We start from the raw sequence: 109,863 nt of genomic DNA, 5'->3' as shown, positions 1-109,863 counted from the left end.
CTCGACGTGACGCCCGACAAGGCTGCCGAAACCGCGAAGAAGGCCCCGCCGGTCCAATGACGAGCCGTCCCAATTCCGCGGGAACGCGCTGCGACAGGCGGGTGTTCTTGGGTGGCCTCGCAGCGGGCTTCACGGGCGCGTGGCCGGTCCGCCGCGCCTCGGCGAACCAGACATCGGCGCTCAGGGTCGGCGCCGCCTCCGTGGAGACGGCAAGCGACGGCACCCTGTCCTCCTCCCTCGCCTTCATGCTGCCCGACACGCCGCGCGCGGAAGTCGAGGCCGTCTTCAAGGCCGAAGGTCAGCCCGCGGAGGCCACCCCGATCCCGACGAACCCGAGCCTCGTCCGGATCGGCTCGGAGGTCATCCTGATCGATGCCGGCTCGGGCAACTCGTTCCAGCCCACGGCCGGCAAGCTCGGCGAGACGCTGGAGAGCCGGAATATCCCACGTGAGGCGATCACCCAGGTCGTGTTCACGCACGCCCATCCCGATCATCTGTGGGGCGCGGTCGACGATTTCGACGACAGCGAACGGTTCCCGAATGCCCGCTACGTGGTGCCGGCGGAGGAATGGGATTTCTGGACCCGCGAGGATGTGGAGACCCTGGTGCCGGACTGGCTCAAGGGCCTCTCGGCAGGCTCCCGGCGGATCCTGCGACGCCTAGAGGCGAAGGTGGAGCGCCGCAAACCCGGCGAGAGCATCGCCCCCGGCCTTTCGTACGTTGCGTCGCCGGGCCACACGCCCGGCCACGCCTCCGTCCTCGTCGAAGCCGGAGGGGAGCAGGTGCTGATCGGCGGCGATGCCTTAAGCCATGCGATCCTGTCGTTCCGTCGGCCCGCCTGGGCCTTCGGAAGCGATCTCGACCGTGACCTCGCGGCAAGTACCCGCCTCGCCCTCCTGGACCGCTTGGCGACCGAGCGGATGATGCTCGTCGGCTTTCATCTCCCGGGCTCGGGCGTCGGACGTGTCGAGCGCGCGGGTCATGGCTACCGCTTCATACAAACCTGACGATACGGTTCCGCAGGACCCCTCCTGTCGGGATAGGACCGTTCGAGACCGGAGTGGACAGGATGATGCTGTCGCGTAGGCGCGTGTCCGGACTGGCCGCGCTGGTGGCTGGGCTCGTGGCGAGCAGGGCCTCGGCGGACCCGGCGGCCGGCCCCAAGACCCATCGGGTCGCGATGCAGGTCAGTTCCAACGAGGGTGGCGTGTTCGACCTCGCCCTCAACAACGCCGTGAACCTCGCTCGCGAGTACAGCGATCAGGCCGAAGAGCTTGAGGTCGAGATCGTTGCCTATGGCCCGGGTCTGCATATGCTGCGGGCCGACACATCACCAGTGACGTCGAGGATCCACTCTATCACCGCGAGCGTGCCTGGAATCGTGCTCTCGGCCTGCGGCAACACCATCAAAGCCATGGAGAAGGCCGAGGGGCATACGCTGGAGCTATTGCCGCATGTCGGCGTGGTGACGGCTGGAGCTGTTCGTCTCGTGACGTTGCAGGAGGCGGGATGGAGTTATCTCCGGGTTTGATTGCGCGGGGCATGAATTTGCTCTGCAAAAGTACGGAGTTCTTTTCCCGGATGAGGGTTCCGATGGCAGGGCGAAGGCAGACGATACCCTTGAGTTTCCTGCCGATGCGGTGGGCCTGACGCGAACGAGCGGATGGTACAGCGGAGAGATTGCCGCCGATACCGGCCGCGGGTTCTCGACGCGGTCGTATGGATGGATCCATGTCGGCCTCCGTGCAGCTGCCGACACGGGGCAGGTCACCGCCTAGACGCGGCCTCCAAGTTGGCGCGGTCGACGATCTCGACCGCGCCGCGCCGGACCTCGATTAGGCCCGCCTCGGCCCATTGCCCCAGGATGCGGCTCACCACCTCGCGCACGCTGCCAATGTCGTCTGCGAGCTTCTGGTGGGTCACCGAGGCCACCCCACGCGGGTCAGCCTCGGCCAGAAGCCGTTGCGCGAGGCGCTGCTTGAGCGGGGCAAACGCAACCTCGTCGATGAGCGTGAACAGGCCGGACATCAGCCGTGTGTAGTCATCCATGACGAAGCTGCGGAAGGCGGCGCTCTCGCCCATCAGGTGTTGGAACGTGCTCACCGGCAGAGCCGCGAGTTCGGTCCGCTCCTCGGCGATGCTCTGCGCCGGGAACGTGCCACCGGACAGGAGGCACTGCGTGGTCAGGGCACAGGTGCCGCCGGGGCCGACCTTGTAGATCAGCACCTCGCGCCCGCCCTCCGACATGCGGAAGATGCGCGTGCGCCCCTCCAGGCACATCAGGTAGTTAGCGCACTCGCCATCGAGTTCGTAGGCGATGGCCCCCGCGTCCAGCACCGGGAAGTGCACCGTCCCCCGGGCGAGCTGAAGGTGCGCCGGGCTGAGGGCTTGCAGCAGCGGAAACCGGTCGATCCAACGTTCGACCTTCTGGGCATCCATCATGGCGGCGTAGTCCCCCCCGGCCATGACGACGGGTCGATCGTCCGGCTCGCGTTGCGTTTTTCTCCCGCCGCTCTGGACTTGTGTGACCTGGGTCACCGACCGGGTGCAGCGGCTCGGCATAGCATCGCGACACAACGAACACGATAAGGGCACCCGCCAAGCGTGGTGCCCACCGGGAGTGAACCGATGCGCCGCCTCGCCCTGAGCTTCATGCTCTCCGCCCTCGCCACCGGCCCCGCCGCGGCCGAACAGGACCTGCTGCTCGGGGCCGACATGTCGTCGCCCGCGATGACCAAGGCAGAGATGAGCCGTGCCGACGTCGAGGCGCTGGTCAAGGCCGCGGACGGCAAGCCGGTCGACCTGCATGACAAGTCCCTGTCCGGCCTCGACCTCTCTAGGCTGAACCTCCGGGGCGCAAACCTACGGACGGCACGCCTCAACAAGACCAACCTGCGCGGCGCCGACCTCAGCGGTGCGAACCTCGAACAGGCGTGGATCCTGAAGGCCGACCTGTCCGGCGCCAAGCTGGCGGACGCGAAGATGTTCGGCATCACGGCACGAGACGCCAACCTCAGCGGCGCTGACTTCAGCCGGTCCATGCCCATCGGCGACTTCAAGGGCGCCAACATGAGCGGCGCCACTCTGGTCGACCTCAGGGGCGGCGCCGACATCAAGAACCAGTCCATGGGCCTGATGCGCGCCGTGTTCGTGTCGGTGAACCTCTCCGGCGCGAATCTGAAGGGCGCCGACCTCGGCCGGTCGCGGCTCGAATACGCCAACCTCAAGGATGCCGACCTCACCGACGTGGTGCTGATGGGTTCGGATCTATCGGGCGCCAACCTGACCGGCGCCACGGTCACGGGCGCGGACTTCAAGAACGTCGACGTCAGCGGTGCCCGGCTCATCGACCTCAAGGGTCAGGCCGAGGCCAAGGACTGGGCCGAGCGCGTGAACGTGGACCGCGCCGTCACCCAGGCATCCAATTGAGCCGACCGTCCGCCTAGACCCCTCACAAGGTGTACAGACAGCTCCCTGGCCCCTGCGATGACGTCCCATAGGGCCGGGGGGCGCCGTTCGCCGGATACATAGGGCTCCCCGGGCGCCGGGGTGATGCCGTCAGCCGACCTTGGGGTCCCGGGCGTGCACGGCGTCAGCGCTTCGCGAACCCGATGTCGGCGGCGACGTCCTTGAGGCGTTCCGGCTCGCGCTCCTTGCGTTCGCTGTAGCGGTCGACAAGGTAGTCCGCCGGCCCGCGGGTGAGCAGGGTGAACTTCATCAGTTCCTCGCAGACGTCGACCACGCGGTCGTAGAGCGGTCCCGGCTTCATGCGGCCGGCGTCGTCGAACTCCTTGTAGGCCATCGGCACCGACGACTGGTTCGGGATGGTGATCATCCGCATCCAGCGGCCCAGCACCCGCAGGCTGTTCACGGTGTTGAAGCTCTGCGAGCCCCCCGAGACCTGCATCACCGCCAGCGTGCGCCCCTGCGTCGGGCGGACCGAGCCCTCGCTGAGGGGCAGCCAGTCGACCTGGCTCTTCATCACGCCGGTCATGTTGCCGTGCCGCTCGGGGCTGACCCAGACCTGGCCTTCGGACCAGATCGAGAGGTTGCGGAGTTCTTGGACCTTCGGGTGGTCGGCGGTGGTGTCGTCGGGCAGCGGCAGCCCGTCCGCGTGGAAGATGCGGACCTCGCCGCCCATCGCCTCAAGCAGGCGCGCCGCCTCGTAGGCAAGGAAACGGCTGAACGAGCGCTCCCGGAGCGAGCCGTAGAGGATCAGGAAGCGCGGCGCGTGGGCGAGCGGCGCCGTCGCCGAGACCCGATCGGCGGTCGGCGCCTCGAAATGCGCCTCGCTCAGATTCGGCAAGCCGTCGGTGAAGGGTTGGGCAGGCTTGTCCAAGAATCTGTATTCCTATACGTTCAAACGGTAATTTGATAATTGTATCGACGATGGACGAGACGCAAGCCCTCTCTGCCTTCCTGGCCCTCGGGCAGGAACACCGCCTCCGCCTGGTGCGGGCGCTCGTGACCGCTGGGCCGGGCGGCATGGCCTCGGGCGTGCTGGCCGAGGCGGTCGGCGTGTCGGCGGCCACCGTGTCCCACCACCTGAAGGAACTGAGCCACGCCGGGCTGGTCACGTCCCGGCGCGAGGGCCGCTCGATCATCTACAGCGCCGCCTACCCGGTGCTGTCGGGGCTGGTCCAGTTCCTCATGCGCGACTGCTGCCAAGGCCATCCGGAGGTCTGCGCCCCGGCGGTCGCCGCGCTCGCCGTTTGCGACTGTACCACCGGAGGGACCGCCCATGCCTGAGCCGTTCGACGTCGTGATCTACCACAACCCGGATTGCGGCACGTCCCGCAACACCCTGGCGATGATCCGCAACGCCGGCATCGAGCCGCACGTGGTCGAGTACCTGAAGACCCCGCCGAGCCGGGCGTTGCTGGTGCAGCTCCTCGCCCGCGCCGACCTGGGCGCCCGTGACGTGCTGCGCGAGAAGGGAACGCCGTTTGCCGAGCTAGGTTTGGGCGATCCGGCGCTGACCGATGCTCAGCTCCTGGACGCCATCGAGGCGCACCCGATCCTCCTCAACCGCCCGCTGGTCGTCACGCCCAAGGGCGTGCGCCTGTGCCGGCCGTCCGAGGCCGTGCTGGACCTTTTGCCGGTGCAGCAGGGCGAGTTCGTGAAGGAGGACGGTGAGCGGGTCGTGGACAAGCACGGCCGCCGCGTCGCCACCGCCTGAGCCTCGCGCCTGCCAACAAGAAGAAACCGCCCGGATGCTCGCGCTCGCCATCTTCCTCGTCACCCTCGTGTTCGTCATCTGGCAGCCCAAGGGCCTCGGAATCGGGTGGAGCGCCCTCGCCGGCGCCGGCGTCGCCCTTGCCACAGGGGTGATCCATCCGGGCGACATCCCGGTCGTCTGGCACATCGTCTGGGACGCCACCTTCACGTTCGTGGCGCTTATCATCATCTCCCTGCTTCTTGACGAGGCCGGGTTCTTTCATTGGGCCGCCCTGCACATCGCCCGGTGGGGCGGCGGCCGGGGCCGGCGGCTGTTTCCCCTGGTGATCCTTCTCGGCGCGGCCATCGCCGCCGTGTTCGCCAACGACGGCGCCGCGCTGCTGCTCACCCCCATCGTGCTGGCGATCCTGATGCGGCTCGACTTCAAGCCGGCGGCGGCGCTCGCGTTCATCGTCGCCTGCGGGTTCGTGGCGGACTCGACCTCCCTGCCGCTGGTGATCTCCAACCTCGTCAACATCGTCTCCGCCAACTTCTTCGACGTGACCTTCGGCCGTTACGCCGCCGTGATGGTCCCAGTGGACCTCGTCTCCCTGGCGGCGACGCTCGTGGTGCTCTGGGCCTACTTCCGGCACGACGTGCCGGCGACATATCCCGTAGACGCGCTCGAACGCCCGGCCGAGGCGATCCGCGACACGATGGTGTTCCGGGCGGCGTTCCCGCTGCTCGGCGTGCTCCTGCTGGCCTACTTCGTCACCGCGCCGTTCGGCGTGCCGGTGTCGGCCGTTACCTGTGCCGGCGCGGCGGTGCTGCTGCTGCTCGCCAACCGGGGCGGGATCATCCCGATCCGCAAAGTGCTGACCGGTGCCCCCTGGCAGATCGTGCTGTTCAGCCTCGGCATGTACTTGGTGGTCTACGGCCTCCGGAACGCGGGCCTGACAGACGAGCTGGCGAAGGGCCTGACCTGGCTCGCCGGGCACGGCCCGTGGGTCGCCACCGTCGGCACCGGCTTCGCCGCCGCGATCCTCTCGTCCGTCATGAACAACATGCCGAGCGTCCTGATCGGGGCGCTCTCGATCCAGCAGGCGCCGAACCTGTCGCCGCTGACCCGCGAACTGATGGTCTATGCCAACGTGATCGGCTGCGACCTCGGGCCGAAGTTCACGCCCATCGGAAGCCTGGCCACCCTGCTCTGGCTCCACGTCCTAGACAGCAAGGGCCAGAGGATCACCTGGGGCCAGTACATGAAGGTCGGCTTGGTCATCACCCCGCCCGTGCTGCTAGTCACGCTGCTGGCGCTGGCGGCCTGGCTGCCGATGCTCGGCACCCGGTAAACGGCCAGTGTCCGAAACCCGCCGCTGGCCGGTGATCTCCGCCCTTGGCGTGGTGCAGATCCTCACCTGGGGATCCTCGTTCTACCTGCCGGCGGTGCTCGCCGGCCCGGTCGCCGAGGGCACCGGCTGGCCGCTTGCCGGGGTGGTAGGCGGCCTGTCCCTGGGCCTGCTCGTCGCCGCGTTCGCCTCGCCGCATGTAGGCGCCGCGATCCACCGTCACGGCGGCCGCCCGGTGCTGGCGCTGGCCGCGCTCCTGCTCGCGGCCGGGCTGACCACGCTGGCCCTCGCCCCGATCCTGCCGGTCTACCTCGCCGGCTGGCTGCTGCTCGGCCTCGGCATGGGCTGCGGGCTGTACGATCCCGCGTTCGCCACCCTCGGCCGGCTCTACGGCACGGAGGCGCGGCCGGCGATCACGACGCTGACCCTGTGGGGCGGGTTCGCGAGCACCGTGTGCTGGCCGCTCTCGGCGTTCCTGGTCGCCCATGTCGGCTGGCGGGGGGCGTGCCTGGCCTACGCCGGCCTGCACCTCATGATCACCCTCCCGCTGGCGCTCCAGTTGATCCCGAAGGCCCCGGCGCTCCCGGCGGCGACGGGGCACCACCAGGCCATCACCGCCCCACTTTCCAAGCGGGAGCGGCGGGCGTTCCTCCTGTTCGCCGGGGTGCTGATCCTCGGCGGCGCGATCATGTCGCTGGTGTCGGTGCACCTGCTGACGCTCCTGCAGGCGCGAGGCGTGGCGCTGGCATCGGCGGTCTCCTACGGGGCGCTAATCGGTCCGGCGCAGGTTGGCGCCCGCGTCGTGGAAATGTCGTTCAAGGGCCGGCACCATCCGCTATGGACCCTCACGGCAGCCTTGGGGCTAGTCGCCCTCGGCCTGGTGCTGCTCGCCTTTGGCCTGCCCGGTGTTGGGGTCTGGCTGGTGCTCTACGGCGGCGGCAACGGGATCTATTCGATTGCGAGGGGGACGGTACCCTTGGCCCTGTTCGGTCCGATCCGTTACCCACTGGTGGTCGGCCGACTGGCCCGGCCGGGTCTGGTCGCGCAGGCTCTGGCACCGCCGGCGGGCGCGTTCGTGCTGACCCACGCCAGCCCCGATGCCCTTTGGTGGCTGCTGCTCTTTCTGAGCCTAGCTAACCTCGGCCTCGTCGGGGCGCTATGGCGGGCGCGATAGCTCGATCTGACCGCGTCATCCGGCTGTCGGGCCATAACCGCTAGCAGCTCATGGTTCGTGCAGCGGTCGCTCGCTCCGCAGTCCTGACGGCGCCCGGTCATCGGGATGCTGGGCCGCATCCCCTCGGCACCTACGAGCGTTTCCTGCCCCGGAACCCCATGGCGGCAGGCCTCGACTTCGCCGCCACAATCCGGAGATGGACCATGAGTGACGGCTACCCCTCCATGACAGCGCTGCTCGGCCTCCTCGCCCTGGCCGACTACCAGAACCGCGACAAGCTGGCGGAGATGTTAGGTGGCGCTGGCCAGGCCGCTCCAACCCCCGGAGGCCAGAGCGCACCGCAAACCGGTTCCGGGAGTGGCCTGGGCGGAATCCTTGGCGGCCTGCTGGGCAACCAGCAGAACCAAGCCCCAGGCGGCTTCCTGCACAGCGGCCTCGGAGAGATGCTAGAGCGCTTCCAGCAAGCCGGCCACGGGGCGGCCGCGCAGTCCTGGGTTGCCCAAGGGCCGAACCAGGAGCTTCCGCCGCAGCATCTTGAGCAGGCCATCGGGCCGGACGTCCTCGCCACGCTGACGCAGCGCACTGGCCTGTCCCGCGAGGAGCTGCTGTCCCGGTTGTCCCGCGAGCTTCCCCAGGCCGTCGACCGCTACACGCCGGATGGCCGGGTGCCGGCCTAGCCGACGTTCCCGGACCTCGACGACCTTGGCGGGCGCCGTTTCGGGGATCTTGAACCTGGTGACGGCGCTTGCCTGGCCACTGTGTATCGCGACCGTCGAGCGCCGGGTGGCCTTCCGACGGTCGGTCAGAGCCACCCGCTCTTCCGGAAGCGCCAATACAAGATCGTGCAGGCGGAGAAGATGACGCCCAGGACCATGAAGTAGCCATAGCGCCATTTCAGCTCCGGCATATTCTCGAAGTTCATGCCGTAGATGCCGGCAATCGCCGTCGGCACCGCGAGGATGGCCGCCCAGGCGGCAAGCCGACGCGTGATGACGGTCTGCTGCGCCTGCCCCAGCTGCAGGCTCGCCTCGAAGGCGAAGGCCAGCACCTCGCGCATCGCGTCGATCTCGTCCTGCACCCCCCGCAGGTGATCGGACACGTCCCGGAACAGGGGCTGCATCTCCTCGTCGATGGCCACGAGGTCGCCGTGCTCCAGCTTGCGGCAGACCTCGACCAGCGGCACCACGGCGGAGCGCAGCCGCAGGAGATCGCGACGCAGTTGGTACAGCCGCTCGACCTCGGCGGTCATCAACTCGCGCCGGAGAATGCGGTCCTCGATGGCCTCCACCTCGGCCATCACCGATTCCATCACCGGCGCGTAGTTGTCGACGATGAAGTCGAGCACCGTATGCAGGATGTAGTCCTCTCCGTGTGCCAGGAGCTTGGGGCAGGCCTCGGCCTTCTCGCGGGCCGAGGCGTAGGAAACGGAGGCGCCGTGGCGCACCGTGACCACGAACCCGCGCCCGACGAACAGTTGGGTCTCGCCGAGCGCGATCCGCCCCTCGACGATCTGGGCGGTGCGGGCAACCACGAAAAGGCAATCGCCGTAGCGTTCGAGCTTGGGCCGCTGGTGCGCGTTCTGCGCGTCCTCGATGGCGAGCGGGTGAAGGCCGAACTGGGCCTGGATCTCCGCCAACAGCTCCGCCGAGGGCTCGTAGAGACCGATCCAGACGAGATGTCCGTCCTTGTGAGCCCAGTCGCCAGCCTGCCCGATCTCCACGTCCGCCACGCGCTTACCGTCTGCGTAGGCGGCAGCCATCACGACCCCCGGTGTCTTCGGTGGGGCATGGGCACTGGTTCTCGCGAGCATCGTCCGCCCCCTCGGGTCGCCGACCTTGGCGCCTGGCGACTGCAACGGTCGAGATGCGCCGAGGGTCGCATGCACGAAAGCCCCATCAGGGGCGGGACATGACGGACGTCGAAGGTGTTGCCCCGGCTCAACAGACGCCTCTCGTTTGCGTGACCTCCCTTCTGTCGAAGCCGGCCGGCTTTGACTTCGCCGGTTCACCGTGACTGTTCGCTGGGAACGGGCACCTTGGAACATTGGGCGAATGAGGGACCGGGCGCTTCCCCCGTGCATCGACTGGCTCGCGGGCGTCTGCGGGCTCGCCATCCTCCTATCGCCCGCTCTCTCCCAGGCGGCCGATTTCCCGAGAAGGGAGGGGGCGACGCTCCCAACCTTTGTGGATTGGTCGGGCGGATACCTTGGCATGCAGGCGAGCGCGGGGGCCTCCTACGGTTCCTTCAACTTCGACCGCACGACCGTCGGGGGGCGGCCGGTTGAGGCGTTCCGGACCGGCGACGCCACGGGCAGTCGCGACCGGGGACAGAACGCTACCACCGCCCTCGGCGGCCTGTTCGGCGGCTGGACGTGGCAGACCGGACCCTGGGCCTACGGCATCGAGGCCGACCTCTCTGCGGCCAACCTGAAGCGCCCGCTAGCTCTGGCCACGCCAGGCTTCGGCTACGAGGAGCTCGACGTCGACGGCAGCCTGCTGCGTGCGAAGACCGACCTCTACGGTTCCCTGCGCGCTCGCCTCGGCTACAGCTTCGAGCGCTACCTGGTCTACGCCAGCTTCGGCCTGGCCAGCGCGAACTCGCGCTTCCTCGCCACCTATCCGGACCTGGCCAACGGCGGCGCTGTCACGGCGCGCGCCGAGCAGGGCTATCTCGGCTTCACCCTCGGCGCCGGCGTACAGTTCGCCTTCCACCCGAACTTCGCGCTCGGCATCGACTACCGCTACGTCGACCTCGGCGAGAGCCGCAGGTTCACCCTCGGCGCAGTGCCAGGCCCGGTCGGTGGGCCTGTGTCGACCAGAGCATATGCCACCGGCAACCAGATGTTCGCCCGCCTGATCTGGTTTCCGGATAGTTTGCGCCTGCCACCGGAGGAGGACGAGGCCGCTCCTCACGATCCGGGCGGCGGCGGGGGCGACCGCTTCTCGCTGCATGGGCAGACGACTTTGATCGCACAGGGCGTGCCGAGCTTCCGCTCGCCCTATCTCGGCCCGCAAAGCCTCGTGCCGGACCAGACGCAACAGACGACGACGGCGACGATCTTCCTCGGCCTCAAGCTGTGGGAAGGCACGGAACTCTACTACAACCCTGAGTTCAGCCAGGGCTTCGGCCTCTCAGGCACGACGGGCGTGGCCGGCTTCGTCAACGGCGAGGCCCAGAAGGCCGGAGCCGCCTTCCCACGCCTGCGCTCAAACCGCTACTTCCTGCGCCAGACGTTCGGCCTTGGAGGGGAGACCGAGGACGTGCCGGACGGCCCGAATCAGGTGGCGACCCGACGCGACATCGAGCGGTTCACCGTGGTCGCCGGCAAGTTCGCCCTGGGCGACTTCTTCGACGGCAACCGTTACGCCCACGACCCTCGCGTGGACTTCTTCAACTGGTCGCTCTGGGCCTCATCGGCCTGGGACTTTCCGGCGAACCTACCCGGGTTCACGCAGGGCGTGATGGCCGAGTACAACCGCAAGGAGTTCGCGATCCGGGCCGCCTACACGCAGGTGCCGAAGCAGCCCTCCAGCGACGTGCTCGACCCGCGGGTGTTCGAGCGAGCGGGGTTGAACATCGAGTTCGAGGGCCGCTACCGGATGCCGGCGCTCGACCGGCCGGGCGTGCTGCGGCTCGGTTTCTTTTCGAACGTCGGCAACGTGGCCGACTTCCGCCAAGTCGCGGCACTAACCCAGGCGGGCGTGTTCGACGACGCGGTCGCCGCCACCGCCCTGACGCGCCGCCCGCGCCGCAAGACCGGCTTCTACGCCAACCTGGAGCAGGAGCTGACGGACGACCTCGGCATGTTCGCGCGGGCGAGCTTCAACGACGGGCGCAACGAGAGCCTGTCCTTCACCGACATCGACCGCTCGTTCTCGGGCGGTTTCTCGCTGAAGGGCGCGGCCTGGGGGCGGCCAAGCGACACCGTGGGGATCGGCGCCGCGGTCAACGGCATCACCCCGGCTCACCGGGCGTTCTTCGCGGTCGGCGGCCTGGGTCTGCTGATCGGAGACGGGCGGCTGACCCGCTACTCGCCCGAGAGTGCGTTCGAGGCGTTCTACGCTGTGAGCCTGACGAAGGCGATGACGGTGACGTTCGACTACCAGCACGTCGAGAACCCAGCCTACAATGGCGACCGGGGTCCGGCCGACTTCCTGGCCGCCCGCCTGCACGTAGATTTTTGAAAGCAGCAGCCGGGGTCGCAGCCGACAGCTCCTCGGATCTCTGAGGCAGCCGTGGTGGTGGCCGAAGGAAGTGGGAGGCTTGCCCGACCGAGATATCGTGCGCCGAACGAACTGGGCCGCCTGGCCGTTGAAGGCCGATCCTGGCGGGAACCACCCGCGTTCGGAGGACGCGCTGGATGTCGGGTCACACAACGGATCTCTCGGCCTCGCAGACGCTGCCGTCGGCCAATGCAGGCCATGGCCCCAAGACGAGCTTCTGGGCGCTCACCCTCGGCTCCGTCGGCGTGGTCTACGGCGACATCGGCACGAGCCCGCTCTACGCCCTGAAGGAGTCCCTGCACGCCGCCGCGGGCGGGGGGCACGCCCCGACGCGCGAGATGGTCTTCGGCGTCGTGTCGCTGATCCTCTGGGCGCTGATCCTCATCGTGACGCTGAAGTACGTGCTCCTGGTCATGCGCGCGGACAATGACGGCGAGGGCGGGACCCCGTCGCTCGTCGCGCTGGCCCAGCGCGTGCTCGGCCATTCCGGCAGCTTCGTCATCATCCTCGGCATGGTGGGCGTCGCCCTGTTCTACGGCGATGCCATCATCACGCCTGCCATCTCGGTCCTGTCCGCCGTCGAGGGTCTCAAGCTCGTCACCCCGGCCTTCGAGCCGTACGTGCTGCCGCTCAGCCTCGCCATCCTGATCGGTCTGTTCGCGGTCCAGAGCCACGGCACGGCGCAGGTGGCGACGTTCTTCGGGCCAATCACGGCGTTCTGGTTCGTCGTCATGGCGCTCGGCGGCCTCGGTCACCTCGCCGACGACCTGAGCATCCTGGCGGCCTTCAACCCGGCCTACGGCGTCAGCTTCCTGCTCAATAATGGCACGGCCGGCCTGCTGGCGCTCGGCGCCGTCTTCCTCGCCGTGACCGGTGCCGAGGCGCTCTACGCCGACATGGGCCATTTCGGTCGCTCGCCGATCCGGGCGGCCTGGTTCGGTCTCATCCTGCCGGCGCTCGCCCTGAACTATCTCGGCCAGGGCGCCATGCTGCTCGCCCACCCCGAGCGCATCGAGAACCCCTTCTTCCTGCTTTATCCGTCCTGGGCCCTGCTTCCGATGGTGCTGCTGGCCACCGTGGCGACGGTCATCGCGAGCCAAGCCGTCATCACCGGCACCTTCTCGATCACCCAGCAGGCCATGCAACTCGGCCTGCTGCCGCGCATGCGCGTGTTGCGCACGTCCGAAACGGAGAAGGGCCAGATCTACATCCCGAGGGTGAACTGGTGGCTGCTCGTCGCCGTCGTGTTCCTGGTGGTGCTGTTCAAGTCGTCGAGCGCGCTGGCGGCGGCCTACGGCATCGCGGTGACCGGCGACATGGTCATTACGGCGACCCTGCTCTTCATCGTGGCCTGGAAGGCATGGCGTTGGTCGCCCGTGCTGGCGGCCGCTGTCATCGCTCCGTTCCTGCTCATCGAGTTGGTGTTCCTATCCGCCAACGCGCTCAAGCTACTCCACGGCGGCTGGGTGCCCCTGACAATCGGGGCAGCCCTCGTCACGGCGATGTGGACCTGGCGGCGCGGCTCCGCCCTGGTCGCGGAAGAGATCCGCCGACGGCGCGTACCGTTGTCAAACTTCACGCGCATGGCCGAAACCGGCTCGGTCCTGCGGGCGCCGGGCACGGCGATGTTCCTGACCGGATCGCCGGGGGACACGCCCGGGGCCCTGATGCACAACGTGAAGCACAACCACGTGCTGCATGCCCGCAACGTGATCCTGCACGTGGTCACGGACGACCTGCCACGGGTGCCGGAGGCGGAGCGCGTAACGGTCAAGCCTCTGTCGGACGCGTTCACCTGCGTGACGGTGCGCTTCGGGTTTATGGAGCTGCCCGACCTGCCACGGGCCCTGGCCGCAGCCGGGTTCGACGCGGGCAGCTTGTCCTACTTCCTTACGCGTCGGGTCCTGGTGCCCTCGCCCGAGACGGGCATGCCTGTCTGGCAGGACCGCCTCTACATCGCCATGGCGCGCGCGGCGACCGATGCGTCACGCTACTTCCGGATCCCGGTCGACAGGGCCGTCGAGATGGTGCCCGGATCGACATCTGAGGCCACGCTTACCGCGCGAGCCTCTACCTGCGATGTCGGCTTATCCGTAGGAACGACAACCAAGTCGCGCACGAACCCGGTGTCCTCATCGGCATGTCCTCGCGGATTGCAGACCACCCTCGTTCGCCCGACCCAATAGTCGGCTGCCTTGTGCACATGACCGTGGACCCACACGTCCGGGCCACGATCCAGGATCAGGTCCGTCAAGTCCGACGCGTAGCACCACGATAGGTCGGTATGTGGGTTTGACAGGCTGGCCGGATGGGGGGCGTGATGGGTCACGACCACGGTCGGCCCATCGTGAGGCCTAGCAAGCTCCGCCTCGATGAACGCTCGCGTGGCACGGTGCATCGCCAGCATCTCGCCCGGATGGATCCGGTTCCGCGACCTCGGGCCGGTCCTGATCCTGCGATAGTCCATCATGCCGAAGCGCCCCTCGGCGGTCCGGAAGGCGTGCGTGAGACCGTACGAGCCCAGCCTGTAGTCGGTCCAGGCGGTACCACCGGCGTAACGGGTGCCCCCGATCACCACGGCTTCGTCGAGCAGCAGGTGCATGCCGTGCCGGGCCGCCCGGTCGCGGCCGCGCTCGATCTGGTCGTAGATCGTGTAGCGGTCCTCACCCCGGTCCCACCAGAAATCATGGTTCCCCGGCACGTAGACGACCGGGACGCCGGGCAGGCGCTCGCCCAACCAGGCCAGGGCACGGGTCAGGGGCATGTGGACATCACCGGCGACGACGGCCACGTCGAAGCCGTTGGCAGGGGCGTGGGCTGCCGGGTCCCAGGCGTTCTCTTCCCATTCCTGATGGAGGTCCGAAAAAATCCAGGGGCGCTGACCGGCGGTCACGGCGCGCCTCCCTCGGCCAAGGCGTTCTCGGCCAGGCGTACGCGGATCTCGTCGAGGGTGACCGGCCGGAAATCGAAGCAGTCCACCCCGACGTCCGTGCTTGCGGCCGTACCTGGTAGCCGAGCTCGGCCGTCGTCTCGAAACTCGACCACGCCCGCAGGTCGACTCCGGCCAGGGCGGGTCTGAGCAGGACGGCGGCGCGGGTGACGGCCGCCATGGTCTGGGCGCCGCTCGACACCATGGCGGAGCGCAGGAGCAGGTGGGCGATGCCGGGAAGCTGGTCCGATATGCCCAGGAAGCGCCGGAACGCCTGCGCGCCCCGACCCTGCCGCGCCATGACTTGGAAGGCGGCGTCGCTGCCGACATCCACCGCGAGGACCGGCCCGCGGTCGAGGTCAGCCATCACGTCGGCGGGCAGATTGTTCATCATGCCGCCATCCACGAGGATGCCGTCCGCGCTCGCCACCGGAGGCAGCAACCCGGGAATGGCGATGCTGGCCCGAACCGCCCGGTCGAGGGGGCCCGCCCAGTGGACCATGGCGGTGCCGGTGGTGAGATTCGAGGACACGCAGAAGAACGGGCGCCAGAGATCCTCGATGCGGGCATCCCCGAAGCGCGCAGCCAATCCCGCATCCACCTTGGCTCCGCGCGTCAGGGCGTGGAACGGCAGGGTGTAGTCGTCGAGAGGATTGCGTCCGACGAAGGACGCGACCGTGTCGGCCTCGATCGCGTCGAGGCTCCAGTCCAGGGCGACGCTGGCGGCCAGGATCGAGCCCATGCTGGTGCCGCCGACGAGATCGATGTCGAGCCCGGCCTCAGCGAGCGCCCGCAGGACGCCGAGATGGGCGAGGCCGCGGGCCCCGCCTCCGCCGAGGACGAGAGCGCGGGCATGGCCGGACGCGATCCGGGCGAGCCGGGCGAAGTCGCCGGCGTGGTTCTCGCGGACCTGGAGCCGCAGGGAGAAGGGGAGCGCGGCGACGTCCGGATGCAGGGGGCGCGGCAGGCGCGCCTCGGCGGGCTGTGCCACCGCGAGGTCCATGCGGATCCAGGGAGAGCGGATCGCGGCCAGGTAGGCCGCCGCGCCCGACCGCGGTGGCGCGCCAGGCTCGGCCAGCAGCAGGACGTGGTCGGCGTGACGCAGGCAGAGCTGACACCAGGGGCAGTCGATCTGGTGGGCGACGAAGACTGTGCGGTCGTGCGCCTGCTCGTAGCGGTGGAACCAGGCCTCGTCGGCCTCGGGCGGCCACTCGGACAGGCAGCCGGTCCGCCCCGGCAGCGCGGCGTCGAGGGCCCGCGCCAGCCGCTCGCCGAAGGCCGTCGCCGTGCGGCCCTCGGTCACCGCCAGGACGGCGAAGCTCCGCGGCGCGTGGCGCAGGGTCACGCCCGTATGGGCGATGCGCAGCCGCGCGGCCAGGATCCGAGCGAAGTAAAGCAGCGTCCCGGGATGGGCGGCGATCAGATCGGCGAACGCGTCTCGGGAGAGCCGCAGGAGGTGCGTGTCGCGCAGGGCCGTCGCGGTGACCGAGCGCGGCTCGCCGGTGAGCAGGGCGAGCTCGCCCACGGTGTCCGGTGGGGACAGGCGGATGAGGCGGCGCACGCTGCCGTCGCGCGGGTCGCGGGTCGAGAGGCCGACCGCGCCGCTGACCAGCGTGTAGAGCGCGTCGGCCTCGTCCCCCTCCTCGAACAATGGCCGTCCCCCGGCGACCGCGACCGAGGTCATCCGCGCCCGGACCGCGTCGGCGGCCTCTCCGCCGAGGTCGGCCAGGAACGGGATCTCCGCGCGCCCCGACGCGATGGCGGCGGGGCCAGGCACGAGGTCGCAGATGTCGAGGCGTTCGGTGCTCATCGGCCGGCGCGCCGCAGCAGGTGATCCGCGAGGATCCCGAGCGCCGCACCGCTGCCGACGCGGCCGAGGCCGAGGCGCAGGCGGTCCGCGGGGATCGACGCCAGCGCAGAGTGCCACAGGGCGGAGGGCAACATGAGGACGCCGTCCTCCGCCGCAAGAATCCGCGCGAAGGTGGTCGCCCCCTCCCGCCCGCGGAAGCGGGGACAGGCGAAGGCGAGGTTCCTCGGCTCGTCCGGATCGAACAGGTCCGGATGGCGGTCGAGGAGCGCCCGCAGGCGGTGAAGGTTGCGTTGCCCGATCCCGCGGGCGCGGCCGGTCAGGTGCGGCTCGGCCTGCAGCGCGACCTGCGCCAGGATCTCGCTCGGCCGGGCGAGGCAGCTCGACAGCAGATTCTTGGCCGCGAGGATGCGGTCGAGCAGCGCGCGGTCGCGACAGGCGGCCCAGCCGACGCGCAGCCCCGGGAGCCCGAACCCCTTCGACAGCCCGTTGATGGAGATTCCGCGCTCGTACAGGTCGACGACGGGCGGAACGGCGCGCTCCGGGTCGCGGTCCGTCTGGCGGTAGACCTCGTCGTTGACGAGCCACAACCCGTGTCGGCGGCAGAGGTCGATCAGGCCGTCCAGGGTCGCTCGATCCAGCACCGCACCGGTCGGGCTGTTGGGGAAGTTCGTCAGCACGAGCCGCGTGTTCGGCCGGATGGCCGCCGCGAGGCGGTCGAGATCGAGGGGCCAGTTTCGGTCCGGGCGGAGAGCGACGCCGTCGGCCGCGCACAGGCGGGTCACGACGAGTTCCGAGGGCTGGTAGATCGGCACCACCACCACCGCGTGGTCGGCCGGACCGAGCAGCGCGCTCAGCACGCAGGTCACCGCTTCCTGCGCGCCCGCGCTGATCAGCACATCGTCCGCCTCGAGCCGGTGGTAGCGGGCGGAGACGGTGGCGCGCAGCCGGGGGGCGCCGCGCGGGTCGGCGTAGCCGAGATCCGCCGCCCGCCAGCGCCGACGATCCTCCGGGCCGGCGAGATGCAGCAACGCGGCGAGCGTCAGCGGTTCCGAATCCGAGGCCGCGAGGGCGTGGTGCGCGCAGCCCGACCAGCGGTCGAGATACGCCGCCAACGCGAACGCGCGCGATGGCACGATCCCGTGATCCTGCCGCGTGTCGGGGACGGCCTCCTCCGTCCGGGGGGCGGCCCACAGGCCCGGTCCAGCGTCGTCCTCGAGCGCCATCGTCGACCTCACGCGCCCCGCGCCGGCCCTGCGGCGACGCGCAGGTAGGTCGCGCCGATCCGCGTGGCGGCTCGCAGCGTCCCACCGAGCGAACCGGCCACCTTCGAGGATCCGCCGAGACGGCGGCGGTAGGGCATCGGCACCTCGCGGATGCGCAGGCCTGCGCGGGCGGCCTGCATCTGCATCTCGATGTTCCAGCCGTAGGTCAGCTCGCGCAGGTCGAGGGCCCGCAGCGCGGCGCGGTCGATGGCGCGGAAGGCGCACATGTCGGTGTAGCGGACGCCGTAGCGCAGGCCGATGCCGAGGCCGGCGAGGCGGCCGGCGAGCACTTGGTGCCAGAGCATCGACCCGGGCTCGCGGCGCCCCAGGGTGCGCGAGGCGAGGACCATGTCGTGGTGGCCGGCGAGCACCGGCCCGGCGATCCGGTCGATCAGGTCGCCGCGGTCCGCGCCGTCGCCGTCGAGGTAGACGATCACGCGCGAGGCCGGGGCGGCCGCGGCCGCCCCGAGCGCGCAGGCCCGGCCGTAGCCGCGCCCGGCCTCGATCACCCGGGCGCCCGCGGCCCGGGCGATGGCCTGCGTCCCGTCGGTCGAGCCGCTGTCGGCGACGATGACGTCGGCCGCGTAGGCCGGTGGGATCTCGCGGATCACCGCGCCGATCGCCTCGACCTCGTTCAGGGTCGGGATGACGATGCTGACCGGATGCATCGCTCAGAGACTCCAGCGTAGGCCGCAGTTCCGGCACGGGGCGGGCGGCACGTCGGAGAGGAGCGACGTCCGGAAGTCGCGATAGGCCGCGCCGTTCCAGATCTCCCGGAGCGTGGCCTGCGTGGCGTCGCCCAGCGTGTAGTTGGAATAGCCGCGCACCGAGAATGGCGCGATGCAGCAGGGCAGCGCCCGTCCGTGGGCGGTGAAGTACATCAGGGACCAGGGTCGCCGACAGGTGGCCCAGGCGCGGTCCTCCTGCTGCTTCAGGCTAATCCCGGGCTCTGTCGCGCCCGAGGCGTCGAGCGTCACCCCCAGCGAGCGGCCCAGAGCCTCGGCCTCGGCGATCGCCGCGGCCTCCTCGGCCCGCGCGCTCTCGAACAGCGACAGGTCGGCGCGGGCCATGCCGTACCCGTCCTCGTCGAAGACGAGGCGCTGCAGGTGAACCTCGGTCACGCCCATCTCGGCGGCGAGCCGCACGAAGGTCGGTAGCTGGTCGACGGTCTCCTTGAGGCCCGTCAGCCAGAGCGAGACCCGGGGCGTCGTGGCGCCACTCGCCTTCTGGAACGCGACGAACTTGCCGACGTCGCGCACGATGCGGTCGAAGAAATCCTTGCCGCGCACCTTGCGGTACGTGGCCCGGTCGGCAGCGTCGAGGGACACGCGCAGCTCGTCGAGACCGGTCTCGATCAGCTCCCGGAAGCGCTTCGGCTGCATCAGGGTGCCGTTGGTGTTGAACAGGACGTAGGTGCCGCGATCCTTGAGGTAGCGGACCATCCGCGGCAGGTCCTTGACCAGCATCGGCTCGCCGACCCCGTGGAGCACGACCCGGGCGACATTCGGCACCTGGTCGACGATCCGCGTGAACAGATCCCAGCTCATGTCTGCCGGGGGCTCCAGGGTCTCGAAGGTGCGCGGGCAGGTCTCGCACAGCAGGTTGCAGCGGTTCGTGACCTCCAGATAGAGGCAGACCGGCGGCGCCAAGGCCTCGGAGGCGCGGTCGGCACCGATCGCCTCGAAGTAGCGGCGCGGATCCTTCAGGGCGGCTGAGGCCGTCATCGGGCGGTTCCTTCCGGAAGGGCGGCGAGGGGCGCAGTGCGGGCCTGCCACAGCGCGCGGGCGGCCAGGACCAGGGCCGGGACGAAGACCAGCGACGGCCAGAGGAAGCGGTCGTTAAACGGATCGATCAGGAACAGGATCGGCGCCGCGCCGAGCCAGATCAGGGCTGGGGCCGGCGCGGCCACCGCGGGCAGCGCCAGCCAGGGGTAGTACCAGGCGTAGTGCGGACTCGCCGCGCAGGTGGTGAGGGCTGCGAGGAGCCCGGCATCGCGGCACAGCGCGACCGCGTCGGGCGCGGGTGCCCGGTCCCGGCCGAAGGCAATCCGGAGCGCGAGTGCGGCGAGCGTCAGGCCGGCGCAGACCAGATAGGTCCGCAGCAGGCCCTGAGTGCTGAGGCCCAGGTGGCCGAGCCCGGCGAGCAGCCAGTACCCTGCGCCGGTCTCGTACCCCTCCTCGGCCCCGTACCCCCCGGCGAAGCCGAGTACGTTCGCGCCGGCGCCGAGATAGGGCAGGTAGAGGACCGCGATCAAGGCCGCCCCGACGAGCATCGGCCGCCACAGCCGGCCACCGCGCACGAAGGCGGGCGCCACCGCGACGGGTAGAACCTTCACCAGCGTTGCCGCGCCGAGGAGCGCGCCCGCGAGCCCGTACCGACGGCGGGTGCGGGCTAGCAGCGCGAGGCCGAGGAGGCCGATCGCCACGGCATCGACGTGCCCGTCGCGGGCGAAGGACCACAGGGCGAGCGGGTTCCAGGCGTAGATCAGGATCCGGGCCGACGGCAGGCCGGCGCCGCGCAGGATCGCGAGCATCGCCAGCACGCCCAGGGCCTCGAAACCCAGCATCGCCAGCTTCATCCCGGTGACGCCGTGCGAGACTTGGCCTACGGCGGCGAACACCATCTGCGCCGCGGGCGGGTAGATCGTGCGGGCGTAATCCTTCCGGTTGATCAGCGGGTAGACCGCCGGATCGCGCAACTGTTCGAGGACCGGATCGGCCGGGATGTAGCGGTAGGGGTTGATTCCCGCGGCCTGGACCTGCCCGTCCCAGACGTAGCGGTAGATGTCGGTCGACAGGAACGGCGGTGCCAGCAGCAGCGCGGCCCGCATCAGCACGGCGACGCCGAGGATCGTCCACAGGGCGGTCCGCGGCAGCCGCTCCCGCAGCACGAGGCGCACGGCGAGGAGGTAGGCTATGAGGTCGAGGAGTACGACGCATACGATTGCGCCGGAGTCGGCCGCCGAGCCGAGGTCTTCGGCGCCCGGCACGTGGATCGCGAGCGCGCCGACATTCACGGCCAGCAGCACGAGGCCGACGGCCGCGAGCCGGCGCGCGGGGCTGGCGAAGAGCCGAGTCATGCCGATACGGCCTCCGATGTCTCCAGAAGCCGCGTCAGGATTGCACGCGTCGCCGGGGCGGCGTAGCCGGTCCTGTCGGCCGAGAGCCGGGCGAGCGAGGCCGCGTCGTCGACGTCGTACCAGGGCTCGAGCTCGACTAGGGCGAGGCCGATCTCGCGCGCCCGGGCGCGGGTGGCGGCCGCGACGGTGTCGGTGCTCCAGGCGATGTCGGCGAACAGGCGGGCGTGGGCCTGCTTGAGGCCGAGGATGTAGTAGCCGCCGTCGTCGCAGGCGCCGAGCACGGCCCGATCCCCGGGCGCGAGCAGAAGCCGGGCCGCCAGGACGAGGAGGCGCGTCGGAAGGGTCGGGATGTCGGAGCTCAGCACGCAGGCTGCCGCATGTCCGTGCGAGAGCATGCCCTCAATGGCCTGCAGCAGGCAGCGGCCGAAGCCTTCGACCGCCGCCGGTGCTGGTGTGCTTCCATCCGCGAGTACGAGGTCCGTTCCGACGGCCAGATGGGGGACGACCAAGGTCTTCGCGTGCCGTGGTGCGTAGGCCGCGTAGGCGGCGATCGGTGCGGCGCGCGCCGCCTCCTGGATGTTGGCGGTCGTGTCGCGCAGGAAGGCGGCGCTCAGGTGCGCGGCCTGGTCGGGACTCAGCGGCGGGCACAGCCGCGTCTTGGAGCGGCCGCTGCGCGGCGCCTTGGCCATCACGCCGATCGCACAGGTGGCGGACGATCCGGACGTCGATCTCGGTGCCATCTCCCAGAGTCCTCCGTGATCAGTGGAAGGGCCGGACGATGCCGACGCGGAGCGTCTCATCCGGCGGGATCGTGGTGGCCGAGCCGGTCGCGAAGGTCGGCAGCGCGTGCAGGCGCTCCGGCGTCAGGCCCATGAGGGCGACGTACTCGCCGAGCAGCGCGACCGCCTCGACCGGTACGGCCACGAGCCGGGGGCCGAACCCGGTCCAGGCGACGGAGCGGAGGCCGAGCCAGGTCAGGCCGAGGCTCCCGTCGAGCCGGATGACGACCTCCGCGGTCCCGTCGTCGCGACGGACGAGCCCCGCGATCCGGCCGAGGACGGGCTGCGATTCCTCCGGCTGGAGCAGGAAGCGGCCGGCGAGATCGCCGACGCGCACCGGCTGAGGAAACCGTCCGGCGGCGCGCCCGGCCATCTCGGGTGCGGTCATGCCGGGGGTCGGCATGTGGTCGGGCGCCGGCGAGGGGCCTGCGGTCTGCGCCCACCCCGGGGCGACAAGGGCGAGCGTGAGGAGGAACGCGCCGCAGGCGCGCAGGATCGCGGAGGCGCTCATATGCCGGCGAACCAGTTGAACCCGCGGCTCTCCCAGTAGCCGCCCGGATACGTGTTGGTGACCTCGATGGCCGTGATCCACTTCGGGTTCTTGAAGCCGAGCTTGACCGCGGTGCGTAGGCGCAGCGGGTACCCGTAGGGGTCGGGCAGCTCCTCGCCGGCGTAGCGGGTGGCGAGCAGCGTCTGCGGGTGCAGCGCGCTGGCCATGTCGATGCTGCTCGGGTAGTCGTCCGCCGTCTTGAAGGCGACGTACTTGGCGGAGAGGTCGGCGCCGACCCGTTCGAGGAACGCGCGGAGCGGCACGCCCGACCACTGCCCGATATAGTCCCAGCCCTCCACGCAGACGTGGCGTATGATGATCTCGCGCTCGGGAAGTTCCGCGATCTGCCGGCGCGTCCAGGGCCGCTTGTCGGAGATCAGCCCGGCGAGCTCGAGCCGCCACGCCTCGCCGTCGACCGGCTTCACGTCCTCAACGTCGTAGTAGGCGTTGAAGCGCGGGGGCTTAAGCACCTGCGATGCGGGGTACTCGGGCGCGAGCTTGTGGGGATCGAATAGGGCGGCCTGGACGCCGTCGTTGAAGTCCGAGACCGCGCGGAGCGCCCGACCGACCGCGGTCGTATCGGTCACGTCGCAGCCGGTGAGCAGGGTGAGCGCGCCCAGCGTCAGGCCGCCGCGCAGCAGACCGCGCCGCTCGAGCTGCCGGACCAGGGGGCGGTAGTCGTCGAGGATGCCGGGATCCGGCACCTTGAGGGGGCGGAAGGGCGACCTCATCGCGCTGCCTCCCGGGCCACGGCCGGGAGGGCAGGCTGGCGGACCGGGCCGCCGGTCAGCATCGCCCACAGCGTGCGCGGTACGAGCACGGCAAGGACGACGTGGATGGCAAGGAAGCCAGCCAGCACTGCCATGCCGGCGAAGTGGACGAGGCGCGCGCCCTGGAAGCCGCCGAGCAGCGCGACGAGGCCCGAGAACTGGACCGGCTTCCAGATGGCGAGGCCGCTGACGACTTGGCCGATGCCGGCCAGGATAGCGACGATGTAGAGGATCTTCTGGACGGCGTTGTAGGTCGTCAGGTCCTCGTGGGCGAGCTTGAGCCGCAGCGTGTCACGGACCGTCTGCACGATGTCGCGCGGCCGGATCGGCAGGAGGCGCTCGCGCAGGCGCCCGGTCGCGACGCCGTAGACGAGATAGGCGCCGCCATTGGCAACCAGCAGCCACATGGCGGCGAAATGCCAGAGCAGGCTCTCGGCCGCCCAGGATCCGAGCCGGATCGCCTTAGAGAAGTACACGCCATGGATGATGACGGAATCGTCGTAGATGCCCCAGCCGGAGCCGATCAGCACGACCATCGCCACGGCGTTCGTCCAGTGCATGACCCGCACAGGCCATGGGTGCAGGCGAGGGGCGGATATGATCGAGTTCACCCTCATGATAACGGCATCCCTCGTGTATTTACATCGAATACTTGGCTACTTTTGTGAGTCATGGAATCGATAACATTCACTAAATGCCGACAAAATCGGTTTGCTTCATCTTGTTGGCGTCTATAATCGATTGTCGACGCCGATCTTGATGCACTGACAGGAGCACGCAGAGGTCCGATGTCCTGCGATATTTTCTCACGTCTGTTCACGACCTTGTCCGTACAGGTCCATGCGTTCGCATTCTGTGAGATCCAGACCGGGTGGGAGCTGGCGAAGAACGGCATGGCCGACGCGATCCTGGTCCATTACGTTCTCGCGGGCTCCGGGATGATCGCGGTCGAAGGTCAGGAGCCTCAGAGCTTCGGACCGAATTGCATGGTGATCCCACCTCGTGGCATGCGGCACTCGATTGGTTTCGCTGGAGCCACCCGAACGGTTACGGCCGAAAACGCGCGCAGAACTCTTCCGGACGGCCTCATCGCGTTGACCGCCGGCGATGGAAGTCGAGACATTTTGCTGGCCTGCGGATCCATCTCGGCGCGGTATGCTGGCGCGCTCGGTCTTTTCGACCGGTTGCACGATGCGTTGATTGAAGATTTGTCCGACAGTGACAGATTACGTCACGCTTTCGCTTTCATGATTGAGGAGCTCGTCCAGCCAAGTCTCGGAACGCAGGAGGTGACGAGCGCACTCATGAAGCAGTGCCTCGCGATCCTGCTTCGGATCCATCTGAAGGAGAAAGGCGCTCGATCTCCGATCTTCGAAGCGCTGCGCGATCCGAGGCTCGTTCCGGCGATCGCGGCTGTCCTCGATGCGCCCGGGGCGCAGCATACGGTCGATAGCTTGGCTGCGCTCTGTGGAATGAGCCGTTCCGGTTTCGCCGAGCGCTTCTCCGCCACCTTCGGTGAGGGCCCGATCGAGTATCTGCAGCGGGCGCGTCTTCAATTGGCAGCCAAGCTGCTGGCGTCCTCGCCCATGCCCGTAAAGGTCATCTCCGAGAGCGTCGGTTACGCCAGCCGCAGTTACTTCTCGCACGCCTTCAAGGCCGCTTACGGGTGCGATCCGAGCGCCTACCGCGCTCATGCCACGAGCGCGGCCCGATCGCTGGACCCACAGTCCGGCCTCGGGATCGATGTCGCTCGGCCGGACGCCGAACAATCTTGAGCACACAGGCTGGCGGGGATCTTCCGGGTCGGACACGAGCACCAAGGGCATTGCCACCATCAACGTCGGACAGTCTGGTCAGGAATTCGCACCCGTGGAAGCCGTCCGGCGTGCGTTATCGTTCAAATCTGGTGCTGTGGCTCGGTCTTGCTGGTTCAAGAAAGCAGATCCGTCTATAGACGATCCTCGGACGTGATGATCCGGACCGCGGCGGGCGCGCTGCATTCGCGAAACGGCTTACAACCATTTGACGATGCGGGATTTCGAGATCCGCGCTCTTTGATATGCCCGGCGCTTCCGGAGGACTGCCGCTCATCAAGGCTGGAAGATCTCGGTATCAAGACCCGCCGCATCGCTCGATCATGCCCGGCGAGAGCGAGTCACGGGCGCTCGGCTTCTTTGGGCCGATGATCTGATCCGGTGAAATGACAGCCTACTAGACGAAGACGAACATCGAATGCTGCATGACGACCTTCTTGGCGGACGATCGAAGTCGGCCGACTGAATCCGTGCCGTCCCTGGACATCATGGCGCTTCGGGTGGCGAGGCGTGGGCGTACGGCTCCAGGCCTGCCGCCGAGTCAGGAACAGAGTCGCACCGTAATTCCTGCAAGAAGCTGAAGACCAGAGATGTTGGCCTGCAGGCTGGATGTTCTGCCACCCAGAATACGAAAGGACATGTCTTGCCATCGATCCTCGCGCCTGGCGCGCATAGCATCGCCGTGAACGGTATAGATCAACATTATCACGTCTCAGGCATCGGACCCTATTGCATCGTGCATGCCGGCGGCCCCGGCATCGAGGCCAGCTACTTGCGATTGCCTCTGCTCGAAGAGAACCTGACCATGGTGTATCTGGACCCGATCGGCACGGGATCGTCCGGACACGTCGCGACCCATCCCCTGGGGTACAGCGTAGACCGCTTCTCCGAACAGCTGCTCGCGTTCATCGACGCGGCCGGCATTGCCGATCCCTACCTGCTCGGCCACTCGCACGGTGCCTTCGTGGTGCTGGAGGCAGCGCTCAAGCGGCCGGAAGGACTCGCGGGCTTGATTCTGTATTCAGGCGCTGCCTACACGGGCGGCACCTTCATGGCCGATGCGAGCGCTGAGATCGCCGCCTTCGTGGTACGCGATGCGGGCACGACGGAAGCCGAAGCGGTCGAGAGGGCCTGGGCCTCGATTCCCTCCATCCGCACGGATGCAGCCTACACGGCGGCCTTGCGCGACCTCCTGCCGGCCTATGTCTCGGACTTCCGGCGCTGGACCGACAGCCTCGAGACCCTGCAACGCCGGCTCCGGGCGACCCTGCTGGTCGGCGATGGCCAAGCCTTCGACGTTCGCGACCGCCTTGCCACCCTGCAGGTTCCGGCGCTCGTCGTCACCGGAACCAACGACTTCATCCTCGGCCCGCGCCACGCGGCGTTGCTGGCGGATCTGCTACCGCGGGCGCAGCTCAGGATCTTCGAGAAGAGCGGCCACTTCGCCCATATCGAGGAGGCCCGCGCGTTCGCGGAGGCGGTCCTTCGCTTCACCGGACGTCCAGACCGCGTGTTGGCCGGCGTATGACGGTCGTGCGCGCCTGAGGATCCCCGGCCTCGGGCGCTCCACCGAGGCGCTGCGGGCCCGCCTAGGGCAGCGGTACACCGGACAGCGTCGCGCACCGGTCCAGCAGAGCCTCCTGCAGCCCGACGCTCTGGGTGCCGGGCGCCGGCGATTTCTCGCGCTGGTGATAGAAGTACCGGCCCGTGACATGGGTGGCCGGGTCGTCCCCGACCGCCAGCCAAGCCTGGGTCACGGGCGCGGCGGCCATATCGTCCGGCGCACCGGGACCGCCCATATGGGTCGGTACCCAGCCCGGTTCGAGGGCGTTCGACCGCACCGCGGGCCAGCGTCGCGCCACGCCGAAAGCCAGCAGGACGTCCAAGAACTTCGTTCCCGCGTACGCTTGCGATCCGCTCCAGCGCCGGCTGGTCCATTGCAGGTCGTCCATGTCCGGGATCCCGCCCGGATGCATGCCCGAACTCAGGTAGACGAGGCGGTCGGGCTTCTCCATCAAGGCCGTGAGCACGTAGGGCGCCAGAACGTTGATCGCGAAGAGATGGCTCAGACCATCCTCGGTCACGATCCGGTGCGCCTCGCGATAGCCGATGCCGACATTATGGATGACGGCGTCGAAGCGCCCGATCGCGTTGGCCTGCTCGGCCACGGATCGCATGCCGGCGATGGTGACGACATCGCCGATGACGATCCGGGCCGCGTTCGGAAGCGCCCGTCGCGCAACCTCGCCGCGATCGGCGTTCCGCGCATGTAGCACGACCTCATGGCCCTCGGCGGACAGGCGCTGGCCCGCCATAAGCCCAAGGCCGTCCGACGATCCGGTGATGAGGATGCGAGTCATCGTCAGCCCTTCAACAATGCCTCGGCCAAGACCGGCCTCGGAGGGCGCCACAGCGGCACGGCTGCCCTTCCATCGTGCGTCGCGAATGCCGGCTTGGCAGCACCGCACCATGTGATGTCGGGTGGCCCCGCGCGGCAACTCCCCTCTGGTGGACACTGCCTGCCGCGGTGCGTGGGTGGCACATATCCGGTTCGCCTGGCGGGCAGCCGGTCACCAGGGAAGCGGATTGTTGAACCGGTTGACGTAGCGCAGCCCGGCCGAGCCGCGGTTCGCCGCGATCATATCGACCACGCGCGGGATGCTCTCCTCGACAGACAGAGTCGCGTCGCCGCCGCCCATCTCGGTCCGCACCCAGCCGGGGGCGACGAGGAGCAGGGCGTGCCCGTCCTCGGGGTGCTTCGCCGCATAGCCCTTCATGAGCATGTTGAGAGCGGCCTTGCTGGACGCGTAGAGCTGCCAGCCGCCGGTGGCGTTCGCGATGCTCCCCAGCTCGGAGCTCATGATCCCGATGGTGCCGCCGGCCGGCACCAGATCCCGCAACAGTTCGACCGCGCGCACGGGCGAGAAGGCGTTGGTCAGCATCATGTCGAGAAAGTCGGTCTCGCGCGCGTCGACCGGGCTGGCCTCGATCGCGCGCGCGATGCCGGCATTGATGAACAGGACGTCGACGCGTCGACCGCTCAAGCGCTCGCGCAGCGCGCGGATCGAGCCCGCGTCGTTGATGTCGACCGGCTGGATCTCGAGGCTGTCGGGGAAGCGGTTCGCGAGCGTCGCGAGCTGGTCGGAGCGGCCGCGTGCCGTTGCGATCACGCGCCACCCGCGCCCAAGCCACTCCTCCGCGAGGGCGAGACCCAGTCCGCGCGACGCGCCGACGACGAGCGCCGTGGATTGCCCTGTCATGAGAGCCTCCTCTGAATTGCTTCGGCTCCATGTGGCGCAGCAGCGCGCGAGAAATTAGCGTCGTTCTGTCAGATCATTCCGGACGTGGAGTCATGGAACGATGCCGTACGATGGCCGGCTGCTGGCCGGCGTGACGATCCTAATGGCGGTGGTCGAGGCCGGGACGATGACCCGGGCCGCCGAGGCCCTCGGGCTCACCCAGTCGGGAGTGGGACGTGCCATCCAGCGTCTGGAGGCTCGCGTCGGCGTGCGCCTGCTCGATCGCACGACCCGGACCTTGCGGCTCACCGACGAGGGGCGACGCTTTTGGGAGCGGGTCGGCCCGCATCTCGACGGGATCGAGGCCGCGGCCCTGGAGGCTGCGGGCAGTGCTCAGACGGTGCGCGGCCGTCTGCGCGTGAATGTCGATCCGTTCTTCTCGCGCCTGGTTCTGTCGCGGGAACTGGCGCGCTTCCTCGCGATCCATCGCGAGTTGCGGCTCGAACTGATCATGCGCGACCAGATCGGCGATCTCGTCGCCGACGGGTTCGATATGGCGCTCCGGTTCGGGGATCCGCCGGTGGCGGGCTTCACCGCGCGCAAGCTGCTGGAGACGCGGATCCTGACGGTCGCGGCGCCGGCGTACTTGGCAGCGCATGGCCGCCCCGCGCACCCGCGCGACCTTCGCGAGCACGCCTGCATCGACTATCAGGATCCGTTGACGGGCCGTCCCTTCGCCTGGGAGTTCCGCCGGGGCGACGAGGTCGTGCCGGTGCGGCAGCCGGCACGCCTGATGGTGTCGGACGTCGAGACGATGATCGGCGCCTGTTGCGAGGGCGCGGGGATCGCGCAGGTCATGCAGCTCGGCAGCCGGAATATCGTAGCGAGCGGCAAGCTCATCGAGATCTTCCCGGATTGGCCCGACGAGACCTTCCCCCTGTACGCGATCTACCCGTCGCGCCAGCATCGCGCCGCCAAGGTGCGCGCCTTCACCGAATGGTGCCTGCAACTGGTCGGCGGCGACAACGAGCTCGATGCCATCGCGACCCGGTGAGCCGCGTCCGGGAGCTACAGCGCCGCCCGGCCGATCGAGGCACCGCCGTCGACGTAGAGCGTCTGCCCCGTCATGAACGCCGCCCCATCCGACATCAGGAACGCGATGGCTGCTGCGATCTCCTCCGGCTGTCCGAAGCGGCCCATCGGCACCCCGGCGAGGTAACGCGTCTCGCCCTCGCTGCCCGGCGGGTTGTTGGCCCGGAACAGCTCGGTCTCGGTCGGGCCCGGCGCGACTGCGTTGACGGTGATCCCGGTCGTGGCGAGCTCGAGCGCCCAGGAGCGTGTGAAGCTGACGAGCGCCGCCTTCGCGGCCGCATAGGCCGTGCGCTCGACGCTGCCGAGGACAGTCAGGCTGGCGATGTTGACCACCCGGCCCCAGCCGCGCTTGCGCATGCCCGGCAGGATCGCCTGCACGGTTTGGACCGCCGGGTGGAGGTTGACGCGTAGGACCTCGTCCAGCGCGGGGATCTCGACCGCCCCGAGCCGCTGCGGCCGGACCAGTCCGACATTGTTGACCACGCCGTCGAAGGCGAAGCGTCCGGTCAAGTCCGTGAGGACAGCGTCGGTGGCGTCGCCGTCGGCGAGGTCGACCGGCACGAGCGTGCCGGGGAAGCCGTCGAGACCGCGGCGCGCGAGGCCGACGACGTGGTGGCCCGCGCCGGCGAGACGGTGGGCCAGCGCCAGCCCGATGCCCTTGCTGGCGCCGGTTACGAGAACGGTTCGGGACATTCTGAAGCTCCTTCAGGCCGCGCAGCCGCCGACGCGGCCCGGGCGCCGTGTCTTGGTCAGGCGGGAACGGAGGCGGCGCGGCGGAGCGCCGGCAGCATGTCGTCGGGCTCGGGCCGGCGCGTGTAGTCCGGGTTCACCTCGGCGTAGAGGATCACGCCGTCCTGCCCGACGACGAAGCGCCCGGGCATCGGCAGGGTCCATCTCGGATCACCGTTGAACGCCGGCAGGTCGTTCTTCAGGCTCTTGTAGAGGTCGACGAGGTAATCGGGCAGCGCGAAGCGCAGGCCGAACGCGGCTGCGACGTCGTTGTGCGGGTCGGACAGGATCGGGAAGCCGAGCGCGTTCTGGCGGACCGATTTCCGGCTGTTGGCCGCCGTCTGCGGCGAGAGGGCGACGAGGCTTGCGCCCAGGTGCTCGAATTGCGGCAGCGCTTCTTGAAGCGCCTGCAGCTCCATGTTGCAGTAGGGGCACCACACGCCGCGATAGAAGCTGATCACGAGCGGCCCGCGCTGCAGCAGGGTCGCCGACGAGACGGGCTGACCCTCCGGATCGTTGAGCCTGAAGGCCGGAGCCCGGTCGCCGGCCCTGAGGGCGCGGGCGGCCGCGCCGGAGGCGATCAGCTCCGCGGTGGCCCGGTGCATCGTCCGGATCACCGAGGGCGGGACGTTGAAGGGGGGCTTGCCGGCCTCGAAGTCGGCCTTGAACGCGTCGAGCTTGGATTGCAGGGTCATGGTGCGGCTTCCGGAGACATCATCGCAGCGGCGCGGTGAGGACGGCTGGAGTGATGCGCCTCCCCCGATAGACAGGGCAGGCGGCCCGGGGCGATAACGCTCATTCCAGGGAGGAATGGCGTGGACCGGTATCAGGCGATGGCCACCTTCGTACGGGTCGTCGAGTCCGGCTCCTTCTCGGGCGCCGCGCGGCTCCTGAACGTCGGCCAGCCTGCCGTCTCCAAGACGATCGCGCAGCTGGAGAACCGGCTTCAGGTCAGCCTGCTCGTCCGCTCGACCCATGGCCTGAGCCCCACCGAGGCAGGCCTGCGCTTCTACGAGCGGGCACGGGCCGCCATCGCCGAGGCGGACGAGGCCGAGCGCGCGGCCCGCGGCGCGGGAGCCGGGCTCTCGGGCCGGCTGCGCGTCTCGGCGGCGACCACCTTCGCGCGGCTCCACGTGGTGCCGATACTGCCGCGCTTTCTCGCCGAGCACCCGGACCTCGACATCGAGATCATCCTCGACGACCGGGTGATCGACCTCGTCAGCGAGGGGATCGACCTGTCGCTGCGCATGGGCGCCTTGCCGGACTCGACCGCCGTCGCACGCAAGCTCGCGACCGGGGCGCGCTCGGTCCTCGCCACCCCCGGCTATCTCGCCCGCGCGGGCGAGCCGCTCAGCCCGGCGGACCTCGCCGGGCACCAGGCGGTAATCTACAGCCAGCTGCCCGATGTCTGGTCCTTCACCCGGGCGGGGACCGAGGTCTCGGTCGCGGTGCAGGGCCGCGTGCGGGTCAGCGCGGCCGAGGGCCTGCGGGCTGCGGTCCTGGCCGATATCGGACTCACCGTCACGTCGGACTGGATGTTCGCTCCCGAGTTGGCGAGCGGCGCGGTGCGGCGGCTGCTGCAGGCCTGGACGCTGCCCCCGATCGATCTCTGGGCGGTCTTCCCCGCCGGCCGCATGGCGAGCGCCAAGGCACGGCTCTTCGCAGGCTTCGTCGAGGCAGCCATGGCCGAAGCCCGGGTGACCCATTCCACGGCGGCATAAGCCTTATCGCTCCGCGCCGTCATCCGCCGCCGGACGGAGCCGTCTACCTCGTCCTCACGCCGACCGAACGGGGCCGGCCACTACGAGGACAGCACCCATGGCCCGTTTCGACGCCTACCGCGACGCCTTCCCCAATGCCCGCCTGACCCGCAAGCCGAACGGCGTGCTGGAGGTTATGCTCCACACCGAAGGCGGCAAGCTCGTCTTCAACGGTCACACCCACGAGCAATTCGTCGACCTGTTCCACGCCATCGGCGAGGACCGCGACAACCGGGCGGTGATTCTGACCGGGACTGGCGACGCGTTCATGGACGCGATCAGCCCCGAGGGCTTCGATTTCTTCACGCCGCAGGGCTACGACAAGATCCTGCGGGAGGGCCGCAAGGTGCTGGGCAACATCCTCGACATCGAGGTGCCGATGATCACCGCGCTGAACGGCCCGGTCCTGCTGCACAGCGAGTACGCGCTGCTGACCGACATCGTGCTCGCGACGCCTGAGACGGTGTTCCAGGACAAGCCGCACTTCGAGTTCGGCATCGTCCCGGGCGACGGCATGCACATCCTGTGGCCCGAGGTGATCGGCTCGATCCGCGGGCGATACTTCCTGCTGACGCGGCAGGTCTTGGATGCCCAGACCGCCAAGGACTGGGGCGTAGTCAACGAGATCGTGCCGCGGGACCAGTTGCTGGCGCGGGCCCATGCGATCGCGGACGGCATCGCTGCTCTGCCGCCGCTCACCGGCCGCTATACGCGGATCGCGCTCACGCAGCGCCTGCGCCGGCTCGTCGAGGAGGGGACCGGCTACGGCCTCGCCCTGGAAGGCATCAGCGCCGCCGACGTGGCGCGGAACATGGCGGCGCAAGCCTGAGCGGTCAGCGCCCGACCTCACGGAGAGTCCCATGACCCAGATCCGCTACCGTACCGCCGACGTCGACGGGTTCACGATCTTCTACCGGGAGGCCGGAGACCCTGAGAAGCCGGCGCTTCTCCTGCTGCACGGCTTCCCCTCGTCCGGCCACATGTTCCGCGACCTGATCCCGCTCTTGGCGGACCGCTTCCACCTCGTCGCCCCCGACCTGCCGGGCTTCGGCCTATCGGAGTTCAAGCCGCGCGACGCCTTCACCTACAGCTTCGACGCGCTCGCGCAGGTCATCGGCCGCTTCACCGAGGTGATCGCGCTGGAGACCTACGCGCTCTATGTTTTCGATTACGGCGCGCCTACCGGCTTCCGGGTGGCCCTGGCGCATCCGGAGCGGGTGACGGCCATCATCTCGCAGAACGGCAACGCCTACGAGGAGGGGCTTAGCGAGGGCTGGAACCCGATCCAGCGCTACTGGCGGGACCGGAGCGACGCCAACCGCCAGGCCCTGCGGGAGCTGCTCACGCCGGCCTCGATCCGCTGGCAATACGAGCACGGTGTGCCGGACACGTCGCTGGTCTCGCCCGACGGCAGTGCTCTCGACGCGTGGTACATCCAGCGCCCGAGGGTCGACGAGATCCAGCTCGACCTCTTCGGCGACTATGCTAGCAACGTGGCACTCTATCCGGCCTTTCAGGCCTATTTCCGGGAGCATCGGCCGAAACTGCTGGCGATTTGGGGGAGAAACGATCCCTTCTTTCTGCCCGCCGGAGCGGAGGCGTTCCGGCGGGACCTGCCGGATGCGCAGGTGCGTTTTCTCGACACCGGGCACTTCGCCTTGGAGACGCATGCCGCGACTATTGCGGAGGCTATCGCGCGCTTCCTGCAGTCCTGAACCGAGAGGTTATCCAGGCCCTCACGCGAAGACGGACGCTGGGGGCAGGAGCCGCGCCGCATCGTGCGAGCCCGGGTCCCCCCGCGCTCGTTCCCCCGACCGCAGCATCCGATCTCACCGTTGAAGGAGCTGGACCATGCCGACACGGACCATCCTGGCCGCCGCGACCGCCCTGACCGTCGGGCATGGGACGCCGCAGCCGCTTCCGTTGGTCTCGGCCACGACGACCTACCATCGGGCCGCGATCGACGGCGTGGGCATCTTCTACCGCGAGGCCGGCCCGCGGGACGCGCCTACGGTCCTGCTGCTGCACGGGTACCCGTCGTCGTCGCGGCAGTGGGACCCGCTGCTGCCGCTACTCGCCGACCGCTACCACCTGATCGCTCCCGACTACCCGGGCTTCGGCCAGAGCGACGTGCCGTCTCCCGCGCAGTACACCTACACCTTCGACAATCTCGCGAAGACCACGGAGGCGTTGATTAGCCATCTCGGCATCGAGCGATACACGCTGTTCATGCAGGATTACGGCGGCCCGGTTGGCTTCCGCATGGCGCTGGCTCACCCCGAACGGGTCAGCGCGCTGATCGTCCAGAATGCCAACGCCTACGTGGAAGGTCTCGGCCCGAAGTGGCAGGGCATCGCCCAATACTGGGCAGACCCGGCGGCCCATCCCGAGCAGGTCGACGCCTTCACATCGCTTGAGGGAGCCACTCAGCGCCACTTTGGCACCAGCCCCAACAGCGAGCGGTACAACCCGGACACCTGGACGGACGAGTACGCCATCCTCGTTCGGCCGGGCGAGCGGGAGATCCAGGCGGCGCTGCTCTACGATTATCGCACCAACGTCGCGTCCTACCCGGCTTGGCAGGCCTGGATGCGCGGCCATCCGCTGCCGACGCTCGTGCTCTGGGGCCGCTACGACCCCTCCTTTATCGTGCCGGGCGCCGAGGCCTATCTGCGCGACACGCCGAAGGCGGAGCTGCACATCGTCGAGGCCGGGCATCTCGCGTTGGACGAGGCGGCGGACGATATTGCCCGCCTCACCCGCGACTTTCTCGGCCGCATCGAAACATCGGTACTACCATCATCGACCTACCGCTAAGCGCCGCCAGCATCGTCGAACGCTCGGTACTCGCATCGGCTGAGCTTTCGATCTGGCTTTGTAGGATGTCCGCTTCCAAGATACCGCCGAAGGCTGCCGGATGACCAAGATGGGCGCTTTGCTGCCGAGCTGGTTTGAAAGCCCCTCGACAATGGAGCTGAGGGGCCGAACGCTCAAATCTCAGTCCCTTCGGCCAGGGTCAGAGCATCTTCCACGTCGACACCAAGGTACCTGACCGTGCTCTCGATCTTGGTATGGCCAAGCAGGATCTGGACGGCACGCAGGTTGCCGGTCCGCTTGTAGATCAACGACGCCTTCGTGCGGCGGAGGGAATGGGTTCCGTAGTCCTCGCTGCGCAGCCCGACGCTCGTGACCCACTCATCGACCAGGCGCGCATACTGCCGGGTGCTGATGTGCGTGACGCCGTCGAGCCGGCTCGGGAAGGCATAGTCGTCGAGCGTTCCGCCCCTGGCCTCCAGCCATGCGAGGATGCTGGTACGGGCGGGTTCGAGCAATTCGAACTGCACTGGTCGGCCGGTCTTGCGCTGGATGACGATGGCGCGGCTGCGGACGCGACCACCGCTGACGAGGTCGCCAATCTTGAGCTTGACGATGTCGCAGCCGCGTAGCTTGCTGTCGATAGCGAGGTCGAACATCGCCCGGTCGCGTGTGCGCCGTTCGCGATCGAGCCAGAACCGGATGGCCCAGACCTGTGGAGGTTTGAGGGCTTGTTTGGCTCCGAGCTTGCGGCCAGAGTTCCAGGCCGGTCGCCCTTTCGTGGCTGGATCGTGTGCAGAATGTCCCATCATCTGTCTCCTCGCCGGCCCATGCCAGCGAGGCGAGGAGACACCCGAACCGAGGCTCTGAAGATGGGGGCATATGCGGACGTTCCGCTGGCGACTCACAAGAGACGTAGGAGAGGCCATCTCCCGTTCCCGATAGCGGAAACCGGATAGACACTGATCGCAGCACTTCCCCGGTTACGCGACGACAGCAGCGGCACGAGCAATCCGCTCCGAGCTACTTATTAAAGCGACGAATGATGCCGTTCTGCAACGCCACCGTTGATGTGGCGCTTCTGCTGGAAACCTGCTTGGCCTCCAGGCGTTCGATGGCCCATGAACGCCGGTGAGCCCGCCCCATCTTTATCCTGGGTAGACGTCGTCCTTGCGCTCTGCGTCGGCGCCTCCAGCGCTCGCCCTGCTCTCACTGCTCTAGAGCGGTTTCGGTTTAATCGGGGTCGTATCCTGCCGCGACGAAGAAGTTTGCGGCCTCGTCGGGCGTAACGGCATCGACGAGCCGCCCGATTGTGGTCCAGAGCCCTTCGCGCGTGCGCGCCGCGGCCTTGCGCAGCCCCGCCTTCAACTTCGAGAACGCCATCTCGATCGGATTGAAGTCCGGCGAGTAGGGCGGGAGGAACAGGAGCCGCGCGCCCGCCGCCTCGATCGCCGCGCGCACGGCCGGGCCTTTGTGGCTGCCGAGATTGTCCATGATCACGATGTCCCCGGGTGCGAGTTCGGGCACCAGGACCTGATCGACGTAGACTTGGAAGGCGTCGCGGTTGATCGGCCCGTCGAGCACGAACGGCGCGGCGATCCCGGACAGGCGCAGGCCCGCCACCAGGGTCGTGGTCTTCCAATGACCGTGCGGGACGGGGGAGCGCAGCCGCTGGCCGCGGGGACAGCGCCCGCGGGTGCGGGCCATGTTGGTGGCGGTCCACGTCTCGTCGAGGAACACCAGCCGGTCCGGGTCGAGATCGGGCTGGCTCTCGAACCACGCTTCCCGGGCGGCCTTCACGTCCGGCCGATCCTGCTCTGCGGCGTGGGCCGTCTTTTTTTGTACGTCAGGTCGCGCGCGTCGAGGAAGGCCCACAACGTGCCGAGCCCGACGGTGAGGCCATGCTCGTCCTGCAACCGGGCGCGCATCTCCTCCAGGGTGATGTCGACCGTCTCGTCGATCAGCGTACGCAGGAACGTCTCGTACGGGTCGAGCTTGGAGCGGCGGGCACGCCCCTGCGGCCGGGCGGCCACCGTCCCAGTCGCGGCGAGCGCCGCCATCCAGCGGATCGCGGTTGCTTGGCCGACCCCGAAGCGGGCGGCCGCCTGACGGCGCGAGGTCGCCGCAGCCGCGGTCACCACCCGCTCGCGCAGGTCCAAGCTGTAGGGGCGGCCCATGCATCACTCCGGCTGTCGACCGGCCTGAGTGAATCAGCCTCCCAGCGCCGCGTGAACCCCACCAAGCCGACTCAGCCCAAACCGAAAACGCTCTAGCGCCACGCCTCCCCTAGCGCGGGACGGGGCAAGTCAGGGTCGGCCGCAAGAAAAAATCGATTGTTGGCTAGAGCGCCTCGAATAAATGGCTAATCACCTTTAGTTGATTGCAGACAAAGGCACCTAAAACCAGCCTGAAAATAAATGTTAAGGCTTTCCTGGCGAAGAGTAGGCTGCTTGGTGGGCTGCCTGTGAGGGCGGGAAGCCGGTCCAGGCTCACCCCCTTCGTGCCCGTGCGGCCGCCTGACCGCCTGCCCTCCGGCAGGCGCCGTGGCGGACGCGCGGGGTGCCCCGTCCAGGACCAGATCATGCGCCTTCACCTAACCGTCAAAGCGTCACTCCTCGCCGCCTTCGGCCTCCTCGCGCTTCTCTGCGCCGGTCAGGCCGTTCTCATGGCCCTCACGCTCTCAGGCATCCGAGCCGATGTCACGGGCGTCGCCACGAACTGGCTCCCCTCCGTCGTGGCGATCACTAACATCCGCGCCGCCGCTTCGGAGGTGCGCATCAAGCAGTTGCGCACGCTGACCCTGTTCGGCAGTCCCGATCAGCGGATCGAGAACGCGCGGCAGATCGACGAGGCCGTCGTGGCGCTCGCCGCCGCCCGGAAGGCCTACGAGCCGCTGATCTCCTCGGCCGAGGAGCGGGCGCTGTACGCCGCGTTTGGCGCCACCTGGGAGCGCTACCAGACCGTCGGCCGCGAGGCAGCCCGCCTGGCGGAGGCGGGCCAGAGCGCCGAGGGTGTCCGGCTCATGGCCGAACCGGCCAACATCGATCTCTACAATGCAGCCCGCGACAAGCTGGCCCAGGACGTTGCCCTGAACGAGCGCGGCGCGCACGCGGATGCCGACAGCGTCATGGCGACGACCGAGTCCGCCACCCTGACGGCCTATCTCTTCATCGCACTGAGCGTGCTCGCGGCCTGCGGCGCGGCCGCTTTCGTGCTGCTGCACGTCTCGCGTCCGATCCAGGCGATGACGGGCGTGATGACCGGCCTGGCCGCGGGCGACACGGGCGGCGAGGTGCCCCACCGCGCGCGCCGCGACGAGGTCGGTGCGATGGCGGCGGCCGTCCAGGTGTTCAAGGACAACCTGATCCGCACCCGCCGTCTGGAAGAGGAGACCGCGCAGGCGCGCTTGGCCGCCGAGGAGCAGCGCAAGGCCGGCATGCGGCAGATGGCCGATGGCTTTGAGGCCGCGGTGGGCGGGATCATCGGCACGGTGTCATCCTCCGCGACCGAGTTGCAGGCGACCGCGCAGGCGATGACCGCCACGGCCACCGAGACCGCGAGCCAGTCGACGACCGTGGCGGCGGCGGCCGAGGAAGCCGCCTCCAACGTCAGCACGGTGGCGGCGGCGGCCGAGGAGCTCGGCTCGTCGGTGCAGGAGATCGGCCGGCAGGTGCAGGGATCGGCCAGCCTCGCGCAGCTCGCGGTGAGCGAGGCCGATCAAACCGGCACCCTCGTCCGGCAGTTGAGCGATGCCGTGTCGCAGATCGGCGACGTGGTCGGGCTGATCTCGAACATTGCTGGCCAGACCAACCTGCTGGCCCTCAACGCCACCATCGAGGCGGCCCGCGCCGGGGCCGCCGGCAAGGGCTTCGCGGTGGTCGCCTCCGAGGTGAAAGCGCTGGCCGAGCAGACCGCCCGGGCGACGCACGAGATCTCCGGCCAGATCGCGCAGATCCAGGCCTCGACCGGGCAGGCGGTCACGTCGATAGCCGGCATCACGGACCGGATCCGCGAGATCAGCGGCGTCGCCACCTCGATCGCCGCCGCGGTCGAGGAGCAGGGCGCGGCCACGCAGGAGATCGTGCGCAACGTGGCGCAGGCGTCGGCGGGGACGAACGAGGTGACGGGCAACATCACCGGCGTGGCGCAGGCCTCGGAGGAGACGGGGGCGGCGGCCGGCCAGGTCCTGTCGGCGGCCTCGGAGCTGTCGCGGCAATCCGAGCACCTGACCGCGGAGGTCAGCCGATTCCTCGCCACCGTCCGCGCAGCATGACACAATCCTATCGACGCTGATCGTCTATTAGAGGATCTAACCACCGAGAGTCCGCTTCCGCTTCATTTTCGAGTGGAGGCGGACCGGCGGAAATTAACCCGAAGCCGCCCTTCGGCTGTCGACCCAACGCAGTCATGTACGCGCGTCCGTGGGTATCCCGACAGCGGACGTATGTTTTGCCCTACTATTGCAGTGATGCGCTCATTCGGGCCGTCCAGACGGTGTCGACCGCCAACCCACAGCGGACAACGGCCTGACCGATGGATTGAGCATCGACGCAGAGGGTCAGATCTGCTTCAAGGCAGCAACACAATATGGGAGGGCATATGTCAGGTCTGCCGAAACGCCTCGCCGGGCTTGCGCTCGCAACCGCTGCCTTCATGAGCCTTGCCAATCCGACGCGCGCCGACGATTTCGTCGCCATCCTCACCGGCGGAACCTCGGGCGTGTACTACCCAATGGGCGTCGCGCTCTCGAAGATCTTCACCGAGAAGGTATCGGGCGCGCGCCCGTCCGTTCAAGCCACCAAGGCCTCCGTCGAAAATCTCAACTTGGTCCAAGGCGGTAAAGGGGAACTCGCCTTCACCCTCGGCGACAGCTTAGCGGCTGGATGGAAGGGTGACGAGGAGGCGGGCTTCCGGCGTAAGCTCGACAAATTGCGCGGCGTCACGGCGATCTACCCGAACTACGTCCAGATCGTCGCGTCCAAGGAATCCGGCATCAAGACCCTGGCGGACCTGAAGGGCAAGCGGCTCTCCGTCGGCGCGCCCAAATCAGGCACCGAGCTCAACGCACGCGCGATCCTGGATGCCGCCGGCCTGAGCTACAAGGATCTCGGCAAGGTCGAGTATCTGGCCTTCGGCGAATCCGTCGAACTGATGAAGAACCGCCAGCTCGATGCGACGCTGCAGTCGGCCGGGCTCGGCGTCTCCTCGATCCGCGACCTCGCGACCTCGACGCCGATCACGGTCGTGGCCATTCCGGCGGCAATCGTCGACAAGGCGGGCGCTCCCTTCGTGAAGCAGTCGATCCCGGCGAACACGTACGAGGGACAGACTGAGCCGGTCGAGACGGCGGCGGTCGTGAACTACCTCGTGACTCGGTCGGACCTTTCGGACGACCTCGTCTACAGGATGACGAAGGCGATGTACGAGAGCCTGCCCGAACTGCAGGCCGCGCACTCGGCCGCGAAGGCCATCGATGTCCAGAAGGCGGCCGAGGGTACGCCGGTGCCGCTCCACCCCGGCGCGGCCCGCTACCTCAAGGAGAAGGGCGTGCCTGTCGGCGCCCCGTAACGCGCGCGGCGACGAATCCGAGATCACGATGCGTCTGGGCGGGCCTGGAGGATCGGCTCGGCCCGCCGATGGAAGGCACTCCATGAACGAGCGGGTCGACCAGGCCGAATTGCAGAATCCCGAGCACGGGCTGCCGGAGAACTTCGGGGCGGGCTCATCGGGCCGCCTCCTGTTCTGGTTGGCGGTGGCCTTCTCGACCTTCCAGATCGTGACCGCCTTCGGCGTTCCGCTCGACCGCGCGATCGTGCTCGGCGTAACGCCGCTCGATCTCGCGTGGGCCGCCCTGGCAGCCGGCGCACTCTTCGTCGGCTGGGCGGCGGCACGGCGGCGCCCGGCGCTGGACGGTCTGTTCGCCGTCGCAGCGCTGGCGATCACCGTCGGCCTCGTCACCAAGTTCCCTGGCGGCCTGCCGAGCCAGGCGGTCCGCGCGCTCCATGTCGGCTTCCTGTGCCTCGTCGGCGGCGGCCTGCTGGCGAACCATCGCTCGCGCACGCGCGTGACGTGGCTGCTCGGCTGGGCACTCGCCGTGGCCGGCTTTCTGATCGGCGCCTATCAGTGGGCGTTCTACGACGACCTAGTTTCGCGCGCGGGCGAACTCTCGGACGCCGACCTCTATGTCGGGCTCGCGCTGGTCGCGCTGCTGTTCTACTTCGTCGCCCGCATCATGGGACCGGCCCTCGTCATCGTGGCCGGCGCGTTCCTCGCCTATTGCCTGTTCGGCCAGTACCTGCCGGCACCGCTCAACCACCGCGGCTACGGCATTGAGCAGGTCGTCGAGCACATGGCCTTCGGCACCGAGGGCATCTACGGCACGCCCGTCTACGTGTCGTCGACGTACATCTTCCTCTTCGTGCTCTTCGGCGCCTTCCTTGAGCGCGCCGGCATGATCGCGCTGTTCACCGATATCGCCATGAGCCTGTTCGGCTCGGCGCGGGGCGGCCCCGCGAAGGTCGCGGTGTTCTCCTCCGCGCTCATGGGCACGATCTCGGGGTCGGGCGTCGCCAACGTCGTGGCGGTCGGCCAGTTCACCATCCCGCTGATGAAGCGCTTCGGCTACAAGCCGGCCTTCGCGGGCGGCGTCGAGGCGACCGCCTCCATGGGCGGGCAGATCATGCCGCCCGTGATGGGGGCGGTGGCGTTCATCATGGCCGAGACGATCGACGTGCCCTACGTCGAGATCGTCAAGGCGGCGATCATCCCAGCTCTCCTCTACTATCTCTCCGCCTTCCTGGCCGTACATTTCGAGGCCGGCCGGCGCGGTCTGGTCGGGCTGCCCCGCGGCGAGCTGCCGAGCGCCAAGGCGGCCCTGCGCGAGCGCTGGTTCCTCATCCTGCCGCTCGCCGTCCTCGTCTACCTGCTCTTCGCGGGGTACACGCCGCTGTTCGCGGGGTCGGTCGGCCTCGCGCTCACCGTGACCCTGATCCTCGGCGGCACCATCGCCCTCGGCTTCGGCCGCGACGCCGTCCGCTCGATCTTCTACGTCGCCCTCGGCCTCATCGCCGCGGCGGCGCTCTGGGTCGGGGTCATGCTCGTCCTGGCGCTCGTCCTCGTCATGGTGGCCGCCAGCCTGCTCACCCACGGGGGTCGCGACACGCTCGTCGCCTGCCGCAACGCCCTCGCCGACGGCGCCCGGCAGGCCCTTCCGGTCGGTCTGGCCTGCGCGGTCGTCGGCATCGTGATCGGCACGATGACGCTGACCGGCGTCGGGACGATCTTCGGCAACTACGTCGTGTCGGTCGGCCAGAGTTCGCTCATCGCGTCCCTCATCCTGACGATGGTGGTGAGCCTGATCCTCGGCATGGGCATCCCGACGATCCCCAACTACATCATCACCTCGTCGCTCGCCGCACCGTCGCTCCTGACGCTGGGCGTGCCGCTCATCGTCAGCCACATGTTCGTGTTCTACTTCGGCATCATGGCGGACCTGACGCCGCCGGTGGCGCTCGCCTGCTTCGCGGCGGCGCCGATCGCGCGCGAGAGCGGCTTCAAGATCAGCCTGGAGGCGATCCGGATCGCGCTGCCCGGCTTCGTCGTGCCCTACATGGCGGTCTACGATCCGGCGCTGATGGCGCAGAACACCACCGGGATCGGCGCGCCGGCCTTCGCGGCCGCCGTCGCCTACATGTGCGTGAAGGCCGCTGCCGCGGTGTTCCTGTGGGGCGCCGCCACGAGTGGCTTTCTCCGCGGCCCGATGCGAGCGTGGGAGCGGGGCGTCGCCGTCCTGGGCGCTCTCCTCCTCGTAGTCGCCCTGCCGCTGACCGATCAGGCCGGCTTCCTGCTCGGGGCCGTCGCGGTTGGCGCGCATCTCTGGCGGCTGCGCGGGGTCGCAGCCCGGCCGGCGTGATCTGCCTCCTCGCCGCGGGCGTGCTCGTACCGCTCGGCGCGCAGGCCATCACGCTGCGCTGGACCCACTCGGTCGAGAAGATCGTGTGGGAGGAGGACTGGGTGGACGCGCCCGCCGGCCTGACCCTGACCGCGAGCCGCGTCCGGGGTTCGGGCGCCGGCATGGAGCCCGCCGCCGATGCGCGCTGGGTCGACGGCGCCTGGACCTGGCAGCCGCACGTAGACCCGCTTCGCGCGGTCGTTCTCCGGCGCTCGGGAGCGACGGCGGACTGGTCCGTCTGCCGAGAGGGGCGCTGCGAGCCGATGGGCGCCTTCGTTGGGCCGCTGGCCGATCCGGTGACGCTGACCTCGTGCGAACCCGACCCGCGTGGTGATACGGGCGCGCCCTCTGGCCATTCCTCCGACTGATCCAGTCGTCCAGCCCTTGCCCGACAGACCACCGCTGCAGGTTGATGGGAGCGAGAAACGATGCGATAGGCGGCCCCGGGTGCGCGATCCGGAGGTCGGATCGGCAGGCTTCTGCGCTGGTCGGGCCGCCAGCGGCAGAAGGCGTGTGCGCGTGCCGTCTCTTCCCCGTCGTCCCTTGTCGTCCCTGCGCGACCTGCTCACGAGCGGAGCCGGTGGCGGCCTCGTGCTCATGGCGAGTGCCGCGCTGGCGCTCGCCGTGGCCAATTCGCCGCTGTCGGACACCTACTTCGCGGCGCTTAAGGCCCACATCGGCCCGCTTTCGGTCCTGCATTGGATCAACGATGCCCTGATGGCCGTGTTCTTCCTGCTCGTCGGGTTGGAGATCAAACGCGAGGTACTCGACGGGCGCCTTCGCACGTGGTCCGACCGAGTGCTGCCGGGCCTTGCTGCTCTCGGTGGCATGGCCGCCCCTGCGCTCGTCTACGCCGCGATCAACTGGAACTCCCCCGAGACGCTGCGGGGCTGGGCCATCCCGGCCGCCACCGACATCGCCTTTGCCCTCGGCGTGCTGGCCCTGCTCGGATCCAGGGTGCCGGTCTCGCTCAAGATCTTCCTGACGGCGCTCGCCATCATCGACGACCTCGGCGCCGTGCTGATCATCGCCCTTTTTTACACCGTCGACCTCTCGCTCCCAATGCTGGGCGGGGCAGCAGTGACGCTCGCCGTGCTCTACGGGCTCAACAAGGCCGGCGTGGCGCGCCTGTGGCCCTACCTGCTCCTCGGCATCGTCCTCTGGGTGTTCGTCCTCGCCTCGGGCGTCCACGCGACCATCGCCGGCGTGCTGCTGGCCCTGACCATCCCGTTGCGCCTGAGCGTCGGCAGGCCGGACGATCCCACCTCGCCGCTGCACATCCTGGAACACGCGATCCATCCCTGGTCGGCTTACCTCATCCTGCCGGTGTTCGGCTTCGCCAATGCGGGTGTGTCGCTGGCGGGGATAACGCCGCACATGCTCCTCGACCCGGTGACGCTCGGCGTGGCGCTCGGCCTGTTCGTGGGCAAGCAGGTCGGCGTGTTCGGCCTCGTTCTCGCCGCCGTGAAGCTCGGTCTGGCGCAGCGCCCGGCTCATGCCGGATGGTGGCAGGTCTACGGAGTCTCACTCCTGTGCGGCGTCGGCTTCACCATGAGCCTGTTCATCGGCCTGCTCGCCTTCGCGAGCGCACCTGAGCTTGAGGCCGAGACCAAGATCGGCGTGCTGCTCGGCTCGGTCGCCTGCATGGCCGCCGGGGCGCTGGTCCTGCGATTCGCCCCGGCGCGCCCGTCCCAGCGCTGAGCGGGACCGGCCGCGCCCCGACAGTGCGCGGCCACTTCATCCGACCTCCCAGAACCAAGTGAAGCATCATGCCTCGTCAGTTCCCACGGCGTCGACCCGGCGCCATCGACGGCCGTCTGTCCGACCTCATCCTCGCTCTCACCGGGGTCCTGCTCCTCGGGATGGGTATGCTGATGCTCCTGTCTTGGCTGTCGGGTGATGCCGAGGGCGCCGTGGCCGGGTACGGCATGACGCGGAATTCCTGAGATCCGACCCCTACCGGCCCGACGACCGATGACGACGTTCACCGCGACGCTTCGCGAGCTCTACGAAGAGGACACCGGACGCGCGCATCGCTTCCGCTACGCGCTGCTGGTGTTCGATGTGGCGACCATCGCCTTCGTGGTCGTGACCTCGTTCCTGCCGCTGAGCCCCTGGATCGTCGCCTGCGACGTGGCGGTGGGCCTGTGCGTGCTCCTCGACTTCGCCGCCCGCTTACTTATCAGCCGTGCGCCGCTGCGCGAGTTCCGGCACCTCAGCACCTGGACGGACCTCGTCGCGGTGGCCTCGTTCCTCGCGCCCCTGCTGGTCGAGGGCGTCGGCTTCCTGCGCATCCTGCGGACGCTGCGCATGCTGCGCACCTACCACCTGCTGGAGCGGCTGCGGCAGGACAGCGGGCTGTTCCGCCGCAACGAGGACGCGATCCTGGCCGCGACCAATCTCGTGGTCTTCGTCTTCACGATGACCGGCATCGTCTACGCCACGCAGCACGGCTCCAACCCGGCTATACAGACGCCGGTTGACGCCCTGTACTTCACGGTCACCTCGCTGACGACGACGGGCTACGGCGACATCACCCTGCCCGGGCCGACCGGCCGACTGCTGTCGGTCTTCGTGATGATCTGCGGCGTGACGCTGTTCTTCCGCCTCGCTCAGGTGGTCTTCCGCCCCTACAAGGTCCGCTTCCCCTGCACCGCCTGTGGGCTGCAGCGCCACGAGCCGGACGCCGTCCACTGCAAGGCCTGCGGCAACATCCTGAACATCCCCGACGAGGGGGCATACTGACGGGGCAGCCGAAGGTCCTCACGGCGCGACGGCCGTCGCGAGGGCGACCCGGCGCTCCAACGCCCCGACGATGGTCGTCGACAGCAGTTCCGCAGCCGGCGGGAGGGGGCCCGGAGCGTGGTAGAGGACGATCTCCGTATCGGGGAGATTCGGTAGCCGAAGTCGCTCTGAGACCGAGACCATCTCCCCGGGTATCATCTCCGTCGGCAGCACAGTCACCCCGAGCCCGGCCTGCACGGCGGCCTGCAATCCGGCCAGGCTCGGGCTGGTGTAAACGATGCGCCAATCGCGTCCGGCCGCATCGAGCGCCGACAGCGCGCGCTTCCGGTAGACGTCCGGCGCCGGCGAGAGGATGAGCGGGAGAGGATCGTCGGCTTCCACGACCAGACGAGGCGACGCGACCCAGTCGAGCACCTCCCGCCAGACCCTGGTGCCGCCGCTTTGTCCCTGCGGCTCCCGCTTGAACAGGATCAGGTCGTACCGACCCTTCGAAAAATCATCGAGGAGGTTCACCGTGAAGTCGCAATTCACGTCGAGCGCGACCTTCGGGTGGGAGCGGGCGAAGCACGCCAGAACCTCCGAGAGGTGCGTGGTCGCGAAATCCTCGGGCGTGCCCAGTCTGACGAGGCCCGACAGTTCCGGCGTGACGATCCGTGAGAGGACGTCGGCACCGAGCTTGAGGATCTGCCGCGCATAGGTGATCAGCACCTCGCCCTCGGGCGTCAGCTTAAGGTCCCGGCCGTCGCGGTTGAACAGGCGGCGGGTGAGGCCGTCCTCCAAGCGCTTGATCTGCAGCGACACTGTCGACTGCGTCAGACCCAGCCTGCTGGCCGCACGAGTGAAGCTCCCATTGTCGACAATGGCGACGAAAGTCCGCAGAAGATCGAGGTCGAAAGGCAATGGCGGTCCGGGCATCAACCAAAGGTCAGCTCGCCCGAGCCGAATCTCAAGCTAACGAATGGAGTCTTCACCGATCCGATATGTGCCGTAGTGGCGACATGTGATGGAACGCACCTCGCAGATTGAACAATAGTGCAAACGGGGATTAAAACATCTACCTATGCATTCTGCATGTCGAGACTCATTTGTTATTTCAATGATCTCCATTGAAGTCTGGAAATTGTAGAGCAAGCTTCGTTGCTCCAAATCAGCGTCGTGGATGAGGCGAGCGAAAGCCGGCGGATGCCGGTCCGCCACGGCCTCGATCTACGGACAGGTCCTCGCGACCGCAAACCTGATCGGAGACAAGCGATGAAGGCGTCGAAGAAGTTATCCCTCATGACCGTCGCGGCCGCGCTCAGCGTCGCGCCGCTCTCCGCCGCGCTCGCCGATGTGCGGATGGGCCCTGGGTCACGGCCCCTGCCACAGACGACCTGGGATGGCCTCGCGACCGGCTCGGCCTTGCAGGCCGAAATCTTGACCCCGACCGCCGGCGGCTGCCGCCGGAGCTCATCCCAGGAAGGCAACGCCGATCAGCAGCACTTCCCGGTGCAACAGTACGGCCAAGTGTCGGGCGGCTATCGCTGCTGAAGCGGGTGGGCTGCCCCGACCCGGGATCCGTCCGCCGCTCCGACAATCGCCGCATAACGGCGATCCGCCATGCCACCCTCATGGCGGATCGCGCATGTGGTCTTCGCGCTGACGCGCCGGGTAGCCCTGGCCGGTCGCAGACTCCCGCACCAAGCGCACCTCTGAGATTTTCCCATGCCTCCGAGGTCATGCCCCGACCTGCGTCGGAGCCGTGACCCTCCTCGCACGCCCTCGTTCCAGTCTTGAAAGTCCGCCCCCAATGGATGCGACGAAACACACGCCGCTAACGCTCGCGGAAGCCTGCAGGCTCATTGGCCGCTTCCTCAAGCCCGAGGCCGGCTTCGTCCGGACGGCGGTCGTCTACGGGATAGCCGTGGCGCTCCTGGGCCTCGCTGTGCCGGTTTCGGTGCAGCTCCTGATCAACTCGGTGGCCAACACGGCGCTGCCGACACCCCTGTTTGTCCTGTCTGGGCTGCTGCTCGGCCTGCTGCTCGCCGCAGCCCTGCTCAGCGCCGCGCGGATCTACATCCTGGCGCTGTTCGAGCGGCGCGTGTTCGCGAGAACGGTGGCGGACATCAGCTTGCGTGCCGTCCACGCCAGGAATCTCCCTTTCGAGGAAGCCCACCGCGGCGACCTGTTCAACCGCTTCTTCGACCTCATGACGGTCCAGAAGGCGGTCCCCCATCTCCTGGTCGGCGGCTTCGCGATCCTGCTGCAATCCGGGATCGGCCTTGTCCTGACGAGTTTCTACCACCCTTTTTTTCTTGCCTTCAATCTGGTGGTGGCCGCCGTGCTTGTGGGCATTGCGCTCCTCTGGGCGGGGCCGGCGGTCCGGTCCGGCGCGGCGCTGAGCCATGCCAAGCACGAGACCGCGCGCTGGCTTGAGAGCGTCGGCGGCTCGAACGGCTTCTACCGGCACGGTGCACGGCTCACGACTGCGCTGGCCCGGTCGGAAGCAATGACCTCCGCCTATGTCCGGGCGCACCATCGCCACTTCCGTCACACCTTCGCACAGACCGTCGCATTCCTCCTGGTCTACGCGGTCGCGAGCGCTGGCCTCCTGGCGATGGGCGGTTGGCTGATCCTGCAGGGGCAGCTGTCGCTCGGTCAACTCGTGGCGGCGGAACTCGTCCTGTCGAGCGCCTTCTACGGGATCTCGCAACTGGGGTCCCACGCGAGGACCTTCTACGACCTCGTCGCCGCGCTCCACGAGTTGTCGCTGTTCGAGGAAATCGAGCAGGAGAACGGCGATGGGTGGAACGGTCCGGGTCCCGCCAACGGGAACCTGCGCCTGTGCGACGTCGAGCACGACGGCCGCCGCTTCGATTTCGCGGTCGAGAGAGGCGAGATCCTCGCCGTGGCCGCCGACGAAGGTATCGAGCGGGCACTTGCGGACCTCATCGGGCGGAGGGTCCGGCCCGTGCGCGGGTTGGTGATGGTTGGCGGAGCCGACATCGCTGCTTACGGTCCGGAGGCCCTGCGGTCTGAGATCCTCGTCATGGATCGGCCGACGCTCGCCGAGGCGACCATCCGCCAGTACCTGTCGGGCGGCGACGAGTCGTGCCCCGCGAGGATCCACGAGTGCCTGGAGCATGTCGGGTTGGCGGAGCGCGTCCGGCGCCTGCCCTCCGGTCTCGACACCGCCTTGGCCAAGTCCGGCTCGCCGCTCTCGACGGGCGAGGTCGTAGCCCTGAAGCTGGCCGCCGCCCTCCTGCGGCCGCCGAAGCTCCTCGTCCTGCCGACGCTCCTCGACCTGTTGCCACCGGATCGCGTCGGGGCCGCGCTCGCGGGGTTCCGGGAGGCGGGCACGACGGTGCTGCATGTCACCCGCCGCCCCCCGATGCCGGTCCACGACGACCAGATCCGCCTGGGCGACCACGGATACGGGCGTGCGGCCGGACGTGAGGACCCGCTCGACAAGACGACGCCGAGGAAGAAGCCCCATGCTGTCGCGGCCTGAACATCTCCATCGCTTCCCGACCCTGACCGCGATCCGGCCTCCCCGCGCGGCGGTCGCCCTCGGCTGGATCATCGGGATCGGGACCGTCCTCGCGGTCCTGGTCCTCCTCTACGTGCCCTGGGTGCAGACCTCGGCAGGGAGCGGACGCGTCATCGCGCCGAACCCAGCCGACCGGGTCCAGACGGTCACGGCCCTGGTCCAGGGCCGGGTGGAGCATTGGTATGTCGAGGATGGCCAGCGGGTCCGCGCCGGGGACGCAATCGCCCGCCTCGTCGACAACGACCCGTTCCTGCTCAAGCGGCTCGCCGCCGAGCGGGAGCAGATCGAGGCCGAGATCGCGGCGGCCGATCAGGCCGTGAAGGTGGCGGAAAGTCAGGTCAGCCAGACGCGCGAGGCTGCGGAAAAGGGGTTCGTGACCCGGCGCAACTTCGAGGCCGCGCAGATCCGCGTGGCAGAGCAGCGGGCGAAGCTGGCCGAGGCCAAGGCCAAGCTCAGCCGCCTCGAAGTGACCGTGAACCGCCAATCGGCGCAACTCGTTCGCGCCCCCAGGGACGGCCGCATCCTGCACATCAACGCTGCGGCGGCCGGCACGCTGGTCAACGCGGGGGACACCCTGGCCACCCTCGCGCCACACGCGCCGGAACGCGTCGTCGAGCTGATGGTCGACGGGCGGGACGTCGCCCTGATTCGGCCCGGCCAGACGGTGCGTCTCGCCTTCGAGGGCTGGCCCGCGATCCAGTTCAGCGGCTGGCCCTCGGTGGCCCACGGCATGTTCGACGGGCGGGTGCGAACCGTCGACCCCTCCGCCCAGCCGACCGGCTTGTTTCGCGTGCTGGTCGAGCAGGATCCCGACCAAGCCAGATGGCCGGACGTTGACTTCATACCGCTGGGCGCCAAGGTGCGAGGGTGGATACGGATGGAGACAGTGTCTGTGGGCTACGAACTCTGGCGCGTGCTCAACAACTTCCCCTTGGAGTTCCCGCGGAAGCCTCAGAGCTAAGCCTGAATGACTAAAACCGGCGTGGCGAGCAGAGGGGAGATGCCTTGTTTACATTGCGGGTCGGCTTTTTGAGTTCGGCGTCCAAAAGCAGATGGTCGCAAAACCACCCTCGTCGGGCTCTGAGGAACGGGTGAAAAGTCGAGTTTTGGTCAGTTGTTGGCTGAGCCGGCACCGCGTAACCGCCGGTAGCGGTCCTCAAGATCGGCGAGGTCGGAAGGGTCCGCCACGTCGCGGCGGGCGGCGGCGATGACGAGACCGGCATGGCGGGAGAGCCCCGCCGCCCGGTCGGGCCGCCTTTCCACCTCGGCGACGCGGGCGAGCACGTCGAGCATCCGGCCGAGCACGTGGACCGAGCCGGCCGCGTTCTGCCGGATCATGTGGAACATGGCATCGCACAGCCCGTCGTAGTCCGTGACCGGATGGACGAGAACGGCTTGGCCGTCGCGCAACACCACGCCTGTCGGCAGGTGCCTCGGAGCGATTCGGCACAGGGCGTCGCCGAGATGGTCGACGACGCTCCCGGCGGTGAACGGGTCGTTGATGCCGGGTGAGAGCGCCCGGACCGCGATCTCGACCAACTGCCGGACCGAGTATTCCGGATCCTGGAGTGCGGCGGGGCGGCGGCCCAGCGTCACCGCGTCGAGGACGGCCGCCTCGGCCCCATCGACTGGCGCGGACAGGAGCGCGACGGGAAAGCCGCTCGGCACATAGTCTCCGGGCCGTACCCGCAGGATGACCGTGACCCCGCGCTCCTGGGCCCAGTCCGCCAAGGCGTCCTCGTCGAGGGCCTGGACGTAGCCGCCGCCGGTCGCCGCCACGGCCCTTCCCGCTGGAGCGTCACCTAGGCGGGCCGCCCCCGGCTCGTCACGGGTATGGGTCGCAATGGCCCGGCAGAGGTCCTGCTGGACGGCGTCGACCACGGTCTCGATGTTGATGCTCGTGGCGATATGGTGGACGAACCAGACCAGCGTGCCGACCGCGACCAGCGCCAGGACGAGGGCGCCGGTGATGGCGAGGTGCGGGACGAACGGGTTCTCCTCCACGGTCCGCACCGTGCGCAGGACCATCAGCGCGTAGGCGAAGGTGCCGAGGAAGATGCCGAGCACCGTCTGGTTGCGGGCATCTCGGATGAAGTTGCGCAGGAGTCGGGGCCCCATCTGGCCGGAGGCCAGGGTCAGGGCGGCGATGGTGATGGAGAAGGTCGTGCCGGCGACCCCGATGTTCGAGGAGGCGATGGCGCTGAGCAGCGCCCGCGCGCCCTCGGCCCCGCCGGAATAGCCCCAGTTCGTGTCCGGCGAGGAGGGATCGAAGCCGGAGACGTGGGCCGTCTCCAGCCAGACACCGAACTGGGCCAGCAGGATGCAGCCGAGGACGACGAGGGCCGGCCGGAGCCAGAACAGGTCGCCGAGACTTTCCAGCCAAGCTTTGACGCGCGCGTTCATCGTTGCGGACCGACACCTTTCGAGCCCGGCAACGACCGGTGCGATGGGGCGTTCCGAATGTCCTCTGGCGGGAAGGACGCCCCTTGATCTCGATCTTCGACCTCGCCGCGCTGCTGCTCACCCTCTCTGCCCTGTTCGGCTGGCTGAACCGCCGCTTCCTGCGCATGCCGCACAGTATCGGCCTGCTCGTGATGGGGCTCCTCGCCTCGCTCGCCCTGGTGCTCGTCGACGTCGCCTTCCCGGCGCAGCACCTCTATCAGGACCTGACACGCGTCCTCGACCAAGTCGACTTCACCGGCGTCGTCATGAACGGCATGCTGGCCTTCCTGCTGTTCGCCGGCGCCCTGAACCTCGACCTCAGAGCGCTCCGGGCACGGGCTGTGGCGGTGGCGACCCTCGCGTTGCTCGGGACCGTCATTTCGACCGCCTTGGTCGGCGGGGCGTTCTGGGCGGCGGGGCAGGCGCTCGGCACCCCGGTGCCGCTGGCCTGGGCGTTGGTGTTCGGTGCGTTGATCAGCCCGACCGACCCCGTCGCGGTGCTGGCCACCTTGAAGAACGTGGAGGTGCCGGAAGCCCTCGAAATCGAGATGCAGGGCGAGGCGCTGTTCAACGACGGCATCGGCATCGTGCTGTTCACGGTGCTCGTCGCCTTCGCGACCGGTCGAGGTGGCGAGGCGACGAGCGTGGGCGGGGTGGCGACGCTGCTCCTCCACGAGGCCGGGGGTGGCGTGCTGCTCGGCGTCGTCACCGGCTATGTCGCCTACCGCGCGATGAAGGCCATCGACGATTTCCCCGTGGAGGTCTTGATCACCCTGGCCCTCGTGACAGGCACCTACGCCGTCGCGCAGAAGCTCGGGGCGAGCGGGCCGCTCGCGGTGGTGGCCGCCGGCCTGCTGATCGGCGAGCGCGCGCCGCGCTACGCGATGAGTGACACCACGCGGAGATACGTCTCGGCCCTGTGGACCCTCGTCGACGAGGTCCTGAACTCAGTGCTGTTCCTCCTGATCGGTCTGGAGGTGCTCGTGCTCCGTTTTCAGGTCTTCGGGTTGGCGCTGGCCGCCTGCGCCGCCCCCATCGTGCTCGTCGGCCGCCTCGTGGCGGTCACGACGCCCGTCCTCTTTTTCCGCTGGGGCGGCAACCTCTCGCTCGGCAACGTGCCGTTCCTGACCTGGGCGGGCGTGCGCGGCGGCATCTCGGTGGCGCTGGCCCTCTCGATGCCGGAGAGCGAGGCAAAACCGGCGATCCTGGCGGCGACCTACGCCGTCGTGCTCTTCACCATCGTCGTGCAGGGATCGACCCTCGGCCTCGTCGCGCGACGGACCCTGCGCGCGACCTAGCCCGACCCGAACGGCTTCCGGGGCGCCCGAACGGGTCACCGGCCAACGACACCCCGCCCGGCAGGGCCATCCGGTCCGGCGCCGAGCCCTCCTTCCCGCGGGTGCGGGGGTTTGATCTACCCGGGGATCGGGCGGGTTCTTTGGACGCAGGATGCGTGCAGGACCCGCCCTACTCATGGCTCGGTCGCTACGGCTTGTTGGCCGGCGCCGGACTTGTCGTCGTCGCCGGAGGCGCGGTGTTCTCGGCCTTCATTTCGTCCTTGCAGGCGCCGAGAGCGAGCAAGCCGACGAGCGGCAGCAGGTAGCGAATACGCATGGGCGTTCCTCCGGTTTGGCCTTTGTCGGCGGCGAGCAACGTCATCCGACCACTTTTCGAGCCGGCAGCCCCTCCAGGCCACGACCGAAGCCGTGATCAGACGGCCTTGCCGACCAGGCTCCCGATGCCCGCCGTGACGGCCATGGCCAGCACGCCCCAGAATGTCACCCGCGCCGTGGCCCGGGCGATTGGGGCGCCGCCCGCCTTGGCACCGAGCGCCCCTAGCACCGCCAGGAACACCAACGAGGCCCAGGACACGATGTAGACCGCGAGGTCGCCGGGGGAGAGCGCCGCCGTCGCCAGCGGCAGCGCCGCGCCGGCCGAGAAGGTCGCCGCCGAGGTCAGCGCCGCCTGGACTGGGCGCGCCGTCGTGACCTCGGAGATGCCGAGCTCGTCCCGGGCGTGGGCGCCGAGCGCGTCCTTCGCCATCAGTTGGTCTGCGACCTGAAGGGCGAGTGCATGGTCGAGGCCGCGGTCGACGTAGATCCGCGCCAGTTCCTCTCGCTCGGCGGCCGGGTCGTCGGCCAGTTCGCGCCGCTCCCGGGCGAGGTCGGCCTGCTCGGTGTCGGCCTGGGAGCTCACCGAGACATACTCGCCGGCCGCCATCGACATCGCGCCTGCCACGAGACCGGCGCTGCCGGCGACGAGGATCTCGCCGATGTTGGCGGCTGAGGCCGCCACCCCGACAATCAGGCTGGCGGTGGAGACGAGGCCGTCGTTGGCGCCGAGCACGGCGGCGCGCAGCCAGCCGATCCGGTCGATGAGGTGATGCTCGCGATGGACGGGTCGCATGGTCGTCAGGATCTCCGGGGCAGCATGCGGCGCAGGACGGCGTCGTGCCAGAGGTAGTGGTGCACGAGGGCGGCGACCGCGTGGAACAGGGCTAAAGCCATCAGGATGTTGGCGGCGAGCCCGTGCCAGTGCGTGAGCGACCGCCGCCACTCCGGGTCGCCGAGTTGTGGCAGTCTGACCGGACCGAGGGAGGCGCCGCGGACGAAGGCGTTGGCGATGCCGAGGCCGACGATGACCATCAGCAGGACGTAGAGCGCGGCGTGGGTCGCCTTGGCGAGGCGGTGGAGCGGACCGGCATCCTCCACCGGCAGGTCGCGGCCTCCGGCCCGCCGCCAGATGAGGAACGCGACGACCAGGCCGGTGAGGACGAAGCCGAGGTTGAAGTGGGCCGACCAGATGTCGGAGCGGAGGGTCCCTTTGGGGACGAGGTCTTCCAGTAAGTTCCCGACCAGCCAAAGGCCAAGCACGAGCACGGCGGTCAGCCAGTGCAGCGCGATGGTGCCGCCGTCGTACCGCTCCGTCGCGCTCATCGTGTCTCGGGGTGCCGTCATGATCGAGGTCCTGCCTACGCCGGTGATGCCGCCGGGGGATGACGGTCGCCGCCGACCGGACGTGCCGGGGCGATGGCCCGCCTGCCCTTGGCGCTGAGGAACCAGAGCCCCTCGGGGTCCCGGCTCGACAGCCTCGGCCGGATCAGCCCTCGTTCCCGCAGGGACCGTACGGTGCGCATCTCCCACGGCTTGAGGGAGAGGAGCGGACCCTCCCGATGGAGCCGGAGCAGCAGCACCCGCTGGCCGGGCGTGAGGGAAGGCTGGGGCGCCGTTCGATCCCGCGGGTGCATCGCTTTTTGGAGCTAATATAAACTAGGTGGAGGTCAAGGAGAGACCCCGCGCCCTCCGGCACGGGGTCGGCTCGCATCAAGGCTTGGCGGGAGCCTGAGCCGGGGCCTGCTGGCCCTGCAGGTCGACCGGCTTGTTGTCGTTGAGGTCCCAGCCGGTGTTGGGGTCGGTGTGCGTCCGCTGAAGCTGGGCGCGCATCTGCCACTGGTACTTGGCGATGCCGTGCTCGACCTCCTGCAGCAGGTTCGAGGTCGTCGGGTCGACGTCCTCGGTCGTCTTGATGGCGGCGTGCACCTCCTCGCCGACACGCTTGTAGGCGTTGGTGAACCACACCAGGATCTGCGCGTCGTCGAGAAAGCCGCCGGGGATCTCCGGCACGCCAGAGGTCTTCACGATGGTGTTGGCCCGCCCGTCCGCCGAGACGCCGACGGCGAGAAGCCGCTCGGCGATGGTGTCGGCATACTTCGACAGTCCCTCGTAGTGCTCCTGCAGCAGGAGGTGCAGCGGGTAGTACAGGGTGCCGGACGCGTTCCAGTGCGCCTGCTTGGTCTGCAGCTGGAGCTGCTGCAACTCGGTCAGGGTCTGCTGAAGTGCGGCGACGTCCTTCCTCATGCCGTCCTCGCCGGCGCCCAGGTCGATGACCGGCTGGCGGCTGACCTCGTTCGTCGGGAATGCCCCGAGGGGCTGGCGGCTCGTCACCTGGGTTTGCGAGGACTGGCGTACGCCGTCGGTCTTCGTGCCGGATGGCTGGGAAGCCGCGGGCGGCGTGGCGGTTGGCTCCTGCGCGACCTGCATGCGAGCGAAGATTTGGGTCGCGGACGGGGCGGCCGCCGTCGCGGGGATTGTGGCGGCCGGGGCGGCCTCGCGGGCCAGGGCCGGGGAGAGCGCCGTCGCGGCCAGCAGGAACGTGGTCATGAGGGCGTGGATCGGACGGGTCATCGTAAGCCTTGGGAACACTGCTTGGGGGTGGCCCAGCACGCCTCCGGGCGATGGGCTCCATCAGGGACAAACGGGGCACCCAGCCCGTTCCTGAATGAACCCGAATTTACGAACCCGGGATTCCCGCCCCGCTTGCGGCCGGGGGGGCGGTCTCGGGCACCTCCTGCGGCAGCATCGGATCGGTTTTCGATGGCCGTTCGTTGCTCGGCCGCATCGTCAGGCGCGCTGCCGGGCGGCTTCTTGGGATGGGGGGCGAACCGGTGATGTCCACGCGGCGCTACGAGCTGCGGCTGGCCACCCGTGACGGATGCCGGGTCCTGGCGACGCGGGCGGAGCGCGAGGTCGCGCTGACGGCCGAGTCGGTGATGAGGCGTTACGGCGACGACATCCTTGACGTAGGCTTCTCGGTCGCCGCCCCCGACCCGGCGGCGAGCCCGCGGAACGCCCCCTACCCTTTGACGCTCGTCCGCGGACTCGACCCGGCCTTAGGCCGACCCTCTGCCTTAGAAGGCTGACGCCCCGCTATGGCGAGGTCGTTTGGAGCAGCCGCTCCAGAACCCATAGGTCCGAAGCGCCGCTCCTTGCCCGGGCTTTCAGGTCTTGCCGGAAGTGACCTCGGCCTGCACGACGTCGATTTGGCCGACCCGGCGCGGGAGTTCGCGAGCGAGGGCGGTCTTCCTGTAGGGGGACATCTTCCGCCATGCTCGGATCTCCGGGACCGTGCGGCCGCAGCCCAGGCACCAGCCGGTCCGACCATCCCATTGGCAAACCTCGATGCAGGGGTCGTCCTTCTTCATGTCTTGGCTCCGTACGCGACGCGGCATGCCAGCCGCTGGATACATATCCGGTACGGCCGACGGGATCATGCCGCCGCATTGGCCGCGGCTTAACCGAACGGACCGGGATATCGTGTCCTTGACCTTCCCACGGTTGGAAGCCCCATCTGTTCGGGACGTCATCCGAAGGAGAGCGTCATGATCCGTTTGAAGGTCGAAAAGATGGGTTGCGGCGGCTGCGCCAAGTCCGTGACCCGCACCGTGCAGTCCATCGAGCCGAACGCAGGCGTCGACGTCGACCTCGGGGCGAAGCTGGTTACCGTGTCGGGCGCCACGGGGCCGGCCGACCGGATCGCCCGGGCCGTTGTCGAGGCCGGCTATCCGGCCGAGCCCGCCTGAGCCCGGGCGCAACCAACCGGCGCATTCGCCGTTCCCGTGACCGACGGCCGTACTTTCGCGCCGGCCCGGAATTTGGCATCCTGCATTCGTGACGTTCTGGCTCGCCCTCCGACGACTGTTGCCGCTCCTGGCGGTCCTCAGCCTCGCCCTGACGCCGGTGGCCGCCCCCGCGGCCACCGCGGGCATGCACGCGTCGATGGCCCACGTCGGCCCTTACGCGACGGCCATGGCCGGCCACGGCCACATGGACCATGCCGCCATGGGTTACCGCGAAGCCGGGTCGGCCGACATGGCGGGCATGGACATGGCCGACATGCCGTGCTGCCCGAAGGCCCCGGCCGCCAAGCCCGACTGCGCCAAGGGCTGCCCGCTGATGGCCCTGTGCTTGGCGAGCGGGGCGTCGCTGCTCCCCGCCGCGCTCCCGGTCCCGGTGCCCGTCGCCACCCGCGCGAGCGTGTCCTGGCCGGCGCCCGCGACCTTCGCCAGCGTGCACGGGACGCCATTACCCGAGCCACCCCGAGCCTGAACCCGATGCCGCCGGCGCCTGCGCCGGCACGGTGACGCGCGCCCGCGCGCCGCCTTCCATCGCGTTCAGGAGACATCACCCGTGACCAAGAACCCCTTCGCGCGCGCCGTGCCGGCCGCGCTGTTTGGCGCCGTCCTGTCGGCATCGGCGCTGACCGTGCCCGCCCGGGCGGACATAAAGGACTACCAGTTCCAGCTCGTGCAGCAGGAGGCGAAGGTCGGCGAGGCCGTCGTCGCCGTGCGCCTCGTGGACAGGCGCACGGGCAAGGCGGTGCCGGACGCCGTGATCTTCGCCAAGCGCCTCGACATGGCCCCCGACAGCATGGAGGAGATGGTCACCAAGCTGGAGCAGCTGCCCTCGACCGATCCGGGCATCTACCGCTTCAAGGCCAAGCTCTCAATGGCCGGCGGCTGGCGTCTTTCCCTCGGGGCCAAGGTCCAGGGCGAGAACGGCACGGTCGAGGATCGGCTCGTCTTCCAGGCCGTCAAGTGAGCCGGTCGGCATGGCTCGCCGGAACCCTCGCCGCGCTCGCGGCGGGGGGCGTCGGCTACGTCGCCGGGTACGGGACCCCCGCCGTGCCGGCCCTCGTGGAACGGGTCCGTTCCGAACTCGTCCCCGCGCTGGTCGAGCGCACACCCGCGCAGTTTGCCCACTGGCTCCGCGCCGGCACGGGTCGGACGGCCTCGCCCGCCCCGGCGAAGGCGACCGGTCCGGTGGTCTACTACCAGGACCCCGACGGGAAGCCGGTCTACTCGGCGTCCCTGATGGTCACCGAGGACGGGCGCGAGTTCCGTGCGGTGCGGGCGAGCGAGGACGTCCGCTTCGACGACCCCGACGAGGGCGAGGCCATGTCGGCCGACATGGCCGGCCATGACATGTCCAAGCACGGCATGGCGCAGGGCGAGGCCGCCAAGCCCACCGGCGGCGACCGGCGCGTCCTCTACTACCGCAACCCCATGGGCCTTCCCGACACCTCGCCAGTGCCGAAGAAGGACTCGATGGGGATGGACTACATCCCCGTGTACTCCGGTGAGGACGAGGGCGGGAACGTCGTGACCGTCTCGCCCGGCAAGGTCCAGCGCACCGGCGTGCGCACCGAGACCGTCGACCGGCGGGTCGTGACGCAACCGGTGCGCGTTCCCGGCACGGTCGCCCTCGACGAGCGGCGGGTGACCGTCATCGCGACCCGGTCCGACGCCTACGTCGACCACGTCGAGAACGTCACCACCGGCGACCGCGTCCGGAAGGGCCAGGCGCTGGTCCACGTCTACTCGCCCGAGATCAACGCGGCAGCGGCCCAGCTCATCGCCAACCCGGGCTTTGACGGGGCGCGCCGCCGGCTCCAGAACCTGAACGTCTCCGAGGCCGTCATCGACGAGATGGAGCGCACCCGGAAGGTGCCGATGGCCATCACGTGGTCCTCGCCCCGGGACGGCCTCGTCCTGCAGAGGACAGCCATCGAGGGCATGAAGGCGGCCGCCGGCGACACCCTTTTCCGGATCGGCGACATCTCGACGATGTGGGTCCTGGCCGACGTGCCCGAGCGCGACCTCGCCTCGGTGCACGTGGGGCAGCCCGTCACCGTGCGCCTCCGCTCGTCCCCGGGCCGGGCGTTCGCCGGCAAGGTCTCGGTGATCTACCCGCAGGTGAACCCCAACACCCGGGCGACGCGGGTGCGGATCGAGCTGCCGAACCCGGACGGCGCGCTGCTGCCCGACATGTACGCCGACGTCGAGATCGCGACCGGCGACGCCAAGCCGGTGGTGGCCGTGCCGGACGACGCCGTCATCGATACCGGCGAGCGCCAGGTCGTCCTGCTCGACCGCGGCGAGGGTCGTTTCGAGCCGCGGGCGGTCAAGGTCGGCGTCCGCGGCGAGGGCTACACCGAGATCCGCGACGGCGTCGCGGTCGGCGACCGGGTGGTGACGGCGGCGAACTTCCTGATCGACGCCGAGAGCAACCTGAAGGCGGCGCTGCAGTCCCTGGCGGCCCCGAAGGACGACCGGCAGGCCTTGAGCGCGGGAGGCACGCCGTGATCGCGCGCCTCATCGGCTGGTCGGCCCGGAACCTCGTCCTCGTTCTCATAGGGACGGTGTTCGCCGTCGCGGCCGGCGTGCTGGCGCTCAGGACGCTGCCGCTCGACGCCATCCCCGATCTCTCGGACGTGCAGGCCATCGTCTACACCGAGTACCCAGGGCAGGCGCCCCAGGTCGTGGAGGACCAGGTCACCTATCCGCTGACCACCGCCATGCTGAACGTGCCGAAGGCGAAGGTCGTCCGCGGGTTCTCGTTCTTCGGCGTGTCCTTCGTCTACGTCATCTTCGAGGACGGCACCGACCCCTACTGGGGCCGCTCGCGGGTGCTGGAGTACCTCAACGCGGCGGCGAGCCGCCTGCCCACCGGCGTGACGCCGACCCTCGGTCCCGACGCCACCGGCGTGGGCTGGGTCTACCAGTACGTCGTGGTGGCGAGGGAGCGGACCCTGGCCGAACTGCGCTCGATCCAGGATTGGGTGATCCGCTTCGGGGCCTCGCGGGCCGAGGGGGTGGCCGAGGTCGCCGGCGTCGGCGGCTTCGTGAAGCAGTACAACGTGGTCGTCGACCCGAACCGGCTGCGGGCCCAGGGCATCTCGCTCAACAAGCTCCGGGACGCGATCCGCGCGAGCAACGCCGACGTCGGCGGGCGCACCGTCGAGCTCTCGGAGTTCGAGTTCATGGTGCGGGGGCGGGGCTACCTGAAGGGCGTCTCCGACATCGAGAACATCGTGTTGAAGACCTCCGGCGGCACGCCCCTGCGGGTGCGGGACGTCGCCCGCGTGGAGCTCGGGCCGGACGAGCGGCGCGGCATCACGGAGATGAACGGCGAGGGCGAGGTGGCGGGCGGCATCGTCCTGCAGCGCTTCGGCGCCAACGCCCTCAGCGTCATCGACGGCGTCAAGGCGAAGCTCGCGGAGGTGGCCAAGAGCCTGCCGGCGGGCACGGAGATCCTGCCGGTCTACGACCGCTCGCAACTGATCGACGCGGCCATCGACACCCTGCGGCACACGCTGGTCGAGGAAAGCACGGTCGTCTCCCTCGTCTGCGTGGTGTTCCTCCTGCACGTGCGCAGCGCGCTGGTGGCCATCCTGATGCTGCCGGTCGGCATCCTGATGGCGCTCGCCGGCATGAAGGCGCTCGGAATCGGCGCCAACATCATGAGCCTGGGCGGCATCGCCATCGCGGTCGGCGCCATGATCGACGCCGCCATCGTGATGATCGAGAACGCCCACAAGCACCTGGAGCGGGCGCCGCCCGGCAAGCCGCGCGTCGAGATCCTGGTCGAGGCAGCGAGCGAGGTCGGCCCCTCGCTGTTCTTCTCGCTCCTAGTGATCACGGTGAGCTTCCTGCCGATCTTCACCCTGGAGAGCCAGGAGGGTCGGCTGTTCGGACCGCTGGCCTACACCAAGACCTTCGCCATGGCGGCGGCGGCCTTGCTGTCGGTGACGCTGGTGCCCGCCCTCATGGTGCTGTTCGTGCGCGGGCGCATCATTCCCGAGCACCGCAACCCGCTCAACCGCCTGCTCATCTGGCTGTACCGGCCGCTCATCGCCGGCGTGCTGCGGGCTAGGGTGCTGACCATCCTGCTCGCCGTGGGCGTGCTGGCGGCGACCGCTTGGCCGGCCCGGCAACTCGGCTCCGAATTCATGCCCGACCTCGACGAGGGCAGCCTGCTCTACATGCCGACGACGCTGCCCGGCATCTCGGTGACCAAGGCCGGCGAGCTCCTGGCGACTCAGGACCGGATCATCAAGAGCTTCCCGGAGATCGCCTCGGTCTACGGCAAAGCCGGCCGCGCCAATACCGCGACCGACCCGGCGCCGATGGAGATGTTCGAGACCGTCATCACGCTGAAGCCGAAGGCGGAGTGGCGCCCCGGCATGACGCTCGCCAGCCTCAAGGCCGATATGGATAAGGCGCTGCAGTTCCCGGGCGTGTCGAACGCCTGGACGCAGCCGATCCGTGCCCGCATCGACATGCTCTCGACCGGCATCCGTACGCCGGTCGGCATCAAGGTCCTCGGGACCGACCTGAAGCAGATGGAGGGCGTCGCCCGGCAGGTCGAGGCCGTGCTGCGCAAAGTGCCGGGCACGTCGAGCGCCTACGCCGAGCGTGTCATCGGGGGTTACTTCCTCGACATCACGCCGGATCGCGAGGCGCTGGGGCGCTACGGCCTCATGGTCGGGGACGTGCAGGACGTCATCGCCACGGCTCTCGGAGGCCAGGCGGTGACGAACACGGTCGAGGGGCGCGAACGCTACACCGTGAACGTCCGCTACCCGCGCGCCTTCCGCTCGGACCCGCGCGCCATCGCCGACGAGGTTCAGGTGCCCCTGCCGGCCGGGGGCACGGTTCCGCTGCGCGAGGTGGCCAAGGTCGAGCTCACGCGGGGACCGACCTCAATCCGCACGGAGAACGGACAGCTCGCGGTCTACATCTTCGTCGACATCGCCGGGCGCGACCTCGGCGGCTATGTGGCCGAGGCGCGAAATGCCGTGGCCGACGAGGTCAAGCTGCCTCAGGGCACGACCCTACAGTGGAGCGGGCAGTACGAGTACCTCGAACGGGCCGAGGCGCGCCTCAGGATCGTGGTGCCCCTGACGCTGCTCGTCGTCTTCCTACTCCTCTACCTGAACTTCCGGCGCCTGACCGAGACGCTGATCGTGATGCTGTCGCTGCCCTTCGCCCTGGTCGGCGGGGTGTGGCTGCTGTGGTGGATGAGCTTCAACATGTCGGTCGCGGTGGCGGTGGGCTTCATCGCGCTGGCCGGTGTCGCCGCCGAGACCGGCGTCATCATGCTGGTCTACCTCGACCACGCCTGGGACGAGGTCCGCGCCGGGTGCGCGCGGGAAGGCCGGCCCCCGACGCGGGCGGACCTGCGCCGAGCCATCATGGTCGGCGCGGTCGAGCGGGTGCGGCCCAAGATGATGACGGTGGTCGCCATCATGGCGGGTCTCGTCCCGATCCTCTGGAGCACCGGCTCGGGCTCCGAGGTCATGCAGCGCATCGCCGTGCCGATGATCGGCGGCATGGTCTCCTCAACCGCGCTAACCCTCGTCGTGATCCCCGCCGTCTACGCACTCGTGAAGGGTTGGACGCTGCCGCCGGGCAACCAAGCCCAGGTGGAGGCCGTCGAGGAGCCGACCCACCATCGGGCGGCCGCCGAGTAGCGCCGCCACCCCCGACACTAACGAAGGAGCAACCCATGGCGTCGCCAGCCCGCAAGGCCGTCCTGTACCGGATGGTCACCCCCGAGCACACCTGCCCTTACGGCCTGAAGGCCAAGGACCTCCTCGAACGCCAGGGCTTCGCGGTCGAGGACCACCTCCTGACCGACCGTGCCGAAACCGACCGCTTCAAGGCCGAGCACCAAGTCAAGTCAACGCCGCAGACCTTCATCAACGGCGAGCGCGTCGGTGGCTTCGACGACCTCCAGCGCCGCTTTGGCAAGGCCGCCAACGACCCGAACGCCACGACCTACACACCCGTCATCGCGGTGTTCTCGATGACGGCGCTGATGGCGCTGGCGGCGAGCCACGCCGTCTACGGCACGCCGTTCACGATGCGCGCGGCCGAGTGGTTCATCGCCTTCAGCATGTGCGTGCTGGCGCTCCTGAAGCTCCAGGACGTGGAGAGCTTCTCGTCGATGTTCCTGGGCTACGACCTGCTCGGCCGGCGCTGGGTGCGTTACGCCTACGCTTACCCGTTCCTGGAGGGCATCGCCGGCGTCCTGATGGTGGCCGGCGCCCTGAACTGGATCTCGATCCCCGTCGCCCTGTTCATCGGCACGGTCGGCGCGGTCTCGGTGTTCAAGGCCGTCTACGTCGACAAGAGGGACATCGAGTGCGCCTGCGTCGGCGGGTCGAGCAAGGTGCCGCTCGGCTTCGTCTCGCTGACCGAGAACATTATGATGGTCGCCATGGCCCTCTGGATGCTGGCGGTGCACCATTGAATGCCGCCTTCGCCGCCCCGGGCTGGCTCAATGCCCTCTCAATCGCGTCCCTCATGCTCGGGGCCGCCCGCTCTTTCCTGCTGTCGGTGCAGGTGATCCGTCACCCGCAACACAGGGCGGTGATGAATTTCGTCTGGCCGGTCTGCGCCCTGTTCGGCACGCTTGCCGTGGTCTGGGCGTACTACCGCTACGGGCGGCTCGCCACGGTGGAGGCATACCACCACGCCATAGAGCCGAACGAGAAGCCGCCGAACATGACGCGGACGCCGTTTCCGGTGACGGTCGGAACGGGGGCGCTCCACTGCCGCAGCGGCTGCATGCTCGGCGACGTCGCCGCCGAGTGGCTGGCCTTCCTCGTGCCGGCGGTGGCGGTCTGGTTCGGCTGGCACTCGCTGTTCGAGAAGAAGATGTACGCGGTCCGGGCGCTGGACTTCGTCTTCGCTTACGTCCTGGGCGTCGTGTTCCAGTATTACGCCATCGTGCCGATGCGGGGGCTCTCGCCCGGCAAGGGGCTGATCGCGGCCATCAAGGCCGACACTCTGTCGCTGATCTCGTGGCAGGTCGGCATGTACGGCCTCATGGCCCTCGTGCAATTCCGGCTCTACTCGGTCCTCGCGGGGTGGGCGGCCCCAGTCGACACGATCGAGTTCTGGTTCGCCATGCAGCTCGCGATGGTGACGGGATTCCTAACCAGCTACCCTGTCAACTGGAGGCTCGTGAGCGCCGGCATCAAGGAGCGGATGTAACGCCGCGGTCCCGGCCGGCCATGTAGCGAGGGTTGTCCCGGGACGAGGACGTCCAGGCAATCGACCGGGTACTTTGCATAGTCGATGCTTGTCACGTCCTCGTCGTTGCCGAGCGTGAGGGGTGCCTCCCTGACCGACCTAGGAAGGGCTTCGCGCTGCACCCGTCCGGCCAGCACGAGGATCGGTCCCATGCCCCGGCTGTCCGCGAAGGCGAGCCGCCCCCGCCCACGAGTGCCTACACCGCGTGGGGAACGTCATTTCGACGACAACGATGCGTGTCGGCCGGCCGGACTTCGATCCGCCGAATGCGCCTAGGCCTTCGGTTGACAAGCTTGAACCTTGAGGTGGCCGAGCGACCCGGGCCAGACGTCTGCATCCTGGGGCCGGTGCGCCGCCAACGCGAAGCGCGTCCGCATTCCCTCGGGCCCGCTCCCGCAACGGGGCCGGCTTGCGCCCATCAATGTTCGATCCGGCATGCAACGATGCTCGCCGCCAGGCGGATAAAGACTCCGGACCTATGTTTGCCTCCGCAAATAAATGCGCGCGTGCATGCGTATCAGTTTGGAACGCTTTCCCAGGCTTGACCGTATTGATCGGGCGACCCAACGATTTGTCGGGGCCCAAATCCGGAGAGGCATGCCGTGAAGCGCGACGCCTTCCTGATCACCCTGCGCGCGCCCGGACTGGTGCGGCGTCTCATTGCACCCACGGAACGGGAAGCCGCGTTGGCTGCGGAGACCGTCGTCCGGTGGCACTGCGACCGTCCGGGCGGCATCGGCTTCGTCATCGATGCCGCGGACACCCGGGCCAGCCGACGCATCGCGGCCTACCTCTCGAACGTCATGGCGGAGACGGACCTGTCCGCCTTCCCCGCCCAGGCATGAGGGGCGCATCCCGGATGTGCGCGGTCAGAAGCAGCCGAAGCGGCGTCGAGAGGATCATCCCTCCCCTCGCCAGGTGGGTGGGTCGACCGCGCCCGAGCGTAGCGGCCAACGACAACCGGGCACCCGCAGCCGCCTTTGACCCCGTGGCGTTGCTTATCGTGGTGGGTTGGCGAATGACCATGGGCGTTTGCGGGCTCGGCATGCTCGCGGCCTGCGCGTGCTTGTTCGTCGTGGGTTCGCCTCACCCATAAACCTTGCCGCCTCCATCGGGCCTGAGGGCGGCCCCCCGGCTCCGGGCGACCGTTTCGGGAATGGCCCTTATCGGATCACGGCCAAGGCCGGTCTTCCGGACGCGACGGCCGGATCGTGGCCCGTACCGGTGGCCTCCTTCAGGCATGCCTCGACGGCGTCGCGGAGCGAGGACACGTAGACGTCGGCCCCGACCTCCCGACCGAGGGCGGCGTCGGTGAGCACCCGCTCGCCCACCGGCCAGAGGCCGACGAGCATCGGGACGCCAGGCGCCTTCCGCCTCATCCGCTCTAGGAGGTAGCGCAGGTGCGCCGGGTTCCCGGTGATGTCGAGGTAGGAGATGCAGATCATCGCGACGCCGGCCATGTCGAGGTCGCGGATGCCCTCGCGCGAAACCGTCCGGTAGGGCGTCACGCGCGCGCCGAGCCCGTGCTTGCCCAGCAACTGGGCCAGCATCGCCGAGGACGCCTCGTCGAGCGGGCCGCGGCCCGCCACGCACAGGACGGGCGCCTCGCCGCGCCACGCCTCCGGCAAGGCGTCGCGGGATGGCGCCTGGCCGGGCACAGCCTCGGTCCTGGTATGGGTCCGCTCGGCCAGGGTCGGCGTCTCGCTCGGGTTGACCTTCCTGTCGTCGCCCGGGGGTTCGGCGTCGGGATGGTCTTCGAAGTCCTCCACCAGCGAGCGGGCCGAGGCGCGGATGTTGTCGAGTTGCGCCGGGGTGACGACGCCGCGCGCAAAATCGTTGGCGGCGAGTTGCAGGCCCTTGAGCGCCACCTCGTCGTAGTAGGACGACAGGGAGCGGTCCTTCAGCATGGCTTCGGCCACCTCCCGCACCTCGTCCGGGTCGCCGGCCAGCATGCGCTGGTAGAAGTTCTCCACCGGGGTCAGCGGCGGCCGGTCGCCCAGCAGGACGTCGAAGAACTCCAGGCTGTCGACATGGCGGCCGAGCACGACGAGGCAGACGGTGAAGGGGGTGGCCAGGATCAGGCCGATGGGCCCCCACAGGAAGCCCCAGAACAGCGTCGATACGATCACCGCGAAGGGCGAAAGCCCGGTGGAATGGCCGTAGAGCAGCGGCTCGATCACCTGCCCGAAGAGCGGTTCGGCGACCAGGAACAGCGCCGCCGTCGCGATCACCATCGACCAGCCCGGATCGACCGCGGCCGCCAGGGCCACGGGCAGAATGCCGGAGGCGATGGCGCCGATGTAGGGGATGAAGCGCATGATGGCCGAGAACACGCCCCAAAGGAGCGGGTTGGGCACGCCGATGAACCAGAGGCCGACCCCGACGATCACCCCGAACGCCGCGTTCATGCCGAGCTGTGCCAGGAAGTAGGTGCCGAGCCGACCGGCAGCGTCGTCCATGGCCACGGTGGTGCGGTGCAGGTCGCTCGATCCGAACAGGCGGATCATGCGGTTGCGCAGGTCCTCCCGCTGCAGGAGCAGGAACACGACCACGACGAGGACGATGCCCACGTCGGTCAGCGGCGAGACCACGGGGCCGAGCACCTTCTCGGCCAGCGCCAGGGGGGAAGGTTCGGGCTGCTCGACCCGCACGAGCTGAGCCTTCGGCGTCTCGCCCGCTGGTCCGGTCGCGGCGGTGGTGCCGGCGGCGTCGGCCTTCTGCGTGACGTCCTGGACTTGGTGGTTGAACTTCTGGAGGAGCTTGTTCGCCTCGCCAAGCCAACCTTGCTGCAGCCCCGCCACCTTCTTCTGCACGGTGGCTTGGTACTGGGGCAGGTTGCCGGCGAGCCCGGCGACCTGGGTTCCGATGACGGCGCCGATCCCCCCGAGGACGCCGAGCGCCAGCAGAACCGCGACGATGACGGAGGGCACCCGCCCGAGCCTGGCCTTCCGCAGAAGGTTGACGACCGGCCCGAGGACGAAGCTGAGGAGCACGGCCAGCACGAGGGGGATGAACACCTCGCGACCGAAGTAGAGCGCCGCGACGAGGACGACGCCGACCGCGAGGGTCAGGAGGCCGCGCAGACCCGGGACGAGCGGCGGAGGGACCTGGGCTGGCTGGCGCAGCGGGGTGTCGTCGGCGGGCATGCGGCGTGAGCTCCTCGTCGCTGCGCCGGCCTCGTGCGGCACACTACTGGGACAACTTCGTTCCGCGGGCTTCGGCCCAATGCGGCACGGGCCCGGCGAACGAATTCGCCACGCTTGTCCAGAGCGGGTCGCGGATCGTCCGGACGGGGTCGATCTGCCTCGGGAAGACGGAACGGCAGCACGGACCATGCGCCCGTCATCGAGGCGCCGGCCGTTTGAAGTGTCGTGGGATCAGCCGGCGTCACGCTCCTGCCGCCAGCCTGCGCCCTGGCGGATCGTTCCGCCGGGGCGGCGCCGTCACTGGCCGGTCGTCGTGGTCGACTTCACCGGCTTCGAGCCGGGCTCGTGCGCCATGGCCTTGGTGCGGGATTCCATCTCGCCGTCACGGACCTTCGTCTTCGTGTGGGACTTCGAGAAGGTCCCGCCGTCGTGGGCCATCGCCTTCGACTGCCCGTTCAGGCCGCCGTTCCCCGTCTCGTTGACGTGCGAGCGGTCCATGGTCTTACCGCCCGCCGCGCTACCGCCGGTGGCGAGGGACGAGCCCGTGGAACCGTTTGCGCCTGTCGAGGTGCCCCCGGTGCCGACGGTCGAGGCCGACGTGCCACCGGCCGCGGCCGACCCGGCCGTGCCTCCGGTGGCGCTGGATTGGGCCGACGCGACCGCAGGGGCGGCGAGGAGCGCGAGGGCCGCGAGCGGAACGATGTACCTGGTCGTCATGTGATCCTCACTTCCCCTTCGGTACGGTGACGACGCAATCGCCGTCTCCGGTGGTCGTCATGGTGGTGCCGCCCGAGCTCGAACTGGAGGCCGAGCTGCTGCTCGATCCGTTTCCGGACCTCGTCGTCACCGAGGGGCCGCCGGTGGTCGAGGAACTGACGCCGTTCGGGCCCGCCGTGACGGAGCTCGTCATCGTTCCGGTGTTCTTCGCATCGTCGGAATGCACGACCTTGCACGGCTTGCCGTTCGGGCCCGTGGTGACGGTCGTGCTCCCGGAGACGCCGTTCGGGCCTGTCGTGACCGTGCTGGTCTGGGCGTAGCCCGCGACGGAGCCTGCGAGGAGGAGGGCGCCGCCGAGGAGCGGCGAGGTCAGGCGAGGCATGTTCCGGTCTCCCGTAAAACAAGGAGGGCGCGATCCTTCCGGACCGCGCCCGATGCTTTCACCCGCCGGGGGCTCAGCGCTTGTTGTGCCCCGGGGCGTTCTCGGAGTTGCCGGGGCCGCTCTTGTCGTGGCCCGGGGCGCTGCCCGACTTGCCCGCGCCGTCCGACATCCCGGACGAGGAACCGCCCGTGCCCATGGACGAGGAACTCGTGCCCTTGCCGGCCGAGGAGCCGCCGGTGCCCATCGTGGAGGACGAGCCCGAGCCGCTGCCGGAGCCGGCCGAGGAGCCGCCGGTGCCGACTGTCGACGAGCTGGTGCCGCCGCCAGCGGAAGAGCCGCCGGTGCCGAGCGTCGATGACGAGCCCGAACTGGTGCCGGAACCCGACGAGGAGCCGCCGGTGCCCACGGTCGAGGAGCTGGTGCCGCCGCCCGCCGAGGAGCCGCCGGTGCCGACGGTCGAGGAGGACTGGGCGAGCGCCATGGCCGCGCCCCCGATGACGAAGGTGGTCGTGAGGGCGACGACGCGCACTTGCTTCAGCATGTAGAAACTCCGATTTCCTGATCGTACGGCGCTGAAACGGGCAAATTGAGCAAACCGTTCCAGCAAAATCGGCAACAAGTGAGCATGCTGCTTGAATGAACATCAGTTAATATTTGAATTCAAGTGTCGTTAAGCATGCCGTCATCGTCAGGCGGGAACGCTTCGGCGTTCGCTCACCTTTGCCGCGATAGGCGTCATCTTTCGCGCGGGGGCCGTTCCGGTCATGTTCCGACATGACCGTCGCCCAGGAACGGCGATGCCCGGAGGACCGTTCCTCCGGCGGATCGGGTGCAACCGGTTGTGGTGTTCACGTGGCAGGCAGGCGGGATGGCGTCGGTGCCGAAGCCGACGAAGTGCCGCTGCGGTCCGACGGCGAGGGGTGTAGGTGCGGCGGACCGTCAAGCCGAGCGGGGCCGGCGACGGCCCGAAAGCGCTTCGGTCATCGCCGGCCCCGACCCTGCGCCGAATGCCGCTTAGTAGCGGTTGTAACCGTAGCCGCCATAGCCGCCGTAGCGGCGCCCCTCGTAGACGCGCACGTCCCTGCGGCCGTAGCCGCCGAACTCGCGATGCCTGCGATAGCCGTGGGCGGGGGCCCAGGGCGGGGGGCCGCCGTGGCGGAAGCCGCGCTCGCCCCGGGCCCATGGCGGATCGGCCAGCGCGGGCGAGGAAACCGCGAAGACGCCGCCTGCCAGCGTCATTACCCCGAGCGCGGCCAGTAACGGTTTGCGAAACATCAATTGCCTCCCACCGGCCGGGCTGGAGCCGGCCACGGACGAGAGACGGGGAACGTGGCTGAACCGTTCCAGCCGGCTCGTCCGGTACGGCTACCTCGACTTGGCCACCAATGAGGCTTGGCCCAAGGTGACGGACGCGGCGAAGGTGGTGGGCTACTTCGACCTTCAAGGCACTGACGGCGGTTGTCATCGCCGGTGCGATGATGGCGCTGTCCGTGCGTTTCGCCATGGACGGCGCTTGGAAGCAGGGGGACGGCGGCCTCGCCGACGAGGCTGGGCAGGTGCAGGAGGCCACCAAGGCCCTGGACGGGCTCGGGACCTGGTCGGGGCGACCCCCCCGGGAGATGTCGTGGCCGCCGGCTTGATCGATGTCTGCTTCGGAGACGCACAAGAGGGCCATCTAGTGACTGGGATGGGCGCCAAGCCGAATGTCCGGTCCTGCGGACTCTGGCGATCCGGCGTGACGGAGTCTGGCCGAGAGCGGACTGGCCGCTGTGGAGCGCGACCGCTGCAAAGGCGGACGGCCTCCCACCGACCCGACCCTGCCGTCAGAGCGTATCGGCACGTGTCCCGGAAGCGGATCTCCAGCGTGCAGAGACCGGACGATGCGCGCCCTGCTCAGTGCGCCGGCGATCGGTCCGATGCGTCCGACGAGCGCTTCTTCCTCTTGCGCTTGCTCGCTTTCAAGACCACGTCCGCGTTGTCCTCGGCGATGCGCTCAGCCAGCGCGAAGTCGTGAAGCTCCGCGGTCGCGCCCTCGGTAGCGGTCGGCGCTTCTGTCACGGCGTGGAACGCGGCGCGGACGATCTCCTTCTTGCTCGCCTCCGGATGCCGCTCACGGATGGCGGAACGGATCGCCTTCGGCTTCATGCCCGGCGCGGCGATCCTCCTCAGCGTGTCCGCGATCTCCCGGATCGATGCCATACCGCTACCTTCACCTGACCCCTTCTGCCGGCTCACAAACCCGTCAGCCGACGGGGCGTTCCGATGCCGCGGCCACACAGGCGGCTTCCCGCGCGCGACGTCCCGCACCCGCGGACGTGAGCTCGCGCCGAACCGCCGCGCTCCTCCCGAGACCGCAACGCGCTCGGCGCGCGCGGGGGCACGCAAGCGGGCCGCGTTCACCTCAGTAGCGGGTGATGGCACGCAGGCCGAACACAGCGGCGCCGCGCACCCGCTTGCCGTCAGGATCGCGCGGATTGGCGATCCCGCCACCCGGATGGGCGATGTACTGCACGGTCGGCTGCAGGGCGATGCCGGGCGCGAGCACGGCCTGATAGGTCGCCTCGAGCAAGATCTCGGCGCTCCGGCGCGGTGCGGGTGTCGTGCTCTGGAGCGCGGCGATCGCATCGAGCCGGCGTGCCGCCGGGGAGATGCGGGTGATGCCGACGGCGAGGCCCAGCGTGTCGTCCGACCGTCCGGGGATCAGGCCGCGATAGGCGATGCCGCCGTCGATGTAGAGGTCCACGAGATTGCGGTCCCCCGGCGAGACGGACGCACGCAGGAAGACGCTGGCGCCGTCGTTGGGATCGTCCGGCTCCTGGTAGATCGTCTGGTCGATGAGCCCGTAGAGGCCCGAATTGCCCGAAATCCTCCGATCGAGGCCACTCACCGGATCCGGCGTGAGGGCATCGACGCGGCCGAAGCGGTGCCAGCCGCCCAGCGTGACGGTGCCCGGCCGGCCTTCGGAACTCGGACGGGTGTTGTAGGCGTAGGCGACCTCGGCGATGACGAGCGGGGGGTCGGAGACGGGGAAGCGGATACCGTTCGGATTGCGGCGCTGCGGGTCTACGCCCGAGCGGGGACGGCCGCCGCCGGGTGTGCCGTCGATCACGCTCGCCTGGAACGAGAGATCGGGCGTCGGGACGTACTTCAGGCGGACGGTCGGCGCCGAGAGCGGATAGGCCGGCCCTCCGTCCACCATGTTCGCTGCGAAGATCTCCGGCCAGCCGAAGGTACCGTTGGTGAACAGGATGCTGGTCTGGCTCACCATGTACTCGGTGTCGGCGGAGAGCTGGCCGATACGGACGGACAGCCTGTCGTCGAACAGGCTCTGCTCCAGCCACAGCTCCGAGAGCCGCGAAGCCGGCAGGGCCTCGATCTCGCTGATCGTCATGAGGTTGCCGACGCGGCTGCGGGAGGCTCCGCTGCCCTGGATCTGGTAGACGGTGGCGTGGGCCGTCGCCCCCTTCCACCCGGCGAGCGTGTCGAGATCGACATCGACGTCGAGATCGAGCAGCGTCAGGCCCGTGGAGCCCCGCCGCAGGCCGCCGCGCAGGTTGCGGTAGGTCTCGGCCACACTGATCAGGCCGAAGGTGATCCCGCGGCTCTCCAGGAAGGCGCGGTACCCGCCGGGATCGCCGGCGGCCCCGAGGAGGGGCTGGAACGAGGTCGTGACCTCCGCCGCGCGACCGGCCGAGAACACGGGCTGAGCGACCGAGGTCTGCGGATCGCCGCCTGCGCCGGAGGGTGAACCGATGGCGAGGCCCTCCGCGGCGACCCGCGCGGCCGTCGCCAGCGGATCCATGGCCGGTTCGGCCAAGGCACGGCCGACCGGTGCGACGAGAACGAGCGTGATGCCAGCGAGGGCGCAGATGACAGAGCGCACCAGGACCTCTGGAGACATCGGGCTCGGCGAACGAAGGCATAGCCTCGTGACCATTCGACGACGGCGGTGGCGAGACATCGCCGCGAATTGATGGGACAGACGCGGCACTGACGCTGGCTCGTACAACCGCAGGTCGCTAGGGTTCTCCGCATCACCGGAGGTCCTCCACCGTGCGTACGCTCGCTCTCGCCTCGGCCCTCGTCTTCGCCTGCACGGTGTCCGTCCGAGCGCAGGCCCCCGCACCCTCGGCGGCTCAGACCGCGCAGCGGGATCGGATGAAATCCTGCAACGTGGATGCTGGGACGCAACGGCTGTCGGGCGCCGCCCGCAAGAGCTTCATGGCAGATTGCCTCGCGGGAAAGAGCGCCGCGCCGGCCAAGGAGCTGACGCCGCAGCAGATGAAGATGAAGAGCTGCAATGCGGATGCCTCGGCCAAGAGCCTCAAGGGCGCCGAGCGCAAGGCGTTCATGAGCACGTGCCTCAGAGGTTAGTCGCCTGCGCCCATACCGCGTCCCTGTTCGGCTTCTGACCAATGTCAGGGCTGCGTGAAACGGATGCCGTTCGAGATACCGACCGATCTCGGGCGTCCTGAACGTCACTCGGGCTTCCACGAAGCGGTCGACGTCCCCCTCACTCTCCCCCCGCTCCGTCGCGGAACGGTTTTGCCAGCCTCGCCGTAACTGACCCATCGAGCCGCGACGGCGCGGGTCAGATGGCCGAGGCGGTCCCAGCATGAAGCGCGCTCCCTTCCGCATCCTGATCCGCATCGAGGGCGATCGGCGCGTCCTGCGCGCGACCTCGGAGCGCGAGGCGGCGATCAAGGCCGAATCCGTTCTCCGGCGCTATGACGTCCTGCCCGGCGGCGCCGGCCTCATCATCGAAGCGTCGGACACCCGGGCGAGCGCGCGCATCGCGGCCTATCTGGCCGACGTCGCGCTCGAGATGGAAATCGCGTGATCGGCCTCCGAGGATGACGGTCTCGGACAGCGCGGTCCCCTACGTGCTGGGCGCTGCGGCGGTGCGCTCGGTCGAGGTCATCGACGGCGGCGGCACACTGGCGATCCGATTGCGGTCGCCCGACGACAGTGAGTTCTGCGTCCTGCTGCCGATCGGTGTCGTGGGCGACCTCCTCTTTCAACTCGCGGATGTGATGAGCGTCAGCCTTGACCCACGCCCATGACCGAGAGGATGCCCACCTGGGCGAAGGGGATGACCCGGTGCTCGACGCGGTCGCCGTGCTTCGGTGCCGCGGGTACACGGTCGAGCCGGATGACGACTGCGCGCGCTGGCGGATCGACGGTGCTGACTGGATCACGCTCAGCGACCTGTTCGCGCGGGCTCTGCGGCTCGGCTTGAGAGACGGGCCGGGACGCGCGCAGTAATCCCCGGCCAGACCGGGAGCCTGTCCGCTGAGGGATCGACCGGCGGGATCAAACACCTAGTTGATCAGGCAGAAGCCGGCTTCCGCCCTGTCGACGCCGCCGACGCGCCTCCCGGTCTCGCAACTCGGGGCGACGGCGCGCACCGCTTGGACACGCGGCGTTTCGGGCGGCGGGCGGAGGAGGGTGGGCTGTGGCCGAAGCTCCGGCTCGCGCGCTTCGGCCGGCGTGTTCGCCACCGCTGCCGCGGCCGCCGCAGGAACGGCCGCAGCGATGGGGGCCGGCGCGATCGCGATGGTGGGACGGTAGCCGGCACGGCCGCTCGGGGCCGTGTCGGTCGCGGCGACAGACGGAGGCAACGCGGGTCGCTGCGCCGTCGACGACCGCCCGAAGAACAGACGCCCGCGCCCGCGCGCCTCGACGGTGTCGATGCTACCCACAAGTGTAGAGAACGCCACACCTGCCACCAGCCACGCGCGCATGATGTCCCCCACCGCACGCGAGGAGTATGGCATCGAACCAATTCAATAGTGCTGCCATGACCTTTCAAATTCGATTGATTTGATGAATGCAGAACGCGGGATCTCCGCGCGCCTGACCTGTCAGCACCGAGCCGCGATCGACCGGACAACGCTGTCCTTCAGCAAGAGCGGCTCCCGGCGCGCCGATGACCGATTGCGCCGTGCACCGTCCGCCGTGTCGCGTGCTGAGCCGACCGATACGGTGTGGTCGCGCAGCCGGGAGGATACGCCCCACGGCAAGTCTCGCGGGCAGGACTTCCGGGCACGACCCACCGGCAAGCCTTCTTACGCGCGCCGGACCCGCGGCGCCGGAGACCGGGGCCGAGACAGCCGGACGTCAGGTACCGGGGCGGCCCAACCAACGACACCCTGGAGCCGCACCGCCCGGCGGGCCGCGCCGTGCCGGAGGGCCGGATGAGAACGGTGACTCCACCCGTTCTCGATCGAGGGCCCGTCGCCCGCCGGATCTCCTGCCCGTGTTTCGACGCCGCAAGACTTCTCCGACCGACGCGTCGCCCGGCGCCGGTTCAGGTCCCGCCGCGGGGCAACTCGCGGTGTCGGGCGTGAGCCGACGCTACGGCCGGACGCTGGCGCTGGACAACGTGTCGCTGACGCTCGGTCCGGGCGAGATCCTGGCGGTGCTCGGCGCCTCCGGCTGCGGGAAGAGCACGCTGCTGCGGCTCATCGCCGGCCTGGACGCGCCGGACGCGGGCGAGATCGCCTTCGGCGATCGCCGCGTCGCCGGGCGCGGCCGCAACGCGCCGCCCGCGAGCCGCGGCGTGGGCCTGATGTTCCAGGACTACGCGCTGTTTCCCCACCTCACCGTGCTGGCCAATGTCCGCTTCGGCCTCGCCCATCTCCGCGGCGCGGACGCGCGGGACATCGCCCGCGAGCGCCTCGATCAGGTCGGGCTGGCACACCGCGCCGACAGCTATCCGGGCACGCTGTCGGGCGGAGAGGCGCAGCGGGTGGCGCTCGCCAGGGCCCTGGCCCCGCGTCCGCGGGTGCTGCTCCTCGACGAGCCGTTCTCGAACCTCGATGCCGGCACCCGCGAGCGTGTCCGCGCCGACACCCTGGCGGTCCTGCGGCGGGACGGCATCGGCGCGATCCTCGTCACGCACGACGCGGCCGAGGCGGTCGCCTGCGCGGACCGCATCGTCCTGATGCACCGGGGTCGGATCGTCCAGAGCGGCAGCGCCGAGGCGCTGTACGCCGCGCCGGCGACGCCGTTCGCCGCCCGGGCGCTCGGCGAGATCATCGAGATTCCGGGCCGCGCCGTCGACGGCCACGTCGCGACACCCCTCGGCACGCTGCCCCGGCCCGACGCCGTGCCGGAGGGCGCGGTCAAGGTCTGCCTGCGCCCGGAGGCGATCCGCCTCGGGCCGGCGGGTGCCGGGGTGCCGGCCAGGATCCTGGGCCGGGCCTTCGCGGGGCCGCGCCTGCGCCTGGACATCGCGGTCGCGGGCCTCGGCGCGCCGCTGCGCCTCGACCTCCCGCCGGAGGCCGTCCCGGGCGAGCAGGTCGGCATCGAGCTGCTGCCCGGGCGCGCCCACGTCTTCCCGCTGCCGGACGGAGTCCAAGTGTTGTCAGATTGTAATTAGAATACATCTAAATAAATCCGCCTTGCAGAGCGCATTCTTACTGTATAGCACCGGCTCGTCGCTCGACGAACGGGGTTTATCATGTTGGACGTCTGCAGAACCGGAGCCTGGGCGAGCCTGTGCCTGTCTCTCTGCTTCGGCGGACCGGCCTACGCGGCCGAGGTCAACCTCTACACCACCCGCGAGCCGGGCCTGATCCGGCCGCTGCTCGACGCCTACACGGCGCAGAGCGGCGTCACCGTGAACACGGTCTTCGTGGAGAAGGGGCTGGCCGAGCGGGTCGCCGCGGAGGGCGCGCGCTCGTCCGCCGACGTCCTCATGACGGTCGATATCGGCAACCTGATCGAACTCGTCGACCGCGACCTGACCCAGCCGGTGCGCTCGCCCGTGCTCGAAGCGGCCGTGCCGGCGCCCCTGCGCGGCGCCGACGGGCGCTGGTTCGCCCTCTCGATGCGCGCGCGCGTGCTCTACGCCGACACGGGCCTGAACGATCTCGCGGCCGCGACCTACGAATCGCTCGCCGACCCGCGCTGGAAGGGCAAGGTGTGCCTGCGCTCGGGCCAGCATCCCTACAACACCGCCCTGATCGCCGCCTTCCTCGTCCGCCACGGCGCGGAGAAGACGGAGGCGTGGCTGCGGGGCGTGAAGGACAACCTCGCCCGCAAGGCGACGGGCGGCGACCGGGACGTGGCCCGCGACATCGCGGCCGACCTCTGCGAGGTGGGCCTCGGCAATTCCTACTATGTCGGACTGATGCGCTCGGGTCGCGGCGGGGCGGACCAGCAGAAATGGGGCGCGGCCATCAAGGTCGTGCTGCCGACCTTCGAGGGCGGGGGCACGCACGTGAACGTGTCGGGGGCGGTCGTCGCCAAGAACGCGCCGAACCGCGACCAGGCGGTCAAGCTCCTCGAGTACCTCGTCTCCGACGCCGCGCAGGCGCTCTACGCCAAGGTCGACTACGAGTATCCGGTGAAGGCCGGCGCCCCGATCGAGCCGCTGCTCGCGGAACTCGGTCCGCTGAGCGTCGATCCGACGCCGCTCGTCGAGATCGCCCGCAACCGCAAGGCGGCGAGCCTGCTCGTCGACAAGGTCGGCTTCGACAACTGAGTTCGAGCCGGGCCGGATGTCGGTGACCCGCTCTCTGGGCTGGGCGGGGGCGGTCGCCCTGGCGGCGCTGCTGCTCGCGCCCGTGATCTCCCTGGGCTTCACGGCGTCCGAGGGCGGCGGCGAGCTGTGGCCGCACCTCGCCGCCTACGTGCTGCCGCAGGCGATCCGCGACACCGCCCTGCTGCTCGCGGGCGTCGGCCTGCTGGTGATCGGGCTCGGGACCGCGACGGCGTGGCTGGTCGCGGCGTTCGACTTCCCCGGTCGGCGCCTCCTCGAGGCCGCCCTGCTGCTGCCGCTGGCGATGCCGACCTACGTGGTCGCCTACGCCTATCTCGACCTGCTGCACCCGCTCGGGCCGTTCCAGGTCGGGCTGCGGGGCCTGCTCGGCCTGTCGAGCCCGCGCGATCTCGCCCTGCCGGACCTGCGCTCGCTGCCGGGCTGCAGCCTGCTGCTCGGCTTCGTGCTCTACCCTTACGTCTATCTGCCGACCCGCGCGCTGTTCCTGATGCAGGCCGGCTCGCTGCTGGAAGCCGCGCGCACGCTCGGGGCCGGGCCGTGGCGCAGCTTCCTGCGGATCGCCCTCCCGCTCGCGCGGCCGGCGATCGCCCTCGGCACCGGCCTCGCCCTGATGGAGGCGCTCAACGATGTCGGCGCGGCCGAGTTCCTGGGGGTGCGCACGCTGACGGTGCAGGTCTACGCCACCTGGGTGAACCGCTCGGACCTGCCCGGCGCCGCGCAGATCGCGCTGGTGATGCTGGCCGCGGTGGTCGCGGTCGTCGGCCTCGAACGGCTCGCGCGGGCCGGCCGCGGCTATGCCGGGGGCGCCCGCCGCCACACGGCCGGCGCGCGCCGCCGGCTGGACGGCTGGCGGGCCGGGGCGGCCCTGGCCCTGGGCACGGCCCCCGTCGCGATCGGATTCCTGGTGCCGGCGGGCTCTCTCGGCCTCGAGGCGTGGCGCCGGATCGACGCGAGCGGCTTGCCCGACGCGCTCGCCGCCCAGGCCCTCAACACGGTCTACTACGCGGGCCTCGCCACGGCGGTGACGGTGCTGGCGGGCCTGGCGGTGGCGGCCGTTCCCTCCCTGCTGAGCGCCCGGGCCGGGCGCCTGCTCATCGGCGCGGCCGGGATCGGCTACGCCATGCCCGGGACCGTGCTGGCGGTCGGGCTCCTGGGTCCTCTGGCGCTGGTCGAGGCCGGGTTGTTCGAGGCCGGCCTGACGACCGCACGGGTGGGGCTCGGGACCGGCGCCGCCCTCGTCATCGCCTACGCCCTGCGCTTCCTGACCGTCACGGTGGGCGCCAGCGAGGCCGGCTTCGCGCGGATCCCGCGCACCATCCCCGACGCCGCGCGGGTGCTCGGGCGGGGTCGGCTCGCCACGCTGGTCACCGTGCAGCTGCCGCTGGCCTGGCCCGCGGTGCTGAGCGGCGGCCTCCTCGCCTTCGTCGACATCGCCAAGGAGCTGCCGGTGACGCTGCTCCTGCGTCCCCTCAACGTCGAGACGTTGAGCACGCATCTCTACGGCGAGGCGGCGCGCGGCACGTACGAGGACGGCGCCGTCGCCGCCGTGCTCATCGTGATGATCGGTCTCCTCCCGGTGACGCTCCTGCTCAGGCTCGACCGGAACGCGATCGGGCCGGGACGGTTGGCCGGGGAAGAGCCGCGGACCGGCCGGGGATAGGCCGGGGAGAGGCCGGGGAGAGGTCGGGGATCGATCGCCCGCCCTTCGCGCCGCCCGCTCCGCGCGCCGGTATCCGGCCCGTGCCGCGCGCCCGTCTCCGCGTCGCGGGCCTCGGCGGTCAGGCGACGGTCGGCACGATCCCGCCCTCGACCCGGAGCGCGGCGCCGTTGGTCGCGGCGGCGAGGGGACTCGCCAGGTAGGCGATCATGGCGGCGACCTCATCCGGCTCGATCAGGCGCTGGATCAGCGACAGCGGCCGATGGAGCCGGAAGAACTCCGCCTCCATCGCCTCGGGCGACAGGTCGGGATCGGAGGCGACACTCTTCAGGAAATCGCCGATCCCGTCGGAGCGCGTGGGCCCGGGCAGCACCGTGTTCACGGTGACGCCGCTGCCCTTGGTGAGCTGGGCGAGTCCGCGGGCGATCGTCAGCTGGGCCGATTTGGTCACGGCGTAGTGGATCATGTCGGGCGGCGGCACGATCCCGGACTCGCTCGAGACGAACAGGACGCGCCCCCAGCCGCGCGCCTGCATCCCCGGGAGATAGGCCTGCGCGAGCCGGGCCCCCGACACGACGTTGACCGCGAACAGGCGGTGCCAGTCGTCGTCGGCGATGTCCGGGAAGGCCTTGGCCTCGTAGATCCCGAGATTGTTGACGAGGATGTCGACCGCGGGGGCCGCGCGCACGAGCGCGGCAGCGCCCTCGGCCGTGGCGGGATCGGCCAGGATCGCGCGCGCGCGGCCCGCGGCGGCGACCGCGGCCGCGGCCGCGTCGAGCTTGGCCTGCTGGCGCCCCGCGATGATGACCTCCGCGCCCTCCGCGGCCAGCCGTTTGGCCACGGCGAGACCGATCCCGGCGGTCGAGCCGGTGACCAGGGCGCTTCGTCCCGTGAGCTGAAGATCCATGACGGTTCGTCCTCGTTGCCGTGTCGGTCCCGAGGAGATGGACGGCCGCCAGATTGCTGAGTAGCAGGCATCGCGGCACGATGATCGTGACTTCGGTGCACGAGTGGCGGCGCGATGGACAACCGGCTCGGGGACATGGAGGCGTTCCTCCAGGCGACGCGGTGCGGCAGCTTCGCGGCGGCCGCCAAGGCCCTGCGGCAAACCCCCTCCGCCGTGAGCCGGGCCGTCGCCCGCCTTGAGGCGCGCCTCGGGGTCGCGCTGCTCCGGCGCACGACCCGATCCCTGACCCTGACCCCGGAAGGCGAGGCCTATCGCGAGCGGGCCGCCGAGCTGATGGCGGAACTCGACGCGATGGAGCGGGGCCTCACCCAGACCGCCGCCGAGCCGAGCGGGCGGCTCCGGGTGAACGCCTCGGTCCCGTACGGGACCCACGTCGTCCTGCCGGTCCTGCCGCGCTTTCTCGCGCAGCACCCGCGGATGAGCCTGGATCTCGCCCTGACCGACGAGGTGATCGACCTGCCCGCCACGCAGGCGGACGTCGCGATCCGGATCGGCCCACTCCGCGACACCCGCCTGCGGGCCCGACGCCTCGGGCGCAGCCGGATGATCGTGGTCGCCGCCCCCGCCTATCTCGCGCGGGAAGGTGTCCCGGAGCATCCCGACGACCTCGCGGCGCACAAGTGCCTCAACTTCAGCTTCCGCCGCTCCCTCGATACCTGGCCGTTCCGCGTCGGAGCCGATCTCAACCAGCGGCCGATCCAGGGGAATTTCTACGGCAATTCCGGCGAGGTGGTGCGCCTGATGGCGCTCGGCGGCGCCGGGATCGCCCGCCTCGCCCGGTTCCATGTGGCGGCCGATCTCGCGGTCGGTCGGCTCGTGCCGGTGCTGGAGGCGTTCAACCCCGGCGATGCCGAGGACGTCCACGTCCTCTATGTCGGCCACGCGCGCTTGGCGCTGCGCATCCGAAGCTTCGTCGATTTCCTCGCCGCCCACGCGACGGTGGAGGAATGACATCGGCGCGGCAGACGCTTCACGAGCGATGCCTCGACTGCAGTAATATTGAGTTTCATTGCTAGAAGACGCGCAATATTTGAGACGCTTGGGTCCTGAACAGGATCAGATCCGGCGACGGAGAGGCCGGCTCGCGGTCCGGGCGCTGGAACCGAGTGTCGCCGAGCCCGTCCTGCGCGGCCCGACCTCGGTGCAGCGCGCGCCTGCGCGCGACCCCGAACCGCTCTGGCAGCCATCGGCCGCTCTGAGTGCTAACCGACTGAGATCGCGGGCGATTCGGCGTTTGTTAACAGCTCAGCCGGCAACTTTCTTGCTTCGTCGTGGGTCACTGTCACGATGCGCGCAGGAGGGGCCGCCATGAGCGTTTCGACCGCCTTCCGTCGTCAGCTGGAAGGCTACAGCCTGACGACAGCCGAGATCCTGTATCACCTGCCCGACCATCCCCACCTGCTCCAGACCTTCATCTGGCAGCAGCACGATCTCTTCCCCGTCTTCCCGGAGCTGAAGCGCTTCCTGGCCTTCTGGCAGGGCGCCCTCGATGGGCCGCTGCATTCGGTGAAGGTGGCCCACAGCCGCCTGATCAGGCCCGCGGAATTGCGGGCCGTCGGCAGCGAGTTTCACCTCCACTGACGCCGGGGGCGGGAGCCGAGCTTTCCGCGGACCCGCGCGGGAAGCGCGATCGCGATGGTCGCGGAGATCGCGGAGATCGCGGAGATCGCGGAGATCGCCTGCGCCGGCCGGATGCGGGTGCCGGGTCCGCGCTCAGATCTCGCCGCGACTCATCCGCTTGGCGATGTGGTCCGCCTGCCGCAGGGCCAGCGCGACGATGGTGAGGGTCGGATTCTCCGCGGCGCCGGTCGTGAACTGGGAGCCGTCCGAGACGAACAGGTTCTCGACATCGTGGGCTTGGCCGAAGCGGTTGACGACGCCGTCCCGGGGCTTCGCGCTCATGCGGTTCGTGCCGAGGTTGTGCGTCGACGGATAGGGCGGGGTGCGGATGGTGCGGACCGCGCCGACGGCCTCGTAGAGGGCGCTGCCCTGCCTGTAGGCGTGCTCGCGCATCGCCTCGTCGTTGGGATGGTCGGCGAAATGGACCGACGCGACCGGCATCCCGTAGGCATCCGTGTCGTCCGACAGGGTGATGCGGTTGTCGGAACAGGGCATGTCCTCGCCCACGATCCAGAGGCCCGCCATGTTCCGGTACTTGTCGAGGGCGCCGGTGAAGTCGCGGCCCCACGTCTGCGGGTCGAGGAACGCCGCCATGAAGGGCAGGCCCAGGGAGAGCGTCTCGAGCTCGTAGCCGCCGACGAAGCCGCGGCTCGGATCGTGCCGGGCCTCGTCGCGCACGATGCCGGCCATCGTGGTGCCGCGGTACATGTGGACCGGCTTCTCGAAGATGGCGTAGACCGAACCGGTCGTGTGGCGCATGTAGTTGCGCCCGACCTGCCCCGACGCGTTGGCCAGACCGTCGGGGAACTTCGCCGAGTGCGAATTGAGGAGGAGTCTCGGGCTCTCGATGGAGTTGCCGGCCACGGCGACGGCCCGCGCTCTCTGCCGGTGCTCGACGCCGTCCTTGTCGGCGTAGACCACGCCGGTGACCTTGCCGCCGGGATCGTGCTCGATCCGCAGCACCTGGCAGCCCGAACGGACCTCGAGCCGGCCCGTGGCCTCGCCCTTCGGGATCTCCGCGATGAGCGTCGACCACTTGGCGCCCGACTTGCACCCCTGGAAGCAGAAGCCGAGCTGCATACACGCGGCACGGTCGTCGCGCGGCTCGGAGTTGATGGCCATCCGGCCGGTATGCACCTCCGTGTAGCCGATCTTGCGGGCGCCGGCCTCGAGCACCTTGAAGTTGTTGTTGCCCGGCAGGCCCGGGATGCCGTTGGTGCGCGTGACGCCCATCCGGTTCTCGGCCATGGCGTACCAGGGGTCCATCTCCGGGAGGTCGACGGGCCAGTCGAGGAGGTTGGCCCCCTTCACGGCGCCGTAATGCGTGCGCGTCCTGAACTCGTGCTCCTGGAAGCGCAGCGACGCGCCCGCCCAGTGCACGGTCGAGCCGCCGACGGCCTTCACGATCCAGGCCGGCAGGTTGGGGAACGTCTTGGCGATCGGCCACGGCCCGGTGGCGTGCCGCTTGTCCTTCCAGGCGAGCTGGGCGAACGAATCCCACTCGTCGTTGACGAAGTCGAAGGTCTCGTGCCGGTCGCCCGCCTCGAGGATGACGGTGTCGATGCCCTTGAGCGCGAGCTGGGTCCCGAGGGTCCCGCCGCCGGCGCCCGAGCCGACGATGACGAAGACGGAGCCGTCGCTGAGGTCGTAGGGAGCTGACATGGTTTCCTCCTGCCGCGGATGGGCCCCGTCCCGTCTTCGCGCGGGATGGTCGAACCGAGCGGTGAATGCGTGTCGCGCGCGGCCGTCGGCGCGGGCGCCGGGCCGCCGTCAGAGCCAGTCGATGTCGTCGAAGCCGCGCTCCAGGTAGCCGCCCTTGTCGAAGGAGGCGCCCTCGTAGCCGAAGATCGGCCAAAGCTCCTTCTGGTTGTAGAGACCGACGATCAGGTTGGCCCGCACCTTCTGGAAGAACGGGGTCGGCTCGATGGTCTCGAGGAGGGCTGCCCGGTCCGTATCCTGCGGGACCTTGGCGTAGGGCAGGCGGTGCCTCTCGACGGCCGCCCGGTTGAGCGCGGCCATCCCGTCCTCGAGGAGCGTCAGTTCTCCTGGAGCGGTCCGCGCCGCGTCGTCGAGGATCTGCACCGCGGCGGCGTAGTACCTGTCGGCGACGCGGTCGTGCGGGTAGCAGTCGCGCGACATCTGCACGAGCGAGGCGAAGGTCTCGGGCTTCGTCGCCTTCGGCATCTGCGCCCAGGCCCGCCCGGTCACGCTGCCGTCCGGCATGACAGCGACCGCGAGCAGCGTCGAGCCCGCGGCGCCCAGGAAGCCGCGGCGGGACAGGTGCGCGCCCGTCTCCTGCATCCTCATCCCGTCCTCCCCTGTCCGTGTCGGTCGTGCCGGTGCCGCGGCGGCCGATGGCGGCCGTCGCGGGTCATCAGGCGAAGCGCCAACCGCGGGCGAGCACCTCGATCTTGTGCTCGTCCGGGTCGTCGATGAAGCAGGAGCGCGCCGTGCCCGGGGCGGCCCCCACGCCCAGGCCGCAGGCGCCGTCGTGGCCCGTGTTGACCGTCAGCTCCGACGCGAGACCGGACGCGGCATGCGCGAGATCGATCGGGGTGAAGGTTTCGAAGCCGGGCCGGTCGGCGGTGTCGAGGCCGAAGGCGGTCCGGTAGAAACGCGCGGAGCGCGCCGCGTCCCGGACCCGGATCATCGCGGGGATCCGCTCGGGCATGTCGGACATGTCGCGCATGATCCCCCCTGTCGAGGCCCGAGGCCGACGGCCCCGAGGGGTCCCGCCGAGCGGAAACTTAGAGCCGCTCCAGCGTGCGGTGGTAGTATCATGCTACTGCGGAGCGGGCCCGCGACGATCCGCGGAGCGCGTTCTGCCAGGGCCCGAGACGCGGTGGAAACAGGCGCGCGCTGCATTATTGTTCCTCATTCCGGGGAAGCGCGGGCGGTCGCCGCGGGTGAGCGGCGCGGATCGCAGGGGTGGACATGTGCAATCTGTACTCGGGGATGCCGTCCGCCGACTACGAGGGCGAGACCCGCTCCATCCGGCTCGGCGGACACTCGACCTCGATCAGGATCGAGGTGATGTTCTGGAACGTGCTCGAGGACATCGCCGCCGCTCAGGGCATGACCCTTCCGCGCCTCGTGACGCTTCTCTACGACGAAGTGCTCGCTCTCCACGGTGAGGCACGCAATTTCGCCTCGCTCCTGCGGTGCGCGTGCCTGAGGCACCTCGAGATGAAGGCGGCGCGCCTCGCCTCGGCGCAGCGGCGCGCCGTGGAACAGCGCGGCAGGGTCGCGGGGGACGTCGACAGCGCCCTGGAAAGGATCGACGACCGTGACGTCGGCGTCGGACACGTCGCGCGGACCGCGCGCGCCCTGCGCGGCGACGCGGTCCGGCCGCGCGATGCCCGCGGCGAGGGCTAAGGCGCGTCCCCCCCGGCATGGCCGATGCAGAGGGCTGGCGCGGTCGGCCGCTCCGGCCCCGATGAACGGATACCCGACATGCCGCTGCAGGAAGCCCCGAGGTCGCCCATCCGCGGCGGTCGCATCGCGATCGCCGGCCTCGGCACCGTCGGGCTGGCCGTGGCGCGCGCGCTCGATGCGGGCGCCATATCGGGGCTGAGGCTGACCGCCGTCGCCGTTCGCGATGCCGCGAGAGCCCGGGCCGCCCTCGCGGCGCTCGCGGAGCCGCCGGAGGTCGTCACCGCGTTCGACGCCCTGGAGCCGCGGGCCGACATCGTGCTGGAATGCGCGCCGTCCCAGCATCTCCCGGCGATCGTGCGGCCCTTCGTGGCGGCGGGGAAGACCGCGATCGTGCTGAGCTGCGGCGCGCTCCTCGATCACGAGGACCTCGTGGCGACGGCCCGCGCCCACGGCGGTCAGATCGTCGTCCCGACCGGCGCGCTGCTCGGCCTCGACGCCGTGACGGCCGCCGCGGAGGGCACCATCCGCACGGTGCGGATAATCACCCGCAAGCCCGTGCGCGGCCTCGTCGGCGCCCCCTACCTCGCGGAGAACGGCATCGAGATCGGCGGCATCACCGAGCCGATGCGCATCTTCGCCGGCAGCCCCCGCGAGGCGGCCCGCGGCTTCCCGGCGAATCTCAACGTCGCGGTCGCGCTCTCGCTGGCCGGCATCGGTCCCGACCGGACCGAGCTCGAGATCTGGGCCGACCCCGGCCTGGAGCGCAACACGCACCGCATCGAGGTGGAGGCCGACACCGCGCGCTTCGCGATGACGATCGAGAACGTCCCGACCGACGAGAACCCCCGTACGGGCCGCATCACGGCCCTGTCGGCCATCGCCTACCTGCGCAAGCTCACAGCCCCGCTCCGGGTCGGAACCTGACAGACCGGCCCCGGCCGGCACGGCCCCTGCCGCCGCGCCCCCGCGCCCGGAGCGGTGCCCGGGCGCGGTCGCCTCTCAGAGCCCGGAGCGGTCCGTGACAGCGGCGAGCGGCGCGATCCCGTCCGCCATCGAGCGGGCCACGGCGGCGCCGTCAAGCGCGGGCGGCGCCGGCCGCGGGCCGCGCGGCGAGGTCGAGGCGCGGCCCCGCGGGCTCCGCGCTCACCTCCCGGACGCCGCCCGCGATCTCACCCCGCCACTTGGCGACCGCCGCGGTGGCGAGCCCGTTACCGAGGACGTTCGTGACGGTGCGCCCCATGTCGAGGATCTGGTCGATGCCCATGATCAGCAGGATGCCGGCGGCCGGGAGACCGAACATCGGCACGGTGGCGGCCACCACGACCAACGAGGCCCGCGGCACGCCGGCGATGCCCTTGCTCGTCACCATCATGACGAGCAGCATCGTCAGCTGCTCGCCGAAGCCCATGTGAATCCCGAACGCCTGGGCGATGAACAGGGCGGCCATGGCCTGGTACATCATCGAGCCGTCGAGGTTGAACGAGTACCCGAGCGGCAGCACGAACCCCGTCACGCGCGGGCGCACCCCGAAGCGCTCCAGCACCTCGACGGTGCGCGGGAAGGCGGCCTCGCTGCTCGCCGTCGAGAAGGCGAGGATCATCGGGGCGCGCAGCAGGCGCAGCAGCTCCACCACGCGGCGGCCCAGCACGGCCCAGCCGGCAGCGATCAGCAGCAGCCAGAGCAGGGACAGGCCCGCGTAGAAGCTGGCGATGAACTTGCCGTAATCGAGAAGGACGCCGAGCCCTTGGACGGTGACGACCGCCGCGATGGCCGCGAAGACGGCGATCGGCGCGAGCCGCATCACCGTGTCGGTGACCCTGAACATCACGCGGGCGAGGCCGTCGAGAAGCTGCACCATCGGCTCGCTGTAGCGCCGGTCGATCGTGCTGAGACCGAAGCCGAAGAAGATCGAGAAGACCAGGATCTGCAGCACCTCGTTGCCGGCCATGGCCGAGACGATGCTGGTCGGGAAGACGTGGACGAGGAAGTCGCGCAGGTTCAGCGAGGCGGCCTTCAGGCCGGTCTGCGCCCCCGCGTCGGGCAGCGGCAGGCCCAGGCCCGCGCCCGGCTGGAACAGGTTCGCGGTCAGGAGCCCGAGGGTGAGCGAGACGACCGAGGCGGTGACGAACCAGCCCATGGCCAGCGCGGCGACCCGGCCGACCGAGCGGGCGTCGCCGAAGCTCGCGATGCCGGCCACGATGGTGGCGAACACGAGCGGCGCGATGATCATCTTGATCAGACGCAGGAAGATGTCGGTCGCGAGGGTGAAGTGCGCCGCGAACGCCTTGGCCTCGTCGGGTCCGGCCGCCAGTCCGTGCAGGACGGCGCCGACGAGGATGCCGAGTGCCAGCCCGAGCCCGGTATAGAGCGTGAGCCGGCCCGAGCGCGATGTCGTGGAATCCGGGTCCGTATCGGCGTGCGTCATCCGTTGTCCTCCCATGGGATCGTGTTGTTCGGCGTGCGGGACCCGACCGCTGGCGTCGCGGGCGCGGATCCCGGATTCTGGATCAGGCCCCGGCGACGGCCCGGGCGATGACCGGATCGGGGGCTTGCGGGCGGGTCAGCCGCTCGGGCCGGAGGACCGCGTCGAGCTGCGCGCGGGCCATCAGCCCCTTCTCGAGCACGAGGTCGTAGACGCCGCGACCGGTCGCGTGCGCCTCCATGGCGACGGCCGTCGCGTTGCGGTAGCCGATATAGGGGTTGAGCGCGGTCACGATCCCGATCGAGTGCTCGACGCTGGCGCGCAGCCGTTCGCGGTTGGCGGTGATGCCCCGCACGCAGTGGAGATCGAGCGTGCGGCAGGCGGCTTCGAGATGCGCGAAGCTGCGGAACAGGCTGTAGGCGATCACGGGCTCGAAGGCGTTGAGCTGCAGCTGGCCGGCCTCGGCCGCGAAGCTGATCGTCACGTCGTTGCCGATCACCTCGAACGCCACTTGGTTCACCACCTCGGGGATCACAGGATTGACCTTGCCGGGCATGATCGAGGAGCCGGCCTGCCGGGCCGGCAGGTTGATCTCGCCGAAGCCCGCGCGCGGACCGCTGGAGAGCAGGCGCAGGTCGTTGCAGGTCTTGGACAGCTTCACGGCCACCCGCTTGAGGACGCCGGACACCTGCACGAAGGCGCCGCAATCCTGGGTTGCCTCGACCAGATCCTCGGCCGTGACGAGCGGGATGCCGGTGATCTCGGACAGCCGCGCGCGGACCGCGGCCGCGTAGAGGGGATGCGCGGTGATGCCGGTCCCGATCGCGGTGGCGCCCATGTTGATCTCGCGGATCAGCAGCTCGGCCTCGCCCAGCCGGGCCTCGTCCTCGCCGAGCATGCGCGCGTAGGTGCCGAATTCCTGGCCGAGCGTCATCGGCACCGCGTCCTGCAGCTGGGTGCGGCCCATCTTGAGCACGTCGGAGAACTCGGCGGCCTTGGCCTCGAAGCTGCCGCGCAGCGACGCCATCGCGGCGACGAGCCGACGGATCGCGCCGATGCCGGCGATCTTGAGGGCCGTCGGGTACACGTCGTTGGTGCTCTGGCCCATGTTGACGTGCTCGTTCGGGTGCAGCTGCCCGTAGGCGCCGCGGGCGTGGCCGAGCAGTTCGAGCGCGCGGTTGGCCACGACCTCGTTGGCGTTCATGTTGGTCGAGGTCCCGGCCCCGCCCTGGATGAGATCGACCACGAACTGATCGTGCAGGCCGCCGGCCCGGATCTCCTCGCAGGCCGCCACGATCGCGTCGCAGCGCGCCGCATCGAGCAGTCCGAGTTCCCGGTTGGCGAGCGCCGCCGCCTGCTTGATCGCCGCGAGCGCCCGGATCAGGTCCGGGCAGGTGGCCAGCGTGGTGCCGGTGATCGGGAAGTTCTCGACCGCGCGCAGGGTATGGATGCCCCAGTAGGCCGCCTGCGGAACCTCGCGGTCGCCCAGGAGGTCGTGCTCGGTGCGGGTGGCGGCGGCGGAAGCGATCTCGGACACGGCTCTCTCCTCGCGCGCGGAAGCGATCCGGCGCGCCGTAGGGCAGGACGGTTGGGCAGACGATTGCGCGTGAGTGACCGGCCCACGTGAGGGGGCGTCGACGCTCTCGACGGTGCGCGATGAAGGGTCGCCGCCAGTCGCCCCGCCCTCACGGGCGGCCGCGCCTGACCGGCCGGCGTCTGATAGTCCCGGTGCCGGCGGGCCGCCAATGCTAGTTGCGACCAGAACTATTCCGAACCGGAATAGTTCTTCGAATCCGCGGCGGCGGCCGACCAGACGGCCTCCAGGAACGGCCGGGCCCGCTCCGCGCTGCGGTACAGCCGGATCTCCATCGACATCTCGGGGCTGACGATGGCGAGCGCGCCCGCCGCGATCTCGCCGGCCACGAGGCTCCTCGGCAGCCACGCGACCCCGTGTCCCGCGAGCGCCATCGACCGCAGGGCCTCGGCCATCGAGTTCTCGTTCGTGTGGACCGGATAGGTCGCGGGCGCGCCCTCCCGCGCCTGGGCGATGGCGGCGAGCCGGCCCAGGAAGGAGCCGCGGGAATATTGCAGGAGCGGCAGGCGCCCTTCCCGGTCGCGGGGGAGATCCGTCGGCGCCGCCACGGCCACGAGGCTGTCCTGGCCGACGACGAGGCAGGGAAAGCGATCGGGCCCGAGCGGGATCGGGATGCCCGGATGGTGATAGGTCAGCATGAGGTCGTAGCCGCCCTCGACCAGGGCCTGGAGGCAGATGTTGAAGTTCTCCGGCAGCACGCGGCTGCTCATCGCACCGAGCTCGCCCCGGAGCGCGCCGAGCCAGCGCGGCAGGAAGGAGAGGCAGAGCGAATGCAGGGCCGTGATGGCGACGACGGGCAGGCTCGACCGATCGCTGCGGTTGCGGAAGTCGGCGCGGCTGAGGGTGAGGAGGCGCACCACCTCCTCGGCGGTCTCGAGGAAGTGGCGCCCGTCCGCCGTGAGGGTGATCGGGTAGGTGCTGCGGTCGAGCAAGGCCGTGCCGAGCCAGACCTCCAGGGAGCGGATGCGGCGGCTGAACGCCGATTGCGTGACGTGCCGCGCCTCGGCCGAGCGTGAGAAGCTACGGGTCTCGGCGAGGCTGAGGAAGTCCTCGATCCACTTCAGTTCCATCGCCGGCCGGGCCACGTTCCAGGGGTCACGGCCTTGAAACGCCGAAAGGGCGGGCCCGGCAAGCGGGGCGGGCGCGTCCGCGCCGACGCGGTCCGGCGCCCGATCCTGGGCGATCGTGGCCGATCCTGCCGAGAACCGCGCGCGCCGACGGCGCGGCCCGGAGCGGCTCAGAGCGGTCCGCCAGGCGCCCCTCGGACGAATCGAGGCGGCCCGATCGTGGGCTGCGCGATAAGTCTCAACGCGACGGTGGCCGTCACGACGGCGTCGGAGGAGCGGCGCGGGGCGCTCCCCCGGCAGGCGGGCTCAGGCGAAGTGCGTCGGCAGACTCAGGGCCTGCGCGTAAGTCACCAGCGCGATCGCGCCGCCGATGAGGGTCGCGGCTATGGTGATGCGGTTCGTCCAGGTCATCGTCGTCTCCATCGGGCTCGCGACTGTCGTCGCGGTGTGATCCCGATGTAGGCTCAAGCTTTCAGGCCCGGCGTGTTCCGGAGCACCCGCGCCGACGGCGTTGCCGGAGCGACGGGGTCGCCGTGGCCGCCGGCGCGGACCGCGGCCGGCTCGGGGAGCGCCCGACCGAACGGCCCCTCCGGCGGCCCGCGGCGATCGTGCAGGCGTGCGGCACATCGAACGACACGGCGCAGCGATGTGACCGCGGGGCCTCAGCCGCGGGCGCGGCGGCCCGCGACAGGGTGCTACGTCCTTCGGTCGAGCCCCGAGCACCACAAATGATGGCGACGGAAACGCCCGCGCGGGCTCTGCGCCTGGACAGGACTGGTCCGAGTCTGGGTCAGCCTCGGCGGCCGGCCGCAAGATCAGCATGAGCCGGCTGGCCGCGATCCGAGAGCGTCGCAGGACACACATGCAGGAAACACCCCGCAGAGTCGTGATCCGAACGGATCCCGATTTCGAACAGGCCGTGATCGGCGGATTCAAGCTGGTCGAAGACGCCTACGCGCGCGGGATCATCTCTTGGATGCGCCGGTGCGCGTTGCTGGACCTGTTGGCGAGCGGCGAGTCCGAGCTGTACGAGAGGCGCACCTATGTGACGCCGCATTCGGACCCGGATGCGATCCAGATCGGCGTCTACTTGGAACCGACTTGGGCCTTCCTGATCGAACTCGGTCTGCTGACGCCGGAGATGACCGCGCCCGAACAGGCCGATTCCGGGGCCGACCGCGAGCGCTAGGGCCCGAGGCGCCGGGACGGAGGCTCCGGCCCGGCGGACGCGGGGTCATGCAGGGAGCTCGCGGCGCGAGTTGCCCCGCCGCTGTGCTCCGGACACCGCCCGCTGACGCGGCCGCGCGCGCCGGGGCGCGGCCCCGCGTTTGCCTCGCTGCCTCTCCGAGGGCACCATGCGACGCGACGAGGGTGACGGGCGCACGGTCTCCGATGGCATCCAGCACGAGCGCTCTGCGATGAGGCGCCGCGAGGTCCTCGCCGCCCTGGCCGCCGCCGCGGTCGCGCGGCCCGCCGTCGCGCAGCCCGCCAAGGTCCTGCGCTTCATCCCGGAAAGCGACGTCGCGGTGATCGACCCGATCTGGACGACGGCGACCGTGACGCGCAACCACGGCTACCTCGTCTTCGACACCCTCTACGGCCAGACCGCGGGCTACGAGTTCCAGCCGCAGATGGTCGAGGGCCACGCCGTCGAGGCGGATGGCCGCCTCTGGCGCCTGACCCTGCGCGAGGGCCTGCGCTTCCACGACGGCGCGCCGGTGCTGGCGCGCGACGTGGTGGCGAGCGTGCGCCGCTTCGCCGCCCGCGACGCCTTCGGCCGGGCGCTGATCGACGCCACCGACGAACTCGCGGCGACCTCCGACCGCGTCGTGCAGTTCCGCCTCAAGCGGCCGTTCCCGCTGCTGCCCGCGGCTCTGGGCAAGACCGGCACCTCGATGCCCTGCATCATGCCGGAGCGCCTGGCGAAGACCGACCCGAACACGCAGGTCACCGAGATGGTCGGCTCGGGCCCGTTCCGCTTCAAGGCGGACGAGCGCGTCCCGGGGGCGCTCACCGTCTACGAGCGCTTCGACGGCTACGTGCCCCGCCCGGACGGCGCGGCGAGTTTCACCGCCGGACCGAAGCGGGCCCATTTCGAGCGGATCGAGTGGCGGATCGTGCCCGACGCCTCCACCGCCGCGAGCGCGCTGGCGGCCGGCGAGGTCGACTGGTGGCAGAACCCGACGCCGGACCTGCAGGCGCTGCTCAGGAGCAGATCGGGGATCCGGCTGGAGGTGCTCGATCCGGCCGGCGGCATCGGCTGCCTGCGCTTCAACCACCTGCATCCGCCCTTCGACAATCCCGCGATCCGCCGGGCGCTGCTCGGCGCCATCGACCAGACCGAGTTCATGAGCGCGGTCGCGGGCGACGAGCGCGCCTTGTGGAAGGACCATGTCGGCGTCTTCAGCCCCGAGGCGCCGATGGCGACGCGCGCGGGCACCGACGGGCTGGTCGGCCCCCGCGACTACGCCGCGGTCAGGCGCGCCCTGGCGGAGGCCGGCTACCGGGGCGAGCGCGTCGTCATGCTCGACCCGACCGATTACCCGGCCACCCATCCCCTGGCCCTCGTCGCGGCCGAAGCCTTCCAGAAATGCGGGCTCGCCGTGGACCTCGTCGCGATGGACTGGGGGACCCTGGTGCAGCGCCGGGCGAGCCGCCAGCCCCCGGACAAGGGCGGCTGGAGCACCTTCGTCACCTACCTGAACGGCACCAACAACTTCGATCCCGCCGGCCAGCTCGGCATCCGCGGCAACGGCGACCAGGCCTGGTTCGGATGGCCCCGCGCGCCCCGTCTCGAGGAGCTGCGCGCCGCGTGGTTCACCGCGCCCGATTCTGCGGCGCAGAAGGCGATCTGCGCCGAGATCCAGCGACAGTTCTTCATCGACGTGCCGTACCTGCCGCTCGGCGCCTATTACGAGGCGACGGCCTATCGGGGCCTGACGGGCGTGCGCAACGGCTTCCCGCAATTCTACGACGTCAGGCCGGCCTAGAGCGCTCTCCACCGAAGTGGATACCGGTTCGGCGCAAGAGAGCGCGTCGAAACAGAGGCTTAGAGCCGCGCCCGGTCCGTACGTGGCGCGCCATCCTTCGCCGGGCCGGACCGTCGCCCCGGCGCGCGGCGCCCCGAGGACACCGGAGCCGATGCGCGTCGCCGTCCGGCCTTTCGCGGCCGCGGCGATGCGGGCGCGGTGGCGCGCGCTACATCGGTGCCATGCGGACTGCGCCAGTCTTCTCCTCCCGCCACCTCGACCGCCTCGGCGACCGCCTGACGGCCGATGTCGACAGCGGCGCGATCGCCGGGGCCGACATGCTCGTCGGCGGCGCGGACGGGGCGATCTGGCGACGCACCGTCGGCTACCGCGACCGCGTCGCGCGCGCGCCCCTCGGGCCAGACGCGCTCTGGCGCATCTACTCCATGACCAAGGTCGTCGTCTCCGCCGCGGCCATGGTGCTCGCCGAGCGCGGCGCCCTGCGCCTCGATCAGCCCGTGGCGGCGTTCATTCCCGCCTTCGAGCACCTGTCGGTGCTCGATCCGGACGGCGGCCTCAGGCCCGCCAGGGCCAGGCCGACCGTTCAGGATCTCCTGCGCCACACCGCCGGGATCGCCTACGGCTATCTCGGCGACGGGCCGGCGCGGCGCGCCTACGCGGCCGACGGCCTGCTCGCCGAGGATCTCGACAACGCGGCGTTCGCCGACCGGATCGCCCGCCTGCCGCTGGAGCACGAGCCCGGCACGGTGTGGCACTACTCGCACGCCACCGACGTGCTCGGCCGCGTCCTGGAGATCGCCGGCGGCGCGGATCTGCAGCGGGTCCTCGACGCGACCGTGCTCGAGCCGCTCGGCATGGCCGACACGCTGTTCCAGATCTCGGCCGCGATGGGATCACGCGTCGCGCAGCCGCTGCCGCAAGCACCGGGGCAGCGCCCTGTCTTTCACGATCCGGCGCAGCCGCGGCGCGGCCAGAGGGGCAATGGCGGCCTCGTATCGAGCACGGCGGACTGCGCCCGCTTCCTGCGCATGCTTCTCGCCGGCGGCAGTCTCGACGGCGCGCGCGTCCTGGCGCCGGCCAGCGTGCGGCTCATGACCTCGGATCATCTCGGGGCGGCGATCGCGAAGGCCGCCTACTATCCGCCGGGACCGGGCTACGGCTTCGGGCTGGGCGTGGCGGTCCGCCTGGCGGTGGGCGAGGCGCCGTTCCCCGGCAATGTCGGCGACTGGTTCTGGAGCGGCGTCGGAGGCACATACTTCTGGGTTGACCCTGTAGAGGGGTTCTTCGCGCTCCTGATGATGCAGACCTCCTCGGCCGACCAGCGCCAGCACTACCGCACGCTGACCCGCACCATGGTCTACGCCGCTCTGGAAGACCGTCGATTGTCCGAGACGTCTCCCTGAAGGACAAGGTCCGCCCGACGCATGTCTACGCCGGCGGCACGACCGAATCCGGAGCGGTCATGGCGCGGACTCCTGCCGCGCCGCCTGGACAAGGCGGTCGCCGTCCTCGCGCAGGAGCAGGCGATCCCGAACCAGCGCGTCCACGGACTTGGTCACGGCAGCCAGGTAGGCATCCGGATCCGGGTAGCGCTCCTCCAGCGAGGGCCGCGGATCCCCGTTGGCCTCCCGCTCCGCCCGGGTCCGGGCGAACGGAAGCTGGCTCCCCTCCCGGTCGCAGAGGGCCCCCGCCGGGAAGGGATCGGCGTAGAGATTCCAGCCCGTGAAGGTCGCGCGCGGTGCGGCGACGGCCGGCAGGCGAATGCCTGCCACGTCGTTGCCATCCGCGTCGACGCGGGGCACGAGCGGCCGGTACTGCGGCCCGCTCTCGGGCTTGGGATCGACGTAGGTGCTGAAGCGGGCGATCGTGTTCGGGGCGGTCGGGACCGGCACACCGACGATGAAGGGATAGCCGGCCTCGGCCGGCTCCACCAGCGTGCCGTCCGACAGGCGCGGGATCCGGCTGTCGGGCGGGGGCGTGCCGAGCGTCACCCAGTCCTCGAGTGCGACGAGAAGCGCCCGGAGGGCAGGCGCCGGATTGAGGGTGCTGCGCAGGTTGGCACAGGGGCCTCTGCTCGAGGTCAGTCCGGCGCGCCCGTAGTGGAAGCCGCTCGAGACCAAGTAGACGCGTGTCGTGTCGGGCAAGGCCAGGTCGGTGCGGCCCAGGGGATCCGTCGCCAGCAGCGAGGCACCCTTCTGCCAGTACTCGGTGCCGGTGTTCACCTCGATCAGCAGCGGGTCGAAGCCGTCGTCGCGCAGCAGCGCGCCGGTCCGTCCCGTCACCGGGTCGTGCTGAGCCGCCGCGGAGAACGGGAAGGCATTCTCCGGATAGAGATGGTCCTCGTGCTGCGTGTTGGTGCGGGACGGTTGGCCGAAGCGCGCGTTCAGGAAGACGCCGCCGATCCCCGCGATGTGCGACAGCACGCCGTCGAAGACCCGGCGCCCGGCCTCGTCGCGATTGAAGCCCTGCGCGATGAAGTCGCGCAGGTACCGCCCGCTCTGGGAGATGCCGAGCGCGACCGCGTGCCGGATCGCTCCGCCCGCCGGGTTGGCGCCACCGGCGGCATCGCCGCGCAGGTAGGCGACCACGTCGCGCGTCGCGGCGAAGCCGATGCCGAGCACCTTCGGCTCGGTGGCGCGGTAGGTGAACTGGTAGATCGAGCCCGGCAGCGGCTTCGTTCCCTTGGGCAGGAGCTCGAGTTGCCGCGGCGTCGCGTAGTGCCACGCCTCCTCCGGAACCGGCCGAGGCGGGTCGGCCTCCCGGCGGCGCACGGTCAGCTGCGTGCCGGCCTTGTCCTGGCTGGCCGCCTTGAAGGTGAGATAGAAGGGCGCCTCCGGCGGCCCGCGCGTCGCGCTCACGAGTTCGTCGCGCACGATCTCCACGATCGGCTTGCCGTTCCTGGAGGCGACCGGCACGTCGATGGCCATGCCGCCCTGCTGGCGCAGCGCGTCCGCCTCCCAGCCCGACCAGACGATCGTGTCGCCGCGACGCAGGACGAGGCCGGTTCCGGCGTCGACGGCGTTGCGCGGATCGTTGACGGCCTGGGCCCCTTGGGCCGGCGCGTCCAGCACCCAGTTGAAGAGGAACTTGCGGCCGCGGTTCAGCACCTCGAACAGCAGCGTACCGCTGCCGCGGGCAGGGTCCTTCGGGCGCAGGATGAACAGGTCGGTCCTGTATTCGACCATGCCGCGCGCGTTGCGCGGCGCCAGCGCGATGTCGACGATGCCGGCATTGGCCGGATCTGCCGGATCGAGCTCGCCGCGGGCGGCACCGACGACCCGCTCGTACGCGCCGGCAGGTCCGAATTCAGCGCCGTCGGCGAACGGCTCGACGGTGACGACCTCGATCTGGGTGATCCGCGCCTGGGTCGGCGTGACGCCGAGCGCGCAGCCGAGCGCGCCGGCAAGAACCCAACCGGTCCGCATGGTCCCCCCTCCCGCGCGGCTCGTTCTCCTGGCCGGCCGTGTCAGCAAACACAGATGGAACGGGCCGTCGAGCGCGCTGCCCGCGAAGGCATTGCGTTCCCGGACCGCCTGTCAGCCGGTCTCGGGAGGCCCCCGGGCGGGCAAGGCGAGCATCCGCGAGGGGCAGCCTAGCGAGGCGCGAAGATCGTCACGTTGCTGTTGATCTGGTAGGCGGCCGTCGGCTTCGTGTTGACCAACCGCAGATAGATCGGGCTCTCGCCGAGGATCGCGCCGAACGCCCGTGTCACCTTGAGCGGGAAGCAGCGTGCCAGCACAGCGGATGCCGCCTCCTCGTAGCGACGGTGCGCGTCCTGGTCGCCGACCAGTCGCCGCGCGGTGATGAGCGGCTTGCCCCGGATGGCACCCGTCTTGTCGAGGCCGAACCGGTAGGCAATCAGGGATCCCTCCGTGCCGGGCGGCACCGTCCAGCACGCCGCCATCGCCTCGCGGAACTCAGCCCAGTTGTTGACGGACGCGACCTGAGATCGCGCCGGCAGATCTGACAGAACAGAGACGGCTGCTGCGAGCAGCAGCGTGGCAAACGGTTTTGCCAAGGGCACCTCCGCGATGACCGGCGTATCTCCGAAGTATTCTGCTCGAACAGGGCCGCGATCTCGTTGCCGCGGCTTCAGGTCATCGCCGACAGGGGAGGATGTGACGTCGACCCCGATGCCAGTGACACGGGCCGATCCCGGGGCGTGCTCGACGTCGCGGACCCACCATCGACGCGCCCGGATTCGCTCACTGACGCGGTGCCGGCGCGGGATTCTGCGGCGACGCCCCCGGCTGTGCGGGTGCCTGCGGGATCGAGTTCTGAGGCGGAGGCGGCGGCTGCTGACCGGTGCTGGCCGGCGCCTGATCGTTCTGCAGGGTCTGGTTCGCCTGAGTCTGGATCTTGTCGGCCGTCTGCTGGCTGATGACTCCGTAGGAGACTGCAGCGGCGAGCGCGACGGCGATAACGGCTCCGATGATGGTCTTGGTCAGCTTGGGCGGCATCGTTGCGTCCTCCACGATCAAAGTCAGTCCGACGGCGGCTCCCGGTCAGATGACATAGGCGGCAACCGTGCCTGAGGTAGTTCCCCGGCCCGGATCAGCAGCCGCCCGGCCTCTGAGATCGGGGGGTCTGCCGGGACCGGAGCCGTCGGGCCCGAAATGCGGCCAGTGCCCGGGCTGGTGAGGGAAGGCGCGTCGCCGCGGCGATCAGGGCGGACTACCCGAGGGAGAAGGATCTCCAGCGCGCGCCGGCGCCGTCGGAACCCGACCCTGCCACCGGGTTGCAATCGGTTAAAGAACGGTTAAGCTTCTACGTAGGCAATACGGGGGAGCGGTCATGAAACCAATCTATCCGCAGCGTGAGGACGGTCTGCGTGTCCCGCAATCGACCGCGATCACAGTTTTCCCTCGGCACGAAGACGAGATCCTCCAAGAACAGATGCGGCGGCAGCACAATGCGCGTGCCCGCCACCGTTCGGCGCGCCGCCATCTCGCCGCGCGGGCCCATAGCTGAGGGCACGGCCATGCTCGAACCATTGCTCTTCATCGGCCTCATCATCGCCGCTGTGGCTGCCGCGACCCGGCTCGGGATCGCCGCCGCGGCACCGATGGCGCCGTCGCGCCTCGACGCGTGGGACGGACGCGCCGACGCGGACGCCTGAATCGGCAGCGTCCTCCCGACAGCACCGTCGTCGCGCCCGCGGACGGGCGGGCTGGACCCCAGGCGTCGCCGAGCGCCGCGCCCGTCTTCCCGGGTTGTCGGGTCCCCGCCGCGGAGGCTCACGGGGGCGGCGCGTCGGAGACCGTGGCGGTGTCGCCTGAGACACCGATCGTCGCCTATGAGCCAGTCGATCCGTCGGCGATCCGTCCCGACGCGAAGGTCTTCGTCACCGCCGAGCGGGACGGCGGCAAACTGACGGCGCTCCGGGCCAGCGTGGGCGAGGACGGCCTCACCCCGGCATGTAGCCGACGATGTGGCCGGCGGCGGTCGGTCGCCGCGCGGCCATGGCGTCGCGGCGCATCCCGGAGGCGTGCCGGCGATCGCGCGTGGCGCTGTGGATCGCTCACCGAGAACGGCGTCTCAACTGATTTGGTGCAATCCAACGCAATAATCGAAGCAATAACGGCGCAATCCAGCTTGGCCATATGACCGTCCTGGGACAGCCGATCCACGGCTGCACGGATGGGGCAACCACCGATGGCCACCAAGATGATGACCAAGGGCATGACCGTCACCGACCACATCGTGGCCTGGTCGATGCTGACTGGCTTGGCGCTCGCCGTCCTCCAGCTCGCCCTGACCGCGGCGCTGCCGACGCACTTCGTCTGATCCGCCGAGAGTGATGCCTGCAGGGAGGGGTGTGGGGATGGCTCGGGTTCGGGATAGGCGGAGTGTCGGCAGCGTGGCGCTGCGAGGCCTGTTGACCGCGGTGTTCCTGGTGGCTGCCGTCATGAAGTTCGCCGCTGTGCCGTTCGAGGTCGAGGGCTTCGTCCGCTTCGGCTACCCGCTGTGGTTCATGGACGTGGTCGGCGCCCTGCAACTCCTCGGCGCGGTGCTCCTCTGGACGCCCGGTTGCGTCGCCCTCGGCGCCGGTCTTCTCGCCGTGCTCATGGCCGGCGCGGTCGGCAGCCATCTCCTCGCGGGCGACCCCGTTCTGATGCCGCTTCCCGCCCTCGTGCTTCTCATCCTGCTGGGCGGCGTCGCTCACGCGCGCCGGTCCGAGCTTCTGCCGTCCGGCAGCGACACGGAGATGCGGCAGGCCTGACCGTTCCGACAGGGCGGATTCGGCCATTCACGTCCGCGCGGGGGCGCAGTGGGGGCGCAGTGGGGGCTCGTCGGTTCGAGCCTTGACCGGCGAGGCCGCGAGCGGAGTGACGGGCACGCGGCAGTTCGGACACCACGCCCCGGCCGCCGCGGCTCGGTGCCAGCGACGTGGAAATCGTCCCCGGGCGCTGATCGATCTGCGGCGACGGTCACGCATGTCTGCCGTGCCGACACGGGTGTGGCGACCATCGCGAACCGCCGTTAAGCCGTCCGACCCTACCGGCGACGCGGTACCTGCGCCGGGCCTGGCCCATCGGGACCCCCATGAGAAAGTTGCTCGCGTTCGCCGTGGCCGTCGTCGTGTGCGCGGGTCCCGCGCTCGCCCTGGCCGATCAGCCGGCTCGGGATTGCGACCGGGACCCCGAGACGACGGGCGCGTTGCCCGGTGATCCCCGCAGTCTGTACCTGCCTGGCGAGCGACCGGTGAAGACCGACCCAGACCCGCCAGAGGCCAGCTGGCAGGACGAGGCCCGAGAGACGTCCGAGCAGCGCAGGCGCGATCTGCTCGCCTGCGGCGTGGACTGAGGCGGGTGGCCGATCACCGCGACGGAAGGATCGGCGGCGTCAGCGTCAGCCTGGGACATCTTCGGTTCCCCGCCGGTGACGATCCCCTAACCGGGCCCAGGCACCGTGATGGCGAGCCGCGTTGCGTATCGGCTCACGGGTGGTGACACCGGACGCTCCCCCGCCCCGTGACGGGATCGGTGGCGCAGGACGGCCGAAGCTGGGGGGGGCACGCATGAGGGACGAGCCGGACCAGACGCTCTCGGACGAGGAGCTGGACCGTCTGGCGCGCGAGCTGTTCGCCGAGGTCCGCGGCGAGTACTCGGAAGCGAAAGTGGAGCGGGCCCTGAAGACCGCCGGTGAGGTCGCCGGGGAAGTGCTTCCCGGGATCCCGGACTGGCTGCTCGATGGTAGCGACGATGCCAGCGCCGGCGACAGCGGGACCTGAACCTCGCCGTGATGCGTCCCATCGTCGACGGCGCGACTCTCCCGGGCCGACGCGCGTTGGGCTGACCACCGTCAATGCGGCCCAGACCCTACGCCCCGCGTCGCCAGCACAGCCCCCAGCGCGCCGGCCAGCCCCTCCGGTGTGAACGGTTTGCGCAGGTAGCGAGCGCCCATCGGCATCTGCTCCTCGGCGGGCCAAGCCACACCCGACACGATCAGGATCGCCAGTTCGGGCCAGCGCGCCGCGACGGCTTTGGCCAGGGTGAAGCCACTCAAGGGCTCGCCTGCCAAGTCCACGTCCGCGACCATGGCCACAAGTTCGGGACGGGCCGCCAGATGAGCCTGGGCGGCTTCGACAGTGGCGGCCTCCGCGACCTCGTATCCCGCGTCGCGAAGGGCTGCAGCCGCATCCATGAGCTGCACGGGATTGTCCTCGACAATCAGCACAGCGCGTTGCGACGCGACGGCGTCTGCCATCCTGGATCTCCACACTTCGTCACCGCAGTAACGCAGTTGATCCCGATTGCGTCCCACACAAACCTGTCCGATGGGGACCGGGTTCGGGGCGATCACGCGCCGAACCCCTCTGCACCGAGAGCGCCGGGTGCCGCGGAACCTGCCCGGCATCCTGGCGGAACGGCACTGCAGGCGCCCGACCAATCCGGCATCGCTCACCGACACGTCACCGCGGCGGTCTTCCGTGAAGCGAGGGCGCCTGCCCGGCGCCCGCAGGGATCGGACTCTTCGCGTGGTTGTCGGCGCGCTAGACCCGGATCTCCTCGATGGCGAGTACACCGGCCCGGAGATGGTCGGGGATATCGGAATGATCGTAATACCCCGCCTCGTGCGCCATGGCGTCGAGGGCAGCGAGCGGGTCAGGCGCCGAGCCCGTCCAGAGGATGGCGCCCGTCACCTCGTGCCGGATCTGAAACACCTTCACCGCAAGCCTCCCATGTTCAATGGCCGCGCAAGCGTAGCGTGAGTTCCGGGATCCGGAGCCTACCTACATCGGTCAGGATCCGGGTGCCCGGATTCGCTGCCGCGGCGTGGCGCATCTGCAGGGCTCCGCGGTCCGGGGCGGGTGACGTTCGCTCGAGGTCACGTCATCTTCCTCCTGCGCATCGCCATGAGCTCGACTTCGAGCCCGTAGCGACCTTCGGAACACAGGCGGACGAGCTGCCTGAAGTAGCCGCCTGGGTTCTTGATGCGGATCTCACCCCGGCGCACGTCGTCGTCGTGGAGCTGCGCGACGATCAGCACGAGCACCGAGGCCCGGAACGGACCGAGGGCTTCGCAAGCCTCGCTCCAGGCCGACGGATGCGCGCCGATCCCGCCCCGCATCAGCCGGCCGATCTCGATGACATCCGCTTCCGTTCTGAGGGTGACGCCGAATTCGGCAGCGACAGGGCAAGCAGCCGCGACGAGTGACGGTTCGGGCCTACGGGTCGGCTCAGGCTCCTTTTCGGGAGCCTTTGCACAAGGATCGGTAGGAGATCCGGTGTCTTGTTCTATGTGACGGCCGGAATTGCCGGCAGAGGCGGCTTGATAGAAACGATCCTCCGCCATGACTTGCAGTTCTCCCCAGGCGTCGAGGACAACGTCAGGGCCCACGCCGGAAGCGCGTCTCCTCGGCGTGCTGCGCTCCAGGGCCTCCTGCGCCGCGAGCAGATCAGCGGCATCCGTGGCCGGGAAGCGGGCGCGCAGGGCGGCGAGGGCCTCCGACACCGCGCGGCGACGAACGGTCAGGAGATCGAACGCGCGGCTTCGCTGAGCGTCCATCGCGGTGGCTTCCATGATCGCGGTCGCCCATTCTCCCTTCCGGGCGACGATGGGAGTCAGGTCGAAACCGTACGCGTCGATGACGGCGCCGCCCGGCCCGCGGATGGCGAAACGCTTGCCGTTCGCGCTGTCCCGAGGTGTGATGACCTCCAGGGCCACGAGGTCGCGCAGGCCGTAGCGGAGCGCCCGCTCCGACAGCCCGGTCATCCCGCACAGGTGCTCGTTCGAGGGCCACACCACCAGGCGTTCCCAATCCTGCTCACCCCACACGGCGCAGAGCGCCGAGAGGATCGAACGCAGGGCAGGGCGCAGGTTCAGGGCCTTGGCCGCGTCCCGGCCCGCGGCCGAGAGCTCCCTGCGCGAGACCGTCCGCCCGTCTTCGAGCGCACGTCTCCGGCCGGCGAGCGCGGCGCGCGTGAGCGGCCGGCCACCGGAATGAACTGTCTCCACCTCGTCCGCCTCCTCTCAGGAGGCAAAGCGGGACCGTTCACCCCGAAGGGTGTTCTTGACGACGGCCTGGGGGAGGGGGCATAAAGGGGGTGCGAATCGCCTGTCGCGCCCCATCCCAGGGTATGTCAGGTCCAAAGGCCTCGAGGTTCCCGCCTCGGGGCCTTCTGCTTTGCCCGTTACATCATGCCGACTTCTCCTCGAAGGCAGACGCGAGCGCCCACTCGATCGCCTCGGTACGGCTCCTGAACCGACCGTTCTGGATCGCCTGGTCGATGACGGCCTTGACCGACGGCTTCAGCCACACGTTCTGCTGGGTCATGCCCTTCTGCTTCAGAGCCTCCCTGCGACGTGTCTGACGGCGCGTGTCCGCCGCCTTCAGCTCAGCCAGCCGTTCCTCTGCGGTCATCGGTCCCCGCCCGATTCTGCCAACGTGACTGTTCATGTGGACCGATTCTGCAAAGTGAGTCCAGCGGCGACCCGGATTCGTACGGGGATGGGTGAGTTTGTTAAGGGCGACCTGTTCCGCGGCGGCACCGGAGACCGCGCCGAGAGCCTCCGCGGCGAGGATGCCAGACGCGGCGCTGCCCAATGGTCGGTGACGCCACGGCCGACCTTCGTGTGACACGGGCGGCGCGTGGAGGCGGAGCGTCCGTCGAGGTGCCCGGGGATGATCTCTGGCTCGGACCGGGACGAGCGGCCTGCTGCGGCGGCAGCGACCGGGACGGGCCCGAACCTTGCCGAAGCGCGGGGCTGAACCGCCGCGTAGTCCATCGACGATGGCGGCTGCGTGGTGCAGTCGCTGCTCGCGACACGCTCGTGCGGCTTGAAGCGCGATGGGGGAGGGCGTTTCGCGGCGGTTTCGCGGTCGCGATAGGGGCCGAGACTGCTTTGCCGGCCTGCGCCTGGCCTTTCCCCGGCCTTCGAGCGTGTCGATCGCCCGACCTCGTCTGTCTGCCCGGGCTATCCGTCCGACAAGGATGGTCGAGCCGTCGAGGTTCGACACCGGCCAGGACGGCGGGGGACCGTTCCCAGGTCGTCGCCCGTCGGGACTCGCCCCAGGGCGGAGCGCGGATGGGCACCTGTCTCAACCATGCAGGGGCCGTCGAGCGTGGAAAATCCGCTCTCGGTCAGGATGCCCGTCTCAGGCGAGATGCGCGACGAGCAAGGCCCGGGCGCGGCTCACCCGGCTCTTCACGGTCCCGGTCTGACAGCCCATCACCTCCGCGGCAGCCTCGTAGGTCAGGCCTTGGGCCCCCACGAGGAGCAGGGCCTCACGCTGCAGTTCCGGCAGCTTGCCAATATGGGACCAGACGATCTGCAGATCGGACCCGTGCTCCTGGGCTGCGGGCGCCGTGAGCTGCGCCGCGGCGGCACCGTTCACGTCCTCGATCTCGCGCTTTCGCTTGCGGCACTCGGTGTAGAACTGGTTGCGCAGGATGGTGCAGAGCCACGCCTTCAGGTTCGAACCTGGGATGAACAGGTCCTGGCGCGCCCAGGCTCGGAGCACAGTCTCCTGGACCAGATCGTCGGCGCGCGAGGCATCGCCGACGAGCGAGAGGGCGAAGGCGCGCAGGCCGGGCAGCGTTTCGGTCAGGCCCTCGCGAAACGCGGTGGCATCGTCCTGGCGCGGCCCCTCCAGCGCTGCATCGAGCCGCGCGACGAGGTCCAGCAGACGCGGCGGTGTCTGTGCCGGTGTCACGGCCTCGTAGGCGGCGCGCAGCTGCAGGCCGAGATGATCCCGCACACCGGTGGGCAGAATCGCGGGTTCCGGAGGGTCCTGTCGGCTCGGCCGATCGACTCCGCCGTCTTGAGCAACCAGCGTGTCCGTCAACTCACGTCCTCTCAAAGCGCTCGCCGCACGAACCGATCTCGGGCCGCCGTGAATCCCGCCTGACGAACCGGCGATCTGCAGCGGGCCATCCGGCGGGAGTGGCCCGACCACGCGCGTCATCGAGCGTCCACCCCTCCAGATAGGACCCGCCACCTGACTGTACAGTGAACATCTAACCCCGCAAGCGGCGGATCGTTCTCCGCCGCCTACGCGTTGGGGCACGCTTCCGTCCCTGGGGGGCGGACATGTTGAACCGAGAAGGAGCCGAAGATCATCGCGCGCGCAGGTGAACCCCGTCGTGGTCTGAGGCCGAGCGAGGAACAACGGATCGAGGTGAACGAGTCACGTCGGCGAGAGGCGCGCGTTCGCCGTCAGACTGAGAGCTGCGTGGGCGGGGCGGCTGTTGCCGGCCAAGTGAGGATCTATTGGGCAGCGTCGATGCCTCAGAATGTCGAATACTGGATCACGGACAGGCCGGACGGCCACTTCGACGTTGTTGTCAAGCTCGAGTCCGGCAAAATCTTTCGCCGCAGCGGGTGCATCTCGCGGGCCGAGGCCGATACGTGGATCGAGGGATTGCGAATGCTGATGGCGGCGATCGGCGCGCCCGTATCGGCCGCCGACGTGACGTCTGACGACCCATCACCCCTCGGATCACAGACGGTGGACGGTGCGGACCACTCCACCTCCTGAGCTGCGCGGGCGGTCGTCTCTAGGCTGGAGCCGTCCCGCGCGCTTCGCGCATCCGAACGATCCGGGCCCTGAGAGCGTCGACGTCCTACGCCTCGTTGCCCTCAGGCTCCGCGCTCCGATCGCCGAACAGGATCTCGTGGGTGATCGGGTCGTAGAAGCGCATCACGTTCCGGACGAACGCTCTCGGCTCGATCGCCAGCGCCTCGGCCCACGCGCGGTACCGATCCGGAGGAATACGACCGCGCCCGGTCTCCAGCTGCGAGATGAAGGTGTAGTAATCCGCACCGACAAGAGCTGCGAGCTGTCGTTGCGACAGGCCGCGCGCCTCCCGCAGTTCCTTCAGATACCGTCCCCCCTCCCGACGCAGCTCCAGCACCTCCTCGGAATCCAGGCGTTGCTGATGGGCATACACGGGGTTTCACCTTCCTGCCGACCGAAGCCACTCGGCGCGGCGCTTATACAGTAAACACCATATAGCTGGGACGGAGCCGCGCTGTCCAGATGCGCGGCGGCACCCGTCGTCCCCGCGTCCTCCCCGAACGGATCCCGTTGCTTGGCAACTACCTGAATAGCGCTATCATCCTGTAAGGAACGATTTGGAGAATGGCGCCGGATGCCCCACTACCGGTGCATGTCTCTGGATAGCGGCCCATGAAAGTCGAGAATCGCACGTACGATTGCCGCTCGCGGATCTGAGCGCCCGCGGGTCACTGACGCGAGCAGCACGGGAATCTGAGCCATTGGGAATCGCCGATCGTGCCGATCGATCGCAGGAAGAGGGCAGAATGGGCGATCCTTGGCTGCAATCGGCATTGACCATCGGCCTGCGCTCGCTCCGGCCGGTCCTGGCGACCGCCGTGGTGTTCGGGCTCTTCATCAATCTGCTGCTGTTCGTCAGCCCGCTCTACATGCTCCAGATCTACGACCGCGTGATACCCAGCCGGAGTGAGACGACCCTGGCGGGGATCACGCTGATCGCTGCGTTCGGCCTGGCCGTCTACGCGATGCTGGAGATGCTGCGCGCCCGCCTCCTGGTGCGCGGCGGTGTGGTGTTCGATCAGAAAATCGCCACGCCGATCTTCGATGCCGCCCATCGCGGCACCTTGCTCAGGCCCGGCGCGCAGCACGATACGGCGCTGCGCGACGTGGACGTCCTGCGGGAGTTCCTGACCGGCGCCGGCATGCTGGCGTTCTGCGATCTGCCCTGGATACCGATCTTCCTGCTCGCCTGCTTCATCCTCCATCCCTGGTTCGGCTGGATGGCGCTGGTGGGCGGCGGCACGATCCTCGGCCTCACGCTGCTCAACGAGGTCGCCACCCGTCGGACGCTCGACGCCGCCAGTCAGGCCTCGCGCGAAGCGGGGCAGAGCGCAGCCACGGTCTTTCGGAATGGGGAGGTGCTGCAGGCCATGGGCATGGTCGCGTCCATGCGCGGGCTCTGGGGGCGCCGCCACGACGACGTCCTGCTCCTCCAGGCGCGGGCCAGCGATCGCGCGGGCCTGATCGTCGCGGCCACGAAGTTCGTCCGCATGCTGCTGCAGACCCTGGTGCTGGGCATCGGCGCGTATCTGGCGATTCACCGCGACATCTCGGCCGGGTCGATGATCGCCGCGTCCATCATCATCGGCCGCACCCTCGCGCCGATCGAGGCGGTCGTCGGCAACTGGAAGGGGTTCACGGCGGCGCGGGCGAGCTACCGGCGATTGGTCGATCTCGTGGCCGTCGCCGGCTCGGAGACGCGCCGCCTCGTCCTGCCGCGGCCGCGCGGCCTGATCGAGGCCGAAGACATCTCGGTGGCGGCCCCCGGCGCGACGCGCCCCATCCTCAAGGCTGTGAGCGTCCGGCTCGAGCCCGGCAGCGTCGTGGGGATCATCGGCCCGAGTGCCGCCGGCAAATCGACGCTCGTTCGCGCGCTCACCGGGGTCTGGCCCTTGCTGGAAGGCACGGTGCGCATCGACGGGGCCGACCTGAACCACTGGGACAGGGCCCTGCTCGGGCAGCATGTTGGTTATCTGCCTCAGGACGTCGAACTGTTCGACGGGACCGTCGCGCAGAACATCGCGCGCTTCGCCGACCGGGACGACGCGCGCGTCATCGAGGTTGCCCAACGGGCTGGCTGTCACGCGCTGATCCAGTCGCTTCCGGAGGGCTACAATACGGTCATCGGTCGGGGGGGACACGGGCTGTCAGGCGGTCAGCGGCAGCGCATCGCTCTGGCCCGCGCGCTCTACGGCGAGCCGAGCCTGGTCGTGCTCGACGAGCCCAATGCGAGTCTCGACCAGCCCGGCGAGGCGGCGCTGATGCGCGCCGTTGCGGACCTGAAGCGATCCGGGACGACGGTGGTGCTGGTGACCCACAAGGTGAGCCTGCTGGAGGAGGCCGACCGTATCCTGCTCATGAGCGAGGGCCGCGTGCAGCTCTCCGGCACGCCCGAGCAGGTTCTCGCCCACGTCACCGGCCAGCGGCCGGTCCCGACCCTGGTGCCGCCCGTCGGCCCCGCGGCATCCCAGAGCCGCCGCAGCTCCGACGAACAGCGGAGCGCGGGATAAGCGATGACCGTCACGCGCGCCGCGATCCCAAGCCCGTCCCCCGAGCGAAGAAGGTCCGATCGGGACCGGTCGGGCTCCGCCGACCTGACGAACTGGCGCGCGTACGCCGTCGCCGGCTACGCGCTCATCGTCGCGACGTTCGGGGTGGTCGGCACCTGGGCCGCCGTCGCGCGCCTCGACCGGGCGGTCATCAGTCCCGGGGTGGTGGTCGCGGAAGGCAGCCGCAAAGTGGTGCAGCATCTCGAAGGCGGCATCGTCCAGGAGGTGCTGGTCCGGGACGGCCAGGCGGTTCGCGCGGGCGACGTCCTGCTACGCATCGATCCCGTGCAATCGCGAGCCAGCAACGATCTGCTCCGCGGCCAGCTCGACGGGGCCCTGATCCTCGAAGCGCGCCTCCGCGCGGAGCAGGGCCAGGCGCAGGATCTGCTCCTGCCGCCGGAGATCGCGGAGCGGCGCGCCGAGCCGGCCGTCGCCGGCCTGATCGACGACCAGGCCAGCCAGCTGTCGGAGCGCCGCGCGTCCTTCCAGGCGCAGCTCGGCCTCATCGAGGCGCGGGTCACGCAGCTGAAGACGGAGATTTCCGGGCTGGCGGTCGAGAAGGCCTCGGGCGAGCAGCAGGTCGCGCTGATCCAGCAGGAGCTGGAGGGCCTGCGCGGCCTCCAGGAGAAGAACCTCATCCCGCTCTCGCGCGTTCTGATGATGGAGCGCGAGCACGCGCGCCTCCGAGGCGTGATCGGACGGTCCGTGGCAGAGACCGCCAAGGCGCAGAACGGCATCAACGAGGCGGGGATGCAGACCGCGCAGCTCAAGCAGAAGCTGCAGGAATCGCTGACCGCGCAGCTCCTCGACACGCGCCAGAAGATCGCTGAACTGCGCGAGAAGCTCATCGTGGCCCGGGATGTTCTCCGTCGGCACGAGGTCCGGGCGTCGCACCAGGGCGTCATCCAGGGATTGAAGGTCTACACGATCGGCCAGGTGGTCCGCTCGGGCGAGCCGCTGATGGAGATCGTTCCGACGAACGACAGGCTCGTGATCAGCGTGCAGTTCGCGCCGAACGATCTCGAGGCGGTTCATTCCGGCATGCGGGCCGAGGTGAAGTTTCCGGCTTTTCAGACGCGCCGCATGTCGGCGATCTTCGGGACGTTGACGATGGTCTCCCGCGACCGCCTGATCGACGACGGCACCAAGCAGGCCTATTTCGCCGGCACCGTGGAGATCGACGACCATCAACTCCCGGACGACGTACGACCACGCCTCCTGGCGGGCCTGCCCGCCGAGGTCGTCGTCTCGGCCGGCGAGCGCACGGCGCTCGACTATCTGGTGGCGCCGTTCTTCGATGCTCTGGGACGCAGTTTCCATGAACGATAGAGTCCGCTTCTCAGTCACTGTGCGGACGTGAGGTCCAGATGGGCGCGGTCATCTCGTTCTTCCGACCCGCAACGACGTGCCAGGGCGGCTGGTCGCAGCAGGAACTCGCGGAATTCTACCGCGTCGAGGCCGCGCTGATCCGAGCCGGCCTGCAGATCGGCAGCGAGCAGGGCCTGAGCGACGAGGCGGATCCCTGGTTCGTCTTCTGCCGGCCGGATGGCGACGCCGTCATGCATTTCGCCAGGATCGACGGCAGCTACGTCATCGCGTCCGATGTCTTGGACAGCCCGATGCGAGGCAGCGACTTCCGCGCCCTCATCAACGAGATCGCCCGACGCTATCCCGAGCTTCTCCCGATCCCGCAGGATGCCCGCGGGACGAAGCTCTCGGTTCACCCGGCGGCGCTGCTCGCGGCTCTCGTCGCGGCTGCGGCCCTGAGCCTGTCGCCCGACGACGCCCGCGCGGATGACGGGGAGCGATCGACCGAGAGCGCGGCGCAGCCCCCTCACGCGGGCCACGCGCAACAGCACGGGCCGTCCGAAGCGCGCGACACGGGCGATGCCGATGAGCGCGACAGCCACCGGAAGCAGGTCGGGCTGATCGTGTTCTCGGCCATGGTCTTCGCCGCGGATGCCCTCGTCGACCACCCCGCACAGGGTATCGAGGCCACATCATACCTCGGCGCGCGGGGCGCTAGCAGCGCCGTCCCGGGTGACCAGGGCAGCCTGTCGCCGACGACGGGTGGAGCGGCGAGCCCCGTCCAGTCGGAAGGTCCGCTCGGCACCGGCCGCCACGAAGGTCCCGCGAGCGGCGCGGCCGGTCTCGTAACGGCCGAGTCGGCTGCGGTCGCTTCTGCCCGATCTGACGCCGCCGATTTCGGGCTCATCGGCCTCAGAGACCCGGCCCTCGGCCATGGGCCGACCCGGGCAGGCGCGGAATCCGGATTTCAGCCGCTCGCGCGCGGCGCCGAGGCCAGCGCAGCCCTCGCAGCGGGTTCATCGTCCTCTCCGGATTCCAGATCGGACGGTGGCGCCGCGCCATCGGGGGACGCCGCGGCACGGGAACAGGGAGCCCCGTCGTCGAGCGCGACCGGTGAGGCGCCATCGCTGGCCCAGAGCGTGACCCCGACGACCGGTCACGCGGCATCCGAAGCTCCGCCAGCCCCGGTCAATGGGCTCAATGCCGCCGCACAGCCCGAGTTGAGACACGCGCAGCTCCCGGTCGAGGAGCGCTCCGGTAGCCCGGACAACGGTCTGCGAATGGGCGTGTCGCCGGAGGCAAGGGGACGGCACGACGCGGTCGCGCATGCGGATGCTTCAGGCATCGGCGCAGGTGCATCCGAACGGGAGTTGCACGGCGCGGCCGGCGACCCCAGTGCAGCATCCGATCCGAGCCCGCGTCCAACAGCGGGCCTCGCGCAGGTCCGGGGGGAGGTCACCGATCAGGGCCGCGGTCAAGATGGCGACGGGCCTGGCCGGAGCGCCGATGCGCCAGGCCATCACAAGGACGCGGCGGCCGTTCCACTGGACGCGGCCGGCGGCGCGGGTCCGGATGAACCGCCGGGTCTGGCGCAGGCTCAGACAAGCACTGCCGATCCAGGCTCGACGCGGGCCGGCGAAGGTCCCGGCCGGAGTGCCGCCGCGCCGGGCCACCTCCGGG

The 109,863-nt window shown here is 69.7% G+C and carries 112 protein-coding genes and 1 pseudogene (2 of these 113 only partly in view); 64 read left to right on the top strand and 49 right to left on the bottom strand.

From position 1 onward, the window contains the following. From ACX9MN_RS34045 to ACX9MN_RS34035, 3 genes are all read left to right on the top strand, one after another. Nucleotides 1-60: the 3' end of a YeeE/YedE thiosulfate transporter family protein gene (locus ACX9MN_RS34045; RefSeq protein WP_489726628.1), read on the top strand. Its footprint begins 720 nt before the window's first position; only the last 60 of its 780 coding nucleotides appear in the window; its start codon lies off the left edge, out of view; its stop codon occupies nucleotides 58-60. Next, nucleotides 57-1,007, top strand: a complete 951-nt coding sequence (locus ACX9MN_RS34040) for an MBL fold metallo-hydrolase (protein ID WP_489726627.1) — start codon at nucleotides 57-59, stop codon at nucleotides 1,005-1,007. Before ACX9MN_RS34045 ends, ACX9MN_RS34040 begins: the two co-directional genes overlap by 4 nt. Nucleotides 1,008-1,069: 62 nt before the next feature. Next, nucleotides 1,070-1,531 carry a DsrE family protein gene (locus ACX9MN_RS34035; protein ID WP_489726626.1) on the top strand — a complete coding sequence of 154 codons (462 nt, stop codon included), beginning with the start codon at nucleotides 1,070-1,072 and terminating at the stop codon, nucleotides 1,529-1,531. 236 nt (nucleotides 1,532-1,767) lie between these two features. On the opposite strand, the gene ACX9MN_RS34030 is transcribed toward ACX9MN_RS34035, so the two are convergent. Continuing rightward, complete coding sequence (locus ACX9MN_RS34030; protein WP_489726625.1) at nucleotides 1,768-2,442, bottom strand: Crp/Fnr family transcriptional regulator; 675 nt, start codon at nucleotides 2,440-2,442, stop codon at nucleotides 1,768-1,770. 186 nt (nucleotides 2,443-2,628) lie between these two features. Here ACX9MN_RS34030 and ACX9MN_RS34025 point away from each other — a divergent pair, with 186 nt between their 5' ends. Further along, nucleotides 2,629-3,429 carry a pentapeptide repeat-containing protein gene (locus ACX9MN_RS34025; protein ID WP_489726624.1) on the top strand — a complete coding sequence of 267 codons (801 nt, stop codon included), beginning with the start codon at nucleotides 2,629-2,631 and terminating at the stop codon, nucleotides 3,427-3,429. 163 nt (nucleotides 3,430-3,592) lie between these two features. On the opposite strand, the gene arsH is transcribed toward ACX9MN_RS34025, so the two are convergent. Beyond that, a complete protein-coding gene (gene arsH, locus ACX9MN_RS34020; RefSeq protein WP_489726623.1) occupies nucleotides 3,593-4,339 on the bottom strand; it encodes an arsenical resistance protein ArsH in 747 nt (248 codons plus the stop codon). A 50-nt stretch (nucleotides 4,340-4,389) separates the two neighbouring features. Between arsH and ACX9MN_RS34015 the strand changes: the two genes are divergently transcribed. The 5 genes from ACX9MN_RS34015 (at nucleotide 4,390) to ACX9MN_RS33995 (ending at nucleotide 8,357) form a co-directional block, all read left to right on the top strand. Continuing rightward, the gene (locus tag ACX9MN_RS34015) at nucleotides 4,390-4,749 is read left to right on the top strand and encodes an ArsR/SmtB family transcription factor (protein ID WP_489726622.1); all 360 of its coding nucleotides are present in this window, start codon (nucleotides 4,390-4,392) and stop codon (nucleotides 4,747-4,749) included. Next, complete coding sequence (gene arsC, locus ACX9MN_RS34010) at nucleotides 4,742-5,179, top strand: arsenate reductase (glutaredoxin) (protein WP_489726621.1); 438 nt, start codon at nucleotides 4,742-4,744, stop codon at nucleotides 5,177-5,179. Before ACX9MN_RS34015 ends, arsC begins: the two co-directional genes overlap by 8 nt. Before the next feature lie 34 nt (nucleotides 5,180-5,213). Beyond that, on the top strand, nucleotides 5,214-6,509 hold the full coding sequence (locus ACX9MN_RS34005; RefSeq protein WP_489726620.1) for an arsenic transporter: 1,296 nt from the start codon (nucleotides 5,214-5,216) through the stop codon (nucleotides 6,507-6,509). 7 nt (nucleotides 6,510-6,516) lie between these two features. Next, on the top strand, nucleotides 6,517-7,680 hold the full coding sequence (locus ACX9MN_RS34000; protein WP_489726619.1) for an MFS transporter: 1,164 nt from the start codon (nucleotides 6,517-6,519) through the stop codon (nucleotides 7,678-7,680). Nucleotides 7,681-7,883: 203 nt separating this feature from the next. Continuing rightward, nucleotides 7,884-8,357, top strand: a complete 474-nt coding sequence (locus ACX9MN_RS33995) for a YidB family protein (protein WP_489726618.1) — start codon at nucleotides 7,884-7,886, stop codon at nucleotides 8,355-8,357. A 125-nt stretch (nucleotides 8,358-8,482) separates the two neighbouring features. Here the strand turns inward: ACX9MN_RS33995 and corA are convergent, their stop codons facing one another. After that, the gene (gene corA / locus ACX9MN_RS33990) at nucleotides 8,483-9,490 is read right to left on the bottom strand and encodes a magnesium/cobalt transporter CorA (RefSeq protein WP_489726660.1); all 1,008 of its coding nucleotides are present in this window, start codon (nucleotides 9,488-9,490) and stop codon (nucleotides 8,483-8,485) included. A gap of 241 nt (nucleotides 9,491-9,731) precedes the next feature. Here corA and ACX9MN_RS33985 point away from each other — a divergent pair, with 241 nt between their 5' ends. Further along, nucleotides 9,732-11,864 (top strand): carbohydrate porin, encoded by a 2,133-nt coding sequence (locus ACX9MN_RS33985; protein WP_489726617.1) that lies wholly within the window; start codon nucleotides 9,732-9,734, stop codon nucleotides 11,862-11,864. A 176-nt stretch (nucleotides 11,865-12,040) separates the two neighbouring features. Continuing rightward, nucleotides 12,041-13,930: pseudogene (locus tag ACX9MN_RS33980) on the top strand (potassium transporter Kup); the annotation flags it as partial. Here the strand turns inward: ACX9MN_RS33980 and ACX9MN_RS33975 are convergent. From ACX9MN_RS33975 to ACX9MN_RS33930, 10 genes are read right to left on the bottom strand one after another with little or no spacing between them, the layout of a single operon-like run. Then, nucleotides 13,894-14,772: a metallophosphoesterase gene (locus ACX9MN_RS33975; protein WP_489726659.1), complete on the bottom strand. Its 879-nt coding sequence runs from the start codon at nucleotides 14,770-14,772 to the stop codon at nucleotides 13,894-13,896. The pseudogene ACX9MN_RS33980 and the gene ACX9MN_RS33975 sit on opposite strands and share 37 nt — an antisense overlap. Further along, nucleotides 14,675-16,642 (bottom strand): patatin-like phospholipase family protein, encoded by a 1,968-nt coding sequence (locus ACX9MN_RS33970; protein ID WP_489726616.1) that lies wholly within the window; start codon nucleotides 16,640-16,642, stop codon nucleotides 14,675-14,677. The genes ACX9MN_RS33975 and ACX9MN_RS33970 overlap by 98 nt, the downstream gene beginning before the upstream one ends. Further along, on the bottom strand, nucleotides 16,639-17,865 hold the full coding sequence (locus ACX9MN_RS33965) for a pyridoxal phosphate-dependent aminotransferase (protein WP_489726615.1): 1,227 nt from the start codon (nucleotides 17,863-17,865) through the stop codon (nucleotides 16,639-16,641). The genes ACX9MN_RS33970 and ACX9MN_RS33965 overlap by 4 nt, the downstream gene beginning before the upstream one ends. An 8-nt stretch (nucleotides 17,866-17,873) precedes the next feature. Continuing rightward, nucleotides 17,874-18,572, bottom strand: a complete 699-nt coding sequence (locus tag ACX9MN_RS33960; protein ID WP_489726614.1) for a glycosyltransferase family 2 protein — start codon at nucleotides 18,570-18,572, stop codon at nucleotides 17,874-17,876. Between the two features lie 3 nt (nucleotides 18,573-18,575). Beyond that, nucleotides 18,576-19,628, bottom strand: a complete 1,053-nt coding sequence (locus ACX9MN_RS33955) for a radical SAM protein (RefSeq protein WP_489726613.1) — start codon at nucleotides 19,626-19,628, stop codon at nucleotides 18,576-18,578. Next, on the bottom strand, nucleotides 19,625-20,983 hold the full coding sequence (locus ACX9MN_RS33950; protein ID WP_489726612.1) for an MptA/MptB family glycosyltransferase: 1,359 nt from the start codon (nucleotides 20,981-20,983) through the stop codon (nucleotides 19,625-19,627). The genes ACX9MN_RS33955 and ACX9MN_RS33950 overlap by 4 nt, the downstream gene beginning before the upstream one ends. Then, entirely contained in the window at nucleotides 20,980-21,723 is a 744-nt protein-coding gene (locus ACX9MN_RS33945; RefSeq protein ID WP_489726611.1) for a TIGR04282 family arsenosugar biosynthesis glycosyltransferase, read from the bottom strand. The genes ACX9MN_RS33950 and ACX9MN_RS33945 overlap by 4 nt, the downstream gene beginning before the upstream one ends. 19 nt (nucleotides 21,724-21,742) lie before the next feature. Next, nucleotides 21,743-22,273: a hypothetical protein gene (locus tag ACX9MN_RS33940; protein WP_489726610.1), complete on the bottom strand. Its 531-nt coding sequence runs from the start codon at nucleotides 22,271-22,273 to the stop codon at nucleotides 21,743-21,745. After that, nucleotides 22,270-23,043: a molybdopterin-dependent oxidoreductase gene (locus tag ACX9MN_RS33935; RefSeq protein WP_489726609.1), complete on the bottom strand. Its 774-nt coding sequence runs from the start codon at nucleotides 23,041-23,043 to the stop codon at nucleotides 22,270-22,272. The genes ACX9MN_RS33940 and ACX9MN_RS33935 overlap by 4 nt, the downstream gene beginning before the upstream one ends. After that, nucleotides 23,040-23,699, bottom strand: a complete 660-nt coding sequence (locus ACX9MN_RS33930) for a cytochrome b/b6 domain-containing protein (RefSeq protein WP_489726608.1) — start codon at nucleotides 23,697-23,699, stop codon at nucleotides 23,040-23,042. The genes ACX9MN_RS33935 and ACX9MN_RS33930 overlap by 4 nt, the downstream gene beginning before the upstream one ends. A 171-nt stretch (nucleotides 23,700-23,870) precedes the next feature. Here ACX9MN_RS33930 and ACX9MN_RS33925 point away from each other — a divergent pair, with 171 nt between their 5' ends. Both ACX9MN_RS33925 and ACX9MN_RS33920 read left to right on the top strand, forming a co-directional pair. Then, on the top strand, nucleotides 23,871-24,857 hold the full coding sequence (locus tag ACX9MN_RS33925) for an AraC family transcriptional regulator (protein ID WP_489726607.1): 987 nt from the start codon (nucleotides 23,871-23,873) through the stop codon (nucleotides 24,855-24,857). A gap of 682 nt (nucleotides 24,858-25,539) precedes the next feature. Beyond that, nucleotides 25,540-26,424, top strand: coding sequence for an alpha/beta fold hydrolase (locus tag ACX9MN_RS33920; RefSeq protein WP_489726606.1), 885 nt, complete (start codon nucleotides 25,540-25,542; stop codon nucleotides 26,422-26,424). A 61-nt stretch (nucleotides 26,425-26,485) separates the two neighbouring features. On the opposite strand, the gene ACX9MN_RS33915 is transcribed toward ACX9MN_RS33920, so the two are convergent. Both ACX9MN_RS33915 and ACX9MN_RS33910 read right to left on the bottom strand, forming a co-directional pair. After that, nucleotides 26,486-27,256 (bottom strand): SDR family NAD(P)-dependent oxidoreductase, encoded by a 771-nt coding sequence (locus tag ACX9MN_RS33915; protein WP_489726658.1) that lies wholly within the window; start codon nucleotides 27,254-27,256, stop codon nucleotides 26,486-26,488. A gap of 210 nt (nucleotides 27,257-27,466) precedes the next feature. Beyond that, nucleotides 27,467-28,156 carry an SDR family NAD(P)-dependent oxidoreductase gene (locus tag ACX9MN_RS33910; protein WP_489726605.1) on the bottom strand — a complete coding sequence of 230 codons (690 nt, stop codon included), beginning with the start codon at nucleotides 28,154-28,156 and terminating at the stop codon, nucleotides 27,467-27,469. Nucleotides 28,157-28,256: 100 nt separating this feature from the next. Between ACX9MN_RS33910 and ACX9MN_RS33905 the strand changes: the two genes are divergently transcribed. Continuing rightward, nucleotides 28,257-29,189, top strand: a complete 933-nt coding sequence (locus ACX9MN_RS33905) for a LysR family transcriptional regulator (RefSeq protein WP_091977559.1) — start codon at nucleotides 28,257-28,259, stop codon at nucleotides 29,187-29,189. Between the two features lie 14 nt (nucleotides 29,190-29,203). Here ACX9MN_RS33905 and ACX9MN_RS33900 read toward each other — a convergent pair whose 3' ends face one another. Together ACX9MN_RS33900 and ACX9MN_RS33895 are read right to left on the bottom strand one after the other, a co-directional pair. Further along, a complete protein-coding gene (locus tag ACX9MN_RS33900; RefSeq protein WP_489726604.1) occupies nucleotides 29,204-29,920 on the bottom strand; it encodes an SDR family oxidoreductase in 717 nt (238 codons plus the stop codon). A 56-nt stretch (nucleotides 29,921-29,976) separates the two neighbouring features. Beyond that, nucleotides 29,977-30,651, bottom strand: coding sequence for a peroxiredoxin-like family protein (locus ACX9MN_RS33895; protein ID WP_489726603.1), 675 nt, complete (start codon nucleotides 30,649-30,651; stop codon nucleotides 29,977-29,979). A 120-nt stretch (nucleotides 30,652-30,771) separates the two neighbouring features. Here ACX9MN_RS33895 and ACX9MN_RS33890 point away from each other — a divergent pair, with 120 nt between their 5' ends. The 4 genes from ACX9MN_RS33890 (at nucleotide 30,772) to ACX9MN_RS33875 (ending at nucleotide 34,533) form a co-directional block, all read left to right on the top strand. After that, nucleotides 30,772-31,677 (top strand): LysR family transcriptional regulator, encoded by a 906-nt coding sequence (locus tag ACX9MN_RS33890; protein WP_489726602.1) that lies wholly within the window; start codon nucleotides 30,772-30,774, stop codon nucleotides 31,675-31,677. Nucleotides 31,678-31,774: 97 nt separating this feature from the next. Continuing rightward, nucleotides 31,775-32,545, top strand: a complete 771-nt coding sequence (locus tag ACX9MN_RS33885; RefSeq protein ID WP_091977565.1) for an enoyl-CoA hydratase/isomerase family protein — start codon at nucleotides 31,775-31,777, stop codon at nucleotides 32,543-32,545. A gap of 31 nt (nucleotides 32,546-32,576) precedes the next feature. Continuing rightward, nucleotides 32,577-33,431: an alpha/beta fold hydrolase gene (locus ACX9MN_RS33880; RefSeq protein ID WP_489726601.1), complete on the top strand. Its 855-nt coding sequence runs from the start codon at nucleotides 32,577-32,579 to the stop codon at nucleotides 33,429-33,431. A 136-nt stretch (nucleotides 33,432-33,567) separates the two neighbouring features. After that, entirely contained in the window at nucleotides 33,568-34,533 is a 966-nt protein-coding gene (locus ACX9MN_RS33875) for an alpha/beta fold hydrolase (protein WP_489726600.1), read from the top strand. Between the two features lie 173 nt (nucleotides 34,534-34,706). On the opposite strand, the gene ACX9MN_RS33870 is transcribed toward ACX9MN_RS33875, so the two are convergent. Together ACX9MN_RS33870 and ACX9MN_RS33865 are read right to left on the bottom strand one after the other, a co-directional pair. After that, nucleotides 34,707-35,339: a tyrosine-type recombinase/integrase gene (locus ACX9MN_RS33870; protein ID WP_489726657.1), complete on the bottom strand. Its 633-nt coding sequence runs from the start codon at nucleotides 35,337-35,339 to the stop codon at nucleotides 34,707-34,709. 424 nt (nucleotides 35,340-35,763) lie between these two features. Further along, nucleotides 35,764-36,707, bottom strand: a protein-coding gene (locus ACX9MN_RS33865; protein WP_100250497.1) for an IS630 family transposase whose coding sequence is annotated in 2 segments (ribosomal slippage) — nucleotides 35,764-36,371 and nucleotides 36,371-36,707 — 945 coding nt in all. Because the reading frame shifts where the segments join, the coding sequence is not laid out codon by codon here. 404 nt (nucleotides 36,708-37,111) lie between these two features. Here ACX9MN_RS33865 and ACX9MN_RS33860 point away from each other — a divergent pair. The 7 genes from ACX9MN_RS33860 (at nucleotide 37,112) to ACX9MN_RS33830 (ending at nucleotide 45,226) form a co-directional block, all read left to right on the top strand. Next, a complete protein-coding gene (locus ACX9MN_RS33860; protein ID WP_489726599.1) occupies nucleotides 37,112-38,803 on the top strand; it encodes a methyl-accepting chemotaxis protein in 1,692 nt (563 codons plus the stop codon). A 326-nt stretch (nucleotides 38,804-39,129) separates the two neighbouring features. Next, complete coding sequence (locus ACX9MN_RS33855) at nucleotides 39,130-40,098, top strand: TAXI family TRAP transporter solute-binding subunit (RefSeq protein ID WP_489726598.1); 969 nt, start codon at nucleotides 39,130-39,132, stop codon at nucleotides 40,096-40,098. Between the two features lie 82 nt (nucleotides 40,099-40,180). After that, nucleotides 40,181-42,442 (top strand): TRAP transporter permease, encoded by a 2,262-nt coding sequence (locus ACX9MN_RS33850; protein WP_489726597.1) that lies wholly within the window; start codon nucleotides 40,181-40,183, stop codon nucleotides 42,440-42,442. After that, nucleotides 42,439-42,849, top strand: coding sequence for a DUF1850 domain-containing protein (locus ACX9MN_RS33845; RefSeq protein WP_489726596.1), 411 nt, complete (start codon nucleotides 42,439-42,441; stop codon nucleotides 42,847-42,849). The genes ACX9MN_RS33850 and ACX9MN_RS33845 overlap by 4 nt, the downstream gene beginning before the upstream one ends. A gap of 151 nt (nucleotides 42,850-43,000) precedes the next feature. Further along, entirely contained in the window at nucleotides 43,001-44,182 is a 1,182-nt protein-coding gene (gene nhaA, locus ACX9MN_RS33840) for a Na+/H+ antiporter NhaA (RefSeq protein ID WP_489726595.1), read from the top strand. A 68-nt stretch (nucleotides 44,183-44,250) separates the two neighbouring features. Then, nucleotides 44,251-44,427 carry a hypothetical protein gene (locus tag ACX9MN_RS33835; protein WP_489726594.1) on the top strand — a complete coding sequence of 59 codons (177 nt, stop codon included), beginning with the start codon at nucleotides 44,251-44,253 and terminating at the stop codon, nucleotides 44,425-44,427. 28 nt (nucleotides 44,428-44,455) lie between these two features. Then, nucleotides 44,456-45,226 carry a potassium channel family protein gene (locus tag ACX9MN_RS33830; RefSeq protein ID WP_489726593.1) on the top strand — a complete coding sequence of 257 codons (771 nt, stop codon included), beginning with the start codon at nucleotides 44,456-44,458 and terminating at the stop codon, nucleotides 45,224-45,226. Between the two features lie 18 nt (nucleotides 45,227-45,244). On the opposite strand, the gene ACX9MN_RS33825 is transcribed toward ACX9MN_RS33830, so the two are convergent. Further along, entirely contained in the window at nucleotides 45,245-46,126 is an 882-nt protein-coding gene (locus ACX9MN_RS33825) for a LysR substrate-binding domain-containing protein (protein WP_489726592.1), read from the bottom strand. A gap of 351 nt (nucleotides 46,127-46,477) precedes the next feature. Between ACX9MN_RS33825 and ACX9MN_RS33820 the strand changes: the two genes are divergently transcribed. From ACX9MN_RS33820 to ACX9MN_RS33810, 3 genes are all read left to right on the top strand, one after another. After that, the gene (locus tag ACX9MN_RS33820; RefSeq protein ID WP_489726591.1) at nucleotides 46,478-46,756 is read left to right on the top strand and encodes a hypothetical protein; all 279 of its coding nucleotides are present in this window, start codon (nucleotides 46,478-46,480) and stop codon (nucleotides 46,754-46,756) included. A gap of 259 nt (nucleotides 46,757-47,015) precedes the next feature. Then, nucleotides 47,016-48,716 (top strand): ATP-binding cassette domain-containing protein, encoded by a 1,701-nt coding sequence (locus ACX9MN_RS33815; protein WP_489726590.1) that lies wholly within the window; start codon nucleotides 47,016-47,018, stop codon nucleotides 48,714-48,716. Continuing rightward, nucleotides 48,700-49,716, top strand: a complete 1,017-nt coding sequence (locus ACX9MN_RS33810) for an efflux RND transporter periplasmic adaptor subunit (RefSeq protein ID WP_489726589.1) — start codon at nucleotides 48,700-48,702, stop codon at nucleotides 49,714-49,716. The genes ACX9MN_RS33815 and ACX9MN_RS33810 overlap by 17 nt, the downstream gene beginning before the upstream one ends. Before the next feature lie 149 nt (nucleotides 49,717-49,865). On the opposite strand, the gene ACX9MN_RS33805 is transcribed toward ACX9MN_RS33810, so the two are convergent. Continuing rightward, nucleotides 49,866-51,158, bottom strand: coding sequence for a DUF2254 domain-containing protein (locus ACX9MN_RS33805; RefSeq protein ID WP_489726588.1), 1,293 nt, complete (start codon nucleotides 51,156-51,158; stop codon nucleotides 49,866-49,868). Between the two features lie 83 nt (nucleotides 51,159-51,241). Between ACX9MN_RS33805 and ACX9MN_RS33800 the strand changes: the two genes are divergently transcribed. Next, nucleotides 51,242-52,495: a cation:proton antiporter gene (locus ACX9MN_RS33800; protein WP_489726587.1), complete on the top strand. Its 1,254-nt coding sequence runs from the start codon at nucleotides 51,242-51,244 to the stop codon at nucleotides 52,493-52,495. 187 nt (nucleotides 52,496-52,682) lie between these two features. Here ACX9MN_RS33800 and ACX9MN_RS33795 read toward each other — a convergent pair whose 3' ends face one another. The 5 genes from ACX9MN_RS33795 to ACX9MN_RS33775 form a co-directional block, all read right to left on the bottom strand. Then, nucleotides 52,683-52,856, bottom strand: coding sequence for a hypothetical protein (locus ACX9MN_RS33795; RefSeq protein ID WP_489726586.1), 174 nt, complete (start codon nucleotides 52,854-52,856; stop codon nucleotides 52,683-52,685). A gap of 51 nt (nucleotides 52,857-52,907) precedes the next feature. Next, nucleotides 52,908-53,603: a VIT1/CCC1 transporter family protein gene (locus ACX9MN_RS33790; RefSeq protein ID WP_489726585.1), complete on the bottom strand. Its 696-nt coding sequence runs from the start codon at nucleotides 53,601-53,603 to the stop codon at nucleotides 52,908-52,910. 5 nt (nucleotides 53,604-53,608) lie between these two features. Then, entirely contained in the window at nucleotides 53,609-54,154 is a 546-nt protein-coding gene (locus ACX9MN_RS33785; protein ID WP_489726584.1) for a cytochrome b, read from the bottom strand. Between the two features lie 366 nt (nucleotides 54,155-54,520). Beyond that, nucleotides 54,521-55,381, bottom strand: a complete 861-nt coding sequence (locus ACX9MN_RS33780; RefSeq protein ID WP_489726583.1) for a Dps family protein — start codon at nucleotides 55,379-55,381, stop codon at nucleotides 54,521-54,523. A 593-nt stretch (nucleotides 55,382-55,974) separates the two neighbouring features. Then, nucleotides 55,975-56,178: a DUF1289 domain-containing protein gene (locus ACX9MN_RS33775; RefSeq protein ID WP_489726582.1), complete on the bottom strand. Its 204-nt coding sequence runs from the start codon at nucleotides 56,176-56,178 to the stop codon at nucleotides 55,975-55,977. 177 nt (nucleotides 56,179-56,355) lie between these two features. Here ACX9MN_RS33775 and ACX9MN_RS33770 point away from each other — a divergent pair, with 177 nt between their 5' ends. From ACX9MN_RS33770 to ACX9MN_RS33735, 8 genes are all read left to right on the top strand, one after another. Next, nucleotides 56,356-56,556: a heavy-metal-associated domain-containing protein gene (locus tag ACX9MN_RS33770; RefSeq protein ID WP_489726581.1), complete on the top strand. Its 201-nt coding sequence runs from the start codon at nucleotides 56,356-56,358 to the stop codon at nucleotides 56,554-56,556. Nucleotides 56,557-56,644: 88 nt separating this feature from the next. Further along, nucleotides 56,645-57,082, top strand: coding sequence for a hypothetical protein (locus ACX9MN_RS33765; RefSeq protein WP_489726580.1), 438 nt, complete (start codon nucleotides 56,645-56,647; stop codon nucleotides 57,080-57,082). An 81-nt stretch (nucleotides 57,083-57,163) separates the two neighbouring features. Beyond that, on the top strand, nucleotides 57,164-57,574 hold the full coding sequence (locus ACX9MN_RS33760; protein WP_489726579.1) for a FixH family protein: 411 nt from the start codon (nucleotides 57,164-57,166) through the stop codon (nucleotides 57,572-57,574). Beyond that, nucleotides 57,571-59,118 carry an efflux RND transporter periplasmic adaptor subunit gene (locus ACX9MN_RS33755; RefSeq protein WP_489726578.1) on the top strand — a complete coding sequence of 516 codons (1,548 nt, stop codon included), beginning with the start codon at nucleotides 57,571-57,573 and terminating at the stop codon, nucleotides 59,116-59,118. Before ACX9MN_RS33760 ends, ACX9MN_RS33755 begins: the two co-directional genes overlap by 4 nt. Further along, entirely contained in the window at nucleotides 59,115-62,288 is a 3,174-nt protein-coding gene (locus tag ACX9MN_RS33750; RefSeq protein WP_489726577.1) for an efflux RND transporter permease subunit, read from the top strand. Before ACX9MN_RS33755 ends, ACX9MN_RS33750 begins: the two co-directional genes overlap by 4 nt. A gap of 35 nt (nucleotides 62,289-62,323) precedes the next feature. Continuing rightward, entirely contained in the window at nucleotides 62,324-63,070 is a 747-nt protein-coding gene (locus ACX9MN_RS33745; protein ID WP_489726576.1) for a MauE/DoxX family redox-associated membrane protein, read from the top strand. Next, a complete protein-coding gene (locus ACX9MN_RS33740; protein ID WP_489726575.1) occupies nucleotides 63,067-63,816 on the top strand; it encodes a DUF4396 domain-containing protein in 750 nt (249 codons plus the stop codon). Before ACX9MN_RS33745 ends, ACX9MN_RS33740 begins: the two co-directional genes overlap by 4 nt. A 641-nt stretch (nucleotides 63,817-64,457) precedes the next feature. Further along, a complete protein-coding gene (locus ACX9MN_RS33735) occupies nucleotides 64,458-64,700 on the top strand; it encodes a hypothetical protein (RefSeq protein ID WP_489726574.1) in 243 nt (80 codons plus the stop codon). A 318-nt stretch (nucleotides 64,701-65,018) separates the two neighbouring features. On the opposite strand, the gene ACX9MN_RS33730 is transcribed toward ACX9MN_RS33735, so the two are convergent. Both ACX9MN_RS33730 and ACX9MN_RS33725 read right to left on the bottom strand, forming a co-directional pair. Then, the gene (locus tag ACX9MN_RS33730) at nucleotides 65,019-67,001 is read right to left on the bottom strand and encodes an AI-2E family transporter (protein ID WP_489726573.1); all 1,983 of its coding nucleotides are present in this window, start codon (nucleotides 66,999-67,001) and stop codon (nucleotides 65,019-65,021) included. A gap of 297 nt (nucleotides 67,002-67,298) precedes the next feature. Then, nucleotides 67,299-67,718 carry a hypothetical protein gene (locus tag ACX9MN_RS33725; RefSeq protein WP_489726572.1) on the bottom strand — a complete coding sequence of 140 codons (420 nt, stop codon included), beginning with the start codon at nucleotides 67,716-67,718 and terminating at the stop codon, nucleotides 67,299-67,301. Between the two features lie 59 nt (nucleotides 67,719-67,777). Between ACX9MN_RS33725 and ACX9MN_RS33720 the strand changes: the two genes are divergently transcribed. After that, a complete protein-coding gene (locus ACX9MN_RS33720) occupies nucleotides 67,778-68,038 on the top strand; it encodes a hypothetical protein (RefSeq protein WP_489726571.1) in 261 nt (86 codons plus the stop codon). A 135-nt stretch (nucleotides 68,039-68,173) separates the two neighbouring features. Here ACX9MN_RS33720 and ACX9MN_RS33715 read toward each other — a convergent pair whose 3' ends face one another. Beyond that, nucleotides 68,174-68,296, bottom strand: coding sequence for a hypothetical protein (locus tag ACX9MN_RS33715; protein WP_489726570.1), 123 nt, complete (start codon nucleotides 68,294-68,296; stop codon nucleotides 68,174-68,176). Here ACX9MN_RS33715 and ACX9MN_RS33710 point away from each other — a divergent pair. Next, nucleotides 68,295-68,645 carry a hypothetical protein gene (locus tag ACX9MN_RS33710; RefSeq protein WP_489726569.1) on the top strand — a complete coding sequence of 117 codons (351 nt, stop codon included), beginning with the start codon at nucleotides 68,295-68,297 and terminating at the stop codon, nucleotides 68,643-68,645. The two genes, ACX9MN_RS33715 and ACX9MN_RS33710, sit on opposite strands and share 2 nt — an antisense overlap. A 469-nt stretch (nucleotides 68,646-69,114) precedes the next feature. On the opposite strand, the gene ACX9MN_RS33705 is transcribed toward ACX9MN_RS33710, so the two are convergent. Further along, the gene (locus ACX9MN_RS33705; RefSeq protein WP_489726568.1) at nucleotides 69,115-69,375 is read right to left on the bottom strand and encodes a hypothetical protein; all 261 of its coding nucleotides are present in this window, start codon (nucleotides 69,373-69,375) and stop codon (nucleotides 69,115-69,117) included. A gap of 203 nt (nucleotides 69,376-69,578) precedes the next feature. Here ACX9MN_RS33705 and ACX9MN_RS33700 point away from each other — a divergent pair, with 203 nt between their 5' ends. Continuing rightward, on the top strand, nucleotides 69,579-69,740 hold the full coding sequence (locus ACX9MN_RS33700) for a hypothetical protein (RefSeq protein ID WP_489726567.1): 162 nt from the start codon (nucleotides 69,579-69,581) through the stop codon (nucleotides 69,738-69,740). Nucleotides 69,741-69,993: 253 nt separating this feature from the next. On the opposite strand, the gene ACX9MN_RS33695 is transcribed toward ACX9MN_RS33700, so the two are convergent. Both ACX9MN_RS33695 and ACX9MN_RS33690 read right to left on the bottom strand, forming a co-directional pair. Then, nucleotides 69,994-70,299 carry a hypothetical protein gene (locus ACX9MN_RS33695; protein WP_489726566.1) on the bottom strand — a complete coding sequence of 102 codons (306 nt, stop codon included), beginning with the start codon at nucleotides 70,297-70,299 and terminating at the stop codon, nucleotides 69,994-69,996. Between the two features lie 202 nt (nucleotides 70,300-70,501). Continuing rightward, nucleotides 70,502-71,983, bottom strand: a complete 1,482-nt coding sequence (locus ACX9MN_RS33690; protein WP_489726565.1) for a carbohydrate porin — start codon at nucleotides 71,981-71,983, stop codon at nucleotides 70,502-70,504. Nucleotides 71,984-72,153: 170 nt separating this feature from the next. Here ACX9MN_RS33690 and ACX9MN_RS33685 point away from each other — a divergent pair, with 170 nt between their 5' ends. The 4 genes from ACX9MN_RS33685 (at nucleotide 72,154) to ACX9MN_RS33670 (ending at nucleotide 73,365) form a co-directional block, all read left to right on the top strand. Next, the gene (locus ACX9MN_RS33685) at nucleotides 72,154-72,474 is read left to right on the top strand and encodes a PsiF family protein (RefSeq protein ID WP_026605361.1); all 321 of its coding nucleotides are present in this window, start codon (nucleotides 72,154-72,156) and stop codon (nucleotides 72,472-72,474) included. A 241-nt stretch (nucleotides 72,475-72,715) separates the two neighbouring features. Next, nucleotides 72,716-72,940: a hypothetical protein gene (locus ACX9MN_RS33680; protein ID WP_091927596.1), complete on the top strand. Its 225-nt coding sequence runs from the start codon at nucleotides 72,716-72,718 to the stop codon at nucleotides 72,938-72,940. 13 nt (nucleotides 72,941-72,953) lie between these two features. After that, entirely contained in the window at nucleotides 72,954-73,163 is a 210-nt protein-coding gene (locus tag ACX9MN_RS33675) for a hypothetical protein (protein WP_020095938.1), read from the top strand. After that, complete coding sequence (locus tag ACX9MN_RS33670; RefSeq protein WP_020095937.1) at nucleotides 73,147-73,365, top strand: hypothetical protein; 219 nt, start codon at nucleotides 73,147-73,149, stop codon at nucleotides 73,363-73,365. Before ACX9MN_RS33675 ends, ACX9MN_RS33670 begins: the two co-directional genes overlap by 17 nt. 56 nt (nucleotides 73,366-73,421) lie before the next feature. Here ACX9MN_RS33670 and ACX9MN_RS33665 read toward each other — a convergent pair whose 3' ends face one another. Next, nucleotides 73,422-73,844 (bottom strand): hypothetical protein, encoded by a 423-nt coding sequence (locus tag ACX9MN_RS33665; protein WP_139257096.1) that lies wholly within the window; start codon nucleotides 73,842-73,844, stop codon nucleotides 73,422-73,424. Nucleotides 73,845-74,437: 593 nt separating this feature from the next. Here ACX9MN_RS33665 and ACX9MN_RS33660 point away from each other — a divergent pair. From ACX9MN_RS33660 to ACX9MN_RS33650, 3 genes are all read left to right on the top strand, one after another. Beyond that, entirely contained in the window at nucleotides 74,438-75,484 is a 1,047-nt protein-coding gene (locus tag ACX9MN_RS33660; RefSeq protein ID WP_091927598.1) for an ABC transporter ATP-binding protein, read from the top strand. Nucleotides 75,485-75,565: 81 nt separating this feature from the next. After that, nucleotides 75,566-76,591, top strand: a complete 1,026-nt coding sequence (locus ACX9MN_RS33655; RefSeq protein WP_020095934.1) for an extracellular solute-binding protein — start codon at nucleotides 75,566-75,568, stop codon at nucleotides 76,589-76,591. 16 nt (nucleotides 76,592-76,607) lie between these two features. After that, complete coding sequence (locus ACX9MN_RS33650) at nucleotides 76,608-78,269, top strand: ABC transporter permease (protein WP_091682162.1); 1,662 nt, start codon at nucleotides 76,608-76,610, stop codon at nucleotides 78,267-78,269. A 118-nt stretch (nucleotides 78,270-78,387) separates the two neighbouring features. Here ACX9MN_RS33650 and ACX9MN_RS33645 read toward each other — a convergent pair whose 3' ends face one another. Further along, nucleotides 78,388-79,173 carry an SDR family NAD(P)-dependent oxidoreductase gene (locus ACX9MN_RS33645; RefSeq protein ID WP_020095932.1) on the bottom strand — a complete coding sequence of 262 codons (786 nt, stop codon included), beginning with the start codon at nucleotides 79,171-79,173 and terminating at the stop codon, nucleotides 78,388-78,390. A 114-nt stretch (nucleotides 79,174-79,287) separates the two neighbouring features. On the opposite strand from ACX9MN_RS33645, the gene ACX9MN_RS33640 reads away from it, so the two are divergent. Together ACX9MN_RS33640 and ACX9MN_RS33635 are read left to right on the top strand one after the other, a co-directional pair. Next, a complete protein-coding gene (locus ACX9MN_RS33640) occupies nucleotides 79,288-80,184 on the top strand; it encodes a LysR family transcriptional regulator (RefSeq protein WP_489726564.1) in 897 nt (298 codons plus the stop codon). Nucleotides 80,185-80,541: 357 nt separating this feature from the next. Next, nucleotides 80,542-80,814 (top strand): usg protein, encoded by a 273-nt coding sequence (locus tag ACX9MN_RS33635; protein WP_020095930.1) that lies wholly within the window; start codon nucleotides 80,542-80,544, stop codon nucleotides 80,812-80,814. A gap of 132 nt (nucleotides 80,815-80,946) precedes the next feature. Here ACX9MN_RS33635 and ACX9MN_RS33630 read toward each other — a convergent pair whose 3' ends face one another. The 3 genes from ACX9MN_RS33630 to ACX9MN_RS33620 all read right to left on the bottom strand — a co-directional run bounded on the left by ACX9MN_RS33630 (nucleotide 80,947) and on the right by ACX9MN_RS33620 (nucleotide 83,533). Then, a complete protein-coding gene (locus ACX9MN_RS33630; RefSeq protein ID WP_091927600.1) occupies nucleotides 80,947-82,515 on the bottom strand; it encodes a GMC family oxidoreductase in 1,569 nt (522 codons plus the stop codon). 108 nt (nucleotides 82,516-82,623) lie between these two features. Then, on the bottom strand, nucleotides 82,624-83,160 hold the full coding sequence (locus tag ACX9MN_RS33625; RefSeq protein ID WP_244527024.1) for a gluconate 2-dehydrogenase subunit 3 family protein: 537 nt from the start codon (nucleotides 83,158-83,160) through the stop codon (nucleotides 82,624-82,626). A gap of 67 nt (nucleotides 83,161-83,227) precedes the next feature. Beyond that, nucleotides 83,228-83,533, bottom strand: a complete 306-nt coding sequence (locus ACX9MN_RS33620) for a VOC family protein (protein WP_489726563.1) — start codon at nucleotides 83,531-83,533, stop codon at nucleotides 83,228-83,230. A gap of 254 nt (nucleotides 83,534-83,787) precedes the next feature. Here ACX9MN_RS33620 and ACX9MN_RS33615 point away from each other — a divergent pair, with 254 nt between their 5' ends. Together ACX9MN_RS33615 and ACX9MN_RS33610 are read left to right on the top strand one after the other, a co-directional pair. Next, nucleotides 83,788-84,228 (top strand): ribbon-helix-helix domain-containing protein, encoded by a 441-nt coding sequence (locus ACX9MN_RS33615; protein ID WP_489726656.1) that lies wholly within the window; start codon nucleotides 83,788-83,790, stop codon nucleotides 84,226-84,228. A 78-nt stretch (nucleotides 84,229-84,306) separates the two neighbouring features. Further along, the gene (locus tag ACX9MN_RS33610; protein WP_489726562.1) at nucleotides 84,307-85,152 is read left to right on the top strand and encodes an aspartate dehydrogenase; all 846 of its coding nucleotides are present in this window, start codon (nucleotides 84,307-84,309) and stop codon (nucleotides 85,150-85,152) included. Nucleotides 85,153-85,303: 151 nt separating this feature from the next. Here the strand turns inward: ACX9MN_RS33610 and ACX9MN_RS33605 are convergent, their stop codons facing one another. From ACX9MN_RS33605 to ACX9MN_RS33595, 3 genes are all read right to left on the bottom strand, one after another. Next, on the bottom strand, nucleotides 85,304-86,653 hold the full coding sequence (locus ACX9MN_RS33605; protein ID WP_489726561.1) for a dicarboxylate/amino acid:cation symporter: 1,350 nt from the start codon (nucleotides 86,651-86,653) through the stop codon (nucleotides 85,304-85,306). Between the two features lie 82 nt (nucleotides 86,654-86,735). Continuing rightward, nucleotides 86,736-88,187 (bottom strand): aspartate ammonia-lyase, encoded by a 1,452-nt coding sequence (aspA, locus tag ACX9MN_RS33600; protein ID WP_100253099.1) that lies wholly within the window; start codon nucleotides 88,185-88,187, stop codon nucleotides 86,736-86,738. 227 nt (nucleotides 88,188-88,414) lie between these two features. Then, nucleotides 88,415-89,314, bottom strand: coding sequence for a LysR family transcriptional regulator (locus ACX9MN_RS33595; RefSeq protein WP_489726560.1), 900 nt, complete (start codon nucleotides 89,312-89,314; stop codon nucleotides 88,415-88,417). A gap of 817 nt (nucleotides 89,315-90,131) precedes the next feature. Here ACX9MN_RS33595 and ACX9MN_RS33590 point away from each other — a divergent pair. The 3 genes from ACX9MN_RS33590 to ACX9MN_RS33580 all read left to right on the top strand — a co-directional run bounded on the left by ACX9MN_RS33590 (nucleotide 90,132) and on the right by ACX9MN_RS33580 (nucleotide 93,704). Beyond that, on the top strand, nucleotides 90,132-90,500 hold the full coding sequence (locus tag ACX9MN_RS33590; protein ID WP_489726559.1) for a hypothetical protein: 369 nt from the start codon (nucleotides 90,132-90,134) through the stop codon (nucleotides 90,498-90,500). 229 nt (nucleotides 90,501-90,729) lie between these two features. Further along, the gene (locus ACX9MN_RS33585) at nucleotides 90,730-92,301 is read left to right on the top strand and encodes an ABC transporter substrate-binding protein (RefSeq protein ID WP_489726655.1); all 1,572 of its coding nucleotides are present in this window, start codon (nucleotides 90,730-90,732) and stop codon (nucleotides 92,299-92,301) included. Between the two features lie 221 nt (nucleotides 92,302-92,522). Next, complete coding sequence (locus ACX9MN_RS33580) at nucleotides 92,523-93,704, top strand: serine hydrolase domain-containing protein (RefSeq protein WP_489726558.1); 1,182 nt, start codon at nucleotides 92,523-92,525, stop codon at nucleotides 93,702-93,704. A 57-nt stretch (nucleotides 93,705-93,761) separates the two neighbouring features. Here the strand turns inward: ACX9MN_RS33580 and ACX9MN_RS33575 are convergent, their stop codons facing one another. From ACX9MN_RS33575 to ACX9MN_RS33565, 3 genes are all read right to left on the bottom strand, one after another. Next, a complete protein-coding gene (locus ACX9MN_RS33575; RefSeq protein ID WP_489726557.1) occupies nucleotides 93,762-95,726 on the bottom strand; it encodes an alpha/beta hydrolase domain-containing protein in 1,965 nt (654 codons plus the stop codon). 167 nt (nucleotides 95,727-95,893) lie between these two features. Then, nucleotides 95,894-96,325 carry a UCP034077 family protein gene (locus tag ACX9MN_RS33570; protein WP_244527112.1) on the bottom strand — a complete coding sequence of 144 codons (432 nt, stop codon included), beginning with the start codon at nucleotides 96,323-96,325 and terminating at the stop codon, nucleotides 95,894-95,896. Nucleotides 96,326-96,506: 181 nt separating this feature from the next. Continuing rightward, entirely contained in the window at nucleotides 96,507-96,761 is a 255-nt protein-coding gene (locus ACX9MN_RS33565; RefSeq protein WP_026605357.1) for a hypothetical protein, read from the bottom strand. A 521-nt stretch (nucleotides 96,762-97,282) separates the two neighbouring features. Between ACX9MN_RS33565 and ACX9MN_RS33560 the strand changes: the two genes are divergently transcribed. The 5 genes from ACX9MN_RS33560 (at nucleotide 97,283) to ACX9MN_RS33540 (ending at nucleotide 99,535) form a co-directional block, all read left to right on the top strand. Beyond that, nucleotides 97,283-97,420 carry a hypothetical protein gene (locus ACX9MN_RS33560; protein WP_157861912.1) on the top strand — a complete coding sequence of 46 codons (138 nt, stop codon included), beginning with the start codon at nucleotides 97,283-97,285 and terminating at the stop codon, nucleotides 97,418-97,420. A gap of 536 nt (nucleotides 97,421-97,956) precedes the next feature. Next, nucleotides 97,957-98,088 (top strand): hypothetical protein, encoded by a 132-nt coding sequence (locus ACX9MN_RS33555; RefSeq protein WP_020095914.1) that lies wholly within the window; start codon nucleotides 97,957-97,959, stop codon nucleotides 98,086-98,088. Nucleotides 98,089-98,179: 91 nt separating this feature from the next. Next, on the top strand, nucleotides 98,180-98,524 hold the full coding sequence (locus ACX9MN_RS33550; RefSeq protein ID WP_489726556.1) for a DoxX family protein: 345 nt from the start codon (nucleotides 98,180-98,182) through the stop codon (nucleotides 98,522-98,524). A gap of 323 nt (nucleotides 98,525-98,847) precedes the next feature. Further along, complete coding sequence (locus ACX9MN_RS33545) at nucleotides 98,848-99,108, top strand: hypothetical protein (protein ID WP_489726555.1); 261 nt, start codon at nucleotides 98,848-98,850, stop codon at nucleotides 99,106-99,108. Nucleotides 99,109-99,322: 214 nt separating this feature from the next. Beyond that, nucleotides 99,323-99,535, top strand: coding sequence for a hypothetical protein (locus ACX9MN_RS33540; RefSeq protein ID WP_020095911.1), 213 nt, complete (start codon nucleotides 99,323-99,325; stop codon nucleotides 99,533-99,535). A gap of 71 nt (nucleotides 99,536-99,606) precedes the next feature. Here ACX9MN_RS33540 and ACX9MN_RS33535 read toward each other — a convergent pair whose 3' ends face one another. The 4 genes from ACX9MN_RS33535 to ACX9MN_RS33520 form a co-directional block, all read right to left on the bottom strand. Next, nucleotides 99,607-100,011 (bottom strand): response regulator, encoded by a 405-nt coding sequence (locus tag ACX9MN_RS33535; RefSeq protein WP_447683004.1) that lies wholly within the window; start codon nucleotides 100,009-100,011, stop codon nucleotides 99,607-99,609. A 286-nt stretch (nucleotides 100,012-100,297) separates the two neighbouring features. Then, the gene (locus ACX9MN_RS33530) at nucleotides 100,298-100,474 is read right to left on the bottom strand and encodes a hypothetical protein (protein ID WP_489726554.1); all 177 of its coding nucleotides are present in this window, start codon (nucleotides 100,472-100,474) and stop codon (nucleotides 100,298-100,300) included. Between the two features lie 158 nt (nucleotides 100,475-100,632). Then, nucleotides 100,633-101,763 carry a replication initiation protein RepC gene (gene repC / locus ACX9MN_RS33525; RefSeq protein ID WP_489726553.1) on the bottom strand — a complete coding sequence of 377 codons (1,131 nt, stop codon included), beginning with the start codon at nucleotides 101,761-101,763 and terminating at the stop codon, nucleotides 100,633-100,635. Between the two features lie 181 nt (nucleotides 101,764-101,944). Then, a complete protein-coding gene (locus tag ACX9MN_RS33520; protein WP_020095907.1) occupies nucleotides 101,945-102,169 on the bottom strand; it encodes a hypothetical protein in 225 nt (74 codons plus the stop codon). Between the two features lie 87 nt (nucleotides 102,170-102,256). On the opposite strand from ACX9MN_RS33520, the gene ACX9MN_RS33515 reads away from it, so the two are divergent. Next, entirely contained in the window at nucleotides 102,257-102,385 is a 129-nt protein-coding gene (locus tag ACX9MN_RS33515; protein ID WP_489726552.1) for a hypothetical protein, read from the top strand. Nucleotides 102,386-102,904: 519 nt separating this feature from the next. Here the strand turns inward: ACX9MN_RS33515 and ACX9MN_RS33510 are convergent. After that, nucleotides 102,905-103,594, bottom strand: coding sequence for a sigma-70 family RNA polymerase sigma factor (locus tag ACX9MN_RS33510; RefSeq protein WP_489726551.1), 690 nt, complete (start codon nucleotides 103,592-103,594; stop codon nucleotides 102,905-102,907). A gap of 438 nt (nucleotides 103,595-104,032) precedes the next feature. Between ACX9MN_RS33510 and ACX9MN_RS33505 the strand changes: the two genes are divergently transcribed. After that, nucleotides 104,033-104,287: a hypothetical protein gene (locus ACX9MN_RS33505; protein ID WP_020095905.1), complete on the top strand. Its 255-nt coding sequence runs from the start codon at nucleotides 104,033-104,035 to the stop codon at nucleotides 104,285-104,287. An 85-nt stretch (nucleotides 104,288-104,372) separates the two neighbouring features. Here the strand turns inward: ACX9MN_RS33505 and ACX9MN_RS33500 are convergent, their stop codons facing one another. Next, nucleotides 104,373-104,699 (bottom strand): helix-turn-helix domain-containing protein, encoded by a 327-nt coding sequence (locus tag ACX9MN_RS33500; protein WP_020095904.1) that lies wholly within the window; start codon nucleotides 104,697-104,699, stop codon nucleotides 104,373-104,375. Between the two features lie 373 nt (nucleotides 104,700-105,072). Here ACX9MN_RS33500 and ACX9MN_RS33495 point away from each other — a divergent pair, with 373 nt between their 5' ends. The 3 genes in view from ACX9MN_RS33495 to ACX9MN_RS33485 are tightly spaced (at most 38 nt apart) and all read left to right on the top strand, a layout consistent with a single transcriptional unit that may run on beyond the window. Then, complete coding sequence (locus ACX9MN_RS33495; protein ID WP_489726654.1) at nucleotides 105,073-106,836, top strand: type I secretion system permease/ATPase; 1,764 nt, start codon at nucleotides 105,073-105,075, stop codon at nucleotides 106,834-106,836. Nucleotides 106,837-106,839: 3 nt separating this feature from the next. Then, complete coding sequence (locus tag ACX9MN_RS33490) at nucleotides 106,840-108,204, top strand: HlyD family type I secretion periplasmic adaptor subunit (protein ID WP_489726550.1); 1,365 nt, start codon at nucleotides 106,840-106,842, stop codon at nucleotides 108,202-108,204. 38 nt (nucleotides 108,205-108,242) lie between these two features. Then, nucleotides 108,243-109,863 carry the 5' portion of a hypothetical protein gene (locus ACX9MN_RS33485; protein ID WP_489726549.1) on the top strand. Its footprint extends 1,298 nt past the window's final position, so only the first 1,621 of its 2,919 coding nucleotides appear in the window; the start codon lies at nucleotides 108,243-108,245; its stop codon lies beyond the right edge, outside the window.

The sequence above is a fragment of the Methylobacterium sp. 1A genome (genome assembly GCF_058072805.1).
This window is presented reverse-complemented; position numbering and strand designations above follow the sequence as displayed.

Coding starts and splice junctions, on each gene's coding strand:
- ACX9MN_RS34040 (WP_489726627.1), top strand. CDS start 57: ATGACGAGCCGTCCCAATTCCGCGGGAACGCGCTGCGACAGGCGGGTG.
- ACX9MN_RS34035 (WP_489726626.1), top strand. CDS start 1,070: ATGATGCTGTCGCGTAGGCGCGTGTCCGGACTGGCCGCGCTGGTGGCT.
- ACX9MN_RS34030 (WP_489726625.1), bottom strand. CDS start 2,442: ATGATGGATGCCCAGAAGGTCGAACGTTGGATCGACCGGTTTCCGCTG.
- ACX9MN_RS34025 (WP_489726624.1), top strand. CDS start 2,629: ATGCGCCGCCTCGCCCTGAGCTTCATGCTCTCCGCCCTCGCCACCGGC.
- ACX9MN_RS34015 (WP_489726622.1), top strand. CDS start 4,390: ATGGACGAGACGCAAGCCCTCTCTGCCTTCCTGGCCCTCGGGCAGGAA.
- arsC (WP_489726621.1), top strand. CDS start 4,742: ATGCCTGAGCCGTTCGACGTCGTGATCTACCACAACCCGGATTGCGGC.
- ACX9MN_RS34005 (WP_489726620.1), top strand. CDS start 5,214: ATGCTCGCGCTCGCCATCTTCCTCGTCACCCTCGTGTTCGTCATCTGG.
- ACX9MN_RS33995 (WP_489726618.1), top strand. CDS start 7,884: ATGAGTGACGGCTACCCCTCCATGACAGCGCTGCTCGGCCTCCTCGCC.
- corA (WP_489726660.1), bottom strand. CDS start 9,490: ATGCTCGCGAGAACCAGTGCCCATGCCCCACCGAAGACACCGGGGGTC.
- ACX9MN_RS33985 (WP_489726617.1), top strand. CDS start 9,732: ATGAGGGACCGGGCGCTTCCCCCGTGCATCGACTGGCTCGCGGGCGTC.
- ACX9MN_RS33970 (WP_489726616.1), bottom strand. CDS start 16,642: ATGAGCACCGAACGCCTCGACATCTGCGACCTCGTGCCTGGCCCCGCC.
- ACX9MN_RS33965 (WP_489726615.1), bottom strand. CDS start 17,865: ATGGCGCTCGAGGACGACGCTGGACCGGGCCTGTGGGCCGCCCCCCGG.
- ACX9MN_RS33960 (WP_489726614.1), bottom strand. CDS start 18,572: ATGCATCCGGTCAGCATCGTCATCCCGACCCTGAACGAGGTCGAGGCG.
- ACX9MN_RS33955 (WP_489726613.1), bottom strand. CDS start 19,628: ATGACGGCCTCAGCCGCCCTGAAGGATCCGCGCCGCTACTTCGAGGCG.
- ACX9MN_RS33950 (WP_489726612.1), bottom strand. CDS start 20,983: ATGACTCGGCTCTTCGCCAGCCCCGCGCGCCGGCTCGCGGCCGTCGGC.
- ACX9MN_RS33945 (WP_489726611.1), bottom strand. CDS start 21,723: ATGGCACCGAGATCGACGTCCGGATCGTCCGCCACCTGTGCGATCGGC.
- ACX9MN_RS33940 (WP_489726610.1), bottom strand. CDS start 22,273: ATGAGCGCCTCCGCGATCCTGCGCGCCTGCGGCGCGTTCCTCCTCACG.
- ACX9MN_RS33935 (WP_489726609.1), bottom strand. CDS start 23,043: ATGAGGTCGCCCTTCCGCCCCCTCAAGGTGCCGGATCCCGGCATCCTC.
- ACX9MN_RS33930 (WP_489726608.1), bottom strand. CDS start 23,699: ATGAGGGTGAACTCGATCATATCCGCCCCTCGCCTGCACCCATGGCCT.
- ACX9MN_RS33925 (WP_489726607.1), top strand. CDS start 23,871: ATGTCCTGCGATATTTTCTCACGTCTGTTCACGACCTTGTCCGTACAG.
- ACX9MN_RS33915 (WP_489726658.1), bottom strand. CDS start 27,256: ATGACTCGCATCCTCATCACCGGATCGTCGGACGGCCTTGGGCTTATG.
- ACX9MN_RS33910 (WP_489726605.1), bottom strand. CDS start 28,156: ATGACAGGGCAATCCACGGCGCTCGTCGTCGGCGCGTCGCGCGGACTG.
- ACX9MN_RS33905 (WP_091977559.1), top strand. CDS start 28,257: ATGCCGTACGATGGCCGGCTGCTGGCCGGCGTGACGATCCTAATGGCG.
- ACX9MN_RS33900 (WP_489726604.1), bottom strand. CDS start 29,920: ATGTCCCGAACCGTTCTCGTAACCGGCGCCAGCAAGGGCATCGGGCTG.
- ACX9MN_RS33895 (WP_489726603.1), bottom strand. CDS start 30,651: ATGACCCTGCAATCCAAGCTCGACGCGTTCAAGGCCGACTTCGAGGCC.
- ACX9MN_RS33885 (WP_091977565.1), top strand. CDS start 31,775: ATGGCCCGTTTCGACGCCTACCGCGACGCCTTCCCCAATGCCCGCCTG.
- ACX9MN_RS33880 (WP_489726601.1), top strand. CDS start 32,577: ATGACCCAGATCCGCTACCGTACCGCCGACGTCGACGGGTTCACGATC.
- ACX9MN_RS33875 (WP_489726600.1), top strand. CDS start 33,568: ATGCCGACACGGACCATCCTGGCCGCCGCGACCGCCCTGACCGTCGGG.
- ACX9MN_RS33870 (WP_489726657.1), bottom strand. CDS start 35,339: ATGGGACATTCTGCACACGATCCAGCCACGAAAGGGCGACCGGCCTGG.
- ACX9MN_RS33860 (WP_489726599.1), top strand. CDS start 37,112: ATGCGCCTTCACCTAACCGTCAAAGCGTCACTCCTCGCCGCCTTCGGC.
- ACX9MN_RS33855 (WP_489726598.1), top strand. CDS start 39,130: ATGTCAGGTCTGCCGAAACGCCTCGCCGGGCTTGCGCTCGCAACCGCT.
- ACX9MN_RS33850 (WP_489726597.1), top strand. CDS start 40,181: ATGAACGAGCGGGTCGACCAGGCCGAATTGCAGAATCCCGAGCACGGG.
- ACX9MN_RS33835 (WP_489726594.1), top strand. CDS start 44,251: ATGCCTCGTCAGTTCCCACGGCGTCGACCCGGCGCCATCGACGGCCGT.
- ACX9MN_RS33830 (WP_489726593.1), top strand. CDS start 44,456: ATGACGACGTTCACCGCGACGCTTCGCGAGCTCTACGAAGAGGACACC.
- ACX9MN_RS33820 (WP_489726591.1), top strand. CDS start 46,478: ATGAAGGCGTCGAAGAAGTTATCCCTCATGACCGTCGCGGCCGCGCTC.
- ACX9MN_RS33815 (WP_489726590.1), top strand. CDS start 47,016: ATGGATGCGACGAAACACACGCCGCTAACGCTCGCGGAAGCCTGCAGG.
- ACX9MN_RS33810 (WP_489726589.1), top strand. CDS start 48,700: ATGCTGTCGCGGCCTGAACATCTCCATCGCTTCCCGACCCTGACCGCG.
- ACX9MN_RS33805 (WP_489726588.1), bottom strand. CDS start 51,158: ATGAACGCGCGCGTCAAAGCTTGGCTGGAAAGTCTCGGCGACCTGTTC.
- ACX9MN_RS33795 (WP_489726586.1), bottom strand. CDS start 52,856: ATGACGTTGCTCGCCGCCGACAAAGGCCAAACCGGAGGAACGCCCATG.
- ACX9MN_RS33790 (WP_489726585.1), bottom strand. CDS start 53,603: ATGCGACCCGTCCATCGCGAGCATCACCTCATCGACCGGATCGGCTGG.
- ACX9MN_RS33785 (WP_489726584.1), bottom strand. CDS start 54,154: ATGACGGCACCCCGAGACACGATGAGCGCGACGGAGCGGTACGACGGC.
- ACX9MN_RS33780 (WP_489726583.1), bottom strand. CDS start 55,381: ATGACCCGTCCGATCCACGCCCTCATGACCACGTTCCTGCTGGCCGCG.
- ACX9MN_RS33775 (WP_489726582.1), bottom strand. CDS start 56,178: ATGAAGAAGGACGACCCCTGCATCGAGGTTTGCCAATGGGATGGTCGG.
- ACX9MN_RS33770 (WP_489726581.1), top strand. CDS start 56,356: ATGATCCGTTTGAAGGTCGAAAAGATGGGTTGCGGCGGCTGCGCCAAG.
- ACX9MN_RS33745 (WP_489726576.1), top strand. CDS start 62,324: ATGGCGTCGCCAGCCCGCAAGGCCGTCCTGTACCGGATGGTCACCCCC.
- ACX9MN_RS33730 (WP_489726573.1), bottom strand. CDS start 67,001: ATGCCCGCCGACGACACCCCGCTGCGCCAGCCAGCCCAGGTCCCTCCG.
- ACX9MN_RS33725 (WP_489726572.1), bottom strand. CDS start 67,718: ATGACGACCAGGTACATCGTTCCGCTCGCGGCCCTCGCGCTCCTCGCC.
- ACX9MN_RS33720 (WP_489726571.1), top strand. CDS start 67,778: ATGGTGGTGCCGCCCGAGCTCGAACTGGAGGCCGAGCTGCTGCTCGAT.
- ACX9MN_RS33710 (WP_489726569.1), top strand. CDS start 68,295: ATGGACGAGGAACTCGTGCCCTTGCCGGCCGAGGAGCCGCCGGTGCCC.
- ACX9MN_RS33715 (WP_489726570.1), bottom strand. CDS start 68,296: ATGGGCACGGGCGGTTCCTCGTCCGGGATGTCGGACGGCGCGGGCAAG.
- ACX9MN_RS33705 (WP_489726568.1), bottom strand. CDS start 69,375: ATGTTTCGCAAACCGTTACTGGCCGCGCTCGGGGTAATGACGCTGGCA.
- ACX9MN_RS33700 (WP_489726567.1), top strand. CDS start 69,579: ATGGCGCTGTCCGTGCGTTTCGCCATGGACGGCGCTTGGAAGCAGGGG.
- ACX9MN_RS33695 (WP_489726566.1), bottom strand. CDS start 70,299: ATGGCATCGATCCGGGAGATCGCGGACACGCTGAGGAGGATCGCCGCG.
- ACX9MN_RS33680 (WP_091927596.1), top strand. CDS start 72,716: ATGAAGCGCGCTCCCTTCCGCATCCTGATCCGCATCGAGGGCGATCGG.
- ACX9MN_RS33675 (WP_020095938.1), top strand. CDS start 72,954: ATGACGGTCTCGGACAGCGCGGTCCCCTACGTGCTGGGCGCTGCGGCG.
- ACX9MN_RS33665 (WP_139257096.1), bottom strand. CDS start 73,844: ATGCGCGCGTGGCTGGTGGCAGGTGTGGCGTTCTCTACACTTGTGGGT.
- ACX9MN_RS33655 (WP_020095934.1), top strand. CDS start 75,566: ATGTTGGACGTCTGCAGAACCGGAGCCTGGGCGAGCCTGTGCCTGTCT.
- ACX9MN_RS33650 (WP_091682162.1), top strand. CDS start 76,608: ATGTCGGTGACCCGCTCTCTGGGCTGGGCGGGGGCGGTCGCCCTGGCG.
- ACX9MN_RS33645 (WP_020095932.1), bottom strand. CDS start 79,173: ATGGATCTTCAGCTCACGGGACGAAGCGCCCTGGTCACCGGCTCGACC.
- ACX9MN_RS33640 (WP_489726564.1), top strand. CDS start 79,288: ATGGACAACCGGCTCGGGGACATGGAGGCGTTCCTCCAGGCGACGCGG.
- ACX9MN_RS33635 (WP_020095930.1), top strand. CDS start 80,542: ATGAGCGTTTCGACCGCCTTCCGTCGTCAGCTGGAAGGCTACAGCCTG.
- ACX9MN_RS33630 (WP_091927600.1), bottom strand. CDS start 82,515: ATGTCAGCTCCCTACGACCTCAGCGACGGCTCCGTCTTCGTCATCGTC.
- ACX9MN_RS33625 (WP_244527024.1), bottom strand. CDS start 83,160: ATGAGGATGCAGGAGACGGGCGCGCACCTGTCCCGCCGCGGCTTCCTG.
- ACX9MN_RS33620 (WP_489726563.1), bottom strand. CDS start 83,533: ATGTCCGACATGCCCGAGCGGATCCCCGCGATGATCCGGGTCCGGGAC.
- ACX9MN_RS33615 (WP_489726656.1), top strand. CDS start 83,788: ATGTGCAATCTGTACTCGGGGATGCCGTCCGCCGACTACGAGGGCGAG.
- ACX9MN_RS33610 (WP_489726562.1), top strand. CDS start 84,307: ATGCCGCTGCAGGAAGCCCCGAGGTCGCCCATCCGCGGCGGTCGCATC.
- ACX9MN_RS33605 (WP_489726561.1), bottom strand. CDS start 86,653: ATGACGCACGCCGATACGGACCCGGATTCCACGACATCGCGCTCGGGC.
- ACX9MN_RS33595 (WP_489726560.1), bottom strand. CDS start 89,314: ATGGAACTGAAGTGGATCGAGGACTTCCTCAGCCTCGCCGAGACCCGT.
- ACX9MN_RS33590 (WP_489726559.1), top strand. CDS start 90,132: ATGAGCCGGCTGGCCGCGATCCGAGAGCGTCGCAGGACACACATGCAG.
- ACX9MN_RS33585 (WP_489726655.1), top strand. CDS start 90,730: ATGAGGCGCCGCGAGGTCCTCGCCGCCCTGGCCGCCGCCGCGGTCGCG.
- ACX9MN_RS33580 (WP_489726558.1), top strand. CDS start 92,523: ATGCGGACTGCGCCAGTCTTCTCCTCCCGCCACCTCGACCGCCTCGGC.
- ACX9MN_RS33575 (WP_489726557.1), bottom strand. CDS start 95,726: ATGCGGACCGGTTGGGTTCTTGCCGGCGCGCTCGGCTGCGCGCTCGGC.
- ACX9MN_RS33565 (WP_026605357.1), bottom strand. CDS start 96,761: ATGCCGCCCAAGCTGACCAAGACCATCATCGGAGCCGTTATCGCCGTC.
- ACX9MN_RS33560 (WP_157861912.1), top strand. CDS start 97,283: ATGCTCGAACCATTGCTCTTCATCGGCCTCATCATCGCCGCTGTGGCT.
- ACX9MN_RS33555 (WP_020095914.1), top strand. CDS start 97,957: ATGGCCACCAAGATGATGACCAAGGGCATGACCGTCACCGACCACATC.
- ACX9MN_RS33545 (WP_489726555.1), top strand. CDS start 98,848: ATGAGAAAGTTGCTCGCGTTCGCCGTGGCCGTCGTCGTGTGCGCGGGT.
- ACX9MN_RS33540 (WP_020095911.1), top strand. CDS start 99,323: ATGAGGGACGAGCCGGACCAGACGCTCTCGGACGAGGAGCTGGACCGT.
- ACX9MN_RS33535 (WP_447683004.1), bottom strand. CDS start 100,011: ATGGCAGACGCCGTCGCGTCGCAACGCGCTGTGCTGATTGTCGAGGAC.
- ACX9MN_RS33520 (WP_020095907.1), bottom strand. CDS start 102,169: ATGACCGCAGAGGAACGGCTGGCTGAGCTGAAGGCGGCGGACACGCGC.
- ACX9MN_RS33515 (WP_489726552.1), top strand. CDS start 102,257: ATGGGTGAGTTTGTTAAGGGCGACCTGTTCCGCGGCGGCACCGGAGAC.
- ACX9MN_RS33505 (WP_020095905.1), top strand. CDS start 104,033: ATGCCTCAGAATGTCGAATACTGGATCACGGACAGGCCGGACGGCCAC.
- ACX9MN_RS33495 (WP_489726654.1), top strand. CDS start 105,073: ATGGGCGATCCTTGGCTGCAATCGGCATTGACCATCGGCCTGCGCTCG.
- ACX9MN_RS33490 (WP_489726550.1), top strand. CDS start 106,840: ATGACCGTCACGCGCGCCGCGATCCCAAGCCCGTCCCCCGAGCGAAGA.